123 protein-coding genes and 1 tRNA gene (1 of these 124 cut by a window edge) are annotated in these 108,982 nt (G+C 71.6%); 64 read left to right on the plus strand and 60 right to left on the minus strand.

The features are described 5' to 3' along the window. Window positions 1-12: 12 nt before the first annotated feature. Window positions 13-270, minus strand: a complete 258-nt coding sequence (locus tag KUM38_RS08255) for a DUF3263 domain-containing protein (protein ID WP_217128632.1) — start codon at window positions 268-270, stop codon at window positions 13-15. A gap of 10 nt (window positions 271-280) precedes the next feature. Next, the gene (locus KUM38_RS08260) at window positions 281-1,510 is read right to left on the minus strand and encodes an extracellular solute-binding protein (protein WP_374227047.1); all 1,230 of its coding nucleotides are present in this window, start codon (window positions 1,508-1,510) and stop codon (window positions 281-283) included. Window positions 1,511-1,666: 156 nt separating this feature from the next. On the opposite strand from KUM38_RS08260, the gene KUM38_RS08265 reads away from it, so the two are divergent. The 3 genes from KUM38_RS08265 to KUM38_RS08275 all read left to right on the plus strand — a co-directional run bounded on the left by KUM38_RS08265 (window position 1,667) and on the right by KUM38_RS08275 (window position 4,816). After that, window positions 1,667-2,620 carry an ROK family protein gene (locus KUM38_RS08265; RefSeq protein ID WP_217128634.1) on the plus strand — a complete coding sequence of 318 codons (954 nt, stop codon included), beginning with the start codon at window positions 1,667-1,669 and terminating at the stop codon, window positions 2,618-2,620. Then, window positions 2,620-3,765 (plus strand): N-acetylglucosamine-6-phosphate deacetylase, encoded by a 1,146-nt coding sequence (gene nagA, locus KUM38_RS08270; protein ID WP_217128635.1) that lies wholly within the window; start codon window positions 2,620-2,622, stop codon window positions 3,763-3,765. Before KUM38_RS08265 ends, nagA begins: the two co-directional genes overlap by 1 nt. A 121-nt stretch (window positions 3,766-3,886) precedes the next feature. Continuing rightward, window positions 3,887-4,816 carry a 1-phosphofructokinase family hexose kinase gene (locus KUM38_RS08275; protein WP_217128636.1) on the plus strand — a complete coding sequence of 310 codons (930 nt, stop codon included), beginning with the start codon at window positions 3,887-3,889 and terminating at the stop codon, window positions 4,814-4,816. A gap of 16 nt (window positions 4,817-4,832) precedes the next feature. Here KUM38_RS08275 and KUM38_RS08280 read toward each other — a convergent pair whose 3' ends face one another. Together KUM38_RS08280 and cdgB are read right to left on the minus strand one after the other, a co-directional pair. Beyond that, window positions 4,833-5,771, minus strand: a complete 939-nt coding sequence (locus tag KUM38_RS08280) for a carbohydrate-binding protein (RefSeq protein WP_217128637.1) — start codon at window positions 5,769-5,771, stop codon at window positions 4,833-4,835. A 117-nt stretch (window positions 5,772-5,888) separates the two neighbouring features. After that, window positions 5,889-7,586, minus strand: a complete 1,698-nt coding sequence (gene cdgB / locus KUM38_RS08285) for a diguanylate cyclase CdgB (protein WP_217128638.1) — start codon at window positions 7,584-7,586, stop codon at window positions 5,889-5,891. Between the two features lie 316 nt (window positions 7,587-7,902). Here cdgB and KUM38_RS08290 point away from each other — a divergent pair, with 316 nt between their 5' ends. Continuing rightward, window positions 7,903-8,484 carry a flavin reductase family protein gene (locus tag KUM38_RS08290; RefSeq protein ID WP_217128639.1) on the plus strand — a complete coding sequence of 194 codons (582 nt, stop codon included), beginning with the start codon at window positions 7,903-7,905 and terminating at the stop codon, window positions 8,482-8,484. 64 nt (window positions 8,485-8,548) lie between these two features. Beyond that, window positions 8,549-9,022, plus strand: coding sequence for an N-acetyltransferase (locus KUM38_RS08295; RefSeq protein WP_217128640.1), 474 nt, complete (start codon window positions 8,549-8,551; stop codon window positions 9,020-9,022). A gap of 163 nt (window positions 9,023-9,185) precedes the next feature. Here KUM38_RS08295 and arfB read toward each other — a convergent pair whose 3' ends face one another. Next, entirely contained in the window at window positions 9,186-9,623 is a 438-nt protein-coding gene (gene arfB / locus KUM38_RS08300) for an alternative ribosome rescue aminoacyl-tRNA hydrolase ArfB (protein ID WP_073934378.1), read from the minus strand. A 152-nt stretch (window positions 9,624-9,775) separates the two neighbouring features. Here arfB and KUM38_RS08305 point away from each other — a divergent pair, with 152 nt between their 5' ends. Further along, window positions 9,776-10,351 (plus strand): TerD family protein, encoded by a 576-nt coding sequence (locus KUM38_RS08305; protein ID WP_217128641.1) that lies wholly within the window; start codon window positions 9,776-9,778, stop codon window positions 10,349-10,351. Window positions 10,352-10,420: 69 nt separating this feature from the next. Here KUM38_RS08305 and KUM38_RS08310 read toward each other — a convergent pair whose 3' ends face one another. Beyond that, a complete protein-coding gene (locus KUM38_RS08310; RefSeq protein WP_217128642.1) occupies window positions 10,421-11,824 on the minus strand; it encodes a M1 family metallopeptidase in 1,404 nt (467 codons plus the stop codon). A gap of 50 nt (window positions 11,825-11,874) precedes the next feature. Between KUM38_RS08310 and KUM38_RS08315 the strand changes: the two genes are divergently transcribed. Next, the gene (locus KUM38_RS08315; RefSeq protein ID WP_217128643.1) at window positions 11,875-12,375 is read left to right on the plus strand and encodes a hypothetical protein; all 501 of its coding nucleotides are present in this window, start codon (window positions 11,875-11,877) and stop codon (window positions 12,373-12,375) included. Window positions 12,376-12,385: 10 nt separating this feature from the next. Here KUM38_RS08315 and KUM38_RS08320 read toward each other — a convergent pair whose 3' ends face one another. Then, window positions 12,386-13,063: a pentapeptide repeat-containing protein gene (locus KUM38_RS08320; RefSeq protein ID WP_217128644.1), complete on the minus strand. Its 678-nt coding sequence runs from the start codon at window positions 13,061-13,063 to the stop codon at window positions 12,386-12,388. Between the two features lie 132 nt (window positions 13,064-13,195). On the opposite strand from KUM38_RS08320, the gene KUM38_RS08325 reads away from it, so the two are divergent. From KUM38_RS08325 to KUM38_RS08335, 3 genes are read left to right on the plus strand one after another with little or no spacing between them, the layout of a single operon-like run. Further along, entirely contained in the window at window positions 13,196-14,356 is a 1,161-nt protein-coding gene (locus KUM38_RS08325) for an NAD(P)-binding protein (protein ID WP_217128645.1), read from the plus strand. A 55-nt stretch (window positions 14,357-14,411) separates the two neighbouring features. Then, window positions 14,412-15,386: a zinc-binding dehydrogenase gene (locus tag KUM38_RS08330; RefSeq protein WP_217128646.1), complete on the plus strand. Its 975-nt coding sequence runs from the start codon at window positions 14,412-14,414 to the stop codon at window positions 15,384-15,386. A gap of 23 nt (window positions 15,387-15,409) precedes the next feature. Further along, window positions 15,410-16,297 (plus strand): aminoglycoside phosphotransferase family protein, encoded by an 888-nt coding sequence (locus tag KUM38_RS08335; RefSeq protein ID WP_217128647.1) that lies wholly within the window; start codon window positions 15,410-15,412, stop codon window positions 16,295-16,297. 40 nt (window positions 16,298-16,337) lie between these two features. Here KUM38_RS08335 and KUM38_RS08340 read toward each other — a convergent pair. Beyond that, window positions 16,338-16,411, minus strand: a tRNA-Thr gene (locus tag KUM38_RS08340). 86 nt (window positions 16,412-16,497) lie between these two features. Beyond that, window positions 16,498-16,908 (minus strand): DUF3224 domain-containing protein, encoded by a 411-nt coding sequence (locus KUM38_RS08345; RefSeq protein ID WP_217128648.1) that lies wholly within the window; start codon window positions 16,906-16,908, stop codon window positions 16,498-16,500. Window positions 16,909-16,999: 91 nt separating this feature from the next. Between KUM38_RS08345 and KUM38_RS08350 the strand changes: the two genes are divergently transcribed. From KUM38_RS08350 to KUM38_RS08365, 4 genes are all read left to right on the plus strand, one after another. Then, window positions 17,000-17,971, plus strand: coding sequence for a YafY family protein (locus tag KUM38_RS08350; RefSeq protein WP_217128649.1), 972 nt, complete (start codon window positions 17,000-17,002; stop codon window positions 17,969-17,971). A gap of 209 nt (window positions 17,972-18,180) precedes the next feature. Then, window positions 18,181-19,269, plus strand: coding sequence for an ABC transporter ATP-binding protein (locus KUM38_RS08355; RefSeq protein ID WP_217128650.1), 1,089 nt, complete (start codon window positions 18,181-18,183; stop codon window positions 19,267-19,269). Between the two features lie 197 nt (window positions 19,270-19,466). Beyond that, window positions 19,467-19,910: a hypothetical protein gene (locus KUM38_RS08360; protein ID WP_217128651.1), complete on the plus strand. Its 444-nt coding sequence runs from the start codon at window positions 19,467-19,469 to the stop codon at window positions 19,908-19,910. 212 nt (window positions 19,911-20,122) lie between these two features. Next, window positions 20,123-20,854, plus strand: a complete 732-nt coding sequence (locus KUM38_RS08365) for a nucleotidyltransferase family protein (RefSeq protein WP_217128652.1) — start codon at window positions 20,123-20,125, stop codon at window positions 20,852-20,854. Window positions 20,855-20,944: 90 nt separating this feature from the next. Here KUM38_RS08365 and KUM38_RS08370 read toward each other — a convergent pair whose 3' ends face one another. The 6 genes from KUM38_RS08370 to KUM38_RS08395 all read right to left on the minus strand — a co-directional run bounded on the left by KUM38_RS08370 (window position 20,945) and on the right by KUM38_RS08395 (window position 27,503). Then, window positions 20,945-22,630, minus strand: a complete 1,686-nt coding sequence (locus tag KUM38_RS08370; protein ID WP_217128653.1) for a DoxX family protein — start codon at window positions 22,628-22,630, stop codon at window positions 20,945-20,947. A 118-nt stretch (window positions 22,631-22,748) separates the two neighbouring features. Continuing rightward, window positions 22,749-23,693 carry a 23S rRNA (guanosine(2251)-2'-O)-methyltransferase RlmB gene (gene rlmB / locus KUM38_RS08375; RefSeq protein ID WP_217128654.1) on the minus strand — a complete coding sequence of 315 codons (945 nt, stop codon included), beginning with the start codon at window positions 23,691-23,693 and terminating at the stop codon, window positions 22,749-22,751. 157 nt (window positions 23,694-23,850) lie between these two features. After that, entirely contained in the window at window positions 23,851-25,251 is a 1,401-nt protein-coding gene (cysS, locus tag KUM38_RS08380) for a cysteine--tRNA ligase (RefSeq protein ID WP_217128655.1), read from the minus strand. 151 nt (window positions 25,252-25,402) lie between these two features. Continuing rightward, window positions 25,403-25,900, minus strand: coding sequence for a 2-C-methyl-D-erythritol 2,4-cyclodiphosphate synthase (gene ispF / locus KUM38_RS08385; protein ID WP_217128656.1), 498 nt, complete (start codon window positions 25,898-25,900; stop codon window positions 25,403-25,405). After that, window positions 25,890-26,666, minus strand: coding sequence for a 2-C-methyl-D-erythritol 4-phosphate cytidylyltransferase (ispD, locus tag KUM38_RS08390; RefSeq protein WP_217128657.1), 777 nt, complete (start codon window positions 26,664-26,666; stop codon window positions 25,890-25,892). Before ispD ends, ispF begins: the two co-directional genes overlap by 11 nt. Window positions 26,667-27,020: 354 nt before the next feature. Further along, the gene (locus KUM38_RS08395) at window positions 27,021-27,503 is read right to left on the minus strand and encodes a CarD family transcriptional regulator (RefSeq protein WP_003953493.1); all 483 of its coding nucleotides are present in this window, start codon (window positions 27,501-27,503) and stop codon (window positions 27,021-27,023) included. 651 nt (window positions 27,504-28,154) lie between these two features. Between KUM38_RS08395 and KUM38_RS08400 the strand changes: the two genes are divergently transcribed. Then, on the plus strand, window positions 28,155-28,871 hold the full coding sequence (locus tag KUM38_RS08400; RefSeq protein ID WP_217128658.1) for a copper chaperone PCu(A)C: 717 nt from the start codon (window positions 28,155-28,157) through the stop codon (window positions 28,869-28,871). A gap of 255 nt (window positions 28,872-29,126) precedes the next feature. On the opposite strand, the gene KUM38_RS08405 is transcribed toward KUM38_RS08400, so the two are convergent. Together KUM38_RS08405 and KUM38_RS08410 are read right to left on the minus strand one after the other, a co-directional pair. Then, the gene (locus KUM38_RS08405) at window positions 29,127-29,807 is read right to left on the minus strand and encodes a response regulator transcription factor (RefSeq protein ID WP_030829297.1); all 681 of its coding nucleotides are present in this window, start codon (window positions 29,805-29,807) and stop codon (window positions 29,127-29,129) included. Next, a complete protein-coding gene (locus tag KUM38_RS08410) occupies window positions 29,804-31,096 on the minus strand; it encodes a cell wall metabolism sensor histidine kinase WalK (RefSeq protein ID WP_217128659.1) in 1,293 nt (430 codons plus the stop codon). The genes KUM38_RS08405 and KUM38_RS08410 overlap by 4 nt, the downstream gene beginning before the upstream one ends. Before the next feature lie 201 nt (window positions 31,097-31,297). Between KUM38_RS08410 and phoU the strand changes: the two genes are divergently transcribed. The 3 genes from phoU (at window position 31,298) to KUM38_RS08425 (ending at window position 32,740) form a co-directional block, all read left to right on the plus strand. Continuing rightward, window positions 31,298-31,999 carry a phosphate signaling complex protein PhoU gene (gene phoU, locus KUM38_RS08415; RefSeq protein WP_217128660.1) on the plus strand — a complete coding sequence of 234 codons (702 nt, stop codon included), beginning with the start codon at window positions 31,298-31,300 and terminating at the stop codon, window positions 31,997-31,999. 130 nt (window positions 32,000-32,129) lie between these two features. Then, window positions 32,130-32,285, plus strand: coding sequence for a hypothetical protein (locus tag KUM38_RS08420; RefSeq protein ID WP_217128661.1), 156 nt, complete (start codon window positions 32,130-32,132; stop codon window positions 32,283-32,285). 206 nt (window positions 32,286-32,491) lie between these two features. Beyond that, complete coding sequence (locus KUM38_RS08425) at window positions 32,492-32,740, plus strand: SCO4226 family nickel-binding protein (protein WP_217128662.1); 249 nt, start codon at window positions 32,492-32,494, stop codon at window positions 32,738-32,740. 46 nt (window positions 32,741-32,786) lie between these two features. On the opposite strand, the gene KUM38_RS08430 is transcribed toward KUM38_RS08425, so the two are convergent. After that, a complete protein-coding gene (locus tag KUM38_RS08430; protein ID WP_217128663.1) occupies window positions 32,787-34,070 on the minus strand; it encodes an MFS transporter in 1,284 nt (427 codons plus the stop codon). 153 nt (window positions 34,071-34,223) lie between these two features. Between KUM38_RS08430 and KUM38_RS08435 the strand changes: the two genes are divergently transcribed. Then, window positions 34,224-34,985 carry a phosphoglyceromutase gene (locus KUM38_RS08435; protein WP_217128664.1) on the plus strand — a complete coding sequence of 254 codons (762 nt, stop codon included), beginning with the start codon at window positions 34,224-34,226 and terminating at the stop codon, window positions 34,983-34,985. Window positions 34,986-35,122: 137 nt separating this feature from the next. Here the strand turns inward: KUM38_RS08435 and KUM38_RS08440 are convergent, their stop codons facing one another. After that, a complete protein-coding gene (locus KUM38_RS08440) occupies window positions 35,123-35,659 on the minus strand; it encodes a hypothetical protein (RefSeq protein WP_308408926.1) in 537 nt (178 codons plus the stop codon). Between the two features lie 199 nt (window positions 35,660-35,858). Here KUM38_RS08440 and KUM38_RS08445 point away from each other — a divergent pair, with 199 nt between their 5' ends. Then, a complete protein-coding gene (locus KUM38_RS08445) occupies window positions 35,859-37,103 on the plus strand; it encodes a Twin-arginine translocation pathway signal (RefSeq protein WP_217128665.1) in 1,245 nt (414 codons plus the stop codon). 2 nt (window positions 37,104-37,105) lie between these two features. Further along, entirely contained in the window at window positions 37,106-37,426 is a 321-nt protein-coding gene (locus KUM38_RS08450; RefSeq protein WP_217128666.1) for a 4a-hydroxytetrahydrobiopterin dehydratase, read from the plus strand. Between the two features lie 326 nt (window positions 37,427-37,752). Here the strand turns inward: KUM38_RS08450 and KUM38_RS08455 are convergent, their stop codons facing one another. Beyond that, window positions 37,753-39,012 (minus strand): hypothetical protein, encoded by a 1,260-nt coding sequence (locus tag KUM38_RS08455; RefSeq protein WP_217128667.1) that lies wholly within the window; start codon window positions 39,010-39,012, stop codon window positions 37,753-37,755. A gap of 464 nt (window positions 39,013-39,476) precedes the next feature. Between KUM38_RS08455 and KUM38_RS08460 the strand changes: the two genes are divergently transcribed. Further along, on the plus strand, window positions 39,477-39,779 hold the full coding sequence (locus KUM38_RS08460; RefSeq protein WP_217128668.1) for a hypothetical protein: 303 nt from the start codon (window positions 39,477-39,479) through the stop codon (window positions 39,777-39,779). Between the two features lie 80 nt (window positions 39,780-39,859). On the opposite strand, the gene KUM38_RS08465 is transcribed toward KUM38_RS08460, so the two are convergent. Continuing rightward, on the minus strand, window positions 39,860-40,189 hold the full coding sequence (locus KUM38_RS08465) for a hypothetical protein (RefSeq protein ID WP_217128669.1): 330 nt from the start codon (window positions 40,187-40,189) through the stop codon (window positions 39,860-39,862). Window positions 40,190-40,405: 216 nt separating this feature from the next. Here KUM38_RS08465 and KUM38_RS08470 point away from each other — a divergent pair, with 216 nt between their 5' ends. After that, a complete protein-coding gene (locus KUM38_RS08470) occupies window positions 40,406-40,654 on the plus strand; it encodes a hypothetical protein (RefSeq protein ID WP_308408927.1) in 249 nt (82 codons plus the stop codon). 166 nt (window positions 40,655-40,820) lie between these two features. Here KUM38_RS08470 and KUM38_RS08475 read toward each other — a convergent pair whose 3' ends face one another. The 3 genes from KUM38_RS08475 to KUM38_RS08485 form a co-directional block, all read right to left on the minus strand. Continuing rightward, window positions 40,821-41,321, minus strand: coding sequence for a YfbM family protein (locus KUM38_RS08475; protein ID WP_217128670.1), 501 nt, complete (start codon window positions 41,319-41,321; stop codon window positions 40,821-40,823). A gap of 596 nt (window positions 41,322-41,917) precedes the next feature. Beyond that, window positions 41,918-42,403 carry a hypothetical protein gene (locus KUM38_RS41680; protein WP_254396879.1) on the minus strand — a complete coding sequence of 162 codons (486 nt, stop codon included), beginning with the start codon at window positions 42,401-42,403 and terminating at the stop codon, window positions 41,918-41,920. 204 nt (window positions 42,404-42,607) lie between these two features. Next, entirely contained in the window at window positions 42,608-43,366 is a 759-nt protein-coding gene (locus KUM38_RS08485; RefSeq protein ID WP_217128671.1) for a hypothetical protein, read from the minus strand. A gap of 307 nt (window positions 43,367-43,673) precedes the next feature. Between KUM38_RS08485 and KUM38_RS08490 the strand changes: the two genes are divergently transcribed. From KUM38_RS08490 to KUM38_RS08500, 3 genes are all read left to right on the plus strand, one after another. Beyond that, the gene (locus tag KUM38_RS08490) at window positions 43,674-44,234 is read left to right on the plus strand and encodes a suppressor of fused domain protein (protein ID WP_217128672.1); all 561 of its coding nucleotides are present in this window, start codon (window positions 43,674-43,676) and stop codon (window positions 44,232-44,234) included. Between the two features lie 250 nt (window positions 44,235-44,484). Then, complete coding sequence (locus KUM38_RS08495) at window positions 44,485-44,958, plus strand: DUF6232 family protein (protein WP_217128673.1); 474 nt, start codon at window positions 44,485-44,487, stop codon at window positions 44,956-44,958. Then, window positions 44,955-45,290 (plus strand): hypothetical protein, encoded by a 336-nt coding sequence (locus tag KUM38_RS08500; protein WP_217128674.1) that lies wholly within the window; start codon window positions 44,955-44,957, stop codon window positions 45,288-45,290. The genes KUM38_RS08495 and KUM38_RS08500 overlap by 4 nt, the downstream gene beginning before the upstream one ends. Before the next feature lie 324 nt (window positions 45,291-45,614). On the opposite strand, the gene KUM38_RS08505 is transcribed toward KUM38_RS08500, so the two are convergent. Together KUM38_RS08505 and KUM38_RS08510 are read right to left on the minus strand one after the other, a co-directional pair. Next, the gene (locus KUM38_RS08505) at window positions 45,615-46,958 is read right to left on the minus strand and encodes an FG-GAP-like repeat-containing protein (protein WP_217128675.1); all 1,344 of its coding nucleotides are present in this window, start codon (window positions 46,956-46,958) and stop codon (window positions 45,615-45,617) included. Window positions 46,959-47,425: 467 nt separating this feature from the next. Next, the gene (locus KUM38_RS08510; protein WP_217128676.1) at window positions 47,426-48,358 is read right to left on the minus strand and encodes an SDR family NAD(P)-dependent oxidoreductase; all 933 of its coding nucleotides are present in this window, start codon (window positions 48,356-48,358) and stop codon (window positions 47,426-47,428) included. Window positions 48,359-48,459: 101 nt separating this feature from the next. On the opposite strand from KUM38_RS08510, the gene KUM38_RS08515 reads away from it, so the two are divergent. The 3 genes from KUM38_RS08515 (at window position 48,460) to KUM38_RS08525 (ending at window position 50,827) form a co-directional block, all read left to right on the plus strand. Then, a complete protein-coding gene (locus KUM38_RS08515) occupies window positions 48,460-49,320 on the plus strand; it encodes a helix-turn-helix transcriptional regulator (protein ID WP_217128677.1) in 861 nt (286 codons plus the stop codon). A gap of 176 nt (window positions 49,321-49,496) precedes the next feature. After that, entirely contained in the window at window positions 49,497-50,483 is a 987-nt protein-coding gene (locus KUM38_RS08520; RefSeq protein WP_217128678.1) for an alpha/beta fold hydrolase, read from the plus strand. A 98-nt stretch (window positions 50,484-50,581) separates the two neighbouring features. Beyond that, entirely contained in the window at window positions 50,582-50,827 is a 246-nt protein-coding gene (locus KUM38_RS08525) for a hypothetical protein (RefSeq protein ID WP_217128679.1), read from the plus strand. A gap of 13 nt (window positions 50,828-50,840) precedes the next feature. Here KUM38_RS08525 and KUM38_RS08530 read toward each other — a convergent pair whose 3' ends face one another. Then, window positions 50,841-51,662, minus strand: coding sequence for a hypothetical protein (locus KUM38_RS08530; RefSeq protein WP_217128680.1), 822 nt, complete (start codon window positions 51,660-51,662; stop codon window positions 50,841-50,843). Between the two features lie 204 nt (window positions 51,663-51,866). Then, window positions 51,867-52,334 (minus strand): DUF2000 domain-containing protein, encoded by a 468-nt coding sequence (locus KUM38_RS08535; protein ID WP_217128681.1) that lies wholly within the window; start codon window positions 52,332-52,334, stop codon window positions 51,867-51,869. Between KUM38_RS08535 and KUM38_RS08540 the strand changes: the two genes are divergently transcribed. Next, window positions 52,333-53,139: an AraC family transcriptional regulator gene (locus KUM38_RS08540; protein WP_217128682.1), complete on the plus strand. Its 807-nt coding sequence runs from the start codon at window positions 52,333-52,335 to the stop codon at window positions 53,137-53,139. The genes KUM38_RS08535 and KUM38_RS08540 overlap by 2 nt on opposite strands. A gap of 33 nt (window positions 53,140-53,172) precedes the next feature. Here KUM38_RS08540 and KUM38_RS08545 read toward each other — a convergent pair whose 3' ends face one another. The 3 genes from KUM38_RS08545 to mshA all read right to left on the minus strand — a co-directional run bounded on the left by KUM38_RS08545 (window position 53,173) and on the right by mshA (window position 55,926). Next, on the minus strand, window positions 53,173-53,979 hold the full coding sequence (locus tag KUM38_RS08545) for a hypothetical protein (protein ID WP_254396880.1): 807 nt from the start codon (window positions 53,977-53,979) through the stop codon (window positions 53,173-53,175). Between the two features lie 110 nt (window positions 53,980-54,089). Continuing rightward, window positions 54,090-54,596 (minus strand): YbjN domain-containing protein, encoded by a 507-nt coding sequence (locus KUM38_RS08550; RefSeq protein WP_217128684.1) that lies wholly within the window; start codon window positions 54,594-54,596, stop codon window positions 54,090-54,092. Beyond that, entirely contained in the window at window positions 54,589-55,926 is a 1,338-nt protein-coding gene (mshA, locus tag KUM38_RS08555) for a D-inositol-3-phosphate glycosyltransferase (RefSeq protein ID WP_217128685.1), read from the minus strand. The genes KUM38_RS08550 and mshA overlap by 8 nt, the downstream gene beginning before the upstream one ends. 269 nt (window positions 55,927-56,195) lie before the next feature. Between mshA and KUM38_RS08560 the strand changes: the two genes are divergently transcribed. The 3 genes from KUM38_RS08560 (at window position 56,196) to KUM38_RS08570 (ending at window position 59,972) form a co-directional block, all read left to right on the plus strand. Further along, the gene (locus KUM38_RS08560; protein WP_217128686.1) at window positions 56,196-56,987 is read left to right on the plus strand and encodes a class I SAM-dependent methyltransferase; all 792 of its coding nucleotides are present in this window, start codon (window positions 56,196-56,198) and stop codon (window positions 56,985-56,987) included. Between the two features lie 209 nt (window positions 56,988-57,196). Beyond that, on the plus strand, window positions 57,197-58,285 hold the full coding sequence (locus KUM38_RS08565; protein ID WP_217128687.1) for a C40 family peptidase: 1,089 nt from the start codon (window positions 57,197-57,199) through the stop codon (window positions 58,283-58,285). Window positions 58,286-58,619: 334 nt separating this feature from the next. Further along, window positions 58,620-59,972, plus strand: coding sequence for a PP2C family protein-serine/threonine phosphatase (locus tag KUM38_RS08570; protein WP_217128688.1), 1,353 nt, complete (start codon window positions 58,620-58,622; stop codon window positions 59,970-59,972). Window positions 59,973-60,020: 48 nt separating this feature from the next. Here KUM38_RS08570 and KUM38_RS08575 read toward each other — a convergent pair whose 3' ends face one another. From KUM38_RS08575 to KUM38_RS08585, 3 genes are all read right to left on the minus strand, one after another. Then, a complete protein-coding gene (locus tag KUM38_RS08575) occupies window positions 60,021-60,353 on the minus strand; it encodes a DUF2516 family protein (RefSeq protein ID WP_217128750.1) in 333 nt (110 codons plus the stop codon). A gap of 128 nt (window positions 60,354-60,481) precedes the next feature. Continuing rightward, entirely contained in the window at window positions 60,482-61,075 is a 594-nt protein-coding gene (locus KUM38_RS08580) for a hypothetical protein (RefSeq protein ID WP_217128689.1), read from the minus strand. A 78-nt stretch (window positions 61,076-61,153) separates the two neighbouring features. Continuing rightward, on the minus strand, window positions 61,154-61,633 hold the full coding sequence (locus KUM38_RS08585) for a helix-turn-helix domain-containing protein (protein ID WP_217128690.1): 480 nt from the start codon (window positions 61,631-61,633) through the stop codon (window positions 61,154-61,156). Window positions 61,634-61,794: 161 nt separating this feature from the next. Between KUM38_RS08585 and KUM38_RS08590 the strand changes: the two genes are divergently transcribed. The 15 genes from KUM38_RS08590 (at window position 61,795) to KUM38_RS08660 (ending at window position 75,640) form a co-directional block, all read left to right on the plus strand. Next, window positions 61,795-62,535, plus strand: coding sequence for a VOC family protein (locus tag KUM38_RS08590; protein WP_217128691.1), 741 nt, complete (start codon window positions 61,795-61,797; stop codon window positions 62,533-62,535). 701 nt (window positions 62,536-63,236) lie between these two features. Then, complete coding sequence (locus KUM38_RS08595; protein ID WP_217128692.1) at window positions 63,237-63,977, plus strand: bifunctional 2-polyprenyl-6-hydroxyphenol methylase/3-demethylubiquinol 3-O-methyltransferase UbiG; 741 nt, start codon at window positions 63,237-63,239, stop codon at window positions 63,975-63,977. Beyond that, window positions 63,977-64,639, plus strand: coding sequence for an ABC transporter ATP-binding protein (locus tag KUM38_RS08600; protein WP_217128693.1), 663 nt, complete (start codon window positions 63,977-63,979; stop codon window positions 64,637-64,639). The genes KUM38_RS08595 and KUM38_RS08600 overlap by 1 nt, the downstream gene beginning before the upstream one ends. Next, window positions 64,632-66,284 (plus strand): DUF6297 family protein, encoded by a 1,653-nt coding sequence (locus KUM38_RS08605; RefSeq protein WP_217128694.1) that lies wholly within the window; start codon window positions 64,632-64,634, stop codon window positions 66,282-66,284. Before KUM38_RS08600 ends, KUM38_RS08605 begins: the two co-directional genes overlap by 8 nt. Before the next feature lie 112 nt (window positions 66,285-66,396). Next, window positions 66,397-67,515, plus strand: a complete 1,119-nt coding sequence (gene lxmK, locus KUM38_RS08610) for a class V lanthionine synthetase subunit LxmK (protein WP_217128695.1) — start codon at window positions 66,397-66,399, stop codon at window positions 67,513-67,515. A gap of 1 nt (window position 67,516) precedes the next feature. Then, the gene (locus KUM38_RS08615) at window positions 67,517-68,509 is read left to right on the plus strand and encodes a T3SS effector HopA1 family protein (RefSeq protein WP_217128696.1); all 993 of its coding nucleotides are present in this window, start codon (window positions 67,517-67,519) and stop codon (window positions 68,507-68,509) included. A 96-nt stretch (window positions 68,510-68,605) separates the two neighbouring features. Then, the gene (locus KUM38_RS08620; protein ID WP_217128697.1) at window positions 68,606-68,758 is read left to right on the plus strand and encodes an LxmA leader domain family RiPP; all 153 of its coding nucleotides are present in this window, start codon (window positions 68,606-68,608) and stop codon (window positions 68,756-68,758) included. Between the two features lie 77 nt (window positions 68,759-68,835). Beyond that, window positions 68,836-70,122 (plus strand): pitrilysin family protein, encoded by a 1,287-nt coding sequence (locus tag KUM38_RS08625; RefSeq protein ID WP_217128698.1) that lies wholly within the window; start codon window positions 68,836-68,838, stop codon window positions 70,120-70,122. Beyond that, entirely contained in the window at window positions 70,119-71,450 is a 1,332-nt protein-coding gene (locus KUM38_RS08630; protein WP_217128699.1) for a pitrilysin family protein, read from the plus strand. Before KUM38_RS08625 ends, KUM38_RS08630 begins: the two co-directional genes overlap by 4 nt. Then, complete coding sequence (locus KUM38_RS08635) at window positions 71,447-72,091, plus strand: flavoprotein (RefSeq protein ID WP_308408928.1); 645 nt, start codon at window positions 71,447-71,449, stop codon at window positions 72,089-72,091. The genes KUM38_RS08630 and KUM38_RS08635 overlap by 4 nt, the downstream gene beginning before the upstream one ends. After that, window positions 72,088-73,011 (plus strand): aminoglycoside phosphotransferase family protein, encoded by a 924-nt coding sequence (locus tag KUM38_RS08640; RefSeq protein WP_217128700.1) that lies wholly within the window; start codon window positions 72,088-72,090, stop codon window positions 73,009-73,011. The genes KUM38_RS08635 and KUM38_RS08640 overlap by 4 nt, the downstream gene beginning before the upstream one ends. 174 nt (window positions 73,012-73,185) lie before the next feature. Further along, a complete protein-coding gene (locus KUM38_RS08645; protein WP_217128701.1) occupies window positions 73,186-73,710 on the plus strand; it encodes an AAA family ATPase in 525 nt (174 codons plus the stop codon). 37 nt (window positions 73,711-73,747) lie between these two features. Continuing rightward, window positions 73,748-74,305, plus strand: coding sequence for a hypothetical protein (locus tag KUM38_RS08650; protein ID WP_217128702.1), 558 nt, complete (start codon window positions 73,748-73,750; stop codon window positions 74,303-74,305). Between the two features lie 5 nt (window positions 74,306-74,310). Continuing rightward, entirely contained in the window at window positions 74,311-74,943 is a 633-nt protein-coding gene (locus KUM38_RS08655) for a glyoxalase (RefSeq protein WP_217128703.1), read from the plus strand. 97 nt (window positions 74,944-75,040) lie between these two features. Then, the gene (locus KUM38_RS08660) at window positions 75,041-75,640 is read left to right on the plus strand and encodes a DinB family protein (RefSeq protein ID WP_217128704.1); all 600 of its coding nucleotides are present in this window, start codon (window positions 75,041-75,043) and stop codon (window positions 75,638-75,640) included. A 43-nt stretch (window positions 75,641-75,683) separates the two neighbouring features. Here KUM38_RS08660 and KUM38_RS08665 read toward each other — a convergent pair whose 3' ends face one another. Together KUM38_RS08665 and KUM38_RS08670 are read right to left on the minus strand one after the other, a co-directional pair. Beyond that, window positions 75,684-76,907: an aminotransferase class V-fold PLP-dependent enzyme gene (locus KUM38_RS08665; protein WP_217128705.1), complete on the minus strand. Its 1,224-nt coding sequence runs from the start codon at window positions 76,905-76,907 to the stop codon at window positions 75,684-75,686. Window positions 76,908-77,088: 181 nt separating this feature from the next. Beyond that, window positions 77,089-77,433 carry a helix-turn-helix domain-containing protein gene (locus KUM38_RS08670; RefSeq protein WP_217128706.1) on the minus strand — a complete coding sequence of 115 codons (345 nt, stop codon included), beginning with the start codon at window positions 77,431-77,433 and terminating at the stop codon, window positions 77,089-77,091. A gap of 50 nt (window positions 77,434-77,483) precedes the next feature. Between KUM38_RS08670 and KUM38_RS08675 the strand changes: the two genes are divergently transcribed. After that, the gene (locus KUM38_RS08675; protein WP_217128707.1) at window positions 77,484-78,371 is read left to right on the plus strand and encodes an NAD(P)-dependent oxidoreductase; all 888 of its coding nucleotides are present in this window, start codon (window positions 77,484-77,486) and stop codon (window positions 78,369-78,371) included. A gap of 55 nt (window positions 78,372-78,426) precedes the next feature. On the opposite strand, the gene KUM38_RS08680 is transcribed toward KUM38_RS08675, so the two are convergent. The 3 genes from KUM38_RS08680 to KUM38_RS08690 all read right to left on the minus strand — a co-directional run bounded on the left by KUM38_RS08680 (window position 78,427) and on the right by KUM38_RS08690 (window position 82,030). Beyond that, entirely contained in the window at window positions 78,427-80,439 is a 2,013-nt protein-coding gene (locus tag KUM38_RS08680; RefSeq protein ID WP_217128708.1) for an AAA family ATPase, read from the minus strand. Window positions 80,440-80,483: 44 nt separating this feature from the next. Continuing rightward, entirely contained in the window at window positions 80,484-81,092 is a 609-nt protein-coding gene (locus KUM38_RS08685) for a TetR family transcriptional regulator (RefSeq protein ID WP_217128709.1), read from the minus strand. A 62-nt stretch (window positions 81,093-81,154) separates the two neighbouring features. Continuing rightward, complete coding sequence (locus tag KUM38_RS08690; protein ID WP_217128710.1) at window positions 81,155-82,030, minus strand: GntR family transcriptional regulator; 876 nt, start codon at window positions 82,028-82,030, stop codon at window positions 81,155-81,157. A 174-nt stretch (window positions 82,031-82,204) separates the two neighbouring features. On the opposite strand from KUM38_RS08690, the gene KUM38_RS08695 reads away from it, so the two are divergent. Beyond that, window positions 82,205-82,387 carry a hypothetical protein gene (locus tag KUM38_RS08695; RefSeq protein ID WP_217128711.1) on the plus strand — a complete coding sequence of 61 codons (183 nt, stop codon included), beginning with the start codon at window positions 82,205-82,207 and terminating at the stop codon, window positions 82,385-82,387. Here the strand turns inward: KUM38_RS08695 and KUM38_RS08700 are convergent. Next, a complete protein-coding gene (locus tag KUM38_RS08700) occupies window positions 82,378-83,145 on the minus strand; it encodes an HAD family hydrolase (protein WP_308408929.1) in 768 nt (255 codons plus the stop codon). The genes KUM38_RS08695 and KUM38_RS08700 overlap by 10 nt on opposite strands. Then, window positions 83,145-84,026, minus strand: a complete 882-nt coding sequence (locus KUM38_RS08705) for a winged helix-turn-helix domain-containing protein (RefSeq protein ID WP_217128713.1) — start codon at window positions 84,024-84,026, stop codon at window positions 83,145-83,147. Before KUM38_RS08705 ends, KUM38_RS08700 begins: the two co-directional genes overlap by 1 nt. Window positions 84,027-84,184: 158 nt before the next feature. On the opposite strand from KUM38_RS08705, the gene KUM38_RS08710 reads away from it, so the two are divergent. After that, the gene (locus KUM38_RS08710) at window positions 84,185-84,373 is read left to right on the plus strand and encodes a hypothetical protein (RefSeq protein ID WP_217128714.1); all 189 of its coding nucleotides are present in this window, start codon (window positions 84,185-84,187) and stop codon (window positions 84,371-84,373) included. 33 nt (window positions 84,374-84,406) lie between these two features. On the opposite strand, the gene KUM38_RS08715 is transcribed toward KUM38_RS08710, so the two are convergent. Next, a complete protein-coding gene (locus KUM38_RS08715) occupies window positions 84,407-85,315 on the minus strand; it encodes a FadR/GntR family transcriptional regulator (protein ID WP_217128715.1) in 909 nt (302 codons plus the stop codon). 180 nt (window positions 85,316-85,495) lie between these two features. Here KUM38_RS08715 and KUM38_RS08720 point away from each other — a divergent pair, with 180 nt between their 5' ends. Further along, the gene (locus KUM38_RS08720; protein WP_073934300.1) at window positions 85,496-85,681 is read left to right on the plus strand and encodes a hypothetical protein; all 186 of its coding nucleotides are present in this window, start codon (window positions 85,496-85,498) and stop codon (window positions 85,679-85,681) included. A 172-nt stretch (window positions 85,682-85,853) separates the two neighbouring features. Here the strand turns inward: KUM38_RS08720 and KUM38_RS08725 are convergent, their stop codons facing one another. Together KUM38_RS08725 and KUM38_RS08730 are read right to left on the minus strand one after the other, a co-directional pair. Next, window positions 85,854-87,110, minus strand: a complete 1,257-nt coding sequence (locus KUM38_RS08725) for a GNAT family N-acetyltransferase (RefSeq protein WP_217128716.1) — start codon at window positions 87,108-87,110, stop codon at window positions 85,854-85,856. Between the two features lie 80 nt (window positions 87,111-87,190). Continuing rightward, on the minus strand, window positions 87,191-87,826 hold the full coding sequence (locus tag KUM38_RS08730; protein WP_217128717.1) for an aerial mycelium formation protein: 636 nt from the start codon (window positions 87,824-87,826) through the stop codon (window positions 87,191-87,193). A 177-nt stretch (window positions 87,827-88,003) separates the two neighbouring features. On the opposite strand from KUM38_RS08730, the gene dtd reads away from it, so the two are divergent. Beyond that, window positions 88,004-88,429 carry a D-aminoacyl-tRNA deacylase gene (gene dtd, locus KUM38_RS08735; RefSeq protein WP_217128718.1) on the plus strand — a complete coding sequence of 142 codons (426 nt, stop codon included), beginning with the start codon at window positions 88,004-88,006 and terminating at the stop codon, window positions 88,427-88,429. A 10-nt stretch (window positions 88,430-88,439) separates the two neighbouring features. Here the strand turns inward: dtd and KUM38_RS08740 are convergent, their stop codons facing one another. The 6 genes from KUM38_RS08740 to KUM38_RS08765 form a co-directional block, all read right to left on the minus strand. Beyond that, window positions 88,440-89,405: a folate-binding protein YgfZ gene (locus tag KUM38_RS08740; RefSeq protein WP_217128719.1), complete on the minus strand. Its 966-nt coding sequence runs from the start codon at window positions 89,403-89,405 to the stop codon at window positions 88,440-88,442. Between the two features lie 9 nt (window positions 89,406-89,414). Further along, window positions 89,415-89,852 (minus strand): Fur family transcriptional regulator, encoded by a 438-nt coding sequence (locus tag KUM38_RS08745; protein WP_217128720.1) that lies wholly within the window; start codon window positions 89,850-89,852, stop codon window positions 89,415-89,417. A 217-nt stretch (window positions 89,853-90,069) separates the two neighbouring features. Continuing rightward, window positions 90,070-90,645: an FABP family protein gene (locus tag KUM38_RS08750; protein ID WP_217128721.1), complete on the minus strand. Its 576-nt coding sequence runs from the start codon at window positions 90,643-90,645 to the stop codon at window positions 90,070-90,072. A 227-nt stretch (window positions 90,646-90,872) separates the two neighbouring features. After that, entirely contained in the window at window positions 90,873-91,736 is an 864-nt protein-coding gene (locus KUM38_RS08755; protein WP_217128722.1) for a hypothetical protein, read from the minus strand. Continuing rightward, window positions 91,733-92,551, minus strand: a complete 819-nt coding sequence (locus tag KUM38_RS08760; RefSeq protein ID WP_308408930.1) for a hypothetical protein — start codon at window positions 92,549-92,551, stop codon at window positions 91,733-91,735. Before KUM38_RS08760 ends, KUM38_RS08755 begins: the two co-directional genes overlap by 4 nt. Beyond that, window positions 92,548-93,402 carry a hypothetical protein gene (locus KUM38_RS08765; RefSeq protein WP_254396882.1) on the minus strand — a complete coding sequence of 285 codons (855 nt, stop codon included), beginning with the start codon at window positions 93,400-93,402 and terminating at the stop codon, window positions 92,548-92,550. Before KUM38_RS08765 ends, KUM38_RS08760 begins: the two co-directional genes overlap by 4 nt. Window positions 93,403-93,503: 101 nt before the next feature. Between KUM38_RS08765 and KUM38_RS08770 the strand changes: the two genes are divergently transcribed. Further along, window positions 93,504-93,866: a DsrE family protein gene (locus KUM38_RS08770; RefSeq protein WP_217128724.1), complete on the plus strand. Its 363-nt coding sequence runs from the start codon at window positions 93,504-93,506 to the stop codon at window positions 93,864-93,866. A 10-nt stretch (window positions 93,867-93,876) separates the two neighbouring features. Here the strand turns inward: KUM38_RS08770 and KUM38_RS08775 are convergent, their stop codons facing one another. From KUM38_RS08775 to KUM38_RS08805, 8 genes are all read right to left on the minus strand, one after another. Further along, window positions 93,877-94,137 carry a DUF3099 domain-containing protein gene (locus KUM38_RS08775; protein ID WP_217128725.1) on the minus strand — a complete coding sequence of 87 codons (261 nt, stop codon included), beginning with the start codon at window positions 94,135-94,137 and terminating at the stop codon, window positions 93,877-93,879. An 87-nt stretch (window positions 94,138-94,224) separates the two neighbouring features. Continuing rightward, on the minus strand, window positions 94,225-94,512 hold the full coding sequence (locus tag KUM38_RS08780; protein ID WP_004986406.1) for a DUF1416 domain-containing protein: 288 nt from the start codon (window positions 94,510-94,512) through the stop codon (window positions 94,225-94,227). Window positions 94,513-94,554: 42 nt separating this feature from the next. Then, window positions 94,555-95,400 carry a sulfurtransferase gene (locus KUM38_RS08785; RefSeq protein WP_217128726.1) on the minus strand — a complete coding sequence of 282 codons (846 nt, stop codon included), beginning with the start codon at window positions 95,398-95,400 and terminating at the stop codon, window positions 94,555-94,557. A gap of 129 nt (window positions 95,401-95,529) precedes the next feature. Continuing rightward, on the minus strand, window positions 95,530-95,637 hold the full coding sequence (locus tag KUM38_RS43535; RefSeq protein ID WP_351998383.1) for a putative leader peptide: 108 nt from the start codon (window positions 95,635-95,637) through the stop codon (window positions 95,530-95,532). Between the two features lie 197 nt (window positions 95,638-95,834). Further along, window positions 95,835-96,575, minus strand: coding sequence for a DUF2993 domain-containing protein (locus KUM38_RS08790; protein WP_217128727.1), 741 nt, complete (start codon window positions 96,573-96,575; stop codon window positions 95,835-95,837). A gap of 165 nt (window positions 96,576-96,740) precedes the next feature. After that, window positions 96,741-97,793: a hypothetical protein gene (locus KUM38_RS08795; RefSeq protein ID WP_217128728.1), complete on the minus strand. Its 1,053-nt coding sequence runs from the start codon at window positions 97,791-97,793 to the stop codon at window positions 96,741-96,743. A 3-nt stretch (window positions 97,794-97,796) separates the two neighbouring features. Beyond that, entirely contained in the window at window positions 97,797-98,051 is a 255-nt protein-coding gene (locus KUM38_RS08800) for a MoaD/ThiS family protein (protein WP_217128729.1), read from the minus strand. A gap of 40 nt (window positions 98,052-98,091) precedes the next feature. Then, window positions 98,092-98,955 carry an alpha/beta hydrolase gene (locus KUM38_RS08805; protein WP_217128730.1) on the minus strand — a complete coding sequence of 288 codons (864 nt, stop codon included), beginning with the start codon at window positions 98,953-98,955 and terminating at the stop codon, window positions 98,092-98,094. Between the two features lie 220 nt (window positions 98,956-99,175). Between KUM38_RS08805 and KUM38_RS08810 the strand changes: the two genes are divergently transcribed. The 8 genes from KUM38_RS08810 (at window position 99,176) to KUM38_RS08845 (ending at window position 107,245) form a co-directional block, all read left to right on the plus strand. Next, window positions 99,176-99,940, plus strand: a complete 765-nt coding sequence (locus KUM38_RS08810; protein ID WP_217128731.1) for a response regulator transcription factor — start codon at window positions 99,176-99,178, stop codon at window positions 99,938-99,940. 42 nt (window positions 99,941-99,982) lie between these two features. Beyond that, the gene (locus tag KUM38_RS08815; RefSeq protein ID WP_217128732.1) at window positions 99,983-101,005 is read left to right on the plus strand and encodes a LacI family DNA-binding transcriptional regulator; all 1,023 of its coding nucleotides are present in this window, start codon (window positions 99,983-99,985) and stop codon (window positions 101,003-101,005) included. A 114-nt stretch (window positions 101,006-101,119) separates the two neighbouring features. Next, window positions 101,120-102,151: a S1C family serine protease gene (locus KUM38_RS08820; RefSeq protein WP_217128733.1), complete on the plus strand. Its 1,032-nt coding sequence runs from the start codon at window positions 101,120-101,122 to the stop codon at window positions 102,149-102,151. A 68-nt stretch (window positions 102,152-102,219) separates the two neighbouring features. Then, window positions 102,220-102,954, plus strand: a complete 735-nt coding sequence (locus tag KUM38_RS08825) for a response regulator transcription factor (RefSeq protein ID WP_217128734.1) — start codon at window positions 102,220-102,222, stop codon at window positions 102,952-102,954. Beyond that, entirely contained in the window at window positions 102,951-104,372 is a 1,422-nt protein-coding gene (locus KUM38_RS08830) for a cell wall metabolism sensor histidine kinase WalK (RefSeq protein ID WP_217128735.1), read from the plus strand. Before KUM38_RS08825 ends, KUM38_RS08830 begins: the two co-directional genes overlap by 4 nt. Before the next feature lie 76 nt (window positions 104,373-104,448). Next, window positions 104,449-106,527: a pectinesterase family protein gene (locus KUM38_RS08835; RefSeq protein ID WP_217128736.1), complete on the plus strand. Its 2,079-nt coding sequence runs from the start codon at window positions 104,449-104,451 to the stop codon at window positions 106,525-106,527. A gap of 74 nt (window positions 106,528-106,601) precedes the next feature. Next, window positions 106,602-106,853: a hypothetical protein gene (locus tag KUM38_RS08840; protein WP_217128737.1), complete on the plus strand. Its 252-nt coding sequence runs from the start codon at window positions 106,602-106,604 to the stop codon at window positions 106,851-106,853. Further along, the gene (locus tag KUM38_RS08845; RefSeq protein ID WP_217128738.1) at window positions 106,853-107,245 is read left to right on the plus strand and encodes a DNA-binding protein; all 393 of its coding nucleotides are present in this window, start codon (window positions 106,853-106,855) and stop codon (window positions 107,243-107,245) included. The genes KUM38_RS08840 and KUM38_RS08845 overlap by 1 nt, the downstream gene beginning before the upstream one ends. On the opposite strand, the gene KUM38_RS08850 is transcribed toward KUM38_RS08845, so the two are convergent. After that, window positions 107,235-107,390, minus strand: coding sequence for a hypothetical protein (locus KUM38_RS08850; RefSeq protein ID WP_217128739.1), 156 nt, complete (start codon window positions 107,388-107,390; stop codon window positions 107,235-107,237). The two genes, KUM38_RS08845 and KUM38_RS08850, sit on opposite strands and share 11 nt — an antisense overlap. Window positions 107,391-107,458: 68 nt before the next feature. Between KUM38_RS08850 and KUM38_RS08855 the strand changes: the two genes are divergently transcribed. Continuing rightward, entirely contained in the window at window positions 107,459-107,638 is a 180-nt protein-coding gene (locus tag KUM38_RS08855; protein WP_217128740.1) for a DUF1737 domain-containing protein, read from the plus strand. A 67-nt stretch (window positions 107,639-107,705) separates the two neighbouring features. Here the strand turns inward: KUM38_RS08855 and KUM38_RS08860 are convergent, their stop codons facing one another. Beyond that, on the minus strand, window positions 107,706-108,356 hold the full coding sequence (locus tag KUM38_RS08860) for a hypothetical protein (RefSeq protein ID WP_217128741.1): 651 nt from the start codon (window positions 108,354-108,356) through the stop codon (window positions 107,706-107,708). 97 nt (window positions 108,357-108,453) lie between these two features. Between KUM38_RS08860 and KUM38_RS08865 the strand changes: the two genes are divergently transcribed. Beyond that, window positions 108,454-108,982: the 5' portion of an SMI1/KNR4 family protein gene (locus KUM38_RS08865; RefSeq protein ID WP_217128742.1), read on the plus strand. 32 nt of this gene lie beyond the right edge of the window; 529 of the gene's 561 nt are visible here — the first part of the coding sequence; its start codon is at window positions 108,454-108,456; its stop codon lies off the right edge, out of view.

A 108,982-nucleotide genomic window follows, 5' to 3' on the forward strand; every position in this document is an offset into this window, starting at 1 on the left:
CGGCGGGGGCGATCAACGCTCTGTGCGGCGGGTTTCCCGTACGCGGCGGAGGCGGTTGACCGTCACCGGGTCGTGGGCGAGGGCCCGGGGGTCGTCCAGGAGCGCGTTCAGGAGCTGGTAGTAGCGGACGGGAGCCAGGCCCAGCTCCTCGCGGATCGCGCGTTCCTTGACGCCGGGGCCCGAGAAGCCCCGGCGTTCCAGCGCGAGGATGTCCTGTTCGCGGCGGGCCAGTCGTGCGCCGGCCTCGTGCTCCTCGTCCCCCGTGTCCATGCCCCGCAGGTTACTCCGCGGTCTCCGCGCGCGTCGCCGTCGCCTGGAGTCCGCCGAGGACGCCGGCGGGGCTGCCGCCCGGGCCGACCGCCTTGCCGATCTGCTTCTTGATCGCCGCGTTGACCGTCGCCCAGGAGGTGTTGCCGACCGGGTAGAGCTCCGAGGTCGCCAGCTGGTCGAGGAAGGGCTTGAGGTCCTTGTCCTGGTCGGAGGAGGCCATCGCCCGGGACGCGGAGGTGGTGACCGGCAGCAGGTTGTACTCGCGGGAGAAGTCGAGCACGTTCTCCTCGCTGTAGACGAAGTCGAGGAACTCGCCGACCTGGTCGCGGTGGCCGTTCTCCTTGAAGGCCATCATCCAGTCGGCGACACCGAGCGTGACCTGGCTCTCGCCGTCGATGCCCGGCGTCGGCACCATGCCGAACTCCACGCCCTTCGCCTTCGCCGTCTCCATCAGCGAGGGGTGCCCGTTGAGCATGCCGACGTCCCCGGCGGCGAACGCCGCGAACGCGTCGGCCCGGTCGAGCTTGCCGGGCGCGACGGGACCGGTCAGGCCCTTGCCGACCAGCTCGTCCTTCAGCCAGGCGAAGGTCTCGACGTTCTGCGCGGAGTCGATGCTGTACGTGCCCGTGATGTCGGTGTAGCCGCCGTCGCCGCTGAGCAGCCACTGCATGGTCTCGGCCTGCGCCTCCTCCGGGCCGAGCGGCAGCGCGTACGGGTACTTCACGCCCTCCGCCTTGAGCGCCTCGGCGGCCGCGGCGAGTTCGTCCCAGGTCTGCGGCGGGGTGACGCCGGCCTCGGCGAACAGCTTCTTGTTGTAGAACAGCACGCGCGTGGAGGAGGCGAACGGCAGGCCGTACTGCACGCTGTTGACCTCGCCCGCGGTGCTCAGCTGGGCGAGGAAGTCCGCCTGGACGGGGATGGAGAGCAGGTCACCGGCCTTGTAGAGCTTGCCCTCGGCCGCGTAGTCGGCGTACGCGCCGATCTGCGCCATGTCCGGCGGGTCGCCCGCGTCGACCATCTCCTTGACCTCGCGGTCGACGTCGTTCCAGGAGTAGACGCTGACGTCGATCTTCACGTCGGGGTGGTCGGCCTCGTACCGCTCGACCAGGTCGGCCCAGTACTTCTTGGAGCTGTTGGCCGCACTGTCGCCGTAGTCGGCGGCGACCAGTTTCAGGGTCACGTCGGAGGACCCGCCGAACCCGCATCCGCCGAGGACTCCCGTCAGCCCCAGTGCGGACACCACCGCGATCACCCTTGTCCTGACCCGCCGCTGCACTTGCCTTGCCCCTACCCCGGCGCTCCGCGCCGTCTTGAAAGGTTTTCGATAATCGGAATAAGGTCTACACCACGTGAGTGGACTAGACCTCTTGCGGGTGGCCGGTCCACACTGTTCCCCGTGAAACACGTCATCGCCCTCGATGTGGGCGGCACCGGGATGAAGGCCGCCCTGATCGGGGCGGACGGCGAGCTGCTGCACCGGGCCCGCCGGTCCACCGGCCGCGAACGCGGCCCGGACGCGGTCGTCACGGACATCCTCGACTTCGCGGCGGACCTGCGCGCCCACGGCGTACGGCGGTACGGCGAGGCCGCGTCCGCCGCCGGCGTCGCCGTCCCCGGCATCGTCGACGAGGCGGAGGGCGTCGCCGTCTACGCGGCCAACCTCGGCTGGCGCGACGTCCCGCTGCGCGCACTGCTCACCGAACGGCTCGGCGGCGTCCCCGTCGCCCTCGGCCACGACGTGCGCACCGGCGGTCTCGCCGAGGGCCGCATCGGGGCGGGCCGGGGCGCCGACCGTTTCCTGTTCGTGGCGCTGGGCACCGGTATCGCGGGCGCCATCGGCGTCGACGGCCGGGTGGAGGCGGGTGCGCACGGCTTCGCGGGCGAGATCGGCCACATCGTCGTACGGCCCCAGGGCACCCCCTGTCCGTGCGGTCAGCGCGGCTGTCTGGAGCGGTTCGCGTCCGCCGCCGCGGTGAGCGAGGCGTGGGCCGCGGCCTGCGGTGACCCCGGCGCGGACGCGGCGGACTGCGCGAAGGCCGTCGAGTCCGGGGACGCACGGGCCCGTCGGGTGTGGCAGGAGGCGGTGGACGCCCTCGCCGACGGGCTGGTCACCGCGCTCACCCTGCTGGACCCCCGCACTTTGATCGTCGGTGGCGGGCTCGCCGAGGCGGGGGAAACCTTGTTCACACCGCTGCGGGAGGCCGTCCGGCGGCGGGTCACCTTCCAGAAGCTGCCGTCCCTGGTCCCCGCGGCCCTCGGGGACACCGCCGGATGCCTGGGCGCGGGGCTCCTCGCCCGGGATCTGCTCGACACCACTGACCCCTCGTATCCCTCGGAGGTAACCACCTGATGGCCCCCACCAAGGTTCTCGCCGGTGCCCGGGTGGTCCTGCCCACCGGGACCGTGGACGACGGCCGCGTGACCGTCGAGGGCACGCGGATCGCCTCCACGGGACCCGAGAACGCCGAGACGGTCGACCTGAGCGGCCACTGGGTGGTCCCCGGCTTCGTCGACCTCCACAACCACGGCGGCGGCGGGGCGTCCTTCACCGGCGGCACCGCCGAGGACGTTCTCAAGGGCGTGCACACCCACCGGCTGCACGGCACCACCACGGTGGTCGCCTCCGCCGTCACCGGTGACCTGCACTTCCTCGCCCGGCAGGCCGGGATGCTCGCCGAGCTGGCCCAGCAGGGCGACATCGCCGGCATCCACTTCGAGGGGCCGTTCATCTCCCCGTGCCGCAAGGGCGCGCACGACGAGGGGCTGCTGCGCGACCCCGACCCGGCCGAGGTCCGCAAGCTGATCGACGCGGCGCACGGACAGGCGAGGATGATGACGCTGGCCACCGAGCTGCCGGGCGGTCTGGACTCCGTACGGCTGCTCGCCGAGCACGGGGTGATCGCGGCGGTCGGGCACACGGACGCCACGTACGAGCAGACGCTCCGGGCCATCGACGCGGGCGCGACCGTCGCCACCCACCTGTTCAACGCGATGCCGCCGCTCGGCCACCGCGCCCCGGGCCCGATCGCCGCCCTGCTGGAGGACGAGCGGGTCACCGTCGAGCTGATCAACGACGGCACCCACCTGCATCCGGCCGCGCTCCGGCTGGCCTTCCACCACGCGGGCGCCGCCCGGGTCGCCTTCGTCACCGACGCGATGGACGCGGCCGGCTTCGGCGACGGCCGCTACATGCTGGGCCCGCTGGAGGTCGAGGTCGCGGACGGGGTGGCCCGGCTGGTGGAGGGCGGCTCGATCGCCGGGTCCACGCTCACCCTGGACCGCGCCTTCCAGCGGGCGGTGACGGTGGACGGGCTGCCCGTCGAGGACGTCGTGCGGGCGATCTCCGCCAACCCGGCGCGGCTGCTCGGCCTGGACGACCGGATCGGTTCCCTGGAGCCCGGCAAGGACGCCGACCTGGTGGTCCTGGACGCGGACTTCGCCCTCAAGGGCGTCATGCGCCGGGGGGAATGGGTGATCGATCCCCGACTGGGCTGATCCGTCCCGCAGCGGATGGACGGCGGCCGGTCCGGGGGGGTGGGCCGGCCGCCACCCGTTTGGCATGATCGTGACCACGGGTTCCACGGCAGGCGCAGGCACAAAGGGGGAGGTCGGCCCGGTGATCCTCACGGTCACGCTGAACACCGCTCTCGACATCACCTATCGCGTACCGTCCCTGCGGCCGGGGACCTCCCACCGGGTCTCCGAGGTGACGGAACGCCCCGGCGGCAAGGGCGTCAACGTGGCCCGGGTGCTCGCCGCCCTCGGTCACGAGGTGACCGTCACCGGCTTCTCGGGCGGCACGACGGGCCGCATCCTGCGGGAGCGGCTCACCGGGGTCCCGCACCTGACGGACGCGCTGGTCCCGGTCTCCGGCACGACCCGGCGCACCGTCGCGGTCGTCGACGAGCGCTCCGGCACCACCACCCAGCTCAACGAGCCCGGCCCGGTGATCACCCACGCCGAGTGGTCCGCCTTCCAGGGGGTGTACGAGGACCTGCTGGCCGGCGCCTCGGCGGTGGCCCTGTGCGGCAGCCTGCCCCCGGGCGTCCCGGTGGGCGCGTACGCGGGACTGATCCGCACGGCACGCGCGGCCGGGGTCCCGACCCTCCTCGACACCAGCGGTGCGGCGCTGCGCCGCGGGGTCGCCGGACGGCCCGACATCCTCAAGCCGAACGCCGAGGAGCTGGCCGGACTCACCGGTTCCCATGAGCCGCTGCGCGCCACCCAGGAGGCCCGTCGGCGCGGCGCGGGCGCGGTGGTCGCCTCCCTGGGCCCGGAGGGCCTGCTCGCGGTGACCCCCGAGGGCCGCTGGCGCGCGGCCCCTCCGCGACGACTGCGCGGCAACCCGACCGGCGCCGGCGACGCGGCCGTCGCGGGCCTGCTGTCCGCCCTGGTCGAACACCGTCCCTGGCCCGACCGCCTCGCCCGGGCGGTCGCGTTGTCCACGGCGGCGGTTACGTCCCGGGTGGCCGGCGAGTTCGACCAGGGGGCTTACGAGGAGTCGCTCGGGCGGGTGACGGTCGCGGGGGAGGCCGACGTGGCCTGAGGCATCCCCTGTGCGGTCAGCTCGGTGGTTCCTCCGTCAGCCAGAACTGGTCGAAGACGACGTTGCACTGGTTGCCCTCGTTGCAGGCCAGCTCGATGGTGTTCGTGCCTTTGGTCAGGTTCACGTTGGCCCAGGAGGTCTGCCAGCCCTTCTCCCAGTCCCCCTTGGGCGTTCCGCCGAAGTTCTTCATGTTCAGGGGACGGGTCGCGGACTTGCCGTTGACCACCACGGTCGCGTTGGCGTCCTCACCCGGGATGCCATAGCCCACGTAGAACCGGTAGGTGCCTTCCTTCATGCCGTCGACGGTCCAGGTGACCTTCGCGCCCACCTTGTTGAAGCCCGTCACGTAGACGCCGCCGTCGGCCTTCGCGCCCTTGACGTCGGAGGCCGTGACCGCGCCCCCGCCCAGGCGGAGCGCCTTCGCGTCGATGGTCGGCAGTTCGGCCTCTTCCTCCGCCTCACCGCCGCTCGCCGACGGGCTCGGTTCGGAGCTGCCCTGGGTCTGGGACGGAGTCGCGCCCGCCTGGTCGCCGCCCTCGTCCCCGTCGTCGTCGCCGCCGATCATGGCCACGCTGATGCCGATCACGACCGCGGCGACCACCGCGATCGCGCCGATGAGCAGTCCCTTGGTGTTCGGGCCGCGGCCCCGGCCGCCCCCGCCGCCGTGCGACGACTGGTGCGCATGGGTGGTGCCGGCGCCGCCGGGCAGCGTCTCCGGGGCGGCGTAGTGGGCGTTCGGCTGGCCGTAGACGCCCTGCTGCTGCGGCGGTGCCTGCGGAGCGGGGGCCTGCTGGCCGTACTGGCGGGTCCCGACCGGCCGCACCCGGTTGACCGAGTTCGGATAGCCGTAGCCCCCGGACGGCGGCTGGGCCCCGTTGGCCTGCCCGTCGGCGTAGAGGTAGCCGAACGGGTCGTCGTCCTCCGGCGTGCTCGCGCCGTTGTTGCCGGCCGTCATCCCTTGGTGCTCCTAGCTGCGGATCGGGTGCGGTACGAGGGGTGGAGAAAACGAGCCTACCCGCTTCCCATGGCCCGAACGGGTGACTCAGACCGCATCAAACCACTGACCTGCGGTTCATCCCGCACGCCGATGTTGTTTGGGACGAGATCGTTTCTCGACGTACATCCGCTCGTCGGCGGACTTCAGCACTTCGTCCGCCGTCATCCCGCAGTGCGCCCACCCGATGCCGAAGCTGGCCCCGACCCGCACGGCCCGCCCCTCGGCCCGGATGGGCTGGATGATCTCGTTGCGCAGCCGTACGGCGAGGTCCTGGGCGTCGGCCCGGCCGAGGCCGTCGGCGAGGATCACGAACTCGTCGCCGCCGAGCCGGGCGACGGTGTCGCCGTCCCGTACGCCGCCGCTGAGCCGGCGGGCGACCTCGATGAGCACCGCGTCACCCGCGTTGTGCCCGAACCGGTCGTTGATCGACTTGAAGCCGTCGAGGTCGCAGAAGAGGACCGCGAGCCCCTTGGCTCCGTCGTCGAACTCCGCGGCGGGCGCGACGGTGTGCACGTGGTGGTCGTAGCCGTCGTAGCCCTCGTGCCCCTCCGTGCCCGGCGGGAAGTCGAAGTCGTGCCCCCGGTCGAAGACCGGCGGGCCGTAGGCGGCGTCGTGGGAGTCGAAGGACTCGAAGGGTTCCATGGAGTCGACGGCGGCGGGCAGCGCGCTGTGCGGCTGCTGCCGGCACAGCCGGGCGGACAACCGGGACCGCAGCTCGGCGGAGTTGGGCAGCCCGGTGAGCGAGTCGTGGGAGGCGCGGTGGGCGAGCTGGAGCTCGCGGCGCTTGCGCTCCTCTATGTCCTCCACGTGGGTGAGGAGGAAGCGGGGGCCGTCGGCGGCGTCGGCGACGACGGAGTTGCGCAGCGAGACCCAGACGAAGGTGCCGTCGCGGCGGCCCAGGCGCAGCTCGGCCCGGCCGCCCTCGGCGGAGGTGCGCAGCAGGGTGCCTATGTCCTCGGGGTGGACGAGGTCGGAGAAGGAGTAGCGGCGCATCGCGGAGGCGGGGCGGCCAAGGAGGCGGCACAGGGCGTCGTTGGTGCGCAGGATGCGGCCGTGCTGGTCGCCGCCCATCTCGGCGATGGCCATGCCGGAGGGGGCGTACTCGAAGGCCTGCCGGAAGCTCTCCTCGCTGGCCCGCAGCGCCTGCTGGTCGCGCTCCAGGCGGACCAGGGCGCGCTGCATGTTGGCACGTAGACGCGCGTTGCTGATCGCGATGGCGGCCTGGAAGGCGTACATCTGGAGGGCCTCGCGGCCCCAGGCGCCGGGCCGGCGGCCGTTGCGCGGGCGGTCCACGGAGAGGACGCCGACCAGTTCCCCGGAGGTGCCGCCGCCCTGCGGGCCGGGGGCGTACATCGGGGCGAAGAGCCGGTCGGAGGGGTGCCACTCGTCCTCGAAGCGGGGCGCGGGCCCGTCGGTGTACCACTGCGGGACGTCGTCGTCGTCGAGGACCCAGCCCTCGGTGTGCGGGATGAAGACCAGGTCGCCCCAGCGCTCGCCCATGTTGAGGCGGCGGTCCCAGGACTCGCGGGAGCCGGCCCGTCCGGTGATGAGGGCCTCGGCGGCGGAGTTCCCGGCCAGGGCGGCGACGACCAGGTCACCGTCGGGGCGTACGAGGTTGACGCACGCCAGCTCGTACCCGAGGGCGCCCACGACGCCGTCGGCGACCGTCTGCAAGGTGTCCGCCAGGCTGCGGGCCGTGTTCATGTCGGCCATGGCCTGGTGGAGTTGTCGCAGCGACGCAAGACGGACGTAGGGTTCCGACTCGGTCTCCATCCTCGCCCTCCCCCCGAGACCTCGCAGCGAATCAAGGGTTGTCTTCGGCGTATCGTCCCAGCAGCTTCCCCGCCACTGAATCACAGCGCGCTGCTCACTCGGTACACAGGGTCAACAATTCTTGCCCCTTGTGACTCAAGTCACAGCTAAACGTGAACAATTGCGTGGACTTTCCACGGTTTCCCCGCGTGTTTGACGAACGCAGTTTTTGTGGTGCTTGTGCAGGGACTGTGCCCGTCTCGGGCGTTGGTCCTAGGTCCCGGCTCGGGCCGGGGTCCGATGCGGTGCCTGTGGAGCGGAGATTAGCGTTTCCGGAGTGCCGAACACTTCCGCCCCGTCCACGATCACCGTTCCGCCCGCCGCCCGGCATGCTGAGGGGGTGAGCAACGACGAGTTCCGAGCCGCCCTGTCCCGGCTGGCCGCCGGCGTGGTCCTGGTGACCGCGCAGGAGCCGCCGCTGGACCCCGACGACCCCGCGGCGCCGGCCGGCGAGGACGTCGGCATGACGGCCACCGCGTTCCTGTCGGTCTCCCTGGACCCGCCGCTGGTGCTGGTCAGCCTGCGCAACGGCTCCCGCATGGACGAACTCCTCGACGAGCAGCCCCTGTGGGCGGTGTCCGTGCTCTCCGAGAGCCAGCGGCACGTCGCGGGCCGCTTCGCGATGAAGGGCCGGGTCAGCGACCGCCTGCTCTTCGCGGACATCCCGTACCTGCGCGGCGAGCACAGCGGGGCCCCGCTGGTGGGCGGCGCGCTGGCGACCCTGGAGTGCCGCACCGAGCAGCGGGTGCCGGCCGGGGACCACACCCTGGTGATCGGCCGCGTCCTGACCGCCCGGGTACCGAGCGCGGAGGGCGGCCCGCTGACGTATTTCCGGGGCCGTTACCGGCAGTTGGGCTGAACGCTTTGTCGTCGTGACCGAAATCCCTTTTACGGCACTGGATTTACCTGCTTAGGGTGCCCGGGTGACGACGACCACAGCACTTCGCCTCGAAGAGATCACACCGAAGAACCTCAAGGCCGCCCTCGGCATACGGGTCCGCCCCGACCAGGAATTCGCGGTCTCGCCGGTGGTGGACTCCCTCGCCGAGGCCTACGTGCATCCCGCTTCCGCCTGGCCCCGCCTGATCATGGACGGCGACCGCGCGGTCGGCTTCCTGATGGCCTTCCTCGACATCGACTGGCACGAGGACGGCGGCAGCGTCATCCGCTCCGGCCTGTGGCGGCTGAACATCGCGGCGCAGGAGCAGGGCAAGGGGTACGGGCGGTTCGCCGTGGAGTCGGTGGCCGAGGAACTCCGCCGCCGGGGCGCGCGCGAGCTCTACGTCACCTGGGAGCCCGGCGACAACGGCCCCGAGGGCTTCTACCTGGGCCTGGGCTTCCGCAAGACCGGGGAGATCGCCGAGGGCGAGACGGTGGGCGTGCTGGACCTGGACTGAGCACGCCCTAAAGGGGCGCGGGGAACTGCGCGACCAGCCACGACGGACCCGCGGGGACACTCACGCGGTGTCCCCCGGACCTCCGGTCCGACACCTCCGCAGGAACTACCAGTGGCCGGGACCACACCTCGGGGCCGGGGCCACACCCAGGGGGAGCCGGGGGTCACCCCCAGTCCCGCGCGGAGCGCCCCCGTTTCGTCTCGGAGCGCTGCTTCTTCTCCCGCAACCGCCGCTCGTTGATGCCGCGCGGGATGCGGGTCGGCCTGCGCGGCTTGGGCGGGGGCGCGCTCGCCTCCGCGAGCAGCGCCGCCAGCCGCACCGCGGCCGTCTCGCGGTTGCGCCACTGCGAACGGTGCTCCGAAGCGCGCACGGTGATCACCCCGCCGGTCAGCCGCCCGGCCAGCCGCTCCAGCGCCCGCTGCTTCCACACCTCGGGCAGCGCCTCGGTACGGGCGAGGTCGAAACGCAGTTCGACCTGGGAGTCGCTGGTGTTCACATGCTGTCCACCGGGCCCGGACGACCGCGAGAAACGCCACATGAGCTCGGCCTCGGGCAGGGAGACGGAGCCGCGGATGAGATAGGGACCGGACATGCCGTACAGGTTCCCGCGCCTGACCGGGCCACGTCACCCGAATATCCCGGATCACGGGTAAAGAAAGTAAAGAGACCCGGAACCTCTTGCACCCCTCTCCGCGTTCAAGGTGATAGCTGTAGCTTCTAGCCGTACGCAAACGAGGGAAGGGACTCCCAACAATGGCTGTAAGCCTGTCCAAGGGTGGCAACGTCTCGCTCACCAAGGAGGCTCCGGGCCTGACCGCCGTCACCGTGGGCCTCGGCTGGGACGTCCGCACCACCACCGGCACGGACTTCGACCTCGACGCCTCGGCGATCGCGGTCAACACGCAGGGCAAGGTCTACTCGGACGGCCACTTCGTGTTCTTCAACAACAAGCAGACCCCGGACAGCACCATCGTCCACACCGGTGACAACCGCACCGGCGAGGGCGCCGGCGACGACGAGGCGATCAACGTCAACCTCGCCGGGCTCCCGGCCGACATCGACAAGATCGTCTTCCCGGTCTCGATCTACGACGCCGAGAACCGCTCGCAGAACTTCGGCCAGGTGCGCAACGCCTACATCCGCATCATCAACCAGGCCGGCGGCGCCGAGATCGCCCGCTACGACCTGTCGGAGGACGCGGCCACCGAGACCGCCATGGTCTTCGGCGAGCTGTACCGCAACGGCGCGGAGTGGAAGTTCCGCGCGGTCGGCCAGGGCTACGCCTCGGGCCTCGTGGGCATCGCCCAGGACTTCGGCGTGAACGTCTGACGGACACCCCGCCTCCGCATCGGAGCCCCCGGCCCGGCGTCCCGCCCGGCCGGGGGCTCCTGCACGCGCTCAGGGCCGCTCCGGCCGCCCCTCGCCGTACAGCCAGTCCTCCCAGATCCCGGCGAAGTCCTCACCGGGAGCCGACTCCTCCACGTACGACGTGAAGTCGCCGGTGTCCGCGTTGCCGTGGCGGTGCTCCCGCGCCCAGCCCCGGAGCAGGGCGCGGAAGGCGTCGTCGCCGACCGTCTGCCGGACCTTGTGCAGGACCATCGCGCCGCGCCAGTACACGGGAGTGGCGGAGATGCGCGCCGCGTCCGGCGGCCTCGCGGGCGGGAAGGACCACAGCGCCGCGTTGGTCCCCGCGTCCGGGAAGTACCCGCCGGCGTACAGCGAGTCGAACGTCTGCTGCGCGGTGTCGCCGCCGTGGTCCTCCTGCCACAGCCACTGCGCGTACGTCGCGAAGCCCTCGTTGAGCCACATGTCCCGCCAGGTGCGCGGGGTCACCGAGTTGCCGTACCACTGGTGGGCGATCTCGTGGACCAGCAGCCCGGTGTCGGGGGCCCCGGGGAAGACCGGCCGGTTCTGGGTCTCCAGGGCGTACCCGGCGTCCTCGGGACGCTCGACGACCGCGCCCGCGGAGGAGAAGGGGTACGGACCGAAGGTCCGCTCCGCCCATGCCAGCACCTCGGGGATCCGTGCCAGGACCGCACGGCTCGCCCCCGCCTGCTCCGGATCGACGGCCGTGTACACGGGCAGCCCGTCGGCGGTCGCCGTGCGGCGGACCTCGTACCTGCCGATGGCCAGCGTCGCGAGATAGCTCGCCATCGGCTCGCCGGTGCGCCAGCGGTACGTCGTACGGCTCCCCTTCCGCTCCTCACCGGCCGGCTCCCCGTTGGACACCGCCCGCCACTCCTCCGGCACGGTCACCGCGAGGGCGTACGTCGCCTTGTCGGAGGGGTGGTGATTGCCCGGGAACCACACCATCGACCCCACCGGCTCCCCCAGCGCCAGCGCCCCGTCGGCGGTGCGCAGCCAGCCCTCCTCGGAACCGTCCGGGTCGGTGAGGGTCACCGGGGCGCCGCCGTAGCGGACGGTCACCCGGAAGGTGCCGTCCACCGCCTCGCGCGGGCGGACGGTCAGCTCCTGCCCCGCCCGGCTCCAGCGGGCGGCCACACCGTCCACGGTGACCTCCTCGACGTCGAGCCCCTCGAGGTCGAGGTTCAGCGCGGAGAGGTCCTCCGCCGCCCGGGCGGTGATCGTCGCGGTGCCGGTGAGACGGTGCGAGCGGGGGTCGTAGGCGAGGTCGAGGGCGTAGTGGCCGACGTCGTAACCACCGTTACCGGCCTTCGGGAAGTAGGGATCACCCACGCCGGGACGGCCGGCGGAACCCCCGGCCCCACCCCCACAGGCGGCCACGGACACCACGAGCAGGGCGGCGGCGACACTGCGGAAGCCGGGGCGGTGGAAGCGCACCCCGGGATCCTATGAGGAGCGACGCGCCACGGCGTGACACCATCACCCCCGTGCTCGACATCGGCTACGCCCTCTCCAACCGCTTCCCCGACCCCCCGCAGACCGACTACCGCCGCGCGGACGTCCACGCCCTGCGGCACGACCTGTTCTGCGGGGACGTCTACCTCGCCGACACCGAGACGGACCGCGAGCTGTCCACGGCCTGGGGATGGGTGCCGGTGCTCGACTTCGCGTGGGCGCTGTGCGACATCGTGGAACTCGTCGACCGGGACCCGGCCGGCTCCCGGGCCTCCCGCCCCCAGCACGCGGAACTGGACTTCACCGAGTCCACCGACCGCCTGCTCTTCGAACGCCGCTTCGGCTGGGTGGACATCGAGGCGGAGTGGCTTCCGGCCGCCGAACCCCCGCTGACCTTCTCCCACGCCGAACTCCGCCGCGAGGCCCGCGACTTCCTCCACGACCTCCTCGCCGACCTGACCGACCTCCACGAGGACCTCGCCGAGAACCCGGCCGTCTGGACCCTCCAGGCCCGCTTCCCCCGCGTGCAGTAACCCCCTCCCCTCAGTCCTCCACCCTGATCCCCAGCTCCCCCGCCAGCACCGGCGCCAGATCCAGCAACTGGGCCGTGCCGATCACCGCCCCCGACAGCCGGTCCACCCCCCTCGCGATCTCCAGCGACGCGACCCCCCGCAGGTCCACGTCCTTCAGCGTGGCCCCCGAGAGGTCCACGCCCTTCAGCGCGCAGTCCACGAACTCCACGCGCTCCAGCCGGGCACCGCCGAAGTCCGGCTCGACCAGGACGCACCCCTCGAAGACGACGTCCTGGAGCCGGGCCGAACGCAGGTTCAGGAAGTCGATCTTCCCGCCCCGGACCAGCACCCGCTCCAGCGCCGCCCCGTGCAACTGCGTCCCCCCGAGACGCGCGTCGGTCAGCTCGACGTCGCGCAGGGTCGCCCCCGCGAGGTCGGTGCCCACACCCCGGACACCGGCGAGCACCGAGTCCAGCACCCGCGCCCGGGACAACCGCGTCCCGTCCAGCGCGCACCCCGTCAGCGCGCAGTCCATGAAACGCGCCCCGCCGCCGTCCTGCCCGGCGAAGTCCGCCTCCCGGAACTCCAGCCCGTCGTAGTCCCCGTCCGGCTCCAGCCCACCCCCCTCGTACCGCTCCAGCGCGGGCAACCGCAGCTCGGGGCGGAACGCCGCCTTCACCCTCGTACCGCCCACCGCTCTCCTCGCCATGCCCCCATGCTGCACCCCACCACTGACAACCCGTCCGACCTGCCAGAACCCGGCGCATGTCACATTCCCGCGCCCTCGCTCCGTCCTCTACGCAAAGCCGGAAGACGACCCGACCGAGGGAGACCCCCAGCCATGCACCCCATCACCGTCATCGGCGGCGGCTTCGCCGGACTCACCGCGGCCATCACCGCCGCCGAAGCGGGCGCCAAGGTCACCGTCCACGAAGCCCACCACACCCTGGGCGGCCGGGCCCGCACCGCCGAAGGCCCCTACCGGACGAACGAGGGACCACACGCCCTCTACAACGGCGGCCCGCACTGGACCTGGCTCCGACAGCGCGGCCTCATCGGCCCGCTCGCCCCGCTCCCGCCCCTGGAGGCGGCCCGGCTGCGGCTCCGCCACCGGGGCACCCTGCGCCGCACTCCGCCCTTCGCCCTGCTGAAACTCCTGCGCCGCGGCATCGCCCAGGCCCCCGTCGACACCGACTTCCTCACCTGGGCCACCGACATCGCCGGCGAGGAGGGCGCGCGGGCCGCCGCCCACTACGCCGCGGTCGCCCTGTTCCACCACGACCCGGGCTCCCTGTCCGCCGCGTTCGTGCAGGAACGCCTGCGCCGCGCCACCAAACTGCCCCCGGAGGCCCACTACCCGCGCGGCGGCTGGGGCGGACTCATCGACCGGATGGCCGCCCACGCGTGGAACCTGGGCGTACGGATGGAGACCCTGTCTCGCGTCCACACCCTGCCCACCGACACCCCGGTCGTCGTCGCCACCTCGCTCGACTCCGCCCGCCGCCTCCTCGGCGACCCCTCGCTGACCTGGCCGAGCGGCCGCACCGTCCTGGTCGACCTCGCCGTACGCACCCGGCGCGGTGACGCGTTCGCCGTGTCCGACCTCGACGCGCCCGGCTGGCTGGAGCGGTTCACCGCCCAGGACCGCACCCTCGCCCCCGCCGGCGAGCAGCTGATCCAGGGCCAGATCCCCATCGGCCCGCACGAGACCAAGGCGGACGGCACCGCCCGCGCGGAGGAACTGCTCGACCTCGCCTTCCAGGGCTGGCGGCAGCGGGTCACCTGGCGGCGGGACACGGTGGCGAACGGCCGCACCGGCGCCGTCGACCTGCCCGGCACCAGCTGGCGCGACCGCCCCGCCGTCGACCGCGGCGACGGCGTCTACCTCGCCGGTGACCAGGTCGCCGCCCCCGGCGTGCTCTCCGAGGTCTCCTTCAACAGCGCCCTGACGGCCGTCTCCCTCGCCCTCGGCCGGAACACCCTTGACCTCAAGCATGCTTGAGGTCGAAGAGTGGGAGCCGCAACGGCGCACGACCCGACCCCTGGGGAGATCCCACATGCACGCCATCCGTCTGCACGCCTTCGGCCCGGCCGAGAACCTCACCCACGAAGAGGTCGAGGACCCGCGGCCGGGCCCGGGACAGGTCCGCATCGCCGTCCGCGCGGCCGGTGTCCACCTCCTCGACACGGCCCTGCGGGAGGGCCTGCGGGGCCCCGGCCCGGCCCCGGCCACCCTGCCGACCGTCCCCGGCCGCGAGATCGCCGGAGTGGTCGACGCACTCGGCGAAGGCACCCCCGAGGACCTGCTCGGCCGCCGCGTCGTCGCCCACCTCGGCTTCGCCCCCGGCGGCTACGCGGAACTGGCCGTCACCGACGCCGACCGGCTCCACGAGGTGCCACAGCGCCTCGACTTCGCCGAGGCCGTCGCCATGATCGGCACGGGCCGTACGGTGATGGGGATCGTGCAGTTCGCCGAACCGGGCCCCGGCGACGTGGTCCTCGTCCCGGCCGCGGCGGGCGGCATCGGCACACTCCTCGTGCAGTACGCCAAGAACGCCGGCGCCACCGTCATCGGCCTGGCCGGCGGCCCCGCGAAGACCGCCCGGGTGACAGCCGACGGCGCCGACCTCGCCGTCGACTACACGGACCCCGACTGGCCCGAACGGCTCGACGCCCACCGGGGCAAGGTCACCCTCGTCTACGACGGCGTGGGCGGGGACGTCGCCCGCGCGGCGGTCGCCCTGCTCGCCCCCGACGGCCGCCACATCGTGTTCGGCTGGTCCTCCCAGGGCATCAGCAGCGACAGCCCGTACCTCGTCGAGGGCCTCTCGACCAACGTCCTCGGCCCCGAGATGATGCGCAGGGCAGGCGGCCCCAACCCCGTCCGCACCCTCGAACTGCGCGCCCTCACCGAGGCCGCCGAGGGCAGACTCACCCCCGCCGTCCACCGCTTCCCGCTCGCCGAGGCCGCCGCCGCCCACCGGGCCCTGGAGAACAGGGCCACGACCGGAAAAGTCGTCCTGGAGCCATAGCCGGCGCCACTACTGTGCGAAAGATGATCGACGTCCCCGCAGAACTCGCCGCCGCCCAGGAGAAGTTCAACAAGGAGGCCGGTCGCGCCTTCATCGCCGCCCTGCCGGACCTGGCCGCCACCTTCCTGGACCGCTGGAAGCTGCGCGTCACCGGCGCGCCCATGCACGGCGTCAGCGCCCTGGTCCTCCCCGTCGACCGCGCGGACGACACACCGGCGGTGCTGAAGCTCCAGATCCGCGACCACGAGACCGAGGGCGAGGCCGTCGCCCTGCGCCTGTGGAACGGCGACGGGGCGGTCCGCCTGCTCGACCACGACGCACCCACCGGCACCATGCTCCTGGAACGCCTCGACGCCTCCCGCATGCTCGCCCACCAGCCCGACGTGCACGAGGGCGTCCTGGTGATCGCCCGCCTCCTCGCCCACCTCCACACCACCCCGGCACCCGAGGGCATGCGCCACCTCCGCGACATCACCCGGTCCATGCTGGAGCGGACCCCCCGGGCCCTGGAACACATCCCGGACCCGTCCGCCCGCCGCCTCGTCGCCGACTGCGCCGCCGCCGTACGCGAGGTCGCCGACGAACCCGGCGACCGCCTGCTCCACTGGGACCTGCACGACGAGAACGTCCTCGCCGCCGACCGCGCCCCCTGGCTCGCCATCGACCCCAAACCCCTGGCCGGCGACCCCGGCTTCGACCTCTGGCCCGCCCTGGCCAACAACTTCGACGCCGACGACATCCACTGGCGCTTCGACGCCATGACCGACGTCCTCGGCCTGGACCGCGCGCGGGCGCGCGCGTGGACGTACGGACGGCTCCTGCAGAACTGCCTGTGGGAGACCGAGGACGGCCGCCCGCTGGACGAGGCGGACCTGGAGATCGCGCGCCGGCTGCGCGGTCGTACGGCATGAAAAACCCCAGGTCAGAAGGGTCTGACCTGGGGTTTCACCGAGCCCCCTGTCGGATTCGAACCGACGACCTACGCATTACAAGTGCGTTGCTCTGGCCAGCTGAGCTAAGGAGGCGCCGCGCGGCGCGCGCGAAGGCTGGTCCACTGTACACAGAGCCGGTTTCGCCGGGCCACGCACGTGTGGGACGAGGTCCCGCCCGTTCACCCCAAGTCGTACTCGAAGGTGTACGCCACCTCCGTCTCCCCGTGCCGGTAGGTGAACCCGCCCGTGCCGCGCAGCCCCGTCAACTCCTCGGTACCCGAGCCCTCGACGACCTCGAAGGTGCAGTGGACGGTGCCGTCGGGCTCGAAGCGGCCGCGCTCCTCCAGGACGAAGGTGCCGGCCCGGCCGTCGACCCGGCCGCCGACGAGCTCCATGCCCGTGAAGGTGCCCGTTCCGCCGGTCAGGTAGGTGATCGCGTAGTCGCAGGTCGTGGCCTCGGCCTCGATGCCGCCCGAGAAGGCGTTGGTGACCGTGGCGTGCGCGAGGCGGGGGAGGTCGCCCTCCTCGGTGACGGGGCTCTCCTTCCAGCCGGCGAAGGTGAAGTGGCCGGTGATCTCGGTGGTGGGCATGGGCGTTCCCTTCCGGGTGGACGACGGTGTGACCCCACCCTTCCGGCCCTACCTGACATCCTCTGTCAGGTACGGCGGGACAATGGCTCCCATGCGCGCCGACCGGCTCCTCTCCCTGCTCCTGCTGCTGCAGAACCGCGGCCGGATGACCGCCCCCGAGCTGGCGGCCGAGCTGGAGGTGTCGGTGCGCACCGTGTACCGGGACATCGAGGCGCTCGGCGCCTCCGGGGTGCCGGTGCGTGCCGCACGCGGGCCGGAGGGCGGCTACCGCCTGATGGAGGGCTACCGCACGCGGCTCACCGGGCTGACGGACGCGGAGGCCGGTTCGCTGGTCCTCGCGGGACTGCCGGGACCGGCCAGGGACCTGGGGCTGGGTGCCGTACTGGCGAGCGCCCAGCTGAAGATGGAGGCCTCCCTGCCGGGCGAACTGGCGGACCAGGCGCGGCGGGTGCGCGAGCGGTTCCATCTGGACGCGCCGGCCTGGTTCCGGGACGCCGACCCCGTGCCGTACCTGGAGCCGATCGCGCGGGCCGTGTGGGAGCGCAGGGTGCTCCGGACCCACTACCGGCGCTGGCGCGGCGAGGTGCACCGGGAGGTGCGTCCGCTGGGGCTCGTGCTGAAGGGCGGCATCTGGTATCTGGTGGCGCTGGCGGACGACGCGGTGCGCACCTACCGGGTGTCGCGGTTCCAGGCGGTGGCGGAGACGGGCGAGGGGTTCACCCGGCCCGCGGGCTTCGACCTGGCCGCGTACTGGACGAAGTCGTCCCGGCGGATGGAGGCGGCGATGCGGCAGGGCACGGCCCGGGTGCGGCTCTCCCCGCGCGGGCAGAAGCTGCTGCCGATGCAGTTCGGGGCGGCGGGGGCGCGGGCGCTCGCGGACGCGGGGCCGGCGGACGGGCGGGGCTGGGTGGAGGTGGAGCTGGCCGTCGAGTCGGAGGCGGTCGCGACCGGCGACCTGCTGCGGCTCGGCGTCGAGGCGGAGGTGCTCGGCCCGGCGGGGCTGCGGGAGGCGGTCGCGACGGCGGTGGGGGTGCTGGCGGACCGCTACGCGAGCGAGCGGTGATCACGTACGAAACGTAACAGTCACCCCCGTGGTCGAAAGTTTCCGCGAAATTCACAGCCCTGGAACTACTGACAACCAGGTGAACGCCGGGTACCGTCCTGTGCCAGTTCACTCGTGTGGACCACACCACAACGGAACACCCGTCGTGGCATCACCTTCCTACTCGGATCGTCCGGCACGTTCCTGCCGGTAGAAGGGGACCATTCACCATGGCCACTGTCACGTTCGACAAGGCGACCCGGGTCTACCCCGGCTCCACCAAGCCCGCCGTCGACGCCCTCGACATCGAGATCGCGGACGGCGAGTTCCTCGTCCTGGTCGGTCCGTCCGGTTGCGGCAAGTCCACCTCGCTCCGCATGCTCGCGGGGCTCGAGGACGTCAACGGCGGCGCCATCCGCATCGGTGACCGCGACGTCACGCACCTGCCGCCGAAGGACCGGGACATCGCCATGGTGTTCCAGAACTACGCGCTCTACCCGCACATGTCGGTCGCCGACAACATGGGCTTCGCGCTCAAGATCGCCGGCGTCAACAAGGCGGAGATCCGGCAGAAGGTCGAGGAGGCCGCGAAGATCCTCGACCTCACCGAGTACCTCGACCGCAAGCCGAAGGCGCTCTCCGGTGGTCAGCGCCAGCGTGTCGCGATGGGCCGCGCCATCGTGCGTGAGCCGCAGGTGTTCCTCATGGACGAGCCGCTGTCCAACCTGGACGCCAAGCTCCGTGTGTCCACCCGTACGCAGATCGCGTCGCTGCAGCGCCGCCTGGGCATCACCACCGTCTACGTCACCCACGACCAGGTCGAGGCCCTCACCATGGGTGACCGCGTCGCGGTCCTCAAGGACGGTCTGCTCCAGCAGGTCGACTCCCCGCGCAAGATGTACGACAAGCCCGCGAACCTGTTCGTCGCCGGCTTCATCGGCTCCCCGGCGATGAACCTGGTCGAGGTCCCGATCGCCGACGGCGGTGTGAAGTTCGGCAACTCGGTGGTGCCGGTGCAGCGTGACGCGCTCTCCGCGACCAGCGACAAGACCGTCACCGTCGGCATCCGCCCCGAGCACTTCGACGTGGCCGGCGCCGACTCCGACAAGGGTCTCGCGGTCACCGTGAACGTCGTCGAGGAGCTGGGCTCCGACGCGTTCGTGTACGGCACCGCGCAGGTCGGCGGCGAGTCCAAGGACATCGTCGTCCGCGTCGGCGGCCGTGAGGTCCCGGAGAAGGGCAGCCAGCTGCACGTCGTTCCGCGTGCGGGCGAGACCCACGTGTTCTCGACGTCGACCGGTGCGCGCCTGTCCGACTGACGCCGTCCGTCCGACGCCGTTTCGCCGAAGGGCCCCGCGGATCGCCGCGGGGCCCTTCGCGTTGTCGACAAATACCCCGGCATACCGGTCATTTCGATCCGTGTACGTCAACACGCAACTCGGAGTCTCAGGTTCCGTGTCCCCCGTAACGGTGACGGAATGTTTTCTTGTCGCTACCGGACGCTACCCTCGCTCGCGTGAAGCACTCCACTAACCGTCAGACGCGTCGCGGCCGGGGCCCCGCCCGCCGGATCGGCCGTTCCCTCGCCTTCGTCCTGCCCGTCGTCCTGGTGTTCTCCGGGACTCTCGCGGTCGCTCGGGTCAACTGGTCGGGGACCTCCTCGAGTCCCGTGCTCACGGCCGCCTCCGACGCGTCCTCCCGTGCCGACGCCCGGGCGCCGCAGCACGTGCTGCGGGACAGGCTGCTGATCGAACTGCAGGAGGAGGACCCGGGCGTGGCGCTCACCCACCTCCAGCAGGCCGTGAACGACCGCCCGTCGCTGGCGAAGCACTGCGCGTCCATCGCCCGCGCCCTCGGCAAGGCGGCGGTCCGCGTCTACGGCCCCACCAAGGCCCAGTCCTACGCCCGCCCGGTCTGCGACACCTCCTTCGCCTCAGGCGTCACCACAGCCACCCACTGACCCCCGCTGCCGCCGCTCTCGCCGTTCCCGCGGGCAGTCGTGCCTCCCCCCGTGCCTTAAAGGCCTGGGAGGTACCCCCAGGCCTTTAAGGCACGGGTGGGCTGGGGGTACCCCCTCTGGGGGAGGCACCCCGCGCAAGCGCCGGACCGCGCGCCCCACCCCCGGCCCACACCGACGCCGGACGCCTCGCAAGCGCCGCGTAAAGTGCGGGCATGACCGATCCGCGTGCCGTCGCCCGCCCCGTACAGGCCGTAGTCCTGGCCGGAGGCCAGGGATCCCGGCTTCGTCCGTACACCGACGACCGCCCCAAGCCGATGGTCGAGATCCCCGGCACGGGAACCCCGATCATCGGCCACCAGCTCTCCTGGCTCGCCGAGGAGGGCGTGACGGACGTGGTGGTCTCCTGCGGCCACCTCGCCGAGGTCCTGCAGAAGTGGCTGGACACCGCCGACCTGCCCCTCTCCGTCACCACCGTCGTCGAGACGGAACCCCTCGGCCGCGGCGGCGGTCTGAAGTACGCCGCCGCCCGCCTCCCGCACCCGGACCGGCCCTGGTACGCCACCAACGGCGACATCTGGACCCGTTTCTCTCTGCGCGACATGGCCGACTTCCACACCGAGCGGGACGCCGTCGCGACCCTCGCCCTGGCCCGCCCCCGCATCCCGTGGGGCGCGGTGCGCACGGACGGCTTCGGGCACATCACCGACTTCATCGAGGCCCCGCCGTCGACCTTCGAGATCAACGCGGGCGTGTACGTCTTCTCCCCCGAGTTCGCCGGTCTGCTCCCGGAGCGCGGCGACCACGAGCGCACCACGTTCCCGCATCTGGCGCGTGAGCGCCGCCTGGCCGGTTTCCCGATCCCCCAGGGCTCCTACTGGCGCGCGATCGACACCGCGAAGGACCTGACGGAGGCGGCCAGGGAGCTGGCGTCCCAGGGCCGCTGAATTCTCTCCGTTCATAGGCGCCGTCCCACGGCGAAGGGGTCCCGCACGGACGACGTGCGGGACCCCACTGCCGTACGCGGGTGGCCGCTCCTATCCCAGGAGGCCGCCCACGAGCCCGGGTTTCCCGGAGGAGCCGCCGCTGCCGCCGCTCGGTGTGCCGCTTCCGCCGGAGGCTCCGGCACCGCCCGAGGTCGGGCCGGAGCTGGTGCTCGGTGCCTGGCCCTCCGGGGAGGACTGCTGGGGCGGGGCCTGACCGGCGCTGCCCTGGGTCTGGCTGGGCTCGCCGGTGGCCGCGCCGACGCCCTGGGTCGCGCCGGGGGTCGTGGTGCCGGCGGACGGGCTCGCCGCGTCCGAAGTGGCGTCCTGGGTGGGCGAGGTGGAGGCGGACGGGGTTCGCTTCTCCTTCTGGTGCTCGTCGGGCTCCTCCGGCAGCGGGGAGCCGGGGAGTTCGTTGCGCGGGGCCTCGCCGGGCCCGGGGACGACCACGCGGTCGGCGTCCCGCACGGCACCGCCGAGCAGTGAGCCGACGAGCATGCTGAACCCGCAGACCACGAAGGTGATCAGGGCGCCCCGGCGCAGCACGTACCGGCGCAGGTCCCAGATGTCGGCGCGGGGACCGAGCCGGCGCCAGGCCCCGCCCGCGAGGCGGCCGTCGACGGAGTAGACGGGGGCGCCCGCGATGATCAGCGGCGACCAGGCGGCGAGGTAGATGATGTCGGGCGTCTCGTAGGCGGGGACGCTCTTCCAGCTGACGGTGACCAGCAGGGCCGCCGAGAGGGTCGCCCCGGCGACGGCGGCCAGGCGCTGCCAGCAGCCGAGGGCGGTCAGGACGCCGACGACGATCTGTGCGAAGGCGATGGCGAGGCCGGAGCCGATGGGGTGCTCGAGGGCGAACTGGCGCAGCGGCTCGGCGACTTCCCAGGGGTGCAGGGTGTGCAGCCACTTGACCATGGAGCCGCGCTTGCCGCCCTCGAAGTAGAGGGGGTCGCACAGCTTGCTCATCCCGGCGTAGACGGAGATGCCGCCGAGGAAGACGCGCAGCGGGAGCAGGACGACGCCGAGGTTCATCCGGCGCCCGGGGTAGTAGGCGTGCCGGGCCGCGTCGTCGCCGTGCCGCCTGGCGCGTCGGCCGGTGTCCTCGGACTCGTCGCCGTACGCGGGCTCACCGTAGGCGGGTTCGTCGTAGACGGGTTCGTCGTAGACGGACTCGCCGTAGACGGGCTCGTCGTACGCGGGTTCGTCGTAGGCGCTGCCGACCGTGCGCATCGGGGGCAGCAGGGGCCCGTCGGCCGGGCGGCGCTGGGCGCCGACGAACGGGGTTTCGATGGGCTGGGTGGCCGGGTCGTCGGCGTAGTCGTACCCGGTGCCGGTGCGCGGGATGACCTGGGTGCCCCCGGTGTCGACGAACGGCTCGTCGGCGTGGTGGACGCCTTCGTGCCGTACGGCCTGGAGCAGCCGGTGGGCGCCGGTGTCGTCGGGAGCGGACCGGCCGCTCCAGACGACGGGCCGGCGGCGGGCGGGTGCCTGGCCCGGCGTGCCCACGGTGGTGACGACGGGGATGCGGGCGGTCTCCTCGACGGCACTCGCGTGCCGTGCGATCCGCGGCAAGGGGGCACGCCGCGCCGAGGCGCCCAGCTGCACGCGGAAGCTGGCGTGATTGACGATGACCTGGGCCGGATCGCTCGGCACCTTCACCATGCTCAGCGCGGGAGCGTCGTCGAGTCCCGACGAACGGTCCCCCGTGGGTGTGCGGGGTGTTCTGGTGTCCACACGCATCTAACCGAGTGACACGGCGTTAGGACACTGTCTTGACCCGTCGGAAGTGTCCGGACCGCGTCAAGCCTGCCCGGACCACCCGGAACACCCCGCACGGGTGACCCCGTCGAACGTCCGTTCAGCCGCGTCGGCGTGCCGCCTCGTACAGCACGATGCCCGCCGCGACACCGGCGTTGAGCGACTCCGCGCCGCCCGGCATCGGGATCCGTACCCGGAAGTCGCAGGTCTCGCCGACCAGCCGGGAGAGCCCCTTGCCCTCGCTGCCCACGACGATGACGACCGGTCCGTCCAGCGCGTCGAGGTCGCCGAGCTCGGCCTCCCCGTCGGCGGCCAGGCCGACGACCGCGATGCCGGCCTTCTTGTACGCCTCCAGGGCGCGCGTCAGGTTGGTGGCGCGGGCGACGGGCGTACGGGCGGCCGTACCGGCGGACGTCTTCCAGGCACCGGCGGTCATGCCGGCGGCGCGCCGCTCGGGCACGACGACGCCGTGGCCGCCGAACGCGGAGACGGACCGGACGACCGCGCCGAGGTTGCGCGGGTCGGTGACCCCGTCGAGGGCGACGATCAGCGGGTCCTCACCCTCGTCGTGGGCGTTCGCGACGAGGTCCTCGGGGTGCGCGTACTCGTACGGCGGGACCTGGAGCACCAGGCCCTGGTGGTTCAGGCCGTTGGTCATGCGGTCGAGCTCGGGACGCGGCGCCTCCATGAGGTTGATGCCGCCGCGCTCGGCCGCGAGCTGGAGCGCCTCGCGCACCCGCTCGTCGTTGTCGATGAACTGCTGGACGTACAGCGTGGAGGCGGGCACGCCCTCGCGCAGCGCCTCGACGACCGGGTTGCGGCCGACGACGAGTTCGGAGGTCGAGCGGCCCCCGCCGCGCCGCTGCGGGGTGGTGCGCCCCTGGGCGCGGCGCGACTTCGCCTGGGCGGCGCGCTGCTTGGCGTGCCCCTTGCGCATCTCGGCGGGCGGCGTGGGCCCCTTGCCTTCCAGGCCCCGGCGCCGCTGGCCGCCACTGCCGACCTGCGCGCCCTTCTTGCCGGACATGCGGCGGTTGTTCGCGGCCATGAGCTATCCGTCTCCGTGAGGTCGTGGGTGGTGCTGCTTGTGTGCGTACCTTGTGCGTACGTCTGTGACGTGTGCCTATGAAGTGTGCCGCCCGGAGGCCCGGACGGCACAGTCGATCTTCGGATGCCGAGGTCAGGGACGGTCGGGGCCCGGCTCCTCAGCGCGGGCCGAGGCTCCAGCGCGGCCCCTGCGGGCTGTCCTCGATCACCAGGCCGGACTGGTTGAGCTGGTCGCGGATGGCGTCCGCGGTGGGCCAGTCCTTGCGGGCGCGGGCGGCCTCGCGCTGGTCGAGGACCATGCGGACCAGGGTGTCGACCACGCCGTGCAGGTCCTCGCCGCGGTCGGTCTCGCCGGCCCAGTGCGGGTCGAGCGGGTCGAGGCCGAGCACGCCGAGCATGGCGCGGACCTCGGCGAGCCGGGCGACCGCCTCCTCCTTGTCGTCGGCGGCCAGTGCGCTGTTGCCCTGCCGGACGGTGGTGTGCACGACGGCGAGCGCCTGCGGGACGCCCAGGTCGTCGTCCATCGCCTCGGCGAACGCGGGCGGCACCTCGGCGGCGGGCTCGACGACGCCCCCGGCCTTCTCCACCACGCGCTGCACGAAGCCCTCGATCCGCGCGAACGCGGACTCGGCCTCGCGCAGGGCCTCCTCGCTGTACTCGATCATCGACCGGTAGTGCGGGGTGCCGAGGTAGTAGCGCAGCACGATGGGCCGCCAGCGCTTGACCATCTCGGAGACCAGGACGCTGTTGCCGAGCGACTTCGACATCTTCTCGCCGCTCATGGTGACCCAGGCGTTGTGCACCCAGTACCGGGCGAACTCGTCGCCGTAGGCCTTGGCCTGGGCGATCTCGTTCTCGTGGTGCGGGAAGATCAGGTCGAGGCCGCCGCCGTGGATGTCGAAGGCGCTGCCGAGGTACTTGTGCGCCATCGCCGAGCACTCCAGGTGCCAGCCGGGGCGCCCGCGGCCCCACGGGGTCTCCCAGCTCGGCTCGCCGGGCTTGGCCGCCTTCCACATCGCGAAGTCGCGCGGGTCCCGCTTGCCGGTCTCGCCCTCGCCGGACGGCTGGAGCAGGTTGTCGAGCTCCTGGTTGGACAGCTTCAGGTACTCGGGGAACGAGGCGACGGCGAAGTACACGTTGCCGTCGGCCTCGTAGGCGTGCCCGCGCTCGATGAGGCCGCGCATCATCTCGACCATCTCGGTGATGTGGCCGGTGGCGCGCGGTTCGTAGGTCGGCGGCAGGCAGCCGAGGGCCCGGTAGCCGTCGGTGAAGGCGCGCTCGTTGTCGTAGCCGATGGACCACCAGGGGCGGCCCTGCTCGGCGGACTTGGTGATGATCTTGTCGTCGATGTCGGTGACGTTGCGGACGAACGTCACCTCCAGGCCGCGGTACTCGAACCAGCGGCGCATGATGTCGAAGTTCAGGCCCGAGCGGATGTGCCCGATGTGGGGTGCCGCCTGCACGGTGGCACCACACAGGTAGATCGAGACGCAACCCGGCTGGAGCGGGGTGAAGTCACGGATCTGCCGGGCGCTGGTGTCGTACAGGCGAATGGTCACGACACCAGGGTAGTAGGCGCGGGAAGGTGCGGTGCGCCTCCGGCGGTTTCGAGGGCGTATGTCACGTACGGGCCCGGTGGGGGCCTGTCGCGCCCGCGCGGCGGAGCCGCACATCGCGGCACAGCCCCGCGCCCCTGCTGGGTGGGGCCCGTCATCCCTCGGGTACGACGAGCGCCGTCGCCACCGCCATGAGGCCCTCGTCCCTTCCCGGGAACCCCAGCCCGTCGGTGGTGGCGCCGGAGACCGAGACCGGGGCCCCGGCCGCTTCCGAGAGGAGCTTCTGCGCCTCCGCCCTGCGCTTGCCGATCTTCGGGCGGGGGCCGACCACCTGTACGGCGATGTTGCCGATGCGGAAGCCGGCCTCCCGGACGATGCGCGCGGCCTCCGTCAGCAGGGTCACGCCGGACGCGCCGGACCACTCGGGGCGGCCGGTGCCGAAGTGCTGCCCCAGGTCGCCGAGGCCGGCGGCGGAGAAGAGGGCGTTGCAGGCGGCGTGGGCGACGACGTCCGCGTCGGAGTGGCCGGCCAGGCCGGGGCCCTCGCCCTCCCACTTCAGGCCGGCGCACCACAGTTCGCGGCCGTCCTCGAAGGCGTGGATGTCGGTGCCGATGCCGACCTGCGGCAGGGGGTACGGATGTTCAGAAGCCATCGTTGAGCCTCCTGCGGGCCAGGACCGCCTCGGCGAGGACCATGTCGAGGGGGCGGGTGACCTTGAAGGCCTCCTCGTGCCCGGGGACGGTGACGACGGTGAGGCCGAGCTGTTCGACCATGCTCGCGTCGTCGGTGACGTCGTCCTTCACCGTCTCGTGCGCGCGCACGAGGGTGTCCCGGTCGAAGCCCTGCGGGGTCTGCACGGCCCGCAGCAGCGACCGGTCCGGGGTGGCGACCACGGGTTCCGGTTCGCCCGGGACGGCGGCGGGCTCGACCTGCTTGACGGTGTCGGCGAGCGGCAGCGCGGGCACGACGGCCGGCGCTCCGTCGCGTACGGCCTCGATGACGGCGTCGACGGTGTCCACGGGGACGAGCGGGCGGGCCGCGTCGTGCACCAGGACGATGTCGTAGCCGGGCGGCAGCGCGTCCAGACCGCGTTTCACGGACTCCTGGCGGCTCTCGCCGCCGGGGACCACGAGGAAGTCGGTGCGGTCGGGCAGCGCGTGCGCGTCGAGCAGCGACTTGACCTCGGGGGCGCCGTCGGGCGGGGCCACGACGATCACCAGGGAGACGGCGCGGGAGTCGGCCATCGCGCGGACGGCGTGGACGAGCATGGGCGTGCCGCCCAGCGCGCGCAGGGCCTTGGGGGCGCCCGGGCCGAGGCGTACACCACGGCCGGCGGCCGGGATCACGGCCGCCGTACGGGCGGTCGCACGGCCGGGTGCGGGGGTCGGCGACGGCGGGGGGAGCGGATCGTCAGACATCGGTTCCTGTCAGGTTTGTGTGCTCGGCCCAGGTGGGTATGGCCTGGGCGTACCCCCTGCTCCCGGAGCGGGGGGAGTGCCGGGCGTTCCGCCTTGACCAGCCCCTTCCGTGATTCTGGTCGAGCCGACCGCCCGGGCCCGGCACGCCAGGGGTGGGGACGTGAGTCATGACACATTCCCCGGTGCGGCGCAAGCGCAACGCAGGCAAGCGTCCGGGGGCGGACATGCCGCAGCGCCCGGCGACGTCCATGACGTCATCGGGCACCGCGGCATTTCGATGTGCTGAGTGCTGAGAGTGTGCTGCTCGCTGCGACCGGGAACCGACTGCGAGTGCGAGCTGCGACTCAGGGAATCTCAGGAGGCGAGCACCTCGTCGAGCAGGGCCTCGGCCTTGTCCTCGTTGGTGTTCTCCGCGAGGGCGAGCTCGCTGACCAGAATCTGGCGCGCCTTGGCGAGCATGCGCTTCTCACCGGCGGAGAGTCCGCGCTCGCGCTCACGACGCCACAGGTCACGCACGACTTCCGCGACCTTGATGACATCGCCCGAGGCGAGCTTCTCCAGATTTGCCTTGTAACGACGGGACCAGTTCGTGGGCTCCTCGGCGTACGGAGCGCGCAGCACCTCGAAGACCCGGTCCAGCCCGTCCTGACCGACCACATCACGTACGCCGACGAACTCCGCATTGTCCGCTGGCACACGTACCGTCAGGTCACCCTGGGCGACCTTCAGCACCAAGTAGGTCTTGTCCACGCCTTTGATCTGGCGAGTTTCGATAGCCTCGATCAGCGCGGCCCCGTGATGGGGATAGACCACGGTGTCGCCAACCTTGAACGTCATGTGACAGGTACCCCTTCCGTGGCTATCCAGGGTAACACGGATACGGCGTCTTCTGAATGGCGTTTTCGCAGGTCAGGGCCATTCTCGGGGCTTGACAACAGCGACAGGAACGTGCTGCGGACGCCTAGCGGAAGCAGGTATTCGCAGGTCGGAGCGGCTCTTCGGCGCAAGCGAAACGCGTACGTTACACGCATCCGGAGCCCCGCACGAGCGGCTGAACGTCCCCATATGTCCGGTTCCAAGTGCTCGACTTCCGCTACTCCGTTCGGTGCGCGGAGCCGGGTTCCGGTCGAATCCGGAATTGATCACACGGTGCGAGGATGAGCGACCGGTGATCAATTTCGGAGCCCTCCGCTCATTCCTTCGCAAGAAATGCGCGATCACTATGGGAATGGCACGGGAGTACGACGTGAAAGTGACCCAAGTGACCGGTGAGTCACTTGCGCCTCAAGGCACGGAGTACGCCCGTTCCCGACCGCCGATGAGGCGGTGACGGGGGTTCCGGACACTCCTTCCCGGGCCGACGCGGGACGTCTCGGGAGGGTCGGGTGCGGCCGCGCGGGAACGGCTCGGTAACCTGAGGCCGCTGACAGACACTTAGGGCGGCTTCATCCGGTCGCCAAACGCTCGAGTCAAGGAGTTGCCGCCGCCGTGAGCAGCAGCCTTCGACGCGGCGCTCTCGCCGCCGCCGCCATCGCGTTCTCGATCGCCTCGCTCTCCGCGTGCGCGGCCGGCCACAACGCCCAGACCCTGGAGATCCAGCCGGACAACGCGTCGGCGACCGTCGGTGACATCAAGGTCCAGAACGCCACGGTCATCACCCAGCCCGACCTGGAGTCGACGGGCCCGGCGGTCGTCTCCGCCACGCTGTTCAACGAGGGCCGCACCGACCAGACGCTGGAGTCGGTCACCGTCCCCGGCACCGGCAAGACCGCCGAGCTGACCCCCGCCGAGGGCGGCAGCCTCACCGTCCCGGCCGGCGGCTCGCTGGTCCTCGGCGGCGAGGGCAACGCGGCCGCCGTCCTGCCCAGCAGCCGTGAGGCCGTCCGGGACGGCAACGCCCAGAAGATCACCTTCACCTTCAGCAAGACCGGTGACGTGAGCCTGCGCGCGCTCGTCTTCCCGGCCGAGCACTTCTTCGAGGAATGGGGCCCGACCGAGGCCGCGGCCGCGCCGGGCGCCTCGACGGAACCGTCGACGGACCCCTCGGCGGAGTCCTCCGGCGAACCGGCCGACGACACCACGGACGAGGCCACCGGCGCCCCGGAGAACACCGAGAACACCGAGAACGGCGAGTCGACGGAGACCGACGCCCCGTCGGGCACCGCGACCGACGCGGCCTCCGCAAGCGCGCAGGCCGGCCACTGATCACTCGCACAACACTGAAGGGCGGGACCCCGAACAGGGGCCCCGCCCTTCAGTGCGTCACCGCGGACAGTCATGCCACGTGTCACCGCGGACAGTCGTGCCACGTGTAACTGCGGGCAGTCGTGCCTCCCCCAGTGCCTGAAGGGCCTGGGAGGTGCCCCCAGGGCGGCACGGGTGGGCGCGGCGGCACCCCGCAAACGCCGGGCTGCGCAACCACCCCCGCCCAGCCCTGGCACCGGCACCGGCACCGCAGGCTTACGGCTCGAACTTGTACCCCAGCCCCCGCACCGTCACCAGGTACCGCGGCGCCCCCGGATCCGGCTCGATCTTCGCCCGCAGCCGCTTGACGTGCACGTCGAGCGTCTTGGTGTCGCCGACGTAGTCGGCACCCCACACCCGGTCGATGAGCTGCATCCGCGTCAGCACCCGCCCCGCGTTCCGCAGCAGCATCTCCAGCAGGTCGAACTCCTTCAGCGGCAGGTCGACCTTGGTGCCGCCCACGGTTACCACGTGCCGGTCGACGTCCATCCGCACCGGCCCGGCCTCCAGGGCCGCCGGAGCGACCTCCTCCGGCTCACCGCGCCGGCGCAGCACCGCGCGGATGCGCGCCACCAGCTCCCGCGAGGAGAACGGCTTGGTGACGTAGTCGTCGGCCCCTATTTCCAGGCCGACAACCTTGTCGATCTCGCTGTCCTTGGCGGTCACCATGATGACCGGGACGTTGGAACGGCCGCGCAGCTGGCGGCACACTTCGGTGCCCGGCAGCCCGGGCAGCATCAGGTCGAGCAGAACGAGGTCGGCGCCGTTGCGCTCGAACTCGTCGAGTCCGTCGGGCCCGGTGGTCGCGACGGCGACCTCGAAGCCCTCCTTGCGGAGCATGTACGACAGGGCGTCGGAGAAGGACTCCTCGTCCTCGACGACGAGCACTCGGGTCACGGAAGGACCTCCGGGGAGGGAAGCGTTTCGTACGCGGATGGATCGGAAGAGTGGGGGGATGGGTGGGACGGCCGTCCGGCCTCGCCGTCGAGGTCGTCGGTGTCGTCCCGGTGGGACATCTGATGGGCGCGGGCGCGGGCCGCACCGGCCTCCGGCAACCGCAGGGTGAAGGTGGAGCCCTGACCCTCGGCGCTCCACACCGTGACCTCCCCGCCGTGCGAGGCGGCCACGTGTTTCACGATCGCGAGGCCGAGCCCCGTACCGCCGGTGGCACGGGAGCGGGCCGGGTCGACGCGGTAGAAGCGCTCGAAGATGCGCTCCTTGTCCTTGTCGGAGATGCCGATGCCCTGGTCGGTCACCGCTATCTCGATCAGGTCCCCGCCGGGCTGGGCGACCGTACGGGCCGCGATGCCCACGCGGGTGCGGGCGGGTGAGTAGTTGACCGCGTTCTCGACGAGGTTGCCGAGCGCGGCGGCGAGCTGGCCGCGGTTGCCCCACACGTGCAGGTCGGCGGTGCCGCCCGCGGCCATGGTGATCTCCTTGGTGCCCGCCTGGTGCCGGCAGCGGTCGATCGCCTCGGCGACCAGCTCGTCGACGCGGATGGGTTCGGCGTCCTCCAGCGGGTCGTCGTTCTGCACCCGGGAGAGGTCGATGAGCTCCTGCACCAGGTTGGTCAGCCGGGTCGCCTCGATCTGCATCCGCCCGGCGAACCGTTCCACCGCCTCGGGGTCGTCGGAGGCGTCCATCACGGCCTCGGAGAGCAGCGAGAGCGCCCCGACGGGGGTCTTCAGCTCGTGGCTGACGTTGGCGACGAAGTCGCGTCGCACCGCCTCGATGCGACGGGCCTCGGTGAGGTCCTCGACGAGCAGCAGGACGAGCCGGGAGCCGAGCGGCGCGACCCGCGCGGACACCGCGAGGGCCTCGCCGCGTCCGGTCCCCCGGCGGGGCAGGTCCAGCTCGACCTGGCGTATCTCGCCGTCGCGCCGGGTGTCGCGGGCCATCTGCAGCATGGGCTCCACGGCGAGCTTGCCTCCGCGCACCAGTCCGAGGGCGTACGCGGCGGAGCTGGCCTTGACCACGCCGTCGGCCTCGTCGAGGACGACGGCGGACGAGCGCAGCACGGACAGGACGGTGTCCACCCCCGGCGGAAGCACCGGGTCCGTGTGCAGCGAGGTGCGCGTGGGGCGCCGCTGCTCGCGCTCACTGAAGCGGAACGCCAGCATGGCGATGACGCCGGTGAGCACTCCGGCGATCGCTGCCACTGCGGCGACCGCCGCGTTCACGTCCATGCTCCCAGGTTAGGCATGGCGCGGCCGGTACCCACAGCCGTCGGCGGCCGAGCTCGAACACTCGTCGCCCAGAGTTCACCTTGGAGCCAGGGATGGTTCATTTGGGGTGACGGAATCGGACGCGTACGGGCCTGAACGTGGGAGCGTGGGGAGGAGACCAGGCCCCTGAAGCCCGGACAGAGACGCACGAGAGGAACCCTGATGCGGGACGCGTACCACGAGGAACTGGATTCGATCGGCGACGGTCTGGTGGAGATGGCCCGGCTGGTCGGGTCGGCGATCGGACGCGCCACGACGGCCATCCTCGACGCCGATCTGAAGCTGGCGGAGAGCGTGATCGAGGCCGACCAGAAGGTCGACGAGCTCCAGCACGACCTGGAGGCCCGGGCCATCGCCCTGCTGGCCCGCCAGCAGCCGGTGGCGACCGACCTGCGCATAGTCGTCACCTCGCTGCGGATGTCGGCCGACCTGGAGCGCTCGGGCGACCTGGCCCAGCACGTGGCGAAGCTGGCCCGGCTGCGCTACCCGGAGCGCGCGGTCCCGCAGGACCTGCACGCCACCATCCTGGAGATGGGCCAGCTCGCGCAGCGCCTGATGGCGAAGGCGGCCGAGGTGATCATCACCAAGGACGTCGACCTGGCGCTCCAGCTGGAGCAGGACGACGACGCGATGGACCTGCTGCACCGCACCCTCTTCCAGCACCTGATCGACGACCGCTGGAAGCACGGCATCGAGACGGCCGTCGACGTCACGCTGCTGGGCCGCTACTACGAGCGCTTCGCCGACCACGCGGTCTCGGTCGCCAAGCGGGTGGTGTACCTGGTCACCGGCGAGCACGCGGACGAGATCCAGGCGGACCTGCAGCCGGAGATCCAGGCGGTCAAGGGGGCGGAAGAGGCCTGATCGGGGGCGTACCCGCGCGACGGGGCCCGGCCGGAGGGCGTACGAGCCTCGATGCGCCGTTGATGCGCCCGGCGGAGCGGGCGTGCAATGGGGGCAGGTGTGCACAGGTGCCAGCCCCGAGGAGGGACCCATGGCCGATTCCCCCAGCACGACACCCGACCCCGCGCGGGAGCGCGAGACCGAGCAGCCCGCCGAGATCAGGAACCTCACGCTGATCGCCGCCTGCGGCTGCGGCTCGGGCTGCGGTTGCGGCTGTCAGTCGGGCAGCCCCTGCCAGTGCGGCTGACGCCGTACGCACCCGGCCCGCCACCGACCGAGGACCCCGGCACCCGCGACGGGTGCCGGGGTCCTCGGCGTGCCGGTGGGTGCGGTGGCGCGCAGGATGGGAGATGGGTGACAGCCTCGCGACTCGCACTCGCACTCGCACTCGCACTCGCACTCGCACTCGCAACTCATAACTCGCGACCCGGAAGTCGGAAGGAGGTGCGGGTCATGACCCAGTTCATGGACGTCCACCACGGCGTGGAGGGCCTCACGGAGGAGAAGCTGCAGCAGGCCCACGCGGCCGACCTCGCGATACAGCAGGAAGAGGGTGTCCACTTCCGGCAGGCGTGGGCGGACCCGGAGTCCGGCACGATCTACTGCCTCTCCGAGGCCCCTTCCGCCGATGCGGTCCAGCGCGTCCACGAACGCACCGGTCACAAGGCGGACGAGATCCACGCGGTGACGCTGTCGGTCTGACCGGGAGGTTCGCGGAGGTTCGCATGCCCGCGGGGGCCGGCGCCTCTCAGGAGGCACTGACCTCCGGGGCCTTCTCCACCACGACCGCTTCCTTCTCCGGAAGCCCCTCCGCCGGAAGCTCCTCTTCCGGAAGCCGCCGCATCAGCAGCCCGTACCCGAGGCCGGCCACCGTCCCGACGACGGCGCACATCCCCCACAGCCACTCGGCGCCCCAGTGGTCGATCACGAAACCGGACATCAACGGGGCGACGAGGGAGGCGACCGCCCAGGACATGGTGTACATGCCCTGGTAGCGCCCACGCCCGTGCGCCGGGGAGAGGCGGACGACGAGCCCGGTCTGGGTCGGCGCGTTGACGATCTCGGCCAGCGTCCACACGCACACGGTGAGGACGAAGACGCCGACCGACCCGGCGAAGGCGGTGAGCCCGAAGCCGTATCCGGCGAGCAGCGAGGAGATCACCAGCAGCCGCCCGGGGTCCCGGTGCTCGATGAACCGGGTGACGGGAATCTGCAGGACGACGATCAGCACGCCGTTGACGGCGATGGCCATGCCGTAGTCCGCGGGCGTGAACCCGGCCTCCCCCATGGCGACCGGCAGCCCCAGGTACCCCTGCTGGAAGACGAGGGCGATGAGGAAGGACAGCCCGACGACGCTCATGAAGCGCCCGTCGCGCAGCACGGTCCCGAGCGAGACGGCCCCGCTCCCCGCGGAGGCGTCCGGGGCGTCCTTGCCACCCGGCCGGGACTCGGGCAGCTTCACGAAGACGAGTACGGCGCAGACCAGCGTCATGCCCCCCTCGATCAGGAACCCGGCGAGGTAGCTGTACTCGGCGATGAACCCGGCCGCCGCGGAGGAGATCGCGAAGCCGAGGTTGATGGCCCAGTAGTTGAGCGAGAAGGCCCGGATACGGTCCTCCGGCCGCACGATGTCGGCCATCATCGCCTGCACGGCCGGCCGGGAGGCGTTGGAGGCCATGCCCACGAGGAAGGCGACGGCGGCGATGCCGACCGGATCGCGCACGAACCCCAGAGCCGCCACGGACACGGCCGTGGAGACCTGCGCCACGAGCAGCGTGGGCCGCCGCCCCAGCCGGTCGGTCATCACCCCGGCACCCAGGGACGAGATCACCCCGCCGAGCCCGTGCAGCGCGGCGACGAGCCCGGCGTAGGAGGCGGAGTACCCCCGGTCGAGCGTCAGATAGAGCGCCATGAAGGTGGCGACGAACCCACCGAGCCGGTTGACGAGGGTGCTGGTCCACAGCCACCAGAACTCACGGGGAAGCCCCGAGACGGACTCACGCGCGGCACGTCTCAGTCCGGCGACTGACATGGGACCCCCGTAGAAGATGTAAGTGTCTGATGCGGCAGGCACAACTTACAAATGCGTGCTCTGCGGGGGCCACTCAATTAACAGATCCCGTCAACCGTCCGCCAAGCGGGCAGGGCGCGCGGCCCGCACAGGACGTCGATTACGCTCGGGCACATGGCCGACGCACCGTACAAGCTGATCCTCCTCCGCCACGGCGAGAGCGAGTGGAACGAGAAGAACCTGTTCACCGGCTGGGTGGACGTCAACCTCACCCCGAAGGGCGAGAAGGAGGCGACGCGCGGCGGCGAGCTGCTCAAGGACGCCGGCCTGCTGCCCGACGTGCTCCACACCTCCCTCCAGAAGCGCGCGATCCGCACCGCGCAGCTCGCACTGGAGGCCGCCGACCGCCTGTGGATCCCGGTGAACCGCAGCTGGCGCCTGAACGAGCGTCACTACGGCGCCCTCCAGGGCAAGGACAAGGCGCAGACCCTCGCGGAGTTCGGCGAGGAGCAGTTCATGCTGTGGCGCCGCTCCTACGACACCCCGCCGCCGGCGCTCTCCAACGACGCCGAGTACTCCCAGTTCTCCGACCCGCGCTACGCGACCCTCCCGCCGGAGCTGCGCCCGCAGACGGAGTGCCTGAAGGACGTCGTCGTCCGGATGCTCCCGTACTGGTTCGACTCGATCGTCCCCGACCTCCTGGCCAACCGCACGGTCCTGGTCGCCGCCCACGGCAACAGCCTGCGCGCCCTGGTCAAGCACCTCGACGGCATCTCGGACGCCGACATCGCGGGCCTGAACATCCCGACGGGCATCCCGCTGTACTACGAGCTCGACTCCGACTTCAAGCCGGTCACCCCCGGCGGCAAGTACCTCGACCCGGAGGCGGCCGCGGCGGCGATCGAGGCGGTCAAGAACCAGGGCAAGAAGAAGTAAGCCCACGCTTTCAAGGCCCCTGCCTGCGGTTTCCTCGCAGGTAGGGGCCTTGTTTGCTACGCCGGGGCCGCCTCTGGACCGCCGAGGGCGCCGCCACTCGCTAGGCTCCGGGGTCCCTGACGGGCCCGTGCCTTCGCTCACTGCGATCTGAGTTCTTCCACCTCTCCGGCGGCCCGGTGTGCTCCGGCCGCGATCAGCCGGGCCACGCTCAAGGGCGCGCAGAGCACGGCGGCCGACGGCATGGGGACAGCCCAGTAGGACCCGGCTCCATACGCCGGTTGATCGACGACGTCCAGCCGAGGCACCCCCAGGTAGGTGCCGCGTCCCAGACAGTCCACCTCCTGTGCACGCCAGTCCTCCGCCGCCGCACGCCATGTCACCGGCACGCTGCCCGGCACGAGTGCGTAGTACCGGAGTCCGTACGCATCACAGATGACGGGACCACCGTCGAGGACCTCGTCGAGGAAGGCGTCGGTCTCCTGGGGATCGGCGGTCTCCGCCGCTGCGGACACCAGGCGCCCCGGGATACGCACCGCGGAGAACAGAGTGCCGAGGGGAAGCAAGGCGATCCCGTGCTCCTGCCACTCCTCACGGGCCCGACTGGGGCACGAGTGCGCGGACAGCAGCCAGTGCTCGACGGCCAGTCGCCGATCAGCGGCCAAGTGCACGGTCACGCCGGAGTCCGTCTCGACCGGCCTCAGAGCGCGTCGCGCTCCCGCAGCAGGCGACCTGATCGATTCCTCTGCACGATGTGTATTCACACGGTGATGATGAGTGAGCAGGGAGAGGGTGAACCAGGTCGTTCCGTGGCCATGCGCGGCCACGTCGCGGCCATGGCCGCAGGCGGGGGCGATGACACCACAGACTGGGCCCATGAGTCGCAACGACGCATTGAGAGCGGCGAGGCTCAAGGCCGGTTGGCGCACCATTGAGCAAGCAGCCACTCGGCTCACCGAGCACGGACAACGCCTGCTAGGCGACCGGCACTTCACCGTATCGGCGCGTACGTGGCGCCGCTGGGAGGGCGGCCGCCCTGGCTGGCCGCCCGAGGAGACCGCCGTCGTCATCCACGACGCGTTGGGCCGCTGGCCGGAGGAACTGGGCTTCACCACGCCGCCCGGATGGATCCGCCCGGAGCAGCACGAAGGCGAACAGGTGAAGCGCCGTACCTTCGTGTCCGTCACCGCTGCGGCCCTCGTGTCGGGTCCAATTGCACCGCAGTACGTCGATCCGGCTCTCATCGACTACTTCGTACAGCAGTTGGAAGGGCACTACCGGGCCGACATGTTCCTCGGCCCCCACGACCTGATCGGCACCGTTTCCGCGCAGTACCAGCTCATCGACAAGCTGATCCGCTCCGCCGAGGGTGAGACCCGACGGGGTCTGCTCAGAGCCGGCGCGGCCTACGCGGCCCTGGTCGGCTGGCTGTACCAGGACGCGGGTGACCTGAACGGCTCGGCCTTCTGGCGAGGCATCACCCAGGAGATCGCCGTCCGCTCCCGGGAACCGCACCTGATCGGCTACGCCCTCGTCAACCAGGCGCAGGTCCGCACCGACCTCGGTGACGGCCGCGCGGTCGTCGACCTGTGCGAGGCCGTCCTGGAGAACTCGAGCCGCATGGTGCCGAAGGTGCGCATCATGGCCCTTCAGCAGCAGGCTCACGGTGCCAGCCTCACCGGCGACCGCGCCGCCGTCGACCAACTCATCGACCAGGCCGACGCCCTGCTGCCCCGGGTGGACGACGACCTGCCCTGGGGCAACGCCTGCCGTCGCACACCCGCCTACCTGGAAGTCCAACGCGCCACCTGTTACGGCCGACTGGGACTCGGCCATGAGGCCCTCTCTCTGTGGAATCAGATCCTCACGTCCGTCCCGGAGACGGCCCGGAGAGACCGAGGCGTCTACCTGGCACGTCACGCCACGGCTGCGGCCAAAGCCGGTGAGCCCGACCAGGCGTGGGAGATCGCGCGACCCGCGGTTGACATCGCCGCGGAGACCAGGTCGGCTCGTATGCGCAGAGAGCTCGGAAGCCTCCGACAGGCAATGCAGCCGTGGCAGGATGCCCCCGTCGGCCGGGATCTGTGGGGAGCCCTGGCGCACGTGACCGAGGGGGGCTGATCGTGGCGGAGGCACCAGTGCCGCTGACCGAGGACGAGATCGAGTCGGCCCTGCACGATGCTCCCGGCTGGCGACGCGACGGCGACAAAATCACCCGCGCATTCGGCATCCGCTACCACGGGGGCGTGGCGCTGATCGTCCACGTCGCCGACATCGAACGCCTCATCGGCCACCACGCCGACATCGACCTGCGTTGGGACCACGTCCGGTTCGCCATCACCACCCACGACGCCGACCACAAACTGACGTCTGCGGACTTCGACTTGGCCCACCGCATCGACACCATCGCCCGGGCCCACGGTGCGGATCCGCTGAGCGTCTGACCTCGGACTGCAGCGACGCGTACAGAAAAGCCAATCACGGCCACTGCCAACCATCACCTGGGACCGGGCACAGCACCTGAATCCCACTGAGTTACAACCTTCTTCACGGGTTCAAGGCGGCGCGCTCGGCGGCTGCGGGCATGAGGTGGGAAGACACCCTCTGTGGCTGGGGCGGCCGACTCCACGGCTTTAGGCAGCCACTTTGGGGCGAGCCTCTAAGATCTTGACCCCAACGTCGTGCTTTAACGGGCAGGTCCACAGACTGCCCGACTCGCCATCAGCTTACGGGGCCAAGATCACTCGCCCCAAAGCAGCTCCACCGACCTTCAATCCGACACTTCGCCACTCTTTACGAAATGTGACCTGCCAGGCAGTTGCCCCTTGATAGCCATCATGAGCAATTTTTGGGCTGCGGTTTTCATGCCCCGGAGAATCTGCCACTGAAAAGAAGCCTCTGGCGGCATTATGAAAGAGCTAAACCTGAAAGAACCGGGGGCCACCTCGGCCCCATGAAGGCGTCCAGTGTGCACCGTCTTGGAACGACTCCCATAAACCCGACGCAAGGATTCGGCACCCTCTTGACCGACTGCCAGCTTCAGAGTCTCAAAGAACTTATCTCCGATATTGACGTGATTTCGGCAAACTCCACAACGCTGTTCATGGAACAACATCAGTGAAATTGCCTCTACAGTCGACACGTAAGAGACCAGTGCCAAGCTAGGATGGCGACCTTCTATCCGAAGACCCTCCATGTACATGGAAACCGCAGTTTGCAGCTTGGTTCGCTTATTCAGCCGGATCCATGCGTCAGCGAGCCGATCTGCCACTTCAAACGCGGGAAGTTCGTCCATGGCTGGTGCAGTTTTCATATCCGGATCCAATCGGATCCACGGTGGATGATCAGGCAGGCGACGTTCCCCCCACTCCAAGGGGGCAGGGGGTTCCATTACGTCAATCAGAACACCCCAGACAAGCGACAAGAATGCGGCCAGCTTGCCGAGCTGTTCAGCCGCTAAAGGTTGAGCACCGCCCCAGTCGTAACCGAGACTAGAACCACGAACAGTGATAGGGACCGTCGGTCGGAAAGACCAGGAGCTCATGGTGTGAACGGGCGCACGTTCCACATTCCAGAAGTAGCGCTCCATAGAAAGAAGCTCAACTCCCGGCAGCTTGAACCCTTGAGATAGACGGCGAGGTATAGCCTCACTGTACACCGACGTGGAATCTCCAATGATCGCCGACCATTTATGAGTCTGATCTTTTTCCTCAAGTCCAGCGGTGGCCTTTTCTGCAGCCTCTCGAAAATTATCTACAAGTTTGAGGTTTACTACTTCATTCCCGCACACCCATACTTCGATGACATCTTCGGGAAGGGGAACGATAATCAGGCGAGTATCAAATTCCTCACAATCGGTTGACACGCGCACTTCGACAAAGGGACCCATTTCCCCACCCGCTCGCGTTCCATGCCCGGAAATGCTGGAGATTTCCTTCAGGTGTGCAACTAGCCGTGAGATCCACTCGTCACCCCTGGACTGCCAAGGTACGGAAAATTTGCCCAGCGGTCGGTACCACTCGTAATTCATTTTCCACCCCGCCTACTGTGAGGGGACCAGTTACGTCACCCCAACATCATCACCAGCGCCTTTGGTGGTGTCACCAGATTTTCGAAGCCGGCGGCACCTGCCTTCGTCTGATGGCGGAGGCAGGCGGCTACCTGGCTCTCATATTGGGCCGTCTCTGGGCCGTACGAGGGTACCTGCCGCCGACCAAAGACGACAGAAGCCCACGGCATCTGAACTGGTCAGAGCCGTAGGCTTCGTCAGGCCCGCTGGTCAGCGGAACTGGTGAATCAGTAGACCGGCATTTTAGGTTCTCCGGACAGACGGCCGTGCCCGTGCCAGAGCGTGCGGGGAACCACGGGGAATAGCGGGGATCAAGGCCGACGGTCATGCAGGCCCTCGCGTCACTTCGCCGCAGGTCAGCACAGCAACCGCCGTCAAGAAATCCGAGCTTCCCAAGTTGAGAGTCCCGCTTCTATCCTTCGCTCATGGTCGGCATCGAGCTTCCGCGGTGCTTGGTCGCGCTGCAACTCAGCGTCTACACAGCACGACTGAGGGTGGTGGAGCATGTGCGTACGAACGGGCCGACACGTGACTGGAGCCCTGAGATCCATGCCGAAGGAGCGAACTTGCAACAGGCATGCGAGGTGAGTGAGGCCGCTCTTCAGAAGGCCATTGATGAAAGTGGTTTGGAGCAGCAGCACGGCCGGCGCGCTCTTCGCCGGGCCCTCATGGCGGCGGCCTCACCGCAGATGCCTGGCCAGCCCGGGACTACGCCTGGCACCACGTGAGTATCTAACTGCGTGACAACGCCGACGCACAACAGCGGACAGGCACAGGCCCCCCAGGCCTCCCGCTCCCTCTGCTCCGTTCAGGGTGAGGGCCTGAAGCCGGCGGATTGGTCGAGGCGGAACGGAGAGCCTGGAGCCGTCGGAGTCCAACCCTCTTGGAGAGCAAGGTGAATGACCTGGGCAACGCCGGACGGCAGTACAGGCGTGGCCACGCGGCCGAACCAGTTACTCGGATGCGGCTGGTTGGTAGTGATCACGAGCGGCATGCCCGGGGTGTCCGCATGCTCGACCACGAAAGTGCACGGCGTCCAGGCCAGTCCCTGGAAATACGTCGGCCTGCCTCGCAGCCGCCAGCGGTAGGCCGTGCCGTCGACGACGATCCGTCGTGATCCCTTGCGGGCCAGTGCCATGGCTCCCCCTTCAACAGCGACGATGCTAGCGAGACCGAACGCAGTAGCGGCCGAGATAACCGGCCGCCCATGAACGCAGGTGAACGCCCCTGCACGCAGCCCACCGCCCCACCAACACAGTTGGAAAGCGTGCGCCTTGGTGCCTGGCGGTCCCTGAGTACGCGATGCTTGGGTATGGCCCCTGAACCCAGCGCTGCTCCGCCGACGACCACACACGTGAGTGCGGTGACCGATGGAACCACCAGAGTCTTCACGTGGAAGGAAGGCGCACGCATCGAGGTCCGCAACCTGGGCGGAGAGATCGTCATCGAGGCCAACGCCGCTGGGCTGAAGACTCTGGCCGGCCACCTCCTCACCCTCGCCCAGGACGGCACACCGGACGGTGCTCATCTCCATCTGGAGGAGAACAACGGGCTCGAAGAAGGGTCCGTAAGCCTGGTTTTGGAGCGGTGCGACGACGAATGACTCGTGCCAGACGCGTGCCAGATCGTGTGGGGAACCACGGGGAACAGCGGGGAACCAACCGACCGTCTACCGCGCGTCTGCGTCGCGCCGCCGCAGGTCAGGCCTAGAGCAAGCCCTATACGCCCCAAGCTTCCCAAGCTGAGGTCTCATCGCCGTCGGTGGCCCGTCAGTCCAGCCAGACAAGCATCGCGTCGTCCGCCCTGGCAGCAGCCTCGAAGAACTGTGTGAGGCCGCCGTACCAAGGACGCCCCCATTCCAGTGAGCCGGGCTCACTCCATCCAAGGGGATAGACCTCGGCGCTGGTCAGTTCGGCAGGATCCACGCCACTGACGAGCTGGTCATAGCTGGTAGCCCGCAGAGCTTCCGCCGCAAGCCGGACCCGCTCAGGCCGCAGGTACCTCGGTGGCCCGTAGCCCCAATCCTCGTCCTCGGCGAACGGTTCCTCACCGTGGATCACATTCACGGTGAACTCTGCGCGCGCCAGCAGGAAGCGGAGCATGTCCCAGGTCTTGTACGTACTGAAGTGGCGCGCCTCGGCCGGCGCAGGCTCTGTCTCCTCCTCGGCGTCTTGGACCTCTTCGACGAAGTCCAGAGCCCAGTCGGGGTCTTGGATCGCTCGATCAAGCTCAGCAGCCGTGACACGCAGGTACTCACCGATCATGCTCATGGTCGGAGACTAGGCGTGGTCTCTGACAACGATCGCCAGACGGGCCGTCTCAGTTTCCGTCTCATTCAGCCCGGTTCACCGGCGTTCAGCCGAGACCGGCAGCCGATCCCAGCCTGGTGACGAGCCCTCAATGAACGCAGGTGAACGCCCCTGCACACTGCCCACCACCCCATCAACACAGTTGGAAAGCGTGCGCCCCTGAGCAACCTCCTTGGGCCGCCGTGCACCGCTGCGCGGAGCAGTGCGCCTTCCACAGAGGACATGTGCCCGGCAATCCTGCACTGGTCCGCACGACGGTCGAGACCGGGGGTGGGAAGCGTGGCTCGTACGCAGTCCAGGTGTGGAGCGCTCACGGAGAAGGGCACTCGGTGCCGGCGGCTGGCGATGGTCGGTGCGTCGCGATGCAACCTGCACCGTGGCGAGTGGTCGTCGTACACCATCGAGAAGCGCAAGGAAGCCGAACGCAAGGCGAAGACACGCAAGCGGCGCAAGTGACCCCAGCCGGTGTGAGGTGACATCCATGGCTGACATCAACGACAGCGGACAGCGGCGGCGCCGCGCCCTCTGACGCGGTAGCGGCAGAGTGTCAGCGGGGCTCAGTCCTCGCCTACCTGCAGCAACACCACGGTGAAGGACCCGCCGGTCCCCGCAACGACCCCATCGAAGGTATGCCGGGTGACCGGGTTCCACGCTCGCGCTCCGGGCACGAGTTCAGTGATGTTCGTGTACCAGGCGGCCTCATAGCCCAGCAGACGGACAACACGTTCCGCCGCTCTACGGGCGTGGGCGCGGTCTCGGCGTGCTGGGCCCGGGAACACGAGGTCGTAGGTCGCCAGGTAGGTCAAGAGCTCCACTGCGCGCTCAGCGTCGATCTGCAAGAGTGCGTCGTCGATCTCTACTGGTGTGTCCGGGCCGACTGCACCTTCCACTGCATACTGCTTCCAAGCCTCTTCAGCCTCGGCGGCCACTTGGCGAACGAGTCCCGAAACGGATCCGCCGGCCTGGTCGACCACGCGGCCGAAGACCCCGCCTTCTCGCGACAGAGAGCCAGTAAGAGCGCGCAGTTCCGCAGCTACGTCCACCGTGCCATTCTCTACTGGGCCACCCCGACCCGGCCACGGCTGTGCCGCATCGTGCGATCCGCGGTGAGTGTCTAACTGCGTGACAATGCCGACGGACAGCGGCGGACAAGCACGGACACCCGCGGATCATCGCCGCAGGTGAGAGGCGCACTCGCTGCAGGTCGAGCCTCCGCCCAAGTTGCTTCGGGACGAAGGAGTCCCGAGCTAGAGGCCGTCGCGCTCGATGAGTGAGCCGTCAGGACCGAGAGAGAAGAAGCGCGGTGGGCCCATGGCTTCCATGGCCCTTTGCAATGCCGCTTCCCGCTCCGCGGGATCAGGGCCGTGCGGGTCCCGGACCCGGAAGCCGTGCAGTCGGATGCTGCCCGTGTCGATGTCGTCCGGCTCGGGGCGGCCCTCCCGTACGAAGCCGCAGAGCGCGCGCAGTGCCTCTTCGCCCAGTTCCAAGGGGTGGAACGGCAGTGGGTACGGCTCTTCGTCCTCGTCCGGCCAGGGAATGACGTCGGCCGGGCGGTCTCCGGCCCAGTAGGGCAGCTCGAAGGAGAGTGGTTCGCCGATGTTCTCGATGATGCCGCTGTCCGGCGACAGGCTCAGGGAGCGGACGAGGCGACCGTCCTCCCACACGGCGAACGCCAGCCAGTCGACGACGCTGTGCATGGCGTGCAGGACGAGCCGTCGGCCGGCACTCGCCGCCACGAGGTGTTCCGGAAGCTCGGAGGGGGCGTCGATCATCACTTCCTGATCACCGATGACCTCCACGCCCGGCCAGCTCGCTGCGCACACCGTCCCCTCCGGCGGGTACACGCCGTTCCAGAGGTTCGTGCCCTCGCACTGCTCGATCTCCCGGCCCGGGTAGAGCCGCCGCATCATGGTGACCGTCCGGTCAGGGTCCGCCGCCCCCACGCGCCGCAGCAACCCTGGCACGTCGCCGTCCGCGTACACCAGCAGCCCCGTCTTGGCTCCCAAAGCCCCTCCCCAGAGCGTTACGTCCAATAGATGGGCGCACCCTAGCCACACTCACTGACAAGTCGGCTCGACCTGCCTGGCCGGCTGGGCCGTCCGACGCCGCTCAACAGTGGCCAATGACGACCGACGACGACCACCAGGCGCACGATCCCACCGCTTCTGATCAGCGAAAACCCAGCTCAACAAGATCCCCGGCAAACCCAGGGCAAGAAGAAGTAAGCAGGCGTGAACAAGCCCCCTGCCTGCGGGGTCTCCGCGGGCAGGGGGCTTTTCGCCGGTCGGGCGTGTGGCGGCCTAGGGTACGGAAATGACGTCTCCCTACGAAGGCCTGCTCGAGCACGTCCAGTTCCACCTGGGGCCGGTGACCCGTGCTCAGCGACCGGACGCCCTGGGTTACCACCGAGGCTTTGCCATCGGTCTTCACCGTCACCCCGAGCAGGAGATGGTGTCGGCCGCGACGACCGGCGTTCGCTTCCAGGAGGTGGAGGCCGAGCTGCCTGAGGAGTTCGTGTGCTCCGCGCGGCCTGGCCAGGAAACCGAGGCGACCTACCTCGTCCACACGATCGCCGACCAGGTCGTGCGGAGCGGCAAGGGCCACAACTCCGGTGACGGCTACCGCAGTGAGAAGCCGTGGATCCCGGAAACGCGGATCTCCAGCCTGGTTTTCGGCGCGCATCCCCACCTGCCGGACCGGTTCGGCACCTTCCGGAACCCCGAGGGCCAGGTCGTGCTCCAGTTCATCACCCTGATACCGCTGACCGACCCCGAGTTCCTCTTCGCGCTCGACAAGGGTTATCCGGAATTGGTCGAGGTCTGGAGCGACAGGGAAACCGACCTGCTGGACCTGCACCGTTCCTCGGCCGTCTGATCAAGACGTCTGATCAAGACGTCCGGTCAAAACGTCCGGTCAAGCGACGAAGGTACGTGAACCGGGGAAGTTGACCGTTTTTCGTCTCTTGCGCAGTAGGTGTGGGGTGCTTAATGGTTCCCCACGCGGTCGTGGGGCCGCTGGGCGTCACACGACGTACGGGGGACTTGTGGAGACGAAGGGGATTTTGGGACCGCCGGTGCCGCCGCCTGTGCCACCGGTGATTCCGCCACCACCGAACAGGAAGACCGTGGTTCTGCGGGTCGACAAGCGGTTGTTGTGGGTGGGGGACGCCGCCTATCCGCTGCGCAACGTCACCCGGGTCTACCCCGTCGAGTTCAAACCGAAGCGCATGGAGACGTTCGGATACTTCGTGATCGGGAGCGCGATCGCCTTCGTGGTGGCCAGGACGGAACCGGACACGGCGGCGGGCAGTGTGCTCGTGGTGATCGCGCTGTTCGCGTGGTTCCTGCGGGTGCTGACGTCGCCGAGCAAGTACGCGCTGGTCATCGACACGTCCGGCGCAGCGAGCGCCCTCGTGACGCTGCAGCACCACGAACAGCTCAAGCAGCTCGTCAACGCCATCGTGGAGGCCGTCGAGACGCCGGAGAAGCAACTCCACGTACAGGTCGAGAGCCTGCATATCAACCGCAACGCCTACCACCACGGCGACAAGGTCAACATTTACGGCGGTCTGGGCAACACGGGGGTGCTGAAGAAATGACCGGTGACATCGTCCACATGCACAACGGAAGCCACAACGTCGGCATCATCAAGAACCAGTACGCCGGGCCCGCACAGCCGACGGCCCGGGAACTCACCGAGGCGATCGGCCGGCTGACGCAGCTTCTCGGGGAGCTTCGCGAGCAGGTGGCACCCGGGACCGCACAGGTCATCGACGACTCGCTGCCCGTGATCGTCTCCGCGGAGAGCGCACCGCAGGAGCGGCACCGGGCCTTGATCGCCGTGGCCACCATCGCCGCGACCATCGGCGCGCTGGGTGAGCCGACCGTCGAGGCGGCCAACAGACTCCTGGGACTTCTGGGACTCCTGTAGGCGGTCGGCGGGAACGGGGTCGGCCCGGCGGGAGGCGGAGGAATTCACGGACGCCGCGAAGGGGGTCCGCAGACGGTCCCGCGCAGCGCGGTGCCGGGCATCCAGCCGGGCTCGAACACCGAGCGGACGACCAGGTGCTCCGTACGGCGCGTCCGTGGCGAAGGCGGCCGGCCGGCATGGGCGCCGGTACGCCGTCCACGCCGTGCCGGCGGCTGTGGCCGCGCAGGGCGTCGAGGTGACCGCCTTCGCCTCTGACGGGGCGCCCGCCTCTCGAAGCCGCCCGCCGAGGAACCGGGCGAGCGGCCTGGCAGGCGGTACCGGGCTCTACTCCGTGAAGTCGGACCAGACCGTCTGCTGGGTGCCGGAGGCCGTGATGCCTCCGGAGTGGCCGCGCAGGCGGAGGTAGTCGGTGAAGAGGTCGGCGTGGCCGTCGCGGTCGGAGTCGCGCAGGCGGAGCCGTTCGCCGAAGGACTCGCCGGCTTCCAGACCGCCAGGCACGCTCGCGGTGTTGCGGTCGATGAACTGCGACTTGGAGCCGGTGAGCCCGGAGGCACTGCCGCGCAGGATGTGGACGGCGCCCGCGTCGGCGCGGCCGTCGAGGTCCTCTCCGGGGGCGGCGACGGCGAGGTCCGGGTAGCCGTCGCGGTTGACGTCGCCCACGGAGATCCGGGCGCCGAAGCGGTCGCCGGACTCCATGCTGCCGGAGACGCCCGCGGTGTTCTGGTTGACGCGGGTGACGCTGCCGGGGCCGCTGGAGCCGCCGCGCCAGACGAGGACGCCGCCCGCGCCGTTGGCGTTGGGGTGTCCGAGGGCTATGTCCCCGTAGCCGTCCTTGTTGAAGTCGGCGATCTGGGCGTCGACCTCCCAGCTGGTGTCCTCACCGGTGCCCAGCTTGTAGGTCTTGCCCCGGGTGAGCGTGCTTCCGCCGCGGATGAACCAGGCGCCGGTGACGGTGTGCTCGGTGCCGTCCACTCCGCCGACGACCACGAGGTCGGAAGCCTTGTCCTTGGTGACCCGTCCGGCGGTCAGGTGCTCGGCGAACATCTTGTCGTTGGTGAGCTTGGTGACCTTGCCGCTGAAGCCGGACTTGGTGAACGAGCCGACGTACACGTGCGCGGTGTGGTCGTTGATCAGGGCCAGGTCGGGCTTGCCGTCGCCGTTGAAGTCACCGGCGACGAGGTCGAGGCCCATCTGGCCGTACCTGCCCGGGGACTTGTTCGGGACGGTGGTGCCTCCGGACAGTCCCGACGCGGACCCCCAGATGATCGTGGCCCCGCCCTGTTCCTTGCTCGTGCCCACGTCCTCGCCGTAGACGCCGACGGCGAGGTCGGCGTATCCGTCACGGTTGAAGTCGGCGGCCGCCATCGCGTTGCCGAAGCCGTCGTCCCACTCGTTGGCGCCGGGGACACCCGCGCTGTTCTGCGTGATGTTCTGCTTGCGCCCGTTCGGTCCGGTGGCCGTGCCGTAGATGACGCCGACCGTTCCGGAGCCGTCCGAGCCCGCGTCGGTGACGCTCCCGCCGTACGCGTAGTCGCGGTAGCCGTCACCGTTGAAGTCGTCGGCGTACTTGGCGGGCGCCGCGGACGCGGTGGGGGCGGCGAGGAGCGGCGTGCAGAGCGCCGCTACGAGTGCGGAAGCGGCTGCGAGTGCGGTACGCGAGGAGGGCATGATTCTCCGAGGTCCGAGAAGCGTCCTGTGGACGGACGCTTGAACTGCGATCTTGGACGCGTACGGACCGTCAATGGTTGTACACCGGCAACGACCGCTTTCCCCTCACGGCAGCTCCGGTTCCGGCTCAGGCGGTCTCCCGGATCTCGACGGGATCGTACGTGCCGTCGTGGAAGTTGAAGGGCTTCACCTCTGTCCCGTACACGTGGCGGATGTGGCCGCCGTCGACCATGTCCCTGCTGGGGCCGGTCCGGCAGCTCGCGGAGGTGGGGCGGGGGCCGGCGCGGCTGGGATCCGGCCCGGTGGCCCGGCACCGAAGCCGTACGGGGCGCGTGACGCCGGCTTCGACGGTGCCGTCGCCGATCAGGCGCTGGTCGACGGCGCCTTCGCCGGCCTCGCCCGCGAACAGGCGGCCACCGACGCGGCGTCGGCCGAGTACCCCGGACCTGGGCGGGTGGGGCAGTGGCTCACCTTTCGAGGAGCTGGGCGGTGGCCTCCCACAGGCGGTGTTCGCGGGCGCGGTCGTGGGCGACGGGGCGTACCTCGCGTTCCTTGTCGACGACCACGAACGCGCCGTCGCGCAGGTGTGCCCACGTGTCGTCGAGGGCGATCGAGGCCAGCGCGGGCCCGGAGCGCTTCGGGGTGGACACGCCGGGCAGGGCGGCGATGCCGCGCCCGAACGCCCGCAGGGCCGCAGGCATGTCCCGGCTCAGCGCGGTGCCGGGCATCCAGCCGGGCTCGAACACCGAGACGTTGACGCCGGGCCCGGTGTGGCGCTGGAGCTCGTGGGCGTAGTAGAGGATCGCCAGCTTGGCGGTGGAGTAGGCGACACCAGAGGCCTGGAAGTCCGGTTTCCGCTCGCCGGTCGCGGGCCGGGCGATCTCGACGGGGTCGCGCCACTTCGCCTCGGGTACGCGCAGCAGCCGCCGGTAGGCATTGGCGCTGTAGGTGTTCGAGCCGAGCAGCACGACGCGGGCGGGCCGGGCGAGTGAGCCGAGGAGGTCGCCGATCAGCTGGGCGTGGGCGAGGTAGTTGACGGCGAAGGTCATCTCGTAGCCGTCGGCGGAGGCGGCGCGGGTGTCGGACGACATGCTGCCGGCGTTGGCGACCAGCGCCCTCAGCGGCCGTACCGTCCCGGCGTCGAGCAGTTCCCGCGCGGCGGTCGCCGCGGCCCGTACGTCGGCGAGGCGGGACAGGTCACAGCCGATCTCGTGGACCTTCGCCCCGCGCGCGCGGGCCTCGTCGGCGACGTCCGAGAGCGCCTCGCCCCGGCGGCCGACCAGCAGCAGGTCGGGGCGTGCGCCGTCCGGGCGGTCCGCCATGGCGAGGACGGCGGCCCGGCCCAGGCCCCGGGTCGGGCCGGTGATCAGGACGGTTCCGGTTTCGGTGGTGGTGGTCATGGGGCGAGCCTCGGGGAGCGGGAGGCGGTCAGCCAGTCGTTCCGATGTCGTAGGACTGCCAGGGCCAGGACAAGGGCGACGGTCGCGCGCACACTGGGCGCATGGAGTCGTGGGAGTTCGGCCGTACGGTGCGCCGGTGGCGGGATCGTGTGGCGCCGGAGACCGTCGGGGTTCCGGTCGGGCGGCGGCGCCGGGCGAGCGGGCTGCGGCGCGAGGAGCTGGCCGGGCTCGCCGGCATCTCGGCCGACTATCTGACCCGGCTCGAGCAGGGCCGGGCGACCGCGCCCTCGGCGCAGGTGGTGGAGGCCCTCGCGCGGGCGCTGCGCCTGTCCGACCCGGAGCGCGACCTCCTCCACCGGCTGGCCGGCCACAGCGCCCCCGGCCCCGACGTCGTCCCCTCCCGCATCACGCCGAGCGTGCGGCGGCTGCTCGACCGGCTGGCGCACACCCCGGTCGTCGTGTACGACGCCACCTGGACGCTCGTCCTCGCCAACGCGCCGTACGACGCGCTCATGGGCGACACGTCGGCCTGGCACGGCATCGAACGCAACGCCGTCTGGCGCAACCTCCTCGGACCCGGCACCCGCACCGTGCACACCCCGCGGGAACAGGCCGACCACGAGGCGCGGCTCGTCGCCGACCTGCGTCTGACCGCCTCCCGGTATCCCGCCGACCGGGCGCTCCGGAGGCTCATCGGCGAGCTCACGGAAGCGAGCCCGCGCTTCGCCGAGCTCTGGGACTCCGACGCCCCTCCCCCGCTTCCGGACCCGTCGAGGAGGAAGGTCGTCGACCATCCCGCGGTCGGCCGTATCACGCTCGACTGCGACACGCTCGTCGTCGCCGGGGACGATCTGCGCATCACGGTCTACACCGCCGAGCCCGGCACCGAGGACGCCGAGCGTCTCGCGCTCGCCGTCGTCCTCGGCACTCAGACGCTCGTCGACCCGCAGGGTGCGCGCTGAGGCCCGTCCGGGCCGCCGAGGAGGTGGTGTACGGCCTGTCCGCCGAGGAGGTCGTACGGCCCGTCCGCCGCCGGGACTCGACCCGGGTTTGCCGGGTCGGCAAACGTGCTCGGGCTTCCGGGGCGGCCTTCCGCATGATCGAGGCACGGAAGACCACCGGGCCCGAAGGAGGGCGCATGTCGCAGTACGCCACGGAGATCACACACCGGCTGGTTCCCTCGCCGGGAGGGCGGATCCATCTCGTGGAGCAGGGAAGCGGGCCACTGGTGCTGCTCGTGCACGGGTTCCCGGAGTCCTGGTACTCCTGGCGCCACCAGCTGCCCGCACTCGCGGCGGCGGGGTACCGCGCGGTCGCCGCCGATGTGCGCGGCTACGGGCGCTCCTCCAAGCCGGCCGCGACGGACGCGTACCGGATGACGGCCCTGGTGGAGGACAACGTCGCGGTGGTGCACGCCCTGGGCGAGGAGTCGGCGGTGGTCGTCGGGCACGACTGGGGCGCGAACATCGCCGCGAACTCCGCCCTGCTCGCGCCGGAGGTGTTCCGCGCGGTGGCCCTGCTGAGCGTCCCCTACGCCCCGCGCGGCGGGCCCCGCCCCGGTGACGTCTTCGCCGGGATGGGCGGCGACGAGGAGTTCTACGTCTCGTACTTCCAGGAGCCGGGCCGCGCCGAGGCGGAGATCGAGCCCGATGTGCGGGGCTGGCTCGCGGGCCTCTACGCGGCGTTGTCCGCCGACACCATGCCCGCGCCCGGCGCTCCCGATCCGCACTTCGTCGGCGGGGGCGGGACCATGCGCGACCGGTTCCCCGCGGGCCGGCTGCCCGGCTGGCTGAGCGAGCGGGATCTCGACGTCTATGCCGGGGAGTTCGAGCGGACGGGGATGACCGGCGCGCTCAACCGCTACCGGAACATGGACCGCGACTGGGAGGACCTGGCCGCGTTCGACGGCGCCCCGATCACCCAGCCGTCCCTGTTCGTCGGCGGCGGCCTGGACGCCTCCACGACCTGGCTGGCCGACGCGATCGAGGCGTTCCCGGTCACGCTGCCGGGCCTGGTCTCCTCGCACCTGCTCGACGGCTGCGGCCACTGGATCCAGCAGGAGCGCCCCGACGACGTCAACCGCCTCCTCACCGAATGGCTGGCGGTCATCCGGACCGTGTCGTGACGGCTTGACACCCCGCGGTTGGCGGAAGGTTCACCTCCGCCGGACATCTCCATGGTCGAACGCGCTTGTTCCGCAATCGAGTCGTCATGGGGGATGTCATGAAGGGACCGCGTAGGGCCGTCCTCGCGGCGTCGGCGCTGCTGTGCGCGTCGGTGCTGGTGGGCTGTGCCAAGCCCGACCGGAGCGAGATCGTCACGTGGACCGACGAACACGGTCGGGCCTGCACGGGCGTGGCGGTGGTCGACTCCGAGGACGACGACCGTGAGGTGACCAGCATCGACTGCGACTACCCGCCGGACGGCAGGCAGCCGGGCCGCCAGACCTCCGGGCCGCTGCCGGACTGAGGCGCGGGCACGCTCAGCGCGGCGCGGCGGCGGTCAGCCTCAGGTACAGGTCCGTGCCGTACGGGTACCACCACGGGCTGTGCGCGCCGGCGGCGAGGTGGTCGATCGCGATCAGGGTGTCCGCCGCCGTCTTGCAGCGTGGGTGACGGGTGGCGAAGGCGGCGACGCGGGGGCGCTGGGTGGGGAGCCAGGCGGCGATGAGTCCGGGGTCGCCGTCGTACCACCAGGTGAAGTCGAAGTCCTCCCAGAGCAGGTCGGTCGCCCAGGCGAAGGCGAGGCGGACCAGGCCGGCTTCCGCCACCGGGCCGAGGAGGGTGGCGAGGGCGGCGAGGTGGTCCAGCCAGGGCCGCAGGTCGCCCGTCGCGTGGGCGATGCCCTCCACCAGTTCCGTGACGTCTGCCGCGGGCCGGCCGTCGGTCAGGGCGACGGCCAGCAGCGCGCGGAACGCCCGCTCCACCGCGGCGCGTTCGGGCGCGGGCCAGTCGGTCAGGGCGGCACCGTAGCCGGCCAGGTGGCCGATCTCCAGGTCCGGGTCGGTGCCCTCCTCGCCTCCCGGGCCCCAGTGGCGCAGGGCGCGCGGCATGAGGCGGCGCCACAGGACGGGGTACTGGTCCGCGTCCCAGTGGTCGACGGTCTCGCGCATGAAGTGGCCGAGGACGTCGTCCGGTACGGCGGCGGGGTCGCCGCCGAGCAGGACCAGCTCCGACTCGGGGGTGCAGTACGTGCAGCCGTCCACCGGACGGTCGAGTGCGGGGGGCGACGCGAAGACGAGGTCGGCTTCGGCGAGGGCGTGGCGCCACATCGCGTACGGATCGACGTCACGGGGATCGGACATGTCGGCCTGCCACGGGGACTCCGCACAGGGTGCCTGGCGAAGAGCGCGACATTACCAGCCGCGGGCCCTCCCGGCCCTCCCGATCCTCCCGATCCTCCCGATCCTCATTGCGATCAGCGGAGTTGAGGCAGTGGAGCAGGGGCGGGGTCCGGGCCGGTGAACCGGACCTCGCCCGCCTCTCCGTTCCACCACCTGGTCAGCGGCTCACGGGTGCATCCGCGCGCCCTTGAGGACCTTGTCCACCGCGTTCCTCGGGCCGTGGACCGACAGGCCCACCAGGTCCAGGTCCGCCGTGCCGACGGCGCGGACCGCCGCGCGGTTGGCCTCGTCGTGGCCCGTGGCGAACAGGTCGGAGGTGAAGACCGCACGGGGCAGGGCGCGGGAGAGGGCGCGCGTGTGGGCCGCCTTCAGCACTTCCTTCGTGCCCTGGAAGACCAGGACCGGCTGCCGGAACATCGGCAGGTACGGCACGTCGTCCGCGTCCTCGTAGGGTGCGCCGATCAGCTCGGGGAGCTGTGTGCCCAGGCCGCTGACCAGGAACGCGGTGACGTTGAGGCGCTGCCAGGGTTCCAGGTCCTCGCGCAGCAGTACGGCGATCTTCGTGTCGAAGCGAGTGCTCATGCACTGAGACTGCCGATCGGGTCCCGCCCGCGTCTTGTACGTTGTTTGCATGGCCGCAGAGCGCCCCGAGCGGGTCGTTTCCGCCTGGCGGCCCCGTGTTCCGGGCGTCGTCGAGGTGTTCCACGCCCGCTTCACCGAGTACGCCTACCCGATGCACGTCCACGACGCCTGGACGCTGCTCATCGTCGACGACGGCGCCGTACGGTACGACCTCGACCGGCACGAGCACGGCACCCCGCACGACACCGTGTCCCTGCTGCCGCCGCACGTCCCCCACAACGGGGCCCCCGCCACTCCCGGCGGCTTCCGCAAGCGGGTGCTGTACCTCGACGGCCACCATCTCGCCGACGATCTCATCGGGGCCGCCGTCGACCGGCCCGATCTGCGCGACCCCCTGCTGCGGCGGCGCGTGGGGCAGGTGCACTCCGCGCTCGTGCGGCCCGGGGACGAGCTGGAGGCCGAGAGCAGGCTGGCGCTGGTCGGGGAGCGGCTGCGGGAGCACCTGCGGTCCCGGGAGGTCCTCGGACCGCCCCGGCGGGACCCCGTGCTCGCGCGGCGGCTGCGGGAGCTGCTCGACGAGCGGGTCGTGGAGGGCGTCGGCCTGGCGGAGGCCGGCGGGACGCTGTCCGCCCATCCCGCGCACCTCGTACGGGCGTTCAGCGGGGCCTACGGCATCGCGCCGCACCAGTACCTGATGTCCCGCCGGGTCGGCCGCGCCCGGCGGCTGCTCCTGGAGGGACGGTCACCGGGCGAGGTCGCCGTCGCCACCGGCTTCTACGACCAGGCGCACCTCACCCGGCACTTCCGCAGGCTGGTCGGGGTCACGCCGGGGCGTTACCGCGCGGAGGGCCGGTGACCCCCGCGGAGGCGGGCCACCGGCCCTCCGGGGTCACTTCACGTCGACGTAGTCGCCCGCCGCCGTCGCGCCGCCCGTCGTGGACGTCTCGCCGAACGTCCAGCGCCAGTAGCCGTCGGTGGTGGCCGTCACCGTGGTCTTCAGGGAGCCCGTGGAGTTCGCCCGCGCGGTCTTGACGGTCGTGTAGGTGCTGGTGCCCGCCTTGCGGAACTGGAGCTTGGCCAGCTTGCCGCCGTAGCCGACGTACGCCTCCCTGCCCCAGTCGGCGCGGGTCAGCTTGCCCGTCACGGTGAGCGTCCTGTTCTTGACGACCGGTTCCGGCGAGGCGTTGACCGTGGCCCGCGCGGCGCGCTTGACCTGGACCGTGCCGAGGCCGGTCAGGTTCTCCTCGGCCTTGAGCTTGGTCTCGCTCCCGGGGGCCCAGAGGCGGATGTTGGCCGCGATCTTCCAGGTGGTGGCGTCCTTGGTGGAGTCCAGGGTCCAGCGGGGGTCGATGTAGAGATCGCCCTCGACGTTCGCCGAGCCGGGGGTGTCGTCGTAGTAGATGACGTGACCCGTGCGGATGCCGCTCTCCGCGCCCTCGGCGGCCGTGGTGTCGTGGTAGAGGTACGGGAACACGGTGACGTCGCCGGACGAGTACCCCGCGGGCCAGGTCATGCGGAAGCTGAGGCTGGGGTACTTCTCCTCGGAGATACCCACGACGATGGGCTTGCCGTTGTTCACGACCACGTTCGACACGGTGACGCCGGTGTCGGCCGCCTGTGCGGGCGTCGCGGTGCACACCCCGAGGGCGAGCGCTCCGGTGAGCGCGGCCATGAGGGCGGATCTGCCTGTGCGCATGCACGTCCTCTTCATGCACGGGACCCCTGAGACCGGGGTCCGGATCGCGGCAGGTTAACAGTACGTACCCGCACGTCCGTTCGGCGCCCCTGCCGTGACCTGCGCGGTCGTCACCCGTCCGAGGGGCGCTGCAGCAGGTGCGTGAACGCGTCCAGGTTGCGGGTGGACTCGCCGCGCGACACCCGCCACTCGTACTCCTTGCGGATCGCCGAGGCGAAACCGAGCTCCAGGAGGGTGTTGAAGCTGCCGTCGGCGGCGTCCAGGACCTGGCCGAGGAGGCGGTCGAGTTCCTCCGCGGTGACGGCGGAGAGGGGGAGGCGGCCGGTGACGTAGACGTCGCCGAGCGGGTCGACGGCGTAACTCACGCCGAAGAGCTTGAGGTTGCGCTCCAGGAGCCAGCGGTGGACGGCCGCCTCGTTCTCGTCGGGGTGGCGGATGACGAAGGCGTTCAGGGAGAGCGTGTGCCGGCCGGCGATCAGGGACACGGTCGTGGAGAGCTTGCGGGTGCCGGGGAGCTTCACCACGTAACTGCCGGGCGCGGGGCTCTCCCACTCCAGCTCGGCGTCCCTCAGGACGTCCTCGATGACCTGCGTTGCCTCCGCCGCCTTGTCAGCCATGGGGCGAGCGTACGTGACGGCGGTGGGCCTGGGTCGCGGCCGTGTAGACGTCGGCGGTGGCCGCGGCGGAGGTGTCCCAGCCGAAGGACCGGGCGTGCCGGGCGGCGGCCTCGCCCATGCGGTCGACGAGGTGCGGGTGGTCGGCGAAGTCGCGCAGCACGCGCGCGTAGGCGTCGGGGTCGTGGCCCTGGACGAGGAAGCCGGTGTGCCCGTCCCGCACGGCCACCGGGAGGCCGCCGACCGCCGCCGCGAGCACCGGGGTGCCGGCGGCCTGCGCCTCTATGGCGACCAGCCCGAAGGACTCGCTGTAGGACGGCATGACGAGCACGGACGCCGCGCGGAACCAGTCCGCGAGCTGCTCCTGCCCGACGGGCGGGCGGAACCGCACGACGTCCGCGATGCCGAGCCGCGCGGCGAGCTTCTGCAGCCCCTCCGGCTTGGCGAGGCCGCTGCCGCTGGGGCCGCCGACCACGGGGACGCAGATGCGTGAGCGCAGCTCGGGACGCTCACCGAGCAGGGCGGCCACCGCGCGGAGGAGCACGTCGGGTGCCTTGAGGGGCTGGATGCGGCCCGCGAAGAGGGGGATCAGGGCGTCCTGCGGCAGGCCGAGGCGGGCCCGCGCGGCGGCCCGGCCGTCGGCCGGGCGGAAGCGGGACAGGTTGACGCCGGGGTGGACGACGGCGACCTTGCCGGGGTCGGCCGCGTAGTGCCGTACGAGTTCGTCGGCCTCCTCGGCGGTGTTGGCGATCAGCCGGTCGGCGGCGGCGACGATCTGGGTCTCGCCGATGACGCGGGCGGCGGGCTCGGGCGTGTCGCCGTCGGCCAGGTTGGCGTTCTTGACCTTGGCCATGGTGTGCATGGCGTGCACCAGGGGCACGCCCCAGCGCTGGGCGGCGAGCCAGCCGACGTGGCCGGAGAGCCAGTAGTGGGAGTGGACCAGGTCGTAGTGGCCGGGGCGGTGGTGGGCCCAGGCCTGCATCACGCCGTGGGTGAAGGCGCACAGCTGGGCCGGGAGCTCCTCCTTGGCGAGGCCCTCGTAGGGGCCCGCGTCGACGTGCCGGACGAGGACGCCGGGGGCGAGTTCGACGGTGGGCGGGAGGGCGGCCGCGGTCGCGCGGGTGAAGATCTCGACCTCGATGTTGATCTCGGCGAGGCGCTGCGCGAGCTCCACGATGTAGACGTTCATGCCGCCCGCGTCGCCGGTGCCCGGCTGGTGGAGCGGGGAGGTGTGCACGGAGAGCATCGCCACGCGGCGGGGCCTGCGGTGCAGCCGCAGCCGCGGGGAGGCGGCGGGGGAGCGCCGCCCGAGCCTCGCGATGTACTGGCTCACGTGGCGTTCCTCCTCGCTGCGGGCATGGCTGTCGGAGGGTGTGCCACCCTCGGCGACGTCAACGTCCGAAAACCGCGTCCCCATTTCCGGACGACGTCCCCGGTTGGCGTTTTTACCGAATCATTACCATCTGTCGCTCAACCGTTCGAAAATGGGCCGCGTCACCCACACCGGTGCCGCTTCCGGGTACCCGCATACTCGTCCCCATGACAGTCCGCGCCCCCTCCCTCCCCCGCCCTCGGCCCGGCTCGAGCGGGAGGGCCCCCGTCGTGGGCACGGTGACGCGCGGGACGACCAACCCCAACCGGCTGCGCCGCATGGACCGCTGGATCACGGCCACGCACGGCGCGGAACTGCGCCGCGCCGCCGATCCCGTCGCCGTCGACCTCGGCTACGGCGCGGCCCCCTGGACGGCGGTCGAACTGCTCCACCGGCTGCGCGCCGTGGCGCCCCGCGCGCGCGTGGCGGGCGTCGAGATCGAACCGGCCCGGGTCACGGCGGCACGGCCGTACGAGCGCGAGGGACTGGCCTTCCTCCGCGGCGGCTTCGAGGTCCCGGTCCCCGGGCGGCCGGTGCTGGTCCGCGCGGCGAACGTGCTGCGCCAGTACGACGAGGCCGAGGTCGCCGCCGTGTGGCGGCGGCTGTGCGCGCGGCTCGCCCCCGCCGACCCGGCGACGGGCTCGCGCGGCGGGCTGCTGGTCGAGGGGACCTGCGACGAGATCGGGCGCCGGCACGTCTGGGTCGCCCTCGGGCCGGAAGGGCCGCGCACGGTCACCTTCGCGACCCGCCTCGGCTCCCTGGAGCGCCCCTCCGACCTGGCGGAACGCCTGCCGAAGGCGCTCATCCACCGCAATGTGCCGGGCGAACCGGTGCACGCCTTCCTGCGCGACTTCGACCGCGCCTGGGCCGCCGCCGCGCCCTACGCCTCGTACGGCGCACGGCAGCGCTGGATCCGGGCGGTGCGGGACCTCACGGCCGACTGGCCGGTGGCGGACGGGCCGGGGCGGTGGCGGCAGGGGGAAGTGACGGTGCGGTGGGAGGCGTTGGCGCCCGGGCGTTGATGCCCTGGCGGTAAACCTCTCGTGACGGCTCGGGGTGACAGGAACGATCTCCGTGAGTCGTTCGTCACACTGGCGGGACGATCGCCGCGCCGGGGAATGCCGGGAAGGGAGAGACGGGAAGCACTCCCCCTGTCGTTTCGCGTGCCGGCGTGGCAGCATCCCCGGGTGACGGGATGTTACTGACGGTTAATCAAGCGGGGGTAGGGGTCATGGGAACGGGCAAGCGCGGGTTGCTCACGGCGGCTGTGACCGTGGTCTGCGCGGTCACCGTACTGGCGGTGTCCGGTACGGCGTTCGCGGCTCCCACTCCCCCGCCGTCCCCCCCTGCGAGCGCGAGCGTCACCGTGGTCGCCGACAAGGACCTCGAGGTCGTACGCGAGAAGCTCGACAAGCTCTACCGCGCGGCGGCCGTCGCCACCGACGAGTACAACGCCGCCGAGGAGAAGGCCCGGCAGCAGTCCGCCCAGATCGTCCGGCTGGCGAAGAAGATCGTCGAGGGCCGGGAGAAGCTGAACGAGCTGGAGACCCGCGCGGGCGCCGCGGCCGCCGCCCAGTACCGCGGCGGCGGGCTTCCGCCCGAGGCCCACCTGATGCTGAGCGACGATCCGCAGGAGTTCCTCGACGGCGCGGGCCGGGTGCGCCAGGGCGAGCACGCCACCAGGGGCCTGCTCGGGGAGATGACCCGCACCCAGCAGGACTTGGAGCAGTACGCGCAGGACGCCGAAGCGCAGATGAAGAAGCTCGAGTCGGGCCGCAAGGCCAAGGCCGCGGCGCAGAAGAAGATCGAGAAGCGGATCGAGGCGGCCGAGAAGCTCGAGTCCGAGCTGGAGGAGGAGGAGAAGGAGCGCCTGGCCCGGCTGGAGCGGCAGGCCGCCGCCGAGGCGCAGGCCAGCTGGCTGGGCTCCGGCATCCTCGACGAGATCAGGGGCGAGGCGACGGAGCAGGGCGAGAAGGCCGTCGCGTACGCCACCGCGCAGATCGGGAAGCCGTACCAGTGGGGGGCCGAGGGGCCGGAGACGTACGACTGCTCCGGACTGACCTCACAGGCCTGGATCGCGGCCGGGCGGAGCATGCCGCGTACGTCGCAGGCACAGTGGCAGCAGCTGAAGCGCGTCGACGTCGAGGACATGCGGCCCGGCGACCTCGTCATCTACTTCGGCGACGCCAGCCACGTGGGGATGTACGTCGGGGACGGCATGATGGTGCACGCCCCGCGCCCGGGGCGGACGGTGACGCTCGCGGGGGCCGGATCGATGCCGATCCTCGGGGTGGTACGGCCGGACGCGGACGCGGACTGAGCGGTGCGCGCCCTCCGGGCCGGCCGCTCAACACCCCGGTGACACACGCCACGTGACCCAGCGCACGTCGATCTTGCGGTCAAACCCCCTGCGGACGTGACGTTCGTCATCCCCGTGGCGGCCGCGGGCTGTCCAAAAGCGGTGGCAAACGCGGCATATGACGGTGGCCGATGGCGGAGCGGCGTGGTTCACACCATTCCGCTGCGGCGCCGTCAGCCGCTATGGTCCCCGTTCGAAGGGGCGTCCCCTGCTCGCACACAGAGGTGGGAGCCGGGCACAGGCCTACGGCCGAAGCCCCGCCGTGCCCTCGGGGGGAGGGAAGGAACCCGCAACCATGCCCGCACCTGTACCGCGGCAGAGAGCGATCCCGGCCGCGGAAGGTGGTCAGGCGCCGGCCGCCGCACCGAACGGCGGCTCCGCCCAGGACTCCTCGGAGGCCAGGGCGGCGGCCCCGTCCGAGAACGCCACGGGCCGGGCCGGCACCGCGCCGGACCGGGCCGAGACGGCCGCCCACACCAACCTCACCCTGCTGCTGATCGAGGACGACCCCGGCGGGTCGCCGATCGTGCCGGAGCTGCTCGACCAGTCCGGCAAGCCGATCCGTGTCCGCACCGCCCGCAACCTCACCGAGGCCGAGCGGCTGCTGACCGACGACGTCCACTGCATCCTGCTGGACCTCGCGCTGCCCGCGCCCGGCCGGGCGGGCGGCGGTGACGACGAGCTCGCCGTGCTCAAACACGTCCTGGAGCTCGCGCCCCGGCACGCCGTCCTCGCGCTCACCGGCGCCGACGACACCGAGCGCGGCGCCGAGGCCGTACGGGTGGGCGCCCAGGACTACCTCGTCCGCGACGAGCTGGACGGCCGGCTGCTGAGCCGGGCGATCCGGTACGCGGTGGAGCGCAAGCGGTCCGACTCCGCCGAGCGGCGGCTGGCCGAGGGCCGCGTGCGCGCCCAGGAGAACCGCCGGCTGGAACGCGGTCTGCTGCCCACCCCGCTGCTGGACGGCTCCCCGCTGCGGTTCGCCGCCCGCTACCGCCCCGGCCGCTCCCGGGCCCTGCTCGGCGGGGACTTCTACGACGTCGTCCGCACCCCGGACGGCACCGTGCACGCCATGATCGGCGACGTCTGCGGCCACGGCCCGGACGAGGCCGCCCTCGGTGTGGAGCTGCGCATCGCCTGGCGCGCGCTGACCCTGGCGGGGCTGTGCGGGGACCAGCTCCTTGGCACGCTGCAGCAGGTGCTGGAGCACGAGCGGCCGGACGACGAGATCTTCGCGACCCTGTGCACGGTGGACATCGCGCCGGACGGCCGCCGGGCGGGCCTGTGCCTGGCCGGCCACCCGTCGCCGCTGCTCGCCCGCCCGGGTCACCCCGTGCGCCTGCTGCCGTACGACAACAACGGCCCGGCGCTGGGCCTGCTGCCGGGCGCCCGCTGGCCGCGGATGCAGGTGGAGCTGGGTGCCGAGTGGAGCCTGATGCTCTACACCGACGGCCTGATCGAGGGCCGGGTCGGCGACACCGGGGAGCGGCTCGGCCAGGACGGCATGGTGGAGATGATCCGCCGCCAGCTCTCCGAGGGGCTGCGCGGGGAGAAACTGCTGCGCACCGCCGTCAACGAGGTCCGGGACCTCAACGGCGGCGAGCTGACGGACGACGTGGCGGTACTGCTGCTGGACCGGGCGGTGTGAGCGGGAGTCCGCCGCCTGCGGCCGCCGCGGTTCGGCGGCCGCCGTCGTTCAGCGGCCGCCGTTGTACGGGCCGTAGGGGCCGTCGCTGCTGGAGCCTCTGTGGGCGCGCCCGCCGCCGGGGAGGCCGCGGAGCGCCGGGCGGACGTCGACCATGTACACGATGGTCGCGATCAGCCCGATGATCGGCAGGAACGACAGGATGTTGAAGATCAGGTTCACCACGAAGGCGATACCGAGGATGATCAGCCAGAAGGGCTTGGTCTGCTTGTCGGCCGCGCGGTAGGCGTCCTCACGGCGCGTGGCGGCGTCGATCAGCGCGAAGCCGCTGAACACGATCAGGGCCATGCTCAGCAGCCACATGAACCCCGCGAAGCCCTGCATCAGCACAACGTCCACCACCAGACTCGGCTCGTCCTCTACGCCGTCACCGTACCCGCATCCACCGGCCGGCTACCCGGACAACGGGCCGGGCACCGTGAGAGTGCCCGGCCCGTCCGGTTCCGTCCCGCCTACTTCGCGGGCGGCGTCGTCTTCTTCGCCGTGGCCTTGCGCACCGGGGCCTTCTTGGCGGCGGCGGGCTTCTTCGCCGCGGCGGACTCGTCGTCCTTGACCTCGACCGGCTCCAGCCGGGTGGCGGGCTTCGGCTCGGCCGGCGGCTCGACGGCGACGGCGATGTCCTCGATGCTCTCGGCGGCGTCGCCGCGCCAGGTCTTCACGGCCTGCTCGCCGTGCTCGGCGACCTTCTCGTAGGCCTCCCGGGCCTTGACGGCGTACTCGGCGGCGATGCCGACCCCGCGCAGCGCGAGGTCCTGGGCGTTCTCGCCGAGCTTCTTCAGGTCGGTGTCGAGCGAGCCGAAGAACTCGCCGACCTTGGTCTGGAGCGTCTCCTGCGTCTCCCGGACCCGGACGGTCGCCCGCTCCTGGACGGCCTTGGGGTCGGTGTTGCGCACGGCCTCGATACGGGCCGGGGCCTCGACGCGCAACTGCTCCACCAGGGCCGGCACCTTCTTGGCCTGCTGCAGCGCGAGGTCGGCGGTGCCGGCGGCGAAGTAGAGCGGGGTCGGGTCGCTGAGGGTCTTGCGCAGGTCGTCGGTGATGGCCATGGTGATGGTCCTCCCGGATTCGTTTTCGGCTGAGGGTTCTGTGTGGTCCGCGGCGGGCGGCCGGTGCCCTGGTCCGGCTCAGCCGGCCGTCCGCCGCGGACCGGTGTCGTCGTCGCCGTCTCCGGCCGTGCCGCCCGCCGGGTCGGCGGCCGTGCGGTCACGCGCGTCGACGGGATCCCCGGGCGTCGCCTCACCGTCCTCGGCGCCCCCGAACCCGTTCTCCTTGCGGAACGACTCGTAGATCTGGAGCAGCACCTGCTTCTGACGCCCGGTCAGCGCGGGATCGGCGAGCACGGCGGCCCGCGTCTCGGCCTCGGACCGGTCCCGCTCGGCGTCGAGGATGCCGGCCCGGACGTACAGCGTCTCGGCGGAGATCCGCAGCGCCTTGGCGACCTGCTGCAGCACCTCCGCGCTCGGCTTGCGCAGCCCGCGCTCGATCTGGCTGAGATACGGATTGGACACCCCGGCGGCGTCGGCGAGCTGCCGCAGCGACAACTGCGCGCTGCGCCGCTGCTCGCGCAGGTACTCACCGAGATTGCCGACGTTGAGCGATGCCATGCCTCCACACTGCTCCACCTCGCTAACTTTTGCAAGCACCCGCTTGCAAAAGTGCGCTACGGCACAGGCCGACCCTGATGTGACTCCCAGCGTTAGCTGTCATCTTTCAGCGCTTGTTGTCACAGCTGTGACTTGCAGAGCGGGTGCATAGGATCGCCGGCATGGCACTGCGACCTGTCCTGGTGAACATGAAGGCTCTTGATGACTCAGCGGTCGGTCGGTTCTGGGCGGAGGCGCTCGGCTGGAGTGTCGCCGGCGAGGGATCGGGCGCGACCGCCGCCAAACCCGTCGGCTTCGATTGGCTGGACCCGGTCGGCGTGTGCATCGACGTCATTGCCGTCCCGGAACCCAAGACTGCAACAAAGAATCGTGTGCACGTCGATCTCGCCACCACCTCTGCGGCCCATCAGGCGGAGTTGGTCGCGCGCCTTGAAGCTCTCGGTGCGACACCCGCCCACGTGGGCCAGGGCGATGTGCCGTGGACGGTCCTCGCCGACCCGGAGGGCAACGAGTTCTGCGTGCTGGAGCCTCGGGAGATGTACCGGGACACCGGGCCGATCGCCCGGGTGGTGGTCGACTGCGCGGATCCGCGGGCCATGGCCCGTTTCTGGGACGAGGCGATGGACTGGACCCTGCACGAGGTGACGGACGACCACGCGGTGTGGCGCTCGGCCAAGGGTGTCGGCCCGTATCTTGAGTTCCTCCGCTCGCCCGACGCGAAGACTGTGCCGGACCGCGTCCATCTTGACCTGGTGCCGGACCCCGGTGACGACAAAGCAGCAGAGGTCACCCGGCTGCGGGCCCTCGGCGCCGCCGACCTCGACGTCGGCCAGGGCGACGTCCCGTGGACGTGTCTTACCGACCCGGAGGGTCACGAGTTCTGCGTCCTCGCCCGATCCTGACACCGAGCCTTGACCCCGTGGGGGCTCGGTATCCCGGTCGATCCGGGGCGCCGAGAGCTTCTGCGTCGAGGCGCGTTCGGCGTGCTCGCCGACCACACCGCTCAACTCGGTCACAACTGCTCGTCGCGCGGATGGAGTGTCCTTCCGCGATGCGCTGGATGTGGTCGCGGCGGCTTCGGCTGCCTCGGGGGCGGCAGGGCCGAGGATCTTCAGGAACCTCTGCCGGAGACGGAGAAGGCGCTCCGGCGCCTGCGGGTCGGTCCGGTGCGAACGGCGGCCGTTCCGGGGGACGTCCCGAGGCGGTGTGCGAGACGGAGGATGCAGCCGGCCGGCGCCTCGTCAGGCAACGGATCGAGGCTGCGGGGGAGTGGGCGCACGCCTCATGACGCCCCGGCAGGAGGCCGGGCTGCGGCGGAACGGACCGTGCGGGGGCAGACGATCGTTCCACGACCTGGCCGACGTGTTCCGACGCCCGCTTCCGACGCCCGCCGGGGCGGCGCCGGTGTCGTTCCACGTGCGGTCACGGGCCCGCAGGCCAGGGGAGAATTTTCGGCCTCGGGCAAAGCCCGCGCAACCCTTCGAGACCGCTGGACAACTGCTCGAACGCGGGGAATTCCGCTCTCCTCAAGAGGACCGTTTTCCGGTCACGCCGATCATTTGTTCTTGATCTACTCGATGGGGCATGCCTAGCGTCACCCGCCATGGGGACCAACGCTTACGACGATCTTCTCGCGGACATCTACGACCAGATGTACCCGGACGCGCTCTCCGGCACGGCCGAGACCGTGGAGTTCGTCTCGACGCTCTGTCCGCCCGGGGGGTCCGTGCTGGAGCTGGGCGTGGGGAATGGGCGGCTCGCCGTGCCGCTGACCGGTCGCGGGGTGGACGTGTACGGCATCGACTCCTCGGCCCGTATGCTCGCCGACCTCGCCGTACGGGACTCCGCCAGTGCCGTGAAGGCCATCGAGGGCGACTTCCTCACGGCCACCACGGGCCGGCGGCACGATGTCGTCCTGATGGCGCTCAACACGTTCTTCTCGCTGCCCGAGCAGGAGAAGCAGATCGACTGCCTGCGCGCGATGCGGGAGCATCTCGCCCCCGGCGGGCGGGTGGTCCTGGAGGCCTTCGACCCCACCCCGTACCACGGGCAGGAGGGCGAGAAGACCACGACCCGCTTCCTCGGCCCGGGCACGGTGATGCTGGAGAGCAGCCATGTGGTCCAGTCACAGCAGCTCATCGTCCTGATCTTCGCCCTGCTCGCCGACGGCCCGACCCGCACCGCCCACACCGCGCTGCGCTACGCCTGGCCCGCCGAGATCGACGCCATGGCCCGGTGCGCGGGTCTGCGGCTCGTCGAGCGGTACGCGGGCTGGTCGAAGGAGCCCTACGGCCCCGGCAGCCAGCGTCACGTGTCGGTCTACGAGGCGGCGGACGCGGCGTAATGAGCGCCCTGCTGGAACTGACGGACGTACGGCACGGGTACAGCGGCCGGGCAGTCCTCAACGGAGTGAGCCTGGCCGTCGGCGCGGGTGAGTGCGTCGTCCTGCTCGGTGAGAACGGCTCGGGGAAGTCCACTCTGCTGCGGCTCGCCGCCGGGCAGGAGCTCCCGGAGTCGGGCAGCGTCACACTGCGCGGCACGGCCGTCTCCGAGGACGACTGGACCGTACGGGCCACCGTCGCCGCCGTCCTGGACAGCGGGGTGGGCTATCCGGACCTGAGCGTCCGTGAGCACCTGATGCTCGTCGCCCTGGCACACGGCCTGGGCGACGGGTCGGAGGACGCGGTGGACGAGGTGCTGGCCGAGCACCACCTGACCGAGCGCGCCGACGCGCTGCCACACCAGCTTTCCTCCGGGCAGAGCCAGTTGATGGCGCTGGCGCAGGCCTTCGTCCGGCCCGCCGAGCTGCTCCTGCTCGACGAGCCCGAGCAGCGACTCGACGTGGACGCCCGGGCCCGGCTGGCCGGACGGCTGCGGTCCGCGAAGGAGCGGGGGACGGCGGTGCTCCTGGCCACCCACAACCGGGAGCTGGCGGACGCCGTGGCCGACGCCGAGTACACCGTGTCCGGCGAAGGCCTGCTGGTCGCGGGTGTGTCCGGTGGCTGAGCTGATGACGCGTCCGGTGCGCACCGCGGACGAGGCGGACGCCGTCCACCACACCGGCGCGGTCCTGGCCCGGCTCCGGATGCTGCGGGCGGGGCGGCGTGAGGAGCGGCGCAAGAGCATCGCCTACACGCTGTACTGCACGGCGCTGCTCGTCGGCATCTGGGGCGTCCCGCTGCTGGTCGCCGCAGCGCAGGCCGGCGCGGACGGCCGGCTGCGGGGGCCGGCGGCCGAGCGCCTGCTGTCGGCGCTGCCGACGACCCTGCCCGCCGTGCTGGCCACTGTGGTGCTGGTGCTGGCCGAACGGGCCATGTGGCAGGGGCCGGTCCTGCTGGAGCGGGCAGCGCTGTCGTGGCTGCTGCCGCAGCCGGTGCTGCGCCGCGCCCTGCTGCTGCCCCGTTTCGTCGTGGCGTCGGTGACGACCACGGCGATCGCGACCGCGGCCGGCGCGGTGGCCGGGTTCCTCCTGCACGCCCTCGGGGCGGGCGCCTGGTGGGCCGCGACCGCCGGGGGAGCGATGACGGGCGCGACGGCCGGCTTCGCCGGGACCGCCCTGGCCACTCTGGTCCAGCGCCACTGCGACACCGGGCTGCGACGCAGGGCCTGGATCCGGCGGACGGCGTGGGCGGTGGTGGCGGTCCTCTGGCTGCTCGCCGCTGTCTCCCTGGCGGGCGGCTCATGGGCCGGGGAACAGGTCGTGCCCTGGTCGGGGCCGTGGGGCTGGGCCGCGCTGCCGCTGGTGGCGGTGGCGGGCGGGGCCCCCGCGGCAGCCGGGTGGGCCGGGGTCGCCCTGTCGGCCCTGGTGCTGGCCGCCGCGGGCCGGGCGGGAGCCGACGCGGCAACACGGATCCCGGCCCGGGTGCTGCGCACCCAGGCGGGCACCGCGCTGCGGGTGCAGGCGTCCCTGTACTCCCTGGATCTGCGGCAGGCACGGGCGGCCGTACGAGCCACTCGCTCGCGCACCGTGCGCTCCGCCGTGCGTCTGCCGTTCCCACGACGGGTGTGGCTGCTCGTCCCGTGGCGGGACGCGACCGCGCTGCTGCGCGCACCGGGGCGGCCGGCGTGGGCAGCGATCTGGGCCGCCGTGGCCGTGGCACTGCTGTGCCTGGACGGCACACCGGCCGCGGTGCCGCTGATGGCGCTGCCGGCCGGGTATCTGGCCGCGGCACAGCTGGCGGAACCGGCCCGTCTGGAGACGGACGACGTCCGGCGCTCGGCGCATCTGCCCTGGCCCGCCCGGGTGCTGGCGCTGTGGCACGGGGCGGTGCCCGCGGCGGGGCTGCTGGTGCTTTTCGCCCTGGGCGCGGCGGCGGCTGCGGGGGCCGGCCTGTGGTCGGACCGGCTGCTGGTCCTGCCCGCGCTGGTGCCCGCGCTGGTCGGCGCCGCGCTGGTGAGCGCCTACCGGGGCGTCGTACCGGTGCATCTGATGATCGGTTCGATGACGCCGCTGGGCGACACGGGGCCGCTCGCGGCGTTGCTGTGGCAGGCACGGGGACCGCTGGTGGCGCTGGGCTGCCTGGCCGTCGTGGACGGTCCGGTGCGCGGGGGCGAGCCGGATGCCGTGGGTCTGCTGTGGCCGCTGGTCGTCGGTGCGGGGACGGCCTGGTGGGCGGGGGTGACGGCGCGCAGAACCATGCGTGGCCGGTGAGCCCGTGGGGCCGGTCGCCCTGCGACCGCGGTGCTCCACGGCCTTCTTGCTCCCTGGCCTCCTCGCTCTGCGAGTTCATCCGACCGAATGACTTCGATGGGGGAACGCCGTTATGACGGTGAACAGCGTGGCGTGGGCTTCGGCTCCGGCCACCGGGCTCGGCTCGTCGGCGGCCGTGGCCGTGCTGCTGGACCGGCTCGGACTGGGCGGCCTGGCAGGCTCGGACACGACGGCGCCGCTGGGCAGCAACCAGAGCGTGACGGGGACGACGGACACCGGTGTGGACGTCTTCGTCAAGCAGGTGGACCCGCTGAAGCCGGACGCGCGGCAGCGGTTCGCCCGTATGCGCGACTTCGAGGAGTTCACAGCGGCCCACCCGGTCCCGGGGCTGCGCGCACCGCGGCTGCTGGGCTTCGACGAACCGGAGCTGCTGATCGCCTTCGCCTGGCTGCGCGGCTCGCGGACGGGCAACGCGCTGGCCGAGGACGACGCGTTCCCGGAGGAGATGGCGTACCGGACGGGCCGTGCGATCGGCGCGCTGCACGCGGTGGGCGCGCAGGCGGTGGCCCGTGCGCCGCGCCCCCTGGACACCTCACCGCCGATGCTGCCGCCGCTGGCGTTCCTGGAGGCCATCCCGCTGACCACGTACGTGATGTCGAGCGGGGCCATGCTCGACGCCTGGCGACTCCTGCAGCGCGACGGCGAGTTGCGGTCCGCGCTGACCGGGCTGCGCGCGCGGGAGCGTGCCGCGGCGCAGGTGCCCGCGCACTGCGATCTGCGGCTCGACCAGTTGCTCTGGCACGAGGGGGACCTGTACGTGTGCGACTGGGAGGAGTTCCGGCTCGCCGACCCGGCCCGGGACGTGGGCAGTTTCGCCGGGGAGTGGCTGTACCGGGCGGTGCTCGGCATCCCCGAGGGCTCGGCGGAGCGTGCGCAGCTCTCGCACCAGGACATCGTCGACCGGGGGGTGAGCGAACTGGCGCGGCTGCGGGGCCGCAACACCGCCTTCTGGGCCGGTTACCGGGAGGCAGCCGGCATGTCCGGCGGTGACGCGCACGAGGTGGCGGCCCGGGCCACCGCCTTCGCGGGCTGGCATCTGATCGACCGCATGATCGCCTCCGCCGAGCAGCAGCCCAGCCTGGACACGATGAACCGGGCCGCCTCGGGCATCGGCCGGACGGCGCTGCTCAGGCCGGAGAAGTTCGCCGGGACCATAGGTCTGGAGGGGTGAGATGACCGTCGCGGAGAACACTCGGCAGGACACGCTCGATCCGGCTGTCTCTCACGTGCTGGCCGCGGTCTCCCTGTCGCCCGACGGGACGGGTGTGCGCCTGGGCGACCGCGAGGTGACGGCGGACCGTCCGCGCCGCCTGTGCCAGCGTCTGGGCACCGCGCTGTATGAAGTCTTCCACGCCGGGCACGCCTTCGGCGACAAGCCCGGGATCCTGCACCGCGACCCGGCGCTGGAGGCGCCCCTGGCCCGGTCCGTGCCGCATGCGACCACGCCGGTGGCCGCACGCCTGCTCGACGGCCCCGCGGGCGAGGACCCCGCTCCCGGCGGTCCGGTGGCGGTGGTCGGAGGCGTACGGGTGCGGCTGCCGGAGGCGGCGCTGCCGGAGCTTTCGGGCGGCGCGTCCGGGGCCGGTGAGAGCGTGCTGCGGATACCGACCGCACGGCCTCGGCTGTCCCCGGGTTTCTTCCTGGTGGACGGCTCCCGGGGCAGCTGCGGTCCCGGTCCGCTCGTGCGGCTGTACATCCATCTGACCGACCCCGGCGCGGCCGTGCGGGTCTGGAGCGCGGTGCTCGGCGTGCTGGAGGAGCTCGAGGTCCCGTACCGGTCCAAGGTCACCTCCAGCCGGAAGCTGCTGCCCCGCCGAGACGGGCTGGTGGTCTATCTGGGCGCGGCGGCCTGGCACGCGGTGCCCGCCGTCGTACGGACCGCGTCCGCGGCGGACGTCGGCACGGAGACCTCGGCCTTCGCCCGTGCCCTCGCGCCCGGTGTGTCCCTGGCGTGGGAGCCGGACGACGACCGGCCGGGCCGGGAGGGCGGCAGCTTCGGCCAGCACCGCAGCCTCGCGATCGCCGAGGGAATCGTGGACGCGATGGCGGACGGCGACCTCTCGCGTGCGCACTCGCATGTGCTGACCCGGCTGACCGAATCAGGGATCGACCCCTCCGCATTGCATCGGAATATCGACTCCCCGGAACTTCCTTTTTCCTGTTGAACCCCGCCCACGAAATATGCGAGCATTGCATTGCGCACGGGAAAAACACTTCCCGCGTGATATCCGTCCGTAATTTCGTAGAGAAAGGTGATTCCCATGGACGCCGTTGAGCTCTTCGAGGGTTACTCCGCCTACGCCAGCACCGAGGAGGTTGCCGCCGCCGACGCTTCGGAGGCGCCGGCCATCACGAGCACCGTGACCTCCTCGCAGGGCTGCGCGATCACCATCAGCGCCGTCTTCGGCTGCTGATCCAGGCGGCTGACCAGCGCCTTCGGGCCGGGAACAGTCGGATCCCGGCCCGGAGCGCCCCGCGCGGAAGGCAGTAGATGACCGACCTGTCTCCCTCCCTGTCCGTGCTGCCCAACGGCCTTCGCGTCGTCCACGGCCGGTACGGCCCGAAGGGCCTCGCAAGCGTCAGCGTGCACTACGGAGTGGGCTTCCGCTCCGAGCCGGAAGGCCGCAGCGGATTTGCGCATCTCTTCGAGCACCTCATGTTCCAGGGCAGTACGAGCATCGCCCCTTCACAGCATTTCTCGACGATTCAGGGATCCGGCGGGACGGCCAATGCGTCGACCCGGCAGGATTACACCGAGTATTACCAGAGCGCACCGGAATCAGCATTGGAAAGAATGCTGTTCCTGGAATCGGACCGCATGGCCGCACCGAAATTCGTGGAGCAGAATCTGGGCACCCAGCTCGCGGTCGTCAAGGAAGAGGTCCGGCGCAATGTCCTGGACCGGCCCTTCGGCGGCTTCCCGTGGACCGAACTGCCCGGGACGATGTACCGGAAGTTCGCCAACGCGCACAACGGATACGGTGTCTTCGAGGACCTGGAGCGGGCGACGGTCGAGGACTGCGCCGCCTTCTTCGATGCGTACTACACCCCCTCCAACGCCGTGCTCACCGTCGTCGCGGACCTCCCCGAGGAGCACGTCACCCGGCTGGTGACGCGGCACTTCGGCGCCCTGCCCGCACGGCCCGCCGCGGCTGCGCCCGCGCTGCCCGAACCGCCGCCCGGCTCCACACGCCTGCGCCGCGTCGCGGACGCCCGGACCACGGCTCACGCCACCGCCCTCGGCTTCCGGCTGCCGTCCTTTCGCACCGATCCCCTCGGCTACGCCGCCCATGTGGTGCTCGCCGGGCTGCTCACCGGCGACTCCCCCGGCGGCCTCGCCGAAGCCGCCGGGGCTCACCGGCTGCCCGTGGCCTCGGTGAAGGTCCAGTGCGGCTTCTTCGCCCCCTTCGACGCGCTCGACCCGGACTCCCTCGTCGTGACGCTCCACCACGACGGCCAGGACCCCCGGCGTCTGGCCGCCTTCGTCCAACGGGAACTGGCCTCCCTGGCGACGGACGGCCCGCGCCCCGACCGGCTCGCCCGGGCCGTCCGCCTGCTGCGCCTGGGCTGGACCCGCCGCCATGCCGAACCTCTCCGACAGGCCCGCGCCCTGGGCGCGTTCACCCTGCTGCACGGCCGGCCCGACCTCGTCGCCGAGGTCCCGGCCCTGCTGGCTCGAGTGGACCACGCCGAGGCCGCCACCGCGGCCGGCCGGCTGGTCTGTCAGGACCCCGCAGCCCTCACCGTCGGCCCTCTACCACAAGGCGACCCCGCATGAGCGGCCTCCGCACACCGCTGCCCGGCCACGCCCGCTACCGCGGCGCCGCCGAGCTGGCGTCCGCCGCCGCACCGCGGCCGCTGCCCCCGCTCGGCTCCGACGACCGGATCAACCTGCCCGCCGCCACCTGGCGTTCGCTGGATTGCGGCCTGCGTGCCGTCGCCGTCCAGGACCCCCACGCGGCGACCGCGGAAGTCCAGCTGCAACAGCCGTACACCCCGGGCACACCACGGGAGTCGGCACTCGCGGAACTGCTGGCCGACGCGGTGCTGCGCGGCGCCGACCACGAACTGCGGTCCGCCCGGACGGCGGAGTGGTTCATCACCACCGCCCACGCCGACCCGGCCGGCCTCGCGGACCTCCTACGGGAGTTCACGCTCCCCTTCACCCCGTGGGCCGTCCCCGCCGACCGGATGGCACTGGCCCGCACCCGGCTGGCGCGGCGCGCCCCCATGCAGGCCGCCAACCCCGCCACGACCGCCCGCGAGGCGCTGTGGACCAACCGGTTCGGTCCCCTCGGCTGCTTCGCCGGACTGCCCGGGCCGGACGTCATCACCGCCCTCACCCCCGCCGAGCTCGAAGCGGCGCGGCAGCACATGCTCCGCCTGCCCGGCGCCCACCTCGTCGTGGTCGCGGACCTGCCCCCGGAGCACGTGCTGGACCTGGCCGAAGCCGCGTTCGCCGGCATCGGCGCCCGGCCCTCCGCAGCGCCTGCCCCCGCTGTCGTGCCGCCGCCCGCCCCGCGGGACCACCAGGTCGTCCACCGCCCCCGCGCTCTCCAGTCGCACTTCCTGATGTCCTTCCCCAGCGTGCCCTGGGACGACGACCGCTACCCGGCCCTGGCCCTGGCCAACGCCGTCTTCGCCGGATACTTCTCCTCCCGCCTGGTGGGACGGATCCGTGAGCGCCTCGGCCTGTCCTGCCACGTGGCGTCGTTCTTCGACCAGACGCTCGGCACTCCCAGCGTCCTCCTCGAAGGCGCGTGCGCGACCGCCGCCACCGACACGGTGCTGTCCGAACTGCGCGCCGGGTGGACCGGAATGGCGAACCGTCCACCGGAGCCGTCCGAGATCGAGGACGCGCGCCGCTTCTCGCTCGGCATGCTCGCCGCCCTGCGCGCCTCGCCCGCCGCCCTCGCCCAGTTCTTCTCGACGCTGTGTTGCTGGGGCATCCCCCTCGGCTGGGCGGAGGACTACGCCCGGCGGCTGCGGACCGTCACCCCGACCGAGGTGACGGCCGCCGCCCGCGCCTTCCTCGGCCCCGGCCCCACGTCACGCGTCGTGGTAGGCGACGCCACCGCCCTCTCCTTCGAAGGAACCCCGAAGTGACCAGCTCCTCCTCGCCCGGCACCTCCCAGGCCGCGACCCCCTTCACCGCCCCCGCCCCGGCGCTGACGTTCGAACGCCTGCTCCTGGTGGGCACCGGCGCACTGCACGCCTGGCAACTGCCCACCTGGGTCAGCTGGCTGCGCATGACCTACCCCCGGCTCGACCTGCGCACCGTCATCACCCGCAGCGCCGAGCGCTTCGTCGCCCGTCAGGCGCTCACGGCACTCGGCGGCCGCGAGACCCTCGTCGACGAGTGGCCACCGGACACGGACACCGGGGCCGGGGCTTTCCACGTCGAGCTCGCGCAGTGGGCAGACGCCGTCCTGGTCTACCCCGCCACCGTGAACTTCATCAGCCGGTACGCCACCGGCATAGCCGACACCCCCGTGCTCCTCGCCCTGCAGTGCCTTCAGGCCCCGGTCGCGGTCGCCCCCTGCCTCCCCCCGGGCGCCGACCGGAGCGAGACGGTCCGCACGCATCTCGCCACCCTCTCCGCACAGAAGAACGTCGTGGTGGTCCCCACGGTCCCCGGCCTCAGCGTCACCACGGGCCGCGACGACGCCCGCGTGCCGCCCCCCATGCCGGCGGTCGTCGAACAGCTCCAGGCCAGGCACACGGCGCTGCGGACGGAAACGGCATGAACCACTCCTCGCTCGGTCCCCCCGTCCGCGACATGCGCACGGGCCGCCTCCACACCCGCGTCTACCGGTCCGGCGACAGCCACCTCTGGCGCCGCGAGGTCCTCCGGGACGGCGTCCCCGCTCGCTCTCTCCCCTCGCTCCCGGCCGGCGCCGGACTGGCGTCCGCCGAGCTCGCGGAAGACGGCGCATACGAGTACCGGGTCGCCGGCAGCCTGTCCCTCGGCCACCTGATCTGGCCCCCGACGGCCGACCCCGCACCCCCCGCACACCGCGAGGCTCTCGCCCGGGCCATGACGAGCGCGGGCCGGGCCCTGCGCTCCCTCCACGCTCAGGGACCCGTCCTCGTCGACCCGGCCCCCGTCCCCCCACCCGTCACCCGTCTGGCACGCTGGCTGCGCTCGGCCGACGACCATGCCCACCACCGCCTGACCGCCGTCCTCGGCCCGGCCCGCCTCCGCGAACTCTCCGCCTGGTGCGACGTCCTGGGCGCCCCCGACCCGGCACACCCGCGCACACTCCTGCACGGCGAGCCCTCGGTCGGCCTGATCATCCCGTCCCCCGCACCGGCCCACGCGGTCCTCCTCACCGGCGAGACCCTCTCCCACGGCCCAGCGGCCTTCGACACCGGCTGGCTCATAGGAGAGCTGGCCGAAATGGCCCGCCTCTCCGGCCCCGCCCACGCCCCGTCCTTCGCCGCCTTGGCCACCGCTCTCCTCGCCGGCCACGGCCCCCTCGCCCCCGACGACATCACCCCCCTCGCCCTTGCCGCGGGCCTGCGCAGCGTCGTCCACGTCGCGGACTACGCGACGTACGTCGGCTGGACCGACGGCCTGGAACACTGCATCACCCTGCTCCCCGACCTGGTGGACACGTCGGGCCGAGCCGCTCTGGACGCCGTCCGCGTCACCGTCTCCGCGTGAGCCGGCGCTCGGCCGCCCTCGTCGGCGCCTGTACGCACCTCCGCCCCGCACGGCATTCCCCGGCACATGACGAAGGCGGTCTCCGGCACCGGTGACGACCACCGTGCTCGGTCACACCGGAAAACACCGGAAAACACCGGAGCCGCACCGGATGCGGCGCTAGCGTGGGGTCCCGTGATCGTATGGATCAACGGCACCCACGGCGCGGGCAAGACGACGGCCGGCGCGCTCGTGCAGCGGCTGCTCCCGGACTCACGGGTGTTCGACGCCGAGAAGGTCGGCGAGACGCTCATGGACATCACGCCGGGACTGCCCTGGACGGACAACTTCCAGCACTGGCCGCCGTGGCGGCCGCTCGTGGTCGAGACCGCCCGCCGCGTCCTCGACTACACCGGCGGCACCCTGGTGATGCCCATGACCGTCCTGGTCGAGGAGTACTGGCGCGAGATCAGCGCGGGCCTCGACCGGCACGCCATCCCGGTACGCCACTTCGTCCTCCACGCCGACCGGGAGACCCTGCGCGGGCGCATCGCGGGGGACACGGTCCTCGGCCCCGACTCCCCGTTCCGCCTCAGCCACCTCGAGCCCTACGCCGAGGCGGCCCGCACCTGGCTGCACGCCGAGGCCGAGGTCATCGACACCACCCACCTCACCCCGGCCGAGACCGCCCTGCGGATCGCGGAGGCCGTCAAGAGCTGAGCCCCCGTTGTCAGTGCCGTCGGCGAGGATCCCGGACATGACTGCGACCGCCGCCGACGCACGAACCCTCCTGGAAGACGTCCGCACCAGCGCCGCCTGGATCGCCCGCGCGCTCAAGAGCTCCGGGTACCGGGCGGACTTCTCCCCCCTGAGCCTGCGGGACGTCGAGCGCTTCATGGCCGAGCACAGCGACCACGGGATCGCGGTGCCCGGCGGCCTCCTCGCGACGGACCTGGGGCCGCGCCTGTTCGCCCTCGGCGCCTACCTCGGGGAGACGGTCCGGCGCAGTGCCGGCGGGACCTGGGAGACCGACGCCGAGGACCCGGACAGCGAGATGAACCTCAGGCTCCGCCTCCCCGACGGCTCCGTCGTCTGGCCCGTCCAGCGCATGGTCAAACGCTTCCGGCACGGCCACGAGGACAGCGTCGTCGGCTACGCGATGGGCCTGGGCCTGCAGCCGGCCCGCCGACGGTCACGGCTACGGCCCGGAAGCCGCGCGGGGCGCGGCGTGCACGGGCCGCGGGAGCTCGGCCGAGGCCGGAGAGGACCGGTCAGGATTCGAGAAGCCCCAAAGGGCGGGGCGCGCCTAGCGTGAAGGGCATGACCTTCATGGAGAGCGTGACCCTCGACGTGGCCGACACCGCGGCCGCCCGCCGTTTCCACTCCGCCGCCTTCGGACTGGACGAGCAGATCCGTCTGCGGGCCTCGAAGGAGGCCACGAGCGGGTTCCGCGGATTCACCCTGGGGCTCACGGTGCCCCGACCGGGCGACGTCGACAGCCTCATCGGTACCGCCGTGGACGCCGGTGCCGTACCGCTGAAGCCGGCCGCGAAGTCGCTCTGGGGGTACGGCGGCGTCGTACAGGCCCCGGACGGGACGATCTGGAAGGTCGCGACCTCGGCGAAGAAGGACCGCGGTCCCGTCACCCGGCGGATCGACGAGATCGTGCTGCTGCTCGGCGTCGCGGACGTGGCCGCGAGCAAGCGGTTCTACGTCGCGCGGGGCCTCACCGTGGCGAAGAGCTTCGGCCGTACGTACGCCGAGTTCGCCGGCCGGGAGTCGAGCCCCGTCAAGCTGGCGCTGTACCGGCGCCGTGCCCTCGCCAAGGACCTCGGCGTCCCCGAGGAGGGCAGCGGATCGCACCGGCTGGTGATCGGTGGCGGCGAGGACGCCTTCACCGACCCGGACGGGTTCCCCTGGGAGGCCGCGTCACCGGCCGCCCTCACCTCCTGACGCACGCCGCGCACCGGGGAAAGAACAGAACGCCCGAGCACACCCTCGTACGCGAAGGCCGCCGGTCCGGCGGGCCGCACACGGCAGACTGACCCGTATGACCGCCGCAGCCGATACCGCCAAGTCCGACCTCCGTCGCTATCTCCAGGAAGCCCGCGACGCCCTGCTGTGGAAACTCGACGGCCTCCCCGAGTACGACGTCCGCCGCCCGATGACGCCGACCGGCACCAACCTCCTGGGCCTGGTGAAGCACGCGGCCGGGGTGGAACTGGGCTACCTCGGCGACACCTTCGGCCGGCCGTCCGGCGAGCCGCTGCCCTGGCTCGCGGACGCCGCGGAGACCAACGGGGACATGTGGGCCACCGCCGAGGAGTCGCGCGAGGACGTCACCGGCCTGTACCGCCGGGCGTGGGCGCACGCGGACGCGACGATCGAGGCGCTGCCGCTGGACACGACCGGCAGGGTGCCGTGGTGGCCGGACGGCAGGGACGGACTGACGCTGCACCACGCCGTGGTCCGCGTGATCGCCGACACCCACCGGCACGCCGGCCACGCCGACATCCTCCGCGAACTCATGGACGGCGCCGTGGGGGAGAGCGCGACCGGTACCAGCCTGCCGTCGGACGACCCGGCCTGGTGGGAGGCCTACCGCGGCCGACTGGAGCGCGTGGCGCGGGAGGCCGCCCGGAAGGCGTGACCGGCCCGCCCCGTCAGCCGTCGGCCGTCGGCGGCAGCACCCCTCACCGTGCCGCGCGGGCCCACTCCCCGAGGACGGGGACGCACTTCTCGGCGAAGTACTCGTAGTCCTCGGCCGTGTTGTAGACGTGCGCGGACAGCCGCAGGTAGCCGACTCCGCCGAAGCTGGTGAACGCCGCCTCGACGCCCAGCTCCGCGGGGGCCCGGTCGCGCAGGGCGTCGGCCGCGAGGCGGTCGGCGCCGAGCCCGTCGGGCAGCCGCACCAGCCGCATGCCGGGCACGGGCATGCCGACGTCGACGGACGCGTCCGCACCGGTCAGCCCGGCGAGCGCGGCGCCCACGATCCGCGCGCCGTAACCGGCCAGCTCGTCCATGTACCGGCGGGCGGCGGGCCAGCCCCAGACGCTGTCGACGAAGCCGAGGGCGGCCGGGGCCGCCAGTTGGCCGGTGGCGTCGAGGGTGCCCTGGTGGTCGAAGCGTTCGGGGTACGGGTCGGCGGCGCCCCACGAGTCGATCAGCGGGTACAGCCCGTCCCGCAGCGGACCGCGCGCCACCAGGGCCGCGGTGCCGCGCGGCGCGCAGCCCCACTTGTGCAGGTTGCCCGTCCAGAAGTCGCCGTCCCACCCGTCGAGCGGGGCGGCGATCAGCCCGGGCGCGTGCGCGCCGTCCACGAGCAGCGGGATCCCGAGCCGCCGCGTCCGCGCGGCGATCCGCTCCACCGGCAGCCGGCGGGCGGTCGCCGAGGTGACCTGGTCGACGACGACGAGTCCGGTGGCCTCGCCCACCTCGGCCATCACCGCCTCGTACGCCTGCTCCTCGCCGGCGTCCAGCGGCACCCTGGCGGTGCGCACCCGGCCGCCCCAGCGGCGGGCCAGCCGTTCGGCGCCCATCGTCACGGCGCCGTAGCCGTGGTCGGTGACGACGATCTCCCCGCCGCCCCGGCGCTCCAGGCCGGCGTACACGACGCTCGCGCCGGCGCTCGCGTTCGGCACCAGGGCGAGGTCGCCGGGGGCCGCGCCGAGGAAGGCGGCGAGGTCGGTACGGGCCGCCGCGAGCCGCCGCGGCAGCTCGGAGAACCACACCACCGGGGCGCTCTCCATCCGCGCGCGCAACTCCTGCTGCCGCTCCTGGGCGGCCAGCGGCACGGCGCCGAACGAACCGTGGTTGAGATGGCGCAGCGCGGGGTCCAGCGTCCACGCCCGCGCGGCCGGCCGGTCGTCGGCCAGCAGCAGGGGGCGGGGTGCGGTGGTGACCTCGGTCTCGCTCACCTGACTCCCCTCCGTCGACTCCCCCCGTGAGGAACACCGGATCCTAACGCGCCGACACGATCACCACGAGGCGTCCCGACGGCGGGAACACGCACTTTTTTGTGGGTACTTGGCAGCGCGGCGGCGTGCGGCGAACCTGGTTGCGGGCGCCGGACAGGAAGGGAGCGGGAACGGCCGCCCGTCAGGAGGCCTCGGCCTCGGCCAGCCTCGACAGGCGGCGGTACCCCCAGTCGGACAGGGGTGCCAGCGCCTCGGCGAGCTCACGGCCGAACGCGGTCAGGGAGTAGACCGTCTTCGGCGGCAGCACGTCGTGCACCTCCCGGTGCACCAGCCCGTCCGCCTCCATCTCGCGCAGCGCCTGGGTCAGCACCTTCTCGGTGAGGCCCGGCACCCGTCGGCGCAGTTCGGCCGGCCGGTGCGGGCCGGACTCCAGCAGCCACAGCAGCGTGGTCTTCCACTTGCCCTCGATCACGGCGATCGCGGCGGTCACCCCGCAGACGTCCGGATCGTGGCGCCGGTGCACCATGCCGTGCCCCTTTCCTCAGCAATCACCACATACATTACGGGAGTTGAAGCATGTCCATGCACACCGACCAGCCCTCCGTCACCGTCCTCGGTCTCGGTCCGATGGGCCGGGCGCTGGCCGGCGCGTTCCTGGACGCGGGGGTGCGCACCACCGTCTGGAACCGCACGCCCGGCCGGGACGCCGAGCTGATCGCCCGCGGCGCGGTCCCGGCGCCGTCGCCCGAGGAGGCGGTCGCCGCCGCCCCGCTGACCGTCGTCTGCGTGGTCAACTACGACGCCTCGGACGCCGTACTGCGCCAGGACGCCGTCACCGCCGCCCTCAAGGGCCGTACCGTCGTGAACCTGAGCGCCGACACCCCCGAACGCGCCCGGGACACGGCCGAGTGGGCCGGCCGGCACGGCGTCCGCTACCTGGACGGGGCGATCATGACCCCGACCCCGACCATCGGCACGGACGACGCGGTGTTCCTGCACAGCGGCCCGGAGGAGCTGTACCGGGAGCACCGGCCCGTCCTGGCGGCGCTCGGCGGCAGCCACACCCACCTCGGGGAGGAGATCGGCCGGGCCGCGGCGTACGACGTCGCGCTGCTCGACATCTTCTGGACGGCGATGGCCGGCTACACGCACGCCCTCGCCGTGGCCCGCGCGGAGGGCGTCACCGCGACGGAGCTCGCCCCCTTCGCCCAGGGGATCGCGGCGATCCTGCCGCCGCTGTTCACCGAGTTCGCGGCGGACGTCGACGCCGGCACCTACTCGGGCGAGCTGAACCCGATCACCTCGGCCGTCTCGACCATGTCCCACGTCGTCCACGCCTCGGAGGCCCACGGCATCGACGCGAGCGTGATGCGCGTGATCGAGGGGCAGGCCCGCCGCGTCATCGCCCTCGGCCACGGCACGGACGGCTTCACCCGGGTCGCCGAGCTGCTCGCCGGCCGCTGACGGAGCGCGGCAAGGGCGGCCCCCGCACCTGGAACCGCAAGGGAAGCTCCCGCACCTAGAAGGGCAGCTCCCGCGCCCGCACCACCTCCAGCCGGGACACCGCCCGGGTCAGCACCACGTACAGCCGGTGCAGCCCCCGCTCCTCCGCCTCCGCGATCGCCGCGGGTTCGACGGCCACCACGTGGTCGTACTCCAGTCCCTTGACGAGGCTCGCCGGCACCACGGCGACACGCTCGTCCGGCACCTCCGGATCCGCCCCGGCCAGCGCCCGCCGCAGCCGGGGCACGTCCGCGTCCGCCGCCACGACGCCGACGGATCCCTCCCGCTCCAGCGCGTCCCGCACGGCGGCCACGACCGCGTCCGGCACCTCGTCCGGCCCGGCGACCTCCCGCATGCGCACCTCGCCGTCGCCGCGCAGGGAGCGGGCCGCCGGGACGTCGACGTCCAGGCGTTCCAGCAGGCGGTTGGTGAGCGCGACCACCGCCCGCGGCACCCGGAAGCCGGTGGTCAGCGGGATCACGGCCGCGTCCGGCTTCCCCAGGTGCCGCAGCACCGCCGGCCACGAGCGGGCCGCCCAGGGGGTCGTCCCCTGGGCGAGGTCGCCCAGCACGGTGAGCGAGCCGAAGGCGGACCGGCGGGCGACGGCCCGGCACTCCATCGGGGAGAGGTCCTGGGCCTCGTCGACCACGACGTGCCCGTATCCCGCGGGGTGCTCGACCAGCCCGGCGACCTCGTCGAGCAGCACCAGGTCCGCGGCCGACCAGCGCGCCGACCTCCACGACCGCGGCGCCCTCGTCCACAGCACCGCCTTCTGCTCCTCGGCGTCCAGCACGCCTTCGGCGGCGGCGGCCAGCGCCTCGGGATCGCCCAGCAGCCCGGCCACCACCTCCTCCGCCCGCACCCGCGGCCACACGGCGTCGACGTACGCCGAAACAGGCCGTGCCCGCTCGATCCGGCGCACCCAGGCGGTGCCGCGCGGGCCGCCGCGCCGCTCGGCCCGCTCCCGCACGGCCCGCACGATCCGGTCCCGTACCCGCTCCCGCCCGACGTCGTACGGCGGTTCCCCGGCCCGTACGTCCGTCACGATCCGCGTCAGTTCCTCCGGCTCGACCCGCCAGCGGTACGAACCGTCGGGCACGGCGAGGGAGTCGGTCCGGTCGGTGCGCACCCGCGCGTACAGGGCCCGGCGCAGCACCTCGGCCATCCGGGCGTCGTGCTTGACGACGGCGGCGCGCCCGTCGTCGGTCCCGGTGACCGGGTGCCGGGCGATCTCCTCGGCGAGGGTGGACTGCCGTACGCCGGTCTCGCCGAGGGCGGGCAGGACCTCGGAGATGTAGGAGAGGAAGGTGCGGTTGGGCCCGAGGACGAGCAGTCCACCGCGCCGGATGCGCCGGGGGTGGGTGTAGAGCAGGTAGGCCGCCCGGTGCAGGCCGACGGCGGTCTTGCCGGTGCCGGGGGCGCCCTGCACGCACACGGAGACGTCCAGGTCCCCGCGGACGAGGTCGTCCTGTTCGGGCTGGATGGTGGCCGCGATGTCCCGCATGGGCCCGACGCGGGGCCGCTCGATCTCCCGGGTGACGATGCCGCTGACGCGTTCCTCGCCCTGTTCCAGGTGTTCGTCCTCCAGGCCGGTCAGGTCGGCGGAGTCGCCCCGGCTGCCGGGTGCCCAGCCGAACCTCCGGCGTACGGCGACGCCCTGCGGGTCGCGGGCGGTGGCCTGGTAGTAGACGCGGGAGACGGGTGCCCGCCAGTCGACGACGAGGGGCGGGGCGGCGGGGTGCTCGGTGATCCGCAGCCGTCCGACGTGGTAGCTCTGCCCCGGGTGGCCGGTGTCGCCCCGTGCGAAGTCCAGCCGCCCGAAGAACAGCGGCCCCGGGGGCAGTTCCCGCAGTTCCTCGGCGTGGCTGCGCAGCCGGTGCCCGAGGACTTCGGCGTCGGCGCCGGAGGCGGAGACGTCCTCGCCGGTGACGACCCGCTCGTCGGCGTCGGCGGCCATGGCGGCGAAGGCGGTGCGGCAGCGGTCGTGGTGGGCGCGTTCCCGGTCGAGGGCGTGCTCGGGTGGTGTCATTCCACCGAGCGTACCGAATAAAGCAACCGAGTAATGTTTTTTACTCAGCCCCACAATCGCGGCAGCGTCTCCGCCAGCGCCCCGAACGCCCGCCCGGCCGCCGCCACCGCGTCGTCCCGTACGTCCTCGATCCGCTCCCCCGCCGCGATCCGCCGCCAGTTCTCCTGCGCGAGGATCCGCCGTACGGCGATGATCTGCCCCGCCGCCAGCCGCGCGCCGAGCCCGCCCCCGAGCACCCCGGCCAGTGCCTCCTCGGACCGCTCCAGATGCCCGTACAGCCGCGCGACCAGCGCCGGTGTGCCGTACAGCAGCGTGTGGAAGGCCAGCACCTCGGGATCGTCGTTGAGCCCGGTGACCGGATCGCACCGCCGGAGCCCGTCCAGGAAGTGCCGCCGCAGCGCCTCGACCGGCGCCGGCCCCTGCGCGGCCACCCGGGCGGCCTCGCCCTCGTGATCGGCGATCCGGTACAGGACGAGGTCCTCCTTCACCGGGAAGTACCGGAAGAGCGTCGGCTTGGAGATCTCGGCCGCGGCCGCCACCTCGGCGACGGACACGGCGTCGAAGCCGCGCTCCAGGAAGAGCCGGATGGCGGTGTCCGAGACCGTCCGGTACATCCGCCGCTTCTTGCGCTCCCGCAGACCGATCTCACTCATGCGGCGAGCCTACGCACCCACTCGCCGGCGCCGCCCCTCCCCGGGTGACCGCGGAATTCCGCTCACTCGGAGAGCAGGTCCCAGACCGAGTCGAACCACTTGCGCATGCTGTCCACGAAGACGGAGCCCGAAGCGGCCGGGTCGTCCTCCGTCTTCTCGTGGTGGGTGAGGGTGGCGCCGAGACCCAGGACGTCCAGAGCCGTGATCACCCCGCCCGGTTCCAGGTTCACGGGCCGCTCGACGATCTCGTACATGCCGTGCAGGGCTTCGGTGTCGTTGAAGAGGTAGAGCTTGAAGGTGGGGGTGAGCGGCGCGTACCGGACCTGTACGTCCACGGAGGGCACCAGGTTCTCGGCCTGCAGGTAATCGAGCGTCCCGAGCAGCGAGGCGGTGTGCACCTCGGTGATGGCGCGCGTCCGGTCCCACATGCGGGTGTCCTCCGGGTCGTCCTTGACCCGGGGGTAGGGCAGCGGCGTCGTCGCATCGGGCAGGAGCATGCGCAGCGTGATGCGTCGGGGTGCGATGGAACCGCTCCGGATGCGATCCGCCTGGAGCCGGATGTGCGCGTCGAGGGACTCGGACGTCAGCGTGTAGACGTCCAGGGAGACTTCGGGCCGTTCGAAGGCCTCACCGATGATCGGGCCCAGGGTCACCACGCCGCCCAGCCTGCCGGCCCTGTCCGCCGAGGTCTGGATGCGCTGGGTCTTGATCACCCGTGAGCCGCTGTTCGGCCGCGTCGTGATCCAGCCCTCGTCCTCCAGCTCCCGCAGCGCCCGCTTCACGGTTTCGCGGGAGACTCCCAGTTCCTCGACCAGGTCACGCTGCGACGGCAGGGAGGACTGCAGCGGATACGTACCGTCGATCACCCGACCGCGCAACTCGTCGGCGACCTGCTGAACCTTGTTGCCTCCGCCTTCGCGGGGCTGTTGCCCGTCCACATGGGGACCGTACCGCTTTCCGACGACCGGGAAACCCAGTTTTACCCAACTGGACTTTTTATTAGCCCAGTTGGTTAAGGGATCAAGCGGCTCGGGCAGACCAATTTCACGATAAGCAGTCCAGTTGGACTATTTGCGAGTAGTCCACCGGAAGTGGAAGGGAGATGGTCGGACGTGCCCCTGTTCCCCGTGCTCACGGCGCTCGGCGAGCTGTCCGTGGGACTGCTCGCCGAGGCGAAGCTCGGCGCCCTGGGCGTGGCGCTGCTGTTCGTGATCGGCGTGTGGGTGAGGACGCGCCGCGACGGACCCGCCGTCGCGGCGGCCGTGGTGCTCACCGTGCTGATGATTCAGGCCTGAGCCCCGGCGCGGACCAGCCTGAGGACGGTCGCCAGCGAGTGCACGACCGCCGTGGCGCCCGCGTTCCGCAGGAGCATGTCCTTGCGTTCGTTGCGCGCGTAGCCGAGGAAGGGGACGCCGGCCGCCCGCGCGGCGAGCAGGTCCGTCGGGGCGTCACCGATCATCAGGGCGGTCGCGGGAGCGGCGGCCATGGCGTCCAGGGCCCGGTTGATGCAGTGGGGGTCGGGTTTGAGGTGGCTCAACTCCCGGGTGCGGCCGTATATGTGGGGGGTGAAACAGGCGCCGAGGCCTCGGGAGGCGAGGTACTCGCGTACGGCGCGCGGGGAGTTGTTGGTGGCGACGGCCAGCCGGGAGCCCACCGCGGTCCAGGTGCGGATCAGCGGATCGGCGTACGGGGTGGGCATCGCCGAGGCGGTGGCGCGCAGTTCCTCCCGGGTGAGCCGCTCCTCCAGCTCCGCGACCAGGTCGCTGCCGGGGTGCCGGCGGTCGACGGCGCGCAGGACGACGTGCGGGTCCAGGGATTCGCGTTCGGTCTCCGTCAGCAGGCCGTGCAGTCCCCGGCTCTCCAGCCAGGACGCCAGGTCGTTCGCCACCCGCTTCGCCGAGTGGCCCGCGAACAGGCGGCAGACGGGGCCGTCGAAGTCCCACAGCACGACACGGGCGCCTTCGATCAGGTGCCGCAGTCCATTGATCTCGTCGTCGGTCTCGGTCCGCTTCCCGGCCGGCACCGCATCGGTCCACTTCGTCTCAGAAGTCACTAGGAGAGTGTCAGGTCCGTCGTGATGGTTTCCCAGAGGGCGTCGAACCACTTCTGGGATTCCTCCACGAACGCCCGCTCCCGCTGCCCGTCCCGCTTGGCGAAGGGGAAGAGGAGGGACTGGGAGCCCAGGGCGTCGTACATCTCCAGGGTGCGGCTCTCCCACTCCTCCTCGCGCCGGATCAGCATGTAGTAGCCGATCAGCGCCTCCTCCCCGTTGAGCAGGTACAGCTTCACGGGCGGGGTGAAGGGCAGCGCGCGGAACGACACGTGTACGTCGATGCCGTGGGTGGCGCGCAGGGCCTGGAGGTTGTGCTGGAGCACCCGGGCCTGGGCGTTGCGCTGGGCCAGCCACCTTTCGTGGAGCGGGTTGTCGGTGCCCTCCCGGCCCTCGACCGGGACGGGGAAGGCCAGGTTGATCCTCCGGGAGGGCAGCAGGAGGCGGACGTCGACCGACTCGGGGCGGATGCGGCCCTCGTGGACGTACCGGACCGGTTCGCTCAGCGCCAGCATCAGGCTCTCGGCGGTCATGCACACCGCGTCGATCCGCACGTGGGCCGCCGAGAACGCGCCCGTCAGGCGCGGCGTCAGTCCCACCATCGTCGGCTGGGGTTCCTCCCGCGCGGGGGCCGGTTCGGCGATCCGCGGCGGGCTTCCCTTGCCGAGGTTGGTGAGCAGGCCGTCCTCCCGGAGCGCGTACAGGGCCTGGCGAACGGTGCCGCGCTCCACGCCGAACTCCTCGGCCAGCTCGGCCTGGGTGGGCAGCCGGTCGCCCGCCTTGAGCTCGCCGGACCGGATGCGCTCCCGCAGGATGTCGGCGATCTCCTGGGGCGAGACCCTGCTGTTGCCGTTCGCTGACACGTTCTCCTGAGGCACGACCAAACATTACAACTTTGATCCATCTGGCGGGAGTTATTTGGAAGTTGTTTATGAGTAGGGACCAAGTGGGGACAACTGTTGCAGAGTTGGTTTCCAACTTCCCCGAGTTGGCGATTCTCTGGTTCCGCGGCCCCGGCCCACCCCCGAAGGAGGAACACGCCATGCCCGTCCTCGCCCTCGTCTCCGCCGTCCTGGTCGTCACCGTCGAACAGCTCGTCCAGTGGACGTACGGCGCGGCCGGCATCCTCGGTCTGCTGCTGCTCACCGTGGGCATCAGGTCCAACAGGCCGGGGGTCAGCTCCGCCGGCGCGGTCCTGCTCGCCCTGCTGGTGTCGAGACCGGCCCTGTGAGAAGCGACCGCGGCCCCGAGCCCGTGGGAGACGTCAGCCCGTGAGCACCAGCTCCGAGCTGATCGTCTCCCACAGTGCGTTGAACCACAGGTACGACTGCTCCACGAACGCGGTGTCCCGCAGGACGGTCCCCTGCTCGAAGGTGAACAGCAGGGACCGGATGCCCTGCGCGTCGTACGTCTCCAGGTACTCCTGGTCGATCTGCGCCTTGCCGCGCGCCGGCGTGTAGTAGGCGAACAGCGCCTCCTCCCCGTTGAGCAGGTACAGCTTCACCGGCGGGGTGAACGGCAGCGCGCGGAAGGAGACGTGCACGTCGACGCCGTGGGTGGCGCGCAGCGCGAGCAGATTGTGGCGGAGCACCTGGCCCTGGGCGTTGCGCTGGGCCAGCCACCGCTCGTGGACCGGGCCGTCGGCGCCGTCGTGCCTCTCGACCGGCACCGGGAAGGCGAGGTCGATGTTCCGGCTGGGCAGCAGGACCCGGACGTCGACCTTGGCCGGTTTCAGCCGCCCGGAGTGGATCTGGCGCAGCGGCTCCCCGATGGCCAGGGTGAGGGAGACCGAGGTCAGACAGACGGCGTCGATCTCGACGTGCTCGGCCTCGAAGGCGGCGGCGATCCTGGGCGCGAGGCCCACGGTGGTGGGCAGCGGGGGTGCCGAGGGGCCGGTCAGCGCCCTGCCGGGGTCCGCGGCGACGGTCGCCGGGGCGCCCTTGGAGACGTTGGAGAGCAGGTGCTCGGACTGCAGGATGCGCAGCGCCTGGCGTACCGCCGGGCGCTCCACGCCGAACTCGGCGGCGAGTCGGGCCTGGGTGGGCATGCGCTGCCCCGGCCGCAGCGCCCCGGACCTGATCCGCGCGCGCAGTTCGTCGGCCACCTCGCGAGGTGTTCTCTGTGGCCGCTGTGGCTTCTTCCGTCCATTGACGGAGGCGTGTTCCGGGTCCACAGCCGAACACTACAACTTCCCGCCATCTTCGGGCAGTTCAGCGAAAGGTGGTTATAAGCCTCTTCCAAGTGGCTATAACTAGGAGCAAGTTGGTAACCAACTCCTACAACCTGGTCGACGACCCGAAGGGTTGGCCATCAGGAAAAGGGTGGGGAGCCGCGAACGACAAGGGGGACCGCCATGCCGCTCATCGCCATCGTCCTCGCAGCCCTGGCCATCGGGTTCGAGCAACTCGTCCAGTGGAAGTACGGGCCGATGGGAATCATCGCCTTCGTCGCCCTCACCGTGGGCATCAAGGCACGCAACACCATGATCAGCGGCATCGGCGCGGTCATCCTCGTGATGCTGCTCGCCCAGTCCGGCTGACAGCACACCGCACGGACCGCCGGCCGGGCTCCCTTCCGGAGGGGAGCCGGGAGTCCCGCCGACGGGCACCACCCGCACCACCACCACAACCACAACTGAACAGCTCGCTACGGATGAGTCACCCGTCGTCGGCGGAGGGAGGAAGGCAGCAGGGGCGCGAGAGCGACAGCGCTCAGAACACGTCCGGGCACCACGGTCGCCTGGACGTACGCAGCAGGGCGTCGGCCTCACGGGCGGCGCCCGCTCGTTCTTCCCGGACCCGGCCCAGCGCCGCCAGCCGCACCGCGGACTCGTCCCCCAGCCACAGCACGGACAACTCGGCGACGTCCAGCGTGAGATCGGCGCTCCCGGTGGTCGGCGCACAGACCCCGGACCCGTCCGCGGACGCCTCCAGCCGGTAGCGCCCCCCGGCCAGGCCGGCCCGGTCCACCACCTCCAGCACCAGCGACCCCGCGGCCCCGTACGTACGCGCCTCAAGGGCCCGTACGACGTCCAGCATCCGCACCCACATCCAGTCCGCCTGCGTGGTGAGGGCGGCGGCGCGCGGGTCCGGCAGGAAGTGCGGGAGCAGGTCGTCGGGCGCCCGCCAGCCGCTCCTGACCCTCACCACCCAGTCGATCGAACACAGGTAGAGCCACAGCGCGCGCTCGGCCGCCGGGGTCACCGCGGTCAGCCACTTCACCCGCGCCGTGTTCAACGGCTGCTTGGCGTCACCCCAGTTGTCGTCCGCCGTGTAGGCGGCCATGCCCTCGACCTCGCCGCCGGCCGAGCGGTACACCGCGTAGTACGGCTCGTGGAAGGTCGGGTGGAAGCGCACGGCACCGGTGGTGACCTTCCACCACAGCTCGTCCCGGTCGACGGCACCCGGCTGCGCCCGGCGCAGCCGCTCGTGCAGCTCGGGGCCGAGCTTGCGGACGTCCTCCGCGTCCACCAGGTCGACCCGGCCGCCGTCCTCCGGACCCGGCCGGCGCGGGTCGAGACCGGCGCGCGGCACGTCGACCGTCCACTCGGCCGCCGTGGTGGCCGGGCCGAAGCCGTACCGGCCGTAGATCGGGTACTCGGCCGCGATCAGCGTCGCGACGACGTCCCCGCGCTCCTTCGCGGCGGCGAGGTCCCGCGCCATCATCCGGGTGAGCAGGCCGCGACGGCGGTGGGTGGCGGTGACGGTGACGTTGGTGACGGCGTCGGCGGGCACGGTCGCCCCGCCGACCACCGTGAGCTCCTGCGCGAAGGACCGGAACGTCGCCACGCAGCGCCCGCCGTCGAAGGCCCCGACCGACCGGCCGGGCGTGAACTGCGCCCGGCGCGCGTCGAGGATCTCCTCGGACAGGGTGGGCTCCCGCAGGAACCCGGTGTTCAGGGCCCGTTGCCAGTCGGCGAACTCGGACTCGGTGATCGGACGTACGTCGATGCCGTCGCGGGAGGTCATGGGCTCACGGTAGGTCGGCCGCGCGCCGGGTGTCGAAGAGGTTTTCCCACCGAGGTTTCCCCAGGTTCCCCCCGCGGCGCTCACGCGAGCAGGTCGTCGACCTGTGCCTCCCCGTCCCGGTACCGGCGCGCGATCTCCGCGCTGCACTCGTCGGCCGTGCGCTGCAGCCGCTGCCGCCGCCGGGACACCTGCTGCTCGTACCGCACGAGCCGCCCCATCGCGGTGCTCAGCTCCCCGTCCGTGCGCGCGTCCAGGTCGGACAGCTCCACCTCGGCGAGCATCTCGGCCGCCAGCCGCCGGTACTCCTCGCTCCGCGGCGTCCCCAGCGTCACGTGCCGGGCGGAGGAACGGTGCCGGGCCGGGGTGTCCCGCAGGATCTCCCCCAGCCGCTCGACGACGGACGCCTCCCTGGGCGCGACGACCGACGGCACGCCCTCCGGCAGCAGGCGCCGGGCCAGTTCCGCCCGCAGGATGTCGATCCGCCCCTGCAGCAGCCGCCGCACATAACTGAGGTCGGCCTCGTCACGCTGCGCGTCCCGCCGGACCGTGCGCAGCTCGGCCAGGCTGAGCACGATCAGATCGCGCACCGCCCGGTCCTCGGGCAGCACCGGACTGTCCGTGCGCTGTGTGGGCGGCCGGCAGAACTCCCGTTCCCCGATTCCCGCCTGGGTCAATGAGACAGCCCCGAGCGGCTGTCCGATCCCCGGTGTGCTCATGTGCCTCAACCGTCCCCTCGACCGGCATGTGCCAGCATCGTGCCACCCCAAGCGGCCGCAATGTGAGCGAGTGTCCCCGATCCGCCCCAGATGGGCGCTAAGGAGTAAAAATAGTCCGACCGGGGTCCCGCGCGGGCCGCCGTCGGCCGTCTGTTCGCCGACCGGCATGATGGTCGTATGCGAGCAGTGGTGCAGAGGGTCGACGGCGCGAGCGTGGTCGTGGACGGCGAGACGGTGGGGGCGATCGAGGGCGAGGGACTGTGCGTCCTCGTCGGCGTCACCCACGAGGACACCAAGGAGAAGGCGGCGCAGCTCGCCCGCAAGCTCTGGTCGGTCCGCATGCTCCAGGACGAGAAGTCGTGCAGCGACACCGGCGCCCCGCTGCTGGTGATCAGCCAGTTCACCCTGTACGGCGACGCCCGCAAGGGCCGCCGCCCCACCTGGAACGCCGCCGCCCCCGGTGACCTCGCCGAGCCGCTGGTCGACGAGGTGGTCGCACAACTGCGTGCGCTGGGCGCGACGGTGGCGACGGGCCGCTTCGGCGCGAAGATGCGGGTGTCGCTGACCAACGACGGCCCGTTCACCGTCCTGCTGGAGATCTGAGCCGTACGGCTCAGGGCTCGACGACGGTCTCCTGCGCCGCCGCCGTCTCCCCGGCGAGCAGCCGCGCGTCCACCGGCACGTTCCGCTTCACCAGCGCCAGCGCGACCGGCCCCAGCTCGTGGTGGCGCGCGGACGTGGTGACGAACCCGATCTTCCGCCCGTCCGGTCCGTCGTCCGCGACCCGGATCTCGGTCCCGGCCACAGGCAGGTGGACCTCGCTGCCGTCCAGGTGCAGGAAGACCAGCCGGCGCGGCGGCTTCCCCAGGTTCTGCACCCGGGCCACCGTCTCCTGCCCCCGGTAGCAGCCCTTCTGCAGGTGCACGGCGGTGCCGATCCAGCCCAGTTCGTGCGGGATGGTGCGGTGGTCGGTCTCGAAGCCGAGCCGCGGCCGGTGCTGCTCGACCCGCAGCGCCTCGTGCGCGAGGATCCCGGCGGCCGGCCCGGCCTTCCGGGCGTACGACTCCAGGTCGCCGCGCGGCAGGAACAGGTCCCGCCCGTACGGCGTCTCGCGGACGGCGACCCCCTCGGGCACCTCCGCGATGGACCCGGCCGGCAGGTGCACCACCGCGGTGTCGGCGGTGCGGTCGGCGACCTCGACCCGGTAGAAGAACTTCATCGACTCCAGGTACGCGATCAGCGCCTCCTGGGTGCCGGGCTCGACGTGCGCCCAGACCGTCTCCCCGTCGTCGACCAGGTAGAGCGCGTGCTCGATGTGGCCGTTGGCGGAGAGGATCAGCGCCTCGGTGGCCTGGTGCGGCGGCAGGTCGCTGACGTGCTGGGTGAGCAGCAGGTGCAGCCAGGCCAGCCGTTCCGGACCGGAGACGGTGACGACCCCGCGGTGGGACAGGTCGACGAAACCGGTGCCGTCGGCGAGGGCGCGCTGCTCGCGGAACAGGTCGCCGTAGTGGGCGGCCACGCCTTCGTCCACGCCCTCGGCGGGGACGGCGCCGGGCAGGGTCAGCAGGGGGCTCTTCATGCGCTAAGCCTACGACTCGGTGGTCGAAGCCTTCCGGGAGCAGTCCTCGCACCGGCCGAAGATCGCGAAGTGCTTCATGTCGGTGTCGAAACCGAACTGCTCGCGCAGCTTGGCGGTGAACTCGGCGGCCACCGAGAGGTCGGCCTCGATCACGTTCGTGCAGTCCCGGCAGACCAGGTGGATGTGGTGGTGCCGGTCGGCGAGGTGGTACGTCGGAGCGCCGTGCCCGAGGTGGGCGTGGCTGACCAGGCCCAGCTCCTCGAGGAGCTCCAGCGTGCGGTACACGGTGGAAATGTTGACCCCCGACGCCGTCTTCCTCACTTCGCCGAGGATGTCGTCGGGGGTCGCGTGTTCCAGGGTGTCCACGGCTTCGAGCACCAGCTGCCGCTGCGGGGTCAGCCGGTAGCCGCGCTGCCTGAGGTCGCTCTTCCAGTCGGTGCTCACCACACCTCGAGTCTAGGGGGTGTCGTTTGGATCAGGCCGGCTTCAGTGAGCGGTGCTTTGCAGCCAAGCCGAGCGGGGTCTGGTGCCATGCATCGCAAGGCGGAGGAGGGCGCCAGGGCGGAGCCCTGGCAACCGACGACAACGCGGCGAGGCGTGGTGCCAGGGCCCGCGACCCCGGCAAGATCCAAACGACACCCCCTGGGACCTCCCGGGCGGGGGCCTACTTGAAGAAGGCGATCCCGTCGTCGGGCATGTCGTCGGGCAGGGCCTTGGCCCAGCGCTCGACCTCCTCCGGGGTGACGACCTTCTTCAGGTGCGCCGACATGTAGGGGCGCAGCTCGACCTCGGGGGTCTGCTTCTCGCCGACCCACATCAGGTCGCTCTTGACGTAGCCGTACAGCCGCTTGCCGGCGCTGTAGGGGCGGGAGGCGGCGGTGCGCGCCACCGCGTCCGTGACCAGGTCGATCTGCGGCTTCTGGTGGGCCAGCTCGCCGTACCAGATCTCGATGACGCCGTCGTCGCGGGTCATCGTCACCTCGACCTTGCGGTTGGCGTCGATCCGCCAGAAGCCGTGCTCCGACTCCAGCGGGCGGACCTTGTTGCCGTCGCCGTCCAGCACCCAGGTGTGGGAGCCGTACTCCAGGAAGTCCCGGCCGTCGTGGGTGAACGTGACCTCCTGGCCGAAGTTGCACTTCTCGGCGCCGGGGAAGTCGTGCACGCCCGCGCCGGCCCAGTTGCCGAGCAGGAAGGCGAGCGGGACGAGGTCCTTGTGCAGGTCGGACGGGATCTCGATCATGAGCGGTACTTCCTGGCGTCGGTGATCAGCGCTGGCCCTGGTACAGCTTCTTCACGGTCAGCCCGGCGAAGGCGAGAACGCCGACGGCGACCAGGACCAGCAGGGCTTCGAAGAAGATAACCACGGGGTGCTCCTTGAGCGGGGGGTGCGGTGGTGTGCACGGGGCCGGGCCCCAGCTTACGCGGCCGGGGTCCGGCCCTGTCGTGCGAGGTGGTGCCTCCCGCGCCTCAGCCCAGCAGCTGGCTCTGCAGCACGACCGTCTGCCGGAACGGCACGGCGGGCGCGGTTCCCTTCCGGGACTGCAGCACGACGGCGAGGACGTCACCGGCGGCGAGGTAGGCCTGCCGGTCCTGTTCGGCGCCGTACGGCTCGGTCTCGACCTGGGCCGAGCGCTGGACCCCCGCGACCTCCGACTTCACCGGGAACGACTCGTCGTTGTCGACGCTCTCGGCACCCCGGACCTGGTAGGCCGAGACGTACGAGAAGTGGGGCACGAAGAAGCCCTGCTCCACCACGCCCGCCGTGTCGAACCGCAGCAGGTAGATCCGCGTCCGGGTGCCGTCCGCGGTCGTCCAGCCGCGGGCCGCGATGTGCCGCAGACCGTTGTCGACGAGCTCCTGCCGGAAGGTGTCCCGGTCGTCGTCCTCCTGGTACTCCTCGAGGAAGTCGTCCATGTCCAGCCAGCCGTCCGTGCCGCGCAGCGCCTTGTCCTCCTTCGCCCCCTCGGGGGCGGGCAGCAGGAGGGCGCGCAGATCGGCGTGGTGGGTGCCGGCCGGGTTGGACTCCGCCTGCGGTCCGGGGCTGCCGGCGGGCAGCGGCGGCTTCGTCAGCTCCGGGTAGTCCCACCGCCCGTCGGAGGCGGTCGCCAGGCCGGGCACGTCCGTCCGTTCCATGCGGGTGATGCCGTACGCCGTGCCCGCGCCGGCCACGGCGAAGACGGCCACGGCGGCGGTCCAGCGCAGGGCGGCGCGCAGCACCCGGCGGTCCTTGCGCGCCGGCTGCCCGGGACCGGCCACCACGTCCGGTACAGCAGGTACGGCCGGTGGCTCCGTGGGCGGGGCGGGTACGAGGGTCTGCGGCTGCTCGGTCATACGGCCTTCCCCGGTTCGTCGATGCGGTCGAGCTGCTCGCGGAACAGTGTGGCGACGCTCTTGGTGTCCAGCGGTTTCGCGCCGTCCGCGGTGAGGGTGACCAGGACGTTCCCGACGCGGGCCGAGCACTGCATCATGTCGAGGTCGGTCTCCGCGTCCGCCGGCGGCAGGAAGCACTGGGCGTCCTCGTGGCCCTTGATCTTCGGCCCCTTGCGGAAGATGTCGAGGGCGTCGAGGAACTCGGTCTGGAACCGCGCGAAGTCCCGCACGGCGGCCTTGTTCTCCATCCGGGCGAGCACGATGCCCACGGTGTGGACCTCGTCCTCGTTGTAGACGCTGTTCGATCCGCTGGTGTAGCTGCGCATCGCCATGCCCTCGACGCGCCAGCTGTCGATCTCCTTCTCCAGCCGCTTGCGCTGGGAGCGCGGCAGATCGCGCAGCGACTCCTTCTGCAGCGCCGTGGCCCGGGCGCCGCCGAGCTGCGTGTCCGAGCCGAACTCGCCGAAGTCGGGCCCCGGGAGCCAGTGGTCGTACCCGTACGGCACGAGCATCGCGGCCAGCCCCTGCGGCTCGGCCTTCTTGCCCTCGGCGGCCGCCGCCTCGGGGAACTTCCAGACGGTCGCGCCGGCCTCGCGGTCGGCGTCCCGCACGGTCACGACGGTGTGTCCGACGCCCGTGACGACGGCCCCGGCGAGCAGCACGGAGCCGGCGACGGACGCGACGCGGCCCCACCGCACGGGCCGCTTCGCTGGGGCCGCGGCGGGAACGTCGTCGGGGACGGGCGGCAGGGGTGCCGGGTTCTGCGTCTCGTTCACAGCCGCTCCATCTGCCGCTCGGCCAGATCCATGATCATTTTCTTGGGAACGGGCTTGGTTCCGTACACCCAGATCTCCATGGAGATGTCGCCGCGCCAGGCGTGCGCCTCCGCGGCGTACAGGGGCTCGTAGCCGGGTTCGACGTCGGGGCTGTTGTGGACGTACGCCCTGCCGTCCCCGGTACCGGGGACGGCCCAGCTGTCCGTGTCCTCCGCGTCGTCCGCCCAGTACCGGCCGTTCTCGGCGTTGCCGGCGGCCACCAGTCCCTCCTCCTGGCGGAACTGGACCAGCCGGATCTCCACGCTGTAGTCGTCGTCGTCGAGCCAGCCGACGACGGCCGCCCTGCGGAACCCGTCCATGGCCAGCTGCCCGAACATCGAGCCGGACTCCTCGTAGTAACCGGCGTACTCGGCGAGGTCCATCCAGCCGTCCTCGCCCGTCGGCCATTCGGGTTCCTGGGTGCCGCGCGGCTTCTTCAGCAGCAGCTCGCGCAGATCGCCGTCGGTCCTCACGCGGCGGTCCCGGTCGGCCGACAACGGCTCGGGCGCCTCGCCCCCGGACCGCGTGAGCACCGGCTGCGACAGCGGCGGCAGCCTGGTGGGCTCGCGGTCGGCCTGTACGAGATATCCGGCGCAGGTTCCGGCGACCACGCCGAGCACGGCCGCGGCGGCGATCAGCACGGCCGTCCGCCCCGGCCGGCGTTTCCGGGACGCGTCCGGAGCCGGGGCGTCCGGAGCCCCGTCCACCGGGACCTCCGGGGCCTCCGGGACCTCCGGGGCCGGGGCGGCCTCCGGCACATCCGCCGGTCTCGGCGCGTCCGGGGCGTCGGCTGCTTCTTCGGGTTGTTCCAAGACGTCCCCCACAGAAGGTGAAGCGCGTATTCCGTCCACGCGCGCACAGGAGACCCACAGGCGTCGGCCGAAGTTGTGGCGATCATGATTACGATTCGGTCATGGCCAAGAAGCTTGTGATCAAAGTGACCGCGGGAACCGACGCACCCGAGCGCTGCTCGCAGGCGTTCATGGTGGCGGCGGTGGCCGCGGCCAGCGGTGTCGAGGTCTCCCTGTGGCTCACCGGCGAGTCCTCGTGGTTCGCCCTGCCGGGCCGTGCCGCCGAGTTCGAGCTGCCGCACGCCGCCCCGCTGCCCGACCTGCTGGACTCGGTCCTGGCCGCCGGCCGGATCACCCTGTGCACCCAGTGCGCGGCCCGCCGCGACATCACCGAGAAGGACGTCATCGAGGGCGTGCGCATCGCCGGCGCGCAGGTCTTCGTACAGGAGTCCCTGGCCGACGGCACCCAGGCGCTCGTCTACTGAGCGGTCCGCCCTACCGGGGCCGTTTCCTGCCGTCCAGCTCGTCCCACCACTCGTCGGACGTCGGGTCGCCGGACGGATCGTCCCACCAGCGGTCCTCCGGACCCCGCCGGTTGGCGACCATCGCGGCGACCGGCGGGATGACCATGGCCACCAGGCACATGCCCACGGCCGCCGGCACCGACCACAGCCGCACCACGCTCCAGGCCAGGACGAACAGCCCGACGCAGGTGCCCATCAGGGCGAAGTAGGCGTGCCGCCTGCGCGCGTACATGCGTCCAGCGTAGGTCCGGGCACGCCGAAGGGCCGCACCCCGGGCGTCCAACCCGTGGGGTGCGGCCCTTCGGCCGTTCCCGTGTCCTCAGACCGCGATCGCGACCTCGGCCAGACCGCCCTGCTGGGCGACGACCGTGCGGTCGGCGGTGCCGCCGGGCACCAGGGCGCGGACGGTCCAGGTGCCCTCCGCCGCGTAGAAGCGGAACTGTCCGGTGGCGGAGGTCGGGACCTCCGCGGTGAACTCGCCGGTCGAGTCCAGCAGACGGACGTAGCCCGTCACCGGCTCTCCGTCGCGCGTCACCTGGCCCTGGATGGTGGTCTCACCGGGCTTGATCGTCGAGGCGTCCGGGCCGCCGGCCTTCGCACCGCACATGTCGTACTCCTGAAGTGGTCTGGAAAGGTCGGTGGGGAGGGGTTACTTGCCGGGGCCGAGCTCGATCGGCACGCCGACGAGGGAGCCGTACTCGGTCCAGGAGCCGTCGTAGTTCTTGACGTTCTCCACGCCGAGCAGCTCGTGCAGCACGAACCAGGTCAGCGCGGAGCGCTCGCCGATGCGGCAGTAGGCGATGGTGTCCTTGGCCAGGTCGACCTGCTCGGCCTCGTAGAGCGCCTTGAGCTCGTCGTCGGACTTGAAGGTGCCGTCGTCGTTGGCGTTCTTCGACCACGGGATGTTGGCGGCGGTCGGGACGTGGCCCGGGCGCTGCGACTGCTCCTGCGGCAGGTGGGCCGGGGCGAGCAGCTTGCCGGAGAACTCGTCGGGCGAGCGCACGTCGACCAGGTTCTGCGCGCCGATGGCGGCCACGACGTCGTCGCGGAAGGCACGGATGGAGGTGTCCTGGGCCTTCGCCTTGTAGTCGGTCTTCGGCCGCTCCGGCACCTCGTCGCCGGGGACCAGCTCGCGGGCGTCGAGCTCCCACTTCTTGCGGCCGCCGTCGAGGAGCTTGACGTTCTCGTGGCCGTACAGCTTGAAGTACCAGTAGGCGTACGAGGCGAACCAGTTGTTGTTGCCGCCGTAGAGGACGACCGTGTGGTCGTTGGCGATGCCCTTGTCCGACAGGAGCTTCTCGAAGCCCTCCTGGTCGACGAAGTCACGGCGGACCGGGTCCTGCAGGTCCTTGGTCCAGTCGATCCGGATGGCGTTCTTGATGTGGTTCTTCTCGTAGGCGGACGTGTCCTCGTCCACCTCGACGATGGCGATGGTCGGGTCGTCCAGGTGCTCCTGGACCCAGTCGGCGTCGACCAGGACGTCGCTGCGGCTCATGCTTCTTCTCCTCCGGGGCAGTTGCGGCGGGGCGTGCGGGCGAGAGGGTGCGCGCGGCCTCGGCGGGGTCGGCGCACGGGTGCCCTCAGCGGGGCGGGGTGGGGATGCGGACGGCGGGGCGTCCGCTCATCAGAAGGTGCGACAGAGCATGGCGGCGACACGGCACAGGTCCACTGCCCGCCGCTTCGTGAGATCCGCCTGTCCCCTCGACCGGAGGACGCTCGTCTGACACTGCATGGGTCCGATCGTAAGGACGGACGGGTGCGCGTGTCACCGATGTGTCGCATGCTGAGACGCGATCGTCCGTCATACGGGACACACGTCCTCGGAAGTCACCGTTCCCCCGTCCCGCCCGCCCGGACGGCCACCACCGCACTTGCCCTGCGGACACGCCCGTCTCACTTTTCGGACAGCGCCCCCGGTCAAACCGATCCCTACCCGACCAGCCGGACGTCGGAACCCCTCACCGTGATCTCCACCCCGTTCTCCGCGGCCTCGACCTTGTCCAGCCGGATGCCGCCGGGCAGTCCGTCGATCCTCTGCTCGAAGTCGGTGATCCGCCGCACGCTGGACTCGACGATCTCGGCCCCGCCGATCTCCGGTACCGCGTCGGCCTTCACGCGCACGGTGTCGCCGTCCACGACCGTCACGGAGCTGAGCACGGAGACCGGCTCGGGCAGCTCGGTGCCCAGCACGGTGGCCTCCACCGCGACCTTGATCTTCCCGTTGCCGCCGTCGGACAGGCCGACGACCCGGGCGGTGACGCCGGGGGCCACCCGGCCGGGCTCGGACGTGGCGGTCTTGAGCAGCTCGTCGTAGGCGACGGTGGCCGTGCCGGTGGCGTCGGCGGCGACGGCGGAGCTGAAGTCACCGGAGAACTCGACGCCGTGCATGTCCGCGCGCAGGGCGGCGATGCGGATCGTCCCGGCGCCGTCGCCGGTGCCGGCCTCGTAGTCCTCGATGCCCACCCGCACCTCGTCGAGGGTGCCGCCGGCGAGCTGGGTGAGGAACGGGAAGCCGTTGATCGACACGTCGGGGGTGTCCGCCAGGTTCTCGGTCGCCTTCAGGCGGTCGGCCGCCTCGCCCTCGGCGAAGTTGACGGCCACTCGGTCGACGATCACGAAGATGCCGCCGAGTATCACCGTGATGATCAGCAGTATTCGCAGTGCGCGCATGCGGTCTTCCCCCACCTGGCGTGTGACGACGGCGGTCGTCGACGACCGGGCGGCCGTCCCTGCGCGAGGGTAGCGCCGGGGAGGGTGGGGAGCGGGGGACTGTAGATCACTTGTGACAGGGGGCCCGCGCGGATCACTTGTGACAGGGGGCCCGCCCGACGGCCGTCAGGTGAGCACGCGGGCCAGGGTGTGGACGGCGGGGGCCGCCGCGGCCAGGGGCAGGGCCACGCCCGCCGTGAAGTGGACGAAGCGGGACGGGTAGTCGTAGCTCGCCACCCGGTGGCCGATCAGCGCGCACACCGCCGCGCCCGCCCCCACCAGCGCTCCCGCCGACCCGTCGACCACGAATCCCGCGCCCGCCGCGACCGCCACCGCGACCACCACGGACACCGGCGTCGGCAGCGGCAGCGCCCGCGCCACCACCCCCGCCGCCACGGCGACCGCGCCCACGGTCACCGCGGACGCGTCCGCCGCCAGGTACCCGGCCGCCGCGATCGCCAGCGCCGCCGCCACGACCGTCGCCATCAGGCCGTACATCCGCTCGTCGGGATCCGCGTGCGACCGCAGCTGCAGCACCAGCGACAGCAGCACCCACACCCCGAGCGTCCCCAGGATCGCCGCCGTCGACCGGTCGGACACCAGCAGCGCCGCGTCCGCGGCCAGCGCGCCGAGGAACCCCAGCGCGATCCCCTGCCGGGCCGGCCACATCCCGTTCAGCCGGAACCAGCCCGCCGCCGTGAGCCCCTGGAGCACCACCAACGGCACCAGCAGCGCGTACGTCCCCAGCGCCGCCCCGCCGGCCAGCAACAGCCCCAGCAGCGCGGTGAGCAGCGCCGGCTGCATCCCGGGCTCGATGATCGGCGACCGTCCCTCGGCCCGCGCCCGCTGCGCGTCCGTGACGCGCGAGTTCCCGCCCATCGTGGCCGGCCCGTACTCGGGCCCGGACCCGTCAGCCGCCGGAGCCTCCGGGACCGCCTGAGCCGCCTGAGCCGCCTGAGCCGCCTGAGGAACGGGAGCAGGAGCGGGGGAAACCGGAGCGTACGCCGCCGCGGCCACCGGCGGCTGCATCTGCGTCTCCCACGTCTGCCCCTGCCACTGCTGCGTGTACTGCTGGTCCGCGTACGGATCCTCGTACGCCTGCTGCTGCCCCGGCCACACGCCCTGAGCCTGCTGCGGATCCTGGTACGGGTCGTACGCCCCGTACGGCTGGTTCGTCATCGCTCACCCTCCTGCGAACGGCGGAAGCACCTCGACCGTGCCGCCGTCGGCCAGCCGTACCGTCTCATGCGCGCGCTTGCCCACGGGATCACCGTCGACGAGGAACGAGCACCGCCGCAGCACGCGCGCGAGTTCGCCGGGGTGCCGCCCGCGCACCGCGTCGAGCGCCTCGGCGAGCGTGGCCGCCTCGTACGCCTCCTCGGCCACCCCGGCCGCGGCCTTGGCGGCGGCCCAGTACCGCACCGTGACCTTTGCCATCTGCTGGTTCCTCAATCGGTTGACGGTGAACACCGTCAGGCTAGCCCGCCCGGCCCACCACCCAGTCCCCGATCCGCCCCAGCAGCGCCTGAGGCGCCGCGTTCTCCGCGTGCCCCATGCCGGGTTCGACCCACAGTTCCCCGTGCTCCCCGGCGGCGGCCGCCAGCATCCGCGGGTGGTCGAGCGGGAAGTACCCGTCCTGGTCCCCGTGCACGATCAGCAACGGCGTGGGCGCGATCCGCGGCACCGCCTCGACGGGCGACACCGGCACCGGGTCCCACTGCCGGTGGTGGATCCGCGTCCGCAGCCCGTACCGCCCCACCAGCCGCCCGGACGGCCGGGTCACCAGCCAGTGCAGCCGCCGCATGGGGGCGGTCCCCCGGTAGAACCACCGCGCGGGCGCGCTCACGGAGACGACGGCGTCGACCCCGGCGTCCCGGCCGGCCGCGGCGTGCCGCAGCACCACCGACCCGCCCATGGAGAACCCGACGGTGGCCACCCGCGCGTGCCCCAGCTCACGCGCCCACCCCACCACCGCCGCGAGGTCGAGCACCTCCCGGTCCCCGACCGTCGACCGCCCGCCCGACGCCCCGTGCCCCCGGAAGGAGAACGTCACGACACTCCCGTACCGCGCGAGAGCCCGCGCCACCCTCCGCACGTGCGGCCGGTCCGCGTCCCCGGTGAACCCGTGCGCGATCACGAAAACGAGATCGCGGGAAGGAGAGGCACCCGGTTCGTACGGAGCAGCCGGTTCGTATACGGAATCGATCGCCACGCCGTCCGTGGTGCGCAAGAACGTCCGCAAAGGCGCCCCACCCCGCGTCACTCCATCCGTCTCGGAATATGGACGAATGGTGGAACGAACGGTGGATCGCGCCACATGACCTGCCCGACCGGTACCCATGTCGGCTATTCTGCTGCGAAGAGGACTCGGGCAGCGAAGCCCCCGGGTCCTTTTGTGCTTTCGGAAGCGTTGTATACGAACGCGGGAAACCGCCGGTGTACGGGCCGTCGAACGCACGCAGCAATGCCGTAAACGTCCTCGCAGGGACCGAGGAGGAACCAGACGTTATGGGCGAGCGAACCGTGCACGAGCGAACGACGACCCGGGCCGGTGGGGTGCGATGAGCTCTCTGCTGCTCCTGACCAACGCCCTCCAGCCGTCGACGGAGGTGCTCCCCGCCCTCGGCCTGCTGCTGCACAACGTGCGGGTGGCCCCCGCGGAGGGCCCCGCCCTCGTCGACACCCCCGGCGCCGACGTGATCCTGATCGACGGCCGCCGCGACCTCCCGCAGGTCCGCAGCCTGTGCCAGCTGCTGCGCTCCACCGGCCCCGGCTGCCCCCTCGTCCTGGTCGTGACCGAGGGCGGCCTGGCCGCCGTCACCGCGGACTGGGGCATCGACGACGTCCTCCTGGACACCGCGGGCCCGGCCGAGGTGGAGGCGCGGCTGCGCCTCGCCATGGGCCGCCAGCAGATCGTCAACGACGACTCCCCGATGGAGATCCGCAACGGCGACCTGTCGGTCGACGAGGCGACCTACTCCGCGAAACTCAAGGGCAGGGTCCTCGACCTGACCTTCAAGGAATTCGAACTGCTCAAATACCTCGCGCAGCACCCCGGCCGGGTCTTCACCCGCGCCCAGCTGCTCCAGGAGGTCTGGGGCTACGACTACTTCGGCGGCACCCGCACGGTCGACGTCCACGTACGGCGTCTGCGCGCCAAACTCGGTCCCGAACACGAGTCGCTGATCGGCACCGTCCGCAACGTCGGCTATCGGTTCGTCACCCCCGAGAAGCCCGAAAAGCCGGCGCGCGCCGCGGAGGACGCCAAGGCCGCCGGGGCCGAGGAGAGGACGGACACCGCGGAAACGGCGTCATCCAAGGTCTGATACGCCCTGCCCACCCCGGGTATATCCGCGTAGACTCCGCGCGTGGCCAAGGTAACCAGGGATGATGTGGCGCGACTGGCGGGGACGTCCACCGCCGTCGTCAGCTATGTCATCAACAACGGACCCCGGCCGGTCGCCCCGGCCACGCGCGAGCGTGTCCTCGCCGCGATCAAGGAGCTGGGGTACCGGCCGGACCGGGTCGCCCAGGCGATGGCGTCGCGGCGCACGGACCTCATAGGCCTGATCATCCCGGACGCCCGCCAGCCGTTCTTCGGCGAGATGGCACACGCGGTCGAGCAGGCCGCCTCCGAGCGCGGGAAGATGGTGCTGGTCGGCAACACCGACTACATCGCCGAGCGCGAGGTCCACTACCTGCGGGCCTTCCTCGGCATGCGGGTCTCCGGCCTGATCCTGGTCAGCCACGCGCTCAACGACCAGGCCGCCGCGGAGATCGAGGCGTGGGACGCCCGGATCGTGCTGCTGCACGAGCGCCCGGAGGCGATCGACGACGTCGCCGTCGTCACCGACGACCTCGGCGGCGCCCAGCTCGCCGTACGCCACCTGCTGGAACACGGCAACGAGTACGTGGCCTGCCTCGGCGGCACCGCGGAGACCCCCGCCGTCGGCGACCCGGTCTCCGACCACGTCGAGGGCTGGCGGCGCGCGATGGACGAGGCCGGCATACCGACCGAGGGCCGCCTCTTCGAGGCCCCGTACAACCGCTACGACGCCTACCGCGTCGGCCTGGACATCCTGTCCGGCCCGGACCGCCCGCCCGCGGTCTTCTGCTCCACCGACGACCAGGCGATCGGCATCCTGCGCGCCGCGCGGGAGCTGCGGATCGACGTGCCGGGCGAGCTGGCGGTCGCCGGGTTCGACGACATCAAGGAGGCGGCGCTCGCCGATCCGCCGCTGACCACGGTCGCCTCCGACCGTTCGGCGATGGCCCGCGCGGCGGTCGACCTCGTCCTGGACGACGGCGTGCGGGTGGCGGGCTCGCGCCGCGAGCGGCTGAAGGTGTACCCGTCCCGCCTGGTGGTACGCCACTCCTGCGGCTGCGCGTAGCCACACCCGCGACCGGCCCCGGCGACAGACCTTTATATCGGGCATACGAGGTTCTGCCGGGCTTCTCAGCACACACTCAGGATGCTCTCATCGTCGGGCGCGAGGCTCGGAGCCATGACCGAGAGCCTCCGCCCCAGCGGCGAGCACGAGAGCAGCCCGCACCAGGTGAACCCCGAGTGGCCGCCCCCGCCGGCGTACGCCCCGCCGACGCACGCGCAGCCCTCGTCCCGGCCCGCGCAGGAGCCCGCACCGCAGCCCGCGAAGCGGAAGCGCGCCCGCGGCCCGGCGGCCCTGCTCGCCGCCGTGGCGATCGTCGCGGCGGCCGTGGGCGGCGGCACCGCCTACGGCGTGCAGGAGCTGACCGGCAACGACACGGTCGCCGCCGGCTCGGCCAGCACCACCGTCGTACCGTCGAGCCAGAAGGGCACGGTGTCCGGCGTCGCGGAGGCGGTCACCCCGAGCATCGTCGAGATCAACGCGACCTCGAACGCCGGCTCCTCCACCGGCTCCGGTGTGATCATCACGTCCGACGGCGAGATCGTCACCAACAACCACGTCGTGTCCGGGGCCTCGTCGATCGAGGTGCGGACCAGCGACGGCAAGACGTACGAGGCGGAGACCGTCGGCACCGACAGCGGCAAGGACCTCGCCCTGATCAAGCTCCAGGACGCCTCCGGTCTGCAGGCGGCCACCCTCGGCGACTCCGACGGCGTGCGGGTCGGCGACCAGGTCGTGGCGATCGGCTCCCCCGAGGGCCTGACGGGCACGGTGACCAGCGGCATCGTCTCCGCCCTCGACCGTGACGTGACGGTCTCGACGGACGAGAGCGAGAGCCGGCAGCAGCGGCAGCAGGGCGGCGGCTGGCCGTTCGAGTACGGCGGCCAGGAGTTCAACGGCGACACGGGCAGCTCCACGACCACGTACCAGGCGATCCAGACCGACGCGTCCCTGAACCCGGGCAACTCCGGCGGCGCGCTGATCGACATGAACGGCGACATCATCGGCATCAACTCCGCGATGTACTCGGCGAGCGGCAGCGGCTCGTCCTCGTCGTCCGACGCGGGCAGCGTGGGCCTGGGCTTCGCCATCCCGATCAACACGGTCACGTCGGACCTGTCGGCGCTGCGCTCCGGCTCGACGACCTGACGCGCCGCCCGCGTACCGTGCGAGGCTGAAGGCCTGAACCGTAGAGAGCCGTGAGGAACCCCGAGCCCATGAGCCCCGCAGAAGGCGACCGTGACCCCCAGCGCATCCTGATCGTCGACGACGAGCCGGCGGTGCGCGAAGCGCTCCAGCGCAGCCTGGCCTTCGAGGGGTACGGCACCGAGGTCGCCGTCGACGGCGCGGACGCCCTGGAGAAGGCGGCGGCGTACCGTCCCGACCTGCTCGTCCTGGACATCCAGATGCCCCGGATGGACGGCCTGACCGCCGCCCGCCGCATCCGCGCCACCGGCGACACCACGCCCATCCTGATGCTGACCGCCCGGGACACGGTCGGCGACCGGGTGACCGGCCTGGACGCGGGGGCGGACGACTACCTGGTCAAGCCGTTCGAGCTGGACGAGCTGTTCGCCCGTATCCGCGCGCTGCTGCGCCGCAGCTCGTACGCGGCGGCGGTGGCCGCCTCCGCCGAGTCCGACGACGTCCTCGCCTTCGCCGACCTGCGCATGGACCTGTCGACCCGCGAGGTCACGCGGGGCACCCGGCGGGTGGAGCTGACCCGCACGGAGTTCACCCTCCTTGAGATGTTCATGGCACACCCGCGCCAGGTGCTCACCCGTGAGCAGATCCTGAAGGCGGTCTGGGGCTTCGACTTCGAACCCTCGTCCAACTCGCTCGACGTGTACGTCATGTACCTGCGCCGCAAGACCGAGGCGGGCGGCGAGCCGCGCCTGGTGCACACGGTGCGGGGGGTGGGGTACGTGCTGCGGCAGGGCGGCGCGGAGTGAGCAAGCTGGTCCGCCGCGTCCGTGCGCTGCCCATCCGGGCCCGGCTGTCGCTGCTGGTGGCGGCGGCGGTGGCGTTCGCGGTGGCGGTGGTGGCGGTGGCCTGCTGGTTCGTGGTGAAGAGCGTGCTGGTGAGCTCGCTGGACGAGGCCCTGAAGGCGAACCGGATGGACGGGCAGCAGGTGAGCAAGTACCTCGACCTGCCCACCGGTCTGTGCGCCCACGACCCCCGCACCCACGAGGAGAACCCCTTCGGCTCGTCCGTACAGCTCGTGGACAGCAAGGGCGGGAGCTGCCTCATCATCGGCACGGAGAAGGTCCCGCTCACCGGCGCCGACCGCGCCGTGGCCGAGGGCACGTCCATCGACGCGCTGCACGAGGCGACGGGGTCGGACGGCGGGCAGTACCGGGTCTTCACCTACACCGTGCCCGGCCTGCGGAACGTCGCCGTCTCCGCCGCGCGCCCGCTGAGCGAGGTGAACAGCTCCCTCAGCAACCTCGCCCTGGTGCTGGTCTTCGTCGCGGGCGCCGGGGTCGTGGGGGCCGCCGCCGCCGGCCTCTGGGTGGCCCGGACCGCCCTGCGCCCCGTGGACGAACTGACCCGGGCGGTGGAGCACGTGGCCCGGACCGAGGACCTCACCGTCCGCATCCCCGTCGACGACGACAGCGAGGACGAGATCGCCCGGCTCTCCCGCTCCTTCAACTCCATGACGTCCGCGCTGGCCAGCTCCCGCGACCTCCAGCAGCAGCTCATCGCGGACGCCGGTCACGAGCTGCGCACCCCGCTCACCTCCCTGCGCACCAACATCGAACTCCTCACCCGCAGCGAGGAGACGGGCCGGCCGATCCCGGAGGCCGACCGCAGGGCCCTGCTCGCCTCCGTGAAGGCGCAGATGACGGAACTGGCCGCGCTCATCGGCGACCTGCAGGAGCTGTCCCGCCCCGACACCGGCCAGCACGCGGACCGGGCGCAGATCGTCGCCTGGCAGGACGCCGTCGAGTCGGCCCTGCGCCGCGCCCGGCTGCGCGGCCCCGAGCTGACGATCACGGCGGACGTCCACCCGTGGTACGTACGGGCGGAGCCGTCCGCGCTGGAGCGGGCGGTGGTCAACATCCTGGACAACGCGGTGAAGTTCAGCCCGGAGGGCGGCACGATCGACGTGCGCCTGGCCGACGGCGTCCTCACCGTCCGCGACCACGGCCCCGGCATCCCCGCCGACGAACTCCCGCACGTCTTCGACCGGTTCTGGCGCTCCCCCGGTGCCCGCGCGCTCCCCGGCTCCGGCCTCGGCCTGTCCATCGTGGCCCGTACGGTGCAGCAGGCGGGCGGCGAGGTGTCCCTGGCCCGGGCGGACGGCGGCGGCACGACGGCCACGGTCCGCCTGCCGGGCGCCCCGACCCCACCGCCCGAGGTGCCCTAGCGAAGACGGCGGCAACCTTTCCGTGCCGGGCGGCGACCGATCGGCGTCCCCTCCCCCACACGGAACGGATCGCCGCATGAGCGAGCACCGCAGCACGGCCCGGCACCGCAGGCCCGGGAAGTTCCTGGCCGTCGGCCTCCCGCTGGCCCTGACCACCGCCGGGGTCCTGGTGTACGGCACCGACGTCGTCCCCCAGCAGGCGTCCGCCGCGACGACGGCCGCCGCCCCCGCCTGGGCCACCGCCACCGCCGACGGCTTCGCCTCCGTCGACGCGCTCGGCCAGAACGGCACGTACGGCGGCCGGGACGGCAAGACCGTCACCGTGCGGACGCAGGCGGACCTGGAGAAGTACGCCACGGCCGCCGAGCCGTACGTCATCGTCGTGGCCGGGACGATCACGATGAACCCGGTCGGCAAGGAGATCAAGGTCGCCTCCGACAAGACGATCGTGGGCTCCGGCACGTCCGGGCACATCGTCGGCGGGGGCTTCTTCCTCGGCCAGGGCGTGCACAACGTGATCATCCGCAACCTGACGATCCGGGACGCCTACCAGGGCGTCTGGAACGACAAGGACCACGACTACGACGCGATCCAGATGGACGGCGCGCACCACGTCTGGATCGACCACAACGACCTGCGGAACATGGCGGACGGACTGATCGACGTCCGCAAGGACAGCACGTACGTGACGGTCTCCTGGAACAAACTCAGCCAGAACAACAAGACCTTCGGCATCGGCTGGACCGAGAACGTCACGACGGACATCACGATCCACCACAACTGGTTCCGCGAGACCGAGCAGCGCAACCCCTCCACGGACAACGCCGCCCACGCGCACCTCTACAACAACTTCCTCGAGGACGTCGCGGGCACGAGCATCAACTCGTCGTACGGCAACTACTCGCGCGGCGGCACCCGGATGGTCCTGGAGAACAGCTACTTCCAGGGCATGAGGAACCCGGTCATCAAGGACGCGACGGCGACGATCGTCCAGCGCGGCAACGTCTTCTCGGGCACGTCGGGCCGCAACGAGAGCGGGGGCACGGCCTTCGACCCGAAGGCGTACTACTCCTACACCCTCGACAGCGCGGCGAACGTGCCGTCCCTGCTGAAGTCGGGCACGGGCCCGCGCTCGACCATCGGCACGACGGCGGCGTCGGCGGCGGAGGCGGAGGCGTCGACGAAGGCCGCGGCGGCCACGACGCTCACCGTCGCCAAGGACGGCAGCGGCCAGTACAGGACGGTCCAGGCGGCGGTGAACGCCGTCCCCGCGAACAACGCCTCCCGCGTCGTCATCTCCATCAAGCCGGGCACGTACCGCGAGACGGTCAAGGTCCCGTCGAACAAGCCGCACGTCACCTTCCAGGGCACCGGCGGCAGCCGCAAGGACACGGTGATCGTCTACAACAACGCGGCGGGCACGCGGAAGCCGGACGGCTCGGGCACGTACGGCACCTCGGGCAGCGCCACGGTCGCCGTCGAGGCCGACGACTTCCAGGCCCGCAACCTGACGATCTCCAACGACTTCGACGAGGGCGCCAACCAGTCCCTCTCCGGCCACCAGGCGGTCGCCCTGCGCACGGCGGCCGACAAGGTCTTCCTCGACGGCGTGATCGTCGAGGGCGACCAGGACACCCTCCTCCTCGACACGGCCGCCAAGGACAGGCTGGGCCGGGTCTACGTCACCAACTCCTACGTCGTCGGGAACGTCGACTTCATCTTCGGCCGGGCGACCGCGGTGATCGACCGCTCGGTCATCACCCTGAAGAAGCGCTGGGACGGCACCTCCGCCGGCTACGTCACGGCCCCGAGCACCGCCGCGAACCGCAAGGGCCTCCTCATCGCCAACTCCACGGTGGGCGGCGCCGTCTCCGACCGCACCTTCTACCTCGGCCGCCCCTGGCACGCCGGCGGCGACGCCTCCCTGGACCCGCAGACCACGGTCCGCAACACCAACCTCAGCGCCGCGGTCCGCACCACGCCCTGGACCGACATGAGCGGCTTCTCCTGGAAGGACGACCGCTTCGCCGAGTACAGGAACACGGGCTCCGGCTCGGGCGCGGCGAGCAGCAACCGCCCGCATCTGACGGACGCCCAGGCGGCCGACCAGGAGGTCGCGGACTGGCTGGCGGGCTGGACGCCCACGGCGTCCTGAATCCTCGCAACGGGCCCCACGCCGAGGACGGCGTGGGGCCACCCCTCATTGCCACCACCGGTAGGATCGACCGCATGAGCGGTAGCAAGAAATACTCGATCAGCCTGCCCGAGGACCTCGCCGAGGCCGTGCGCGCCCACGTCGGTCCTGGTGGGTTCTCCGCTTACGTGGCCGAAGCCCTTGAGCATCGGGTCGCCATGGACAAGCTTCGCGAAATCGTCGCCGACTTCGAGACCGGTGACGACGAGCTCACCCGCGAGGAGGTCGAGGCCGCCCGCGCACTGCTGCGCCACGACCACCGGCAGTCCGGCAGGACCGCCGCCTGATGCCCGGCACCCTCCTGCTCGACAGCGAAGGTCTTTCGAAGCTCTACCGCAAGGACCGTGCCGTCGTGACCTTCGTGCAAGCCGCCTCGGAAGAGGGCATCCGCGTGGCCACCAGCGCCATGACGACACTCGAGGCCGACTACGAGCGCATTCACCCCGCCCGCATCACATGGGTCCTCTCGCGCGTGGACGTACACGACGTCACCAAGGCGGTCACGGACCACGCCGCGACCCTCCTGCGCACCCACCACCTCCACGGCCACACGTACGCCACCGACGCCGCCCTGGCCGCCATCGCCCGCACGGCCCCCCAGCCGGTCACCGTCCTCACGTCCGACCCCGAGGACTTGATGCTCCTCTGCGGCCCCACCGTGGAAGTACTCAAGGTGTGACGTGGAGGAACTCCTCGCAGTCGGTGAGCACCTCACGGACCGCCGCCTTCGCCTCTCCGCGCCGCCCCGGACCGTGCAGGGCGGTGGCCGCTTCCCGCGAGCCGCCCCGTATCGACCGTGCGATCTTCACAGCCCGTGAGGTCATGTCGAAACGGCCGGCCGGTTCGTTCAGCGGCCCGCCCGCTCGAGTGAGCCGTATGGCACGGTGGGCGCATGTCGACACCACCGGACGGGCTGCCCGTCTACCGCGTACTGACCGGGCCCGACGACTCGGCCTTCTGCCACCGGGTGAGCGAGGCGCTGGAGATGGGATACCTGCTGCACGAAGGGCCGTCGGTCACCTTCGACGGTGAGCGGGTGATCGTCGCACAGGCGGTCGTGTGGCCCGGGTAGGCGGTCCTACCGCAGAGCGACCTCCCCGCCGGCCCCTTTCCCGCGCGCCGCGGCATCCGGAAGCGCGTCAGACGAGCTTGAAGAAGAGCGTGTCCTGGGTGTACCAGTCGATGTTCTTCGTGGCGTACTCCCACTCCCGATGCTCGAACTCGAGCTTCTCGGTCAGTTCACGGAGGTCGTACCGGAAGTCCGGGTTCACCCGCTCCAGGACGGCACGGTAGGCGTCGGCGGCGGGCTTGGCCTTGGCCAGCGGCAGGTGGCCTATGGCCGGATAGCCGTCCACCGAGTACGGAACGAACGGGAACTCGCCGGGCAGTCCCCCGTAGAGGTATCCGTGGGGCAGAAGGTCGGCGGGCACGCCGAGACGGCGCAGCTCGTCGTCCACCAGGCCGAAGAACGTGGAGGGCTTGGAGTAGGTGCCCAGATGGGCCGGGTCCGACGCGTTGTGGTCGATGATGTGCTGGAGAGCGGAGTGGTAGGCGTTACCCGCACACTCGGCTTTCGAATCGGCGCGCCCCTTGATGAGGTGGTCGAGGGCATCGGGGATGGACAGGCCCCAGTCGATGCCCTGGCGATCGAGGTCGTCCTGATGGACCTGGGCGTCCTTGCGCATTCCGTCGAGGCGGCGTCGTTGGTCCGCCGTCAGGTCGCCGTCGCTGCCCAGGTAGGCGAGAACGTCGGCCTTGTCCGCGGTGGAGTACGCGATGTTGTGACTCATGAGCGCCATCGTGCCAAGCGGCACTGACATCCGGAGCACGGGCCGTCCCCTCGGACACGGTCCGGTTGTTGTCGGAGCCGGGTGGTATGCATGCCGCATGAACTGTGATCACGCCGATCCTGCCGAACTGGACGCGCTGCGGCAGGCGTTCGGCGTCGATGACGAGGGCGAGTCGGCTCTCGGCTGGGACGCCGTGCGCGCCTTCGAGGCCGAGCACGGGATCGTGCTGCCCGAGCCGTACCGGACCTTCGTCGCGGAGGTGACGGACGGCTCGTACTCCGGGCCGCCGGAGTACGGGCTGCTGCCGGTCGCCGAGTTGCCCGACGACTGGGGTGACGACGGGCAGGAACGCGACCTGAGCAAGCCGTTCCCGCTGACGGAGGCGTGGCTGTGGGAGGACGACCCGGAGGGCGGCGACGATGAGGACGAGCTCATCGAGCGGGTCTACGCCGACGGCTCGATCGTGCTCGGTACCGACGGGTGCGCGATGAACTGGCATCTGGTCGTGAGCGGCCCCCACCGAGGTCACGTCTGGCTGATCAGCGACGTCGGCGCCGTTCCCTTCGGAGCGGAGTTCGGGCACACGACCGCCGACCCGGGCTTCGCCGGCTGGGTCCGGCACTGGG

Source organism: Streptomyces sp. AC558_RSS880 (assembly GCF_019049255.1).
GTDB lineage: Bacteria > Actinomycetota > Actinomycetes > Streptomycetales > Streptomycetaceae > Streptomyces.

Bases quoted from the DNA above. Each gene is read 5' to 3' on its own strand.
- KUM38_RS08465 (WP_217128669.1), bottom strand. From the start codon at position 40,189: ATGGCACTGGCCCGCAAGGGATCACGACGGATCGTCGTCGACGGCACG.
- KUM38_RS08500 (WP_217128674.1), top strand. From the start codon at position 44,955: ATGACCGGTGACATCGTCCACATGCACAACGGAAGCCACAACGTCGGC.
- KUM38_RS08525 (WP_217128679.1), top strand. From the start codon at position 50,582: ATGAAGGGACCGCGTAGGGCCGTCCTCGCGGCGTCGGCGCTGCTGTGC.
- KUM38_RS08855 (WP_217128740.1), top strand. From the start codon at position 107,459: ATGTCGACACCACCGGACGGGCTGCCCGTCTACCGCGTACTGACCGGG.
- KUM38_RS08710 (WP_217128714.1), top strand. From the start codon at position 84,185: ATGCCCGTCCTCGCCCTCGTCTCCGCCGTCCTGGTCGTCACCGTCGAA.
- KUM38_RS08740 (WP_217128719.1), bottom strand. From the start codon at position 89,405: ATGAAGAGCCCCCTGCTGACCCTGCCCGGCGCCGTCCCCGCCGAGGGC.
- KUM38_RS08660 (WP_217128704.1), top strand. From the start codon at position 75,041: ATGACCGCCGCAGCCGATACCGCCAAGTCCGACCTCCGTCGCTATCTC.
- KUM38_RS08305 (WP_217128641.1), top strand. From the start codon at position 9,776: ATGGCTGTAAGCCTGTCCAAGGGTGGCAACGTCTCGCTCACCAAGGAG.
- KUM38_RS08515 (WP_217128677.1), top strand. From the start codon at position 48,460: ATGGAGTCGTGGGAGTTCGGCCGTACGGTGCGCCGGTGGCGGGATCGT.
- KUM38_RS08490 (WP_217128672.1), top strand. From the start codon at position 43,674: ATGACGTCTCCCTACGAAGGCCTGCTCGAGCACGTCCAGTTCCACCTG.
- KUM38_RS08320 (WP_217128644.1), bottom strand. From the start codon at position 13,063: ATGGCGAGGAGAGCGGTGGGCGGTACGAGGGTGAAGGCGGCGTTCCGC.
- KUM38_RS08430 (WP_217128663.1), bottom strand. From the start codon at position 34,070: ATGTCAGTCGCCGGACTGAGACGTGCCGCGCGTGAGTCCGTCTCGGGG.
- KUM38_RS08680 (WP_217128708.1), bottom strand. From the start codon at position 80,439: ATGACACCACCCGAGCACGCCCTCGACCGGGAACGCGCCCACCACGAC.
- KUM38_RS08670 (WP_217128706.1), bottom strand. From the start codon at position 77,433: ATGGTGCACCGGCGCCACGATCCGGACGTCTGCGGGGTGACCGCCGCG.
- KUM38_RS08825 (WP_217128734.1), top strand. From the start codon at position 102,220: ATGAGCCCCGCAGAAGGCGACCGTGACCCCCAGCGCATCCTGATCGTC.
- KUM38_RS08750 (WP_217128721.1), bottom strand. From the start codon at position 90,645: ATGATCGAGATCCCGTCCGACCTGCACAAGGACCTCGTCCCGCTCGCC.
- KUM38_RS08590 (WP_217128691.1), top strand. From the start codon at position 61,795: ATGGCACTGCGACCTGTCCTGGTGAACATGAAGGCTCTTGATGACTCA.
- KUM38_RS08565 (WP_217128687.1), top strand. From the start codon at position 57,197: ATGGGAACGGGCAAGCGCGGGTTGCTCACGGCGGCTGTGACCGTGGTC.
- KUM38_RS08410 (WP_217128659.1), bottom strand. From the start codon at position 31,096: ATGGACGTGAACGCGGCGGTCGCCGCAGTGGCAGCGATCGCCGGAGTG.
- phoU (WP_217128660.1), top strand. From the start codon at position 31,298: ATGCGGGACGCGTACCACGAGGAACTGGATTCGATCGGCGACGGTCTG.
- KUM38_RS08720 (WP_073934300.1), top strand. From the start codon at position 85,496: ATGCCGCTCATCGCCATCGTCCTCGCAGCCCTGGCCATCGGGTTCGAG.
- KUM38_RS08370 (WP_217128653.1), bottom strand. From the start codon at position 22,630: ATGCGTGTGGACACCAGAACACCCCGCACACCCACGGGGGACCGTTCG.
- KUM38_RS08550 (WP_217128684.1), bottom strand. From the start codon at position 54,596: ATGGCTGACAAGGCGGCGGAGGCAACGCAGGTCATCGAGGACGTCCTG.
- KUM38_RS08580 (WP_217128689.1), bottom strand. From the start codon at position 61,075: ATGGCCATCACCGACGACCTGCGCAAGACCCTCAGCGACCCGACCCCG.
- KUM38_RS08330 (WP_217128646.1), top strand. From the start codon at position 14,412: ATGCACGCCATCCGTCTGCACGCCTTCGGCCCGGCCGAGAACCTCACC.
- KUM38_RS08615 (WP_217128696.1), top strand. From the start codon at position 67,517: ATGACCGTCGCGGAGAACACTCGGCAGGACACGCTCGATCCGGCTGTC.
- KUM38_RS08625 (WP_217128698.1), top strand. From the start codon at position 68,836: ATGACCGACCTGTCTCCCTCCCTGTCCGTGCTGCCCAACGGCCTTCGC.
- KUM38_RS08860 (WP_217128741.1), bottom strand. From the start codon at position 108,356: ATGAGTCACAACATCGCGTACTCCACCGCGGACAAGGCCGACGTTCTC.
- KUM38_RS08510 (WP_217128676.1), bottom strand. From the start codon at position 48,358: ATGACCACCACCACCGAAACCGGAACCGTCCTGATCACCGGCCCGACC.
- KUM38_RS43535 (WP_351998383.1), bottom strand. From the start codon at position 95,637: ATGCAGTGTCAGACGAGCGTCCTCCGGTCGAGGGGACAGGCGGATCTC.
- KUM38_RS08395 (WP_003953493.1), bottom strand. From the start codon at position 27,503: ATGACGTTCAAGGTTGGCGACACCGTGGTCTATCCCCATCACGGGGCC.
- rlmB (WP_217128654.1), bottom strand. From the start codon at position 23,693: ATGGCCGCGAACAACCGCCGCATGTCCGGCAAGAAGGGCGCGCAGGTC.
- KUM38_RS08595 (WP_217128692.1), top strand. From the start codon at position 63,237: ATGGGGACCAACGCTTACGACGATCTTCTCGCGGACATCTACGACCAG.
- KUM38_RS08475 (WP_217128670.1), bottom strand. From the start codon at position 41,321: ATGAGCATGATCGGTGAGTACCTGCGTGTCACGGCTGCTGAGCTTGAT.
- KUM38_RS08280 (WP_217128637.1), bottom strand. From the start codon at position 5,771: ATGACGGCCGGCAACAACGGCGCGAGCACGCCGGAGGACGACGACCCG.
- KUM38_RS08335 (WP_217128647.1), top strand. From the start codon at position 15,410: ATGATCGACGTCCCCGCAGAACTCGCCGCCGCCCAGGAGAAGTTCAAC.
- cdgB (WP_217128638.1), bottom strand. From the start codon at position 7,586: ATGGAGACCGAGTCGGAACCCTACGTCCGTCTTGCGTCGCTGCGACAA.
- KUM38_RS08325 (WP_217128645.1), top strand. From the start codon at position 13,196: ATGCACCCCATCACCGTCATCGGCGGCGGCTTCGCCGGACTCACCGCG.
- KUM38_RS08650 (WP_217128702.1), top strand. From the start codon at position 73,748: ATGACTGCGACCGCCGCCGACGCACGAACCCTCCTGGAAGACGTCCGC.
- KUM38_RS08435 (WP_217128664.1), top strand. From the start codon at position 34,224: ATGGCCGACGCACCGTACAAGCTGATCCTCCTCCGCCACGGCGAGAGC.
- KUM38_RS08655 (WP_217128703.1), top strand. From the start codon at position 74,311: ATGACCTTCATGGAGAGCGTGACCCTCGACGTGGCCGACACCGCGGCC.
- KUM38_RS08725 (WP_217128716.1), bottom strand. From the start codon at position 87,110: ATGACCTCCCGCGACGGCATCGACGTACGTCCGATCACCGAGTCCGAG.
- KUM38_RS08455 (WP_217128667.1), bottom strand. From the start codon at position 39,012: ATGAATTACGAGTGGTACCGACCGCTGGGCAAATTTTCCGTACCTTGG.
- KUM38_RS08575 (WP_217128750.1), bottom strand. From the start codon at position 60,353: ATGCAGGGCTTCGCGGGGTTCATGTGGCTGCTGAGCATGGCCCTGATC.
- KUM38_RS08460 (WP_217128668.1), top strand. From the start codon at position 39,477: ATGGTCGGCATCGAGCTTCCGCGGTGCTTGGTCGCGCTGCAACTCAGC.
- KUM38_RS08755 (WP_217128722.1), bottom strand. From the start codon at position 91,736: ATGACCGAGCAGCCGCAGACCCTCGTACCCGCCCCGCCCACGGAGCCA.
- KUM38_RS08800 (WP_217128729.1), bottom strand. From the start codon at position 98,051: ATGGCAAAGGTCACGGTGCGGTACTGGGCCGCCGCCAAGGCCGCGGCC.
- KUM38_RS08850 (WP_217128739.1), bottom strand. From the start codon at position 107,390: ATGACCTCACGGGCTGTGAAGATCGCACGGTCGATACGGGGCGGCTCG.
- KUM38_RS08520 (WP_217128678.1), top strand. From the start codon at position 49,497: ATGTCGCAGTACGCCACGGAGATCACACACCGGCTGGTTCCCTCGCCG.
- KUM38_RS08365 (WP_217128652.1), top strand. From the start codon at position 20,123: ATGACCGATCCGCGTGCCGTCGCCCGCCCCGTACAGGCCGTAGTCCTG.
- KUM38_RS08790 (WP_217128727.1), bottom strand. From the start codon at position 96,575: ATGCGCGCACTGCGAATACTGCTGATCATCACGGTGATACTCGGCGGC.
- KUM38_RS08675 (WP_217128707.1), top strand. From the start codon at position 77,484: ATGTCCATGCACACCGACCAGCCCTCCGTCACCGTCCTCGGTCTCGGT.
- KUM38_RS08620 (WP_217128697.1), top strand. From the start codon at position 68,606: ATGGACGCCGTTGAGCTCTTCGAGGGTTACTCCGCCTACGCCAGCACC.
- KUM38_RS08640 (WP_217128700.1), top strand. From the start codon at position 72,088: ATGAACCACTCCTCGCTCGGTCCCCCCGTCCGCGACATGCGCACGGGC.
- KUM38_RS08775 (WP_217128725.1), bottom strand. From the start codon at position 94,137: ATGTACGCGCGCAGGCGGCACGCCTACTTCGCCCTGATGGGCACCTGC.
- KUM38_RS08845 (WP_217128738.1), top strand. From the start codon at position 106,853: ATGCCCGGCACCCTCCTGCTCGACAGCGAAGGTCTTTCGAAGCTCTAC.
- KUM38_RS08780 (WP_004986406.1), bottom strand. From the start codon at position 94,512: ATGTGCGGTGCGAAGGCCGGCGGCCCGGACGCCTCGACGATCAAGCCC.
- KUM38_RS08585 (WP_217128690.1), bottom strand. From the start codon at position 61,633: ATGGCATCGCTCAACGTCGGCAATCTCGGTGAGTACCTGCGCGAGCAG.
- ispD (WP_217128657.1), bottom strand. From the start codon at position 26,666: ATGTCTGACGATCCGCTCCCCCCGCCGTCGCCGACCCCCGCACCCGGC.
- KUM38_RS08840 (WP_217128737.1), top strand. From the start codon at position 106,602: ATGAGCGGTAGCAAGAAATACTCGATCAGCCTGCCCGAGGACCTCGCC.
- nagA (WP_217128635.1), top strand. From the start codon at position 2,620: ATGGCCCCCACCAAGGTTCTCGCCGGTGCCCGGGTGGTCCTGCCCACC.
- KUM38_RS08630 (WP_217128699.1), top strand. From the start codon at position 70,119: ATGAGCGGCCTCCGCACACCGCTGCCCGGCCACGCCCGCTACCGCGGC.
- KUM38_RS08570 (WP_217128688.1), top strand. From the start codon at position 58,620: ATGCCCGCACCTGTACCGCGGCAGAGAGCGATCCCGGCCGCGGAAGGT.
- KUM38_RS08345 (WP_217128648.1), bottom strand. From the start codon at position 16,908: ATGCCCACCACCGAGATCACCGGCCACTTCACCTTCGCCGGCTGGAAG.
- KUM38_RS08785 (WP_217128726.1), bottom strand. From the start codon at position 95,400: ATGAGCCGCAGCGACGTCCTGGTCGACGCCGACTGGGTCCAGGAGCAC.
- KUM38_RS08425 (WP_217128662.1), top strand. From the start codon at position 32,492: ATGACCCAGTTCATGGACGTCCACCACGGCGTGGAGGGCCTCACGGAG.
- KUM38_RS08805 (WP_217128730.1), bottom strand. From the start codon at position 98,955: ATGGGTACCGGTCGGGCAGGTCATGTGGCGCGATCCACCGTTCGTTCC.
- KUM38_RS08835 (WP_217128736.1), top strand. From the start codon at position 104,449: ATGAGCGAGCACCGCAGCACGGCCCGGCACCGCAGGCCCGGGAAGTTC.
- KUM38_RS08810 (WP_217128731.1), top strand. From the start codon at position 99,176: ATGAGCTCTCTGCTGCTCCTGACCAACGCCCTCCAGCCGTCGACGGAG.
- KUM38_RS08355 (WP_217128650.1), top strand. From the start codon at position 18,181: ATGGCCACTGTCACGTTCGACAAGGCGACCCGGGTCTACCCCGGCTCC.
- KUM38_RS08540 (WP_217128682.1), top strand. From the start codon at position 52,333: ATGGCCGCAGAGCGCCCCGAGCGGGTCGTTTCCGCCTGGCGGCCCCGT.
- KUM38_RS08445 (WP_217128665.1), top strand. From the start codon at position 35,859: ATGAGTCGCAACGACGCATTGAGAGCGGCGAGGCTCAAGGCCGGTTGG.
- dtd (WP_217128718.1), top strand. From the start codon at position 88,004: ATGCGAGCAGTGGTGCAGAGGGTCGACGGCGCGAGCGTGGTCGTGGAC.
- KUM38_RS08255 (WP_217128632.1), bottom strand. From the start codon at position 270: ATGGACACGGGGGACGAGGAGCACGAGGCCGGCGCACGACTGGCCCGC.
- KUM38_RS08505 (WP_217128675.1), bottom strand. From the start codon at position 46,958: ATGCCCTCCTCGCGTACCGCACTCGCAGCCGCTTCCGCACTCGTAGCG.
- KUM38_RS08420 (WP_217128661.1), top strand. From the start codon at position 32,130: ATGGCCGATTCCCCCAGCACGACACCCGACCCCGCGCGGGAGCGCGAG.
- KUM38_RS08535 (WP_217128681.1), bottom strand. From the start codon at position 52,334: ATGCAAACAACGTACAAGACGCGGGCGGGACCCGATCGGCAGTCTCAG.
- KUM38_RS08795 (WP_217128728.1), bottom strand. From the start codon at position 97,793: ATGACGAACCAGCCGTACGGGGCGTACGACCCGTACCAGGATCCGCAG.
- KUM38_RS08530 (WP_217128680.1), bottom strand. From the start codon at position 51,662: ATGTCCGATCCCCGTGACGTCGATCCGTACGCGATGTGGCGCCACGCC.
- KUM38_RS08545 (WP_254396880.1), bottom strand. From the start codon at position 53,979: ATGCGCACAGGCAGATCCGCCCTCATGGCCGCGCTCACCGGAGCGCTC.
- KUM38_RS08600 (WP_217128693.1), top strand. From the start codon at position 63,977: ATGAGCGCCCTGCTGGAACTGACGGACGTACGGCACGGGTACAGCGGC.
- lxmK (WP_217128695.1), top strand. From the start codon at position 66,397: ATGACGGTGAACAGCGTGGCGTGGGCTTCGGCTCCGGCCACCGGGCTC.
- ispF (WP_217128656.1), bottom strand. From the start codon at position 25,900: ATGGCTTCTGAACATCCGTACCCCCTGCCGCAGGTCGGCATCGGCACC.
- KUM38_RS08820 (WP_217128733.1), top strand. From the start codon at position 101,120: ATGACCGAGAGCCTCCGCCCCAGCGGCGAGCACGAGAGCAGCCCGCAC.
- KUM38_RS08350 (WP_217128649.1), top strand. From the start codon at position 17,000: ATGCGCGCCGACCGGCTCCTCTCCCTGCTCCTGCTGCTGCAGAACCGC.
- KUM38_RS08770 (WP_217128724.1), top strand. From the start codon at position 93,504: ATGGCCAAGAAGCTTGTGATCAAAGTGACCGCGGGAACCGACGCACCC.
- KUM38_RS08730 (WP_217128717.1), bottom strand. From the start codon at position 87,826: ATGAGCACACCGGGGATCGGACAGCCGCTCGGGGCTGTCTCATTGACC.
- KUM38_RS08685 (WP_217128709.1), bottom strand. From the start codon at position 81,092: ATGAGTGAGATCGGTCTGCGGGAGCGCAAGAAGCGGCGGATGTACCGG.